The following is a 113,505-nucleotide window of genomic DNA, read 5'->3' as shown; positions in this document are numbered from 1 at the left end:
GATCGATGGTGTGGTCGGTCCACGCCGATCCATCCCACCAGCGCAGCAGGGTCGATTCAGGATTCTCCGGATACCAGCCCACCGGTGGGGTGCGTTCCATCACATCGGTCATGTCGTTGCCTTGCCCTACTGGTCGGTCGGAGCTTCAGTCACGAGAGGGCCGCCCAGCATTTCGCGCAGCTGGCGCCGGCTGAGTGCCGAAGTGGTCACAAGCTGGACTGGCGTCTGCCGTTCGGGGACTGACGCCAGCAGTGAAGAGAGATCGTGGGAAACCTCGATGGAATCGGGCTCACGGTGAGCGGGCTCGACCGGGAGCGACTCGCCGGGGACGTATTCCACGTCCATGGGCGGAACCGGAACGAGCACAGGAGCTGCTATCGGACGCACGTCATGAGTCCAGTCCGTGCCATCCCACCACCGCAGGCTGCCTTCAGCGACGCCATCCGGGTACCAGCCGGCCGGCACGTGCGTGTTCTGGATAATCGACATCTCGGCCCCCCGCCGTAGTTTCTTAGCTATGACACTAGGGACGACCGCAGTGCCGTGCGATCCCCATTTCAAGGGGTGATGGCGCCTGTCTACCTCCGAAGGGGAGTGTCGGGAGTCACGACAGCAGCCTGGGCGCTATCGCGAGAGCAGCCCTCCTCGCTCTGGGTGCGCGTCGAACCAGTCAGAGACGTACCAGCACATGGGCAGGACCCGCCGCTCGGTGTTCGCCTCGACGTCGTCCATCGCGAACTCGACGACCTCGCCAGCGAATCCCTTTCCTCGCTGGTTCGGCTGGGTATAGGTGTGATTGAACGAGACGGAATTGCCGTTGATCCGGTAATCGGCAAGGGCCACGAGCTGCCCGTCGACGGTGAGGGTGTAGCGACCGGCATCCGGCTCATGGGCGAAGATCTTCGACATAGTTCCAGAATACGATTCGCCGTCGCCGACCCGGGCGCCGCTAGGCTCGAATAGATGCGAAAACTACTCAGTTCATCCTGTCTTGCCGTCGTCGGCCTTTTTCTCGCCCTGTCGGCCCCGCTGGCCGCGGCCGCAGATACGAGCGATTTCACCTTCGATTCGTTCCATGCCGATTACACGCTGAGCCGACTCGATGACGGGCGCTCCCAACTCGACGTCGTCGAGACGATCGTGGCGCGGTTCCCGGATTTCGACCAGAACCGGGGGCTCGTGAGGGCGATTCCCGGGGACTACGACGGGGTCGACCTCGAGACCGTCGTGACCTCGGTGAGCGACGAGAACGGCACACCCGTGCCGTTCGAGGAGTCGGAGACCGACGGCTTCATCCAGCTCGCCCTCGGAACAGATGATTTCGTGCAGGGCGTCGTGACCTATGTGATCTCCTATTCGCAGGAGAACGTGGTGCGATCGTTCGCCGACACCTCGAGTGACGAGTTCTATTGGGACGTGAATGGCGTCGGCTGGGACCAGCCCTTCGGAAGCGTCACCGCGAGCGTTCATCTCGATGGATCGGTGTCAGATGCATACTCGGGCAACGTAGCCTGCTACGTGGGTGCGCAGGGAGACAACAACACCTGCCCCATCGATGCCGGTGGATTCGGGGACGTGGATCCACTCTCTCCGGGTCTTCCCGACTCCACCCTGACCTTCGCGGCGAGTGCCGACAACCTCCAGCCCCGTCAGACCATGAGCGTGGCCGTCGGCTTCGCACAGGGCACGTTCGTCATCCCTGAGCCGACGGTCGGCGTGCCGCAACCCGTACCCGCAGGGTTCGATGTCGGCGCCGGGGCCGTCGGCCTGCTGAGCCTCGGAGGCGTGATCGCGGCGATAGTCTCGCGCGTCAGGGCGGGGAGAGGTTCCAGGGGCCGCGGCATCATCATCCCCCAGTACAGCGAGCCTGATGGCATCACCATCATGCAGTCCGCCCAGCTTCTCGGCCGCGGCACCACAGCGATTCCCGCCGCGATCGTGAGGCTCGCGGTGCGACGGAACATCCGGATTCTCGCCTACGCGGTGGAGAAGGATGGCGAGCCGTACACACTTCAGTATCTCGGCTCGGAGAGGGTGAATCCGGAGGACGCCGGGCTCCTGGCGCTCCTGTTCGGCGCCGATCCCGAGCCCGGCAAGCTGCAGCCATTCGGGCAGGACGAGACGGCGCTCATGACGGGGCTGTCGGCGATGTCTGCCCGAGCCAAGTCCTCGCTCGAGCCGTCGGGATTGCTCGAGAAGCCGCCGGGGCGCGGTGTTGCCGCGGCGATCGTACTGGGGCAGCTGGTGCTGGCGGCCGCCGCGATTGTGATGTTCGCGACATCCAGCGACCTCTTTCTGAACGTCAGTCCGATCCTGGTTCCGGTGATGGGGTTCGGCGTGCTGGCCCTGATCATATGTATCGCACTGTCGATCAGGCCGTTGCGCCCGACCGCGGCCGGTGCGGAAGCGCGGGAGTTCCTGGACGGGATGCGCATGTATCTCACGCTCGCCGAGAAAGACCGCCTGCGTGCCCTGCAAAGCCCCACGGGAGCCGTGCGAGTGGATGTCGGTGACGATCTCGAAATGATCAAACTCTATGAGAAGCTGCTGCCGTGGGCCGTGGTGTGGGGCGTCGAGGACCAGTGGATGCGGGAGCTCGAGGTGCGCGTGCAGTCACTGCCGGAGCAGCCTGACTGGTTCGTCGGAAACGGGGGATTCAACGCCGTCATATTCGCCAGCACTATGCGGGGCTTCTCGACGGCGATGACCCCGCCCGCGAGCACCTCGAGCTGGAGCGGAACCGGAGGAGGCTCGTTCGGAGGAGGCTCGTTCGGCGGAGGATTCTCCGGCGGGGGTGGCGGCGGAGGAGGAGGCGGGGGCCGCTAGCCGATCCCTGGGTGTTTCGGCTAGTCTCGCAGCGATTCGCCGGTCGGGTCGAGTGCTGCCTCGTCCGCGAGATCGGAGCCGCCCACCGGGCTTCCCTGCCACGACAACAGCACCCATCCGTCATCGGGATTGCCGTCGAGTTCGATCACGCCGGTGTTGTCGATCTCACGGTCGCCCGAGAAACTGGGGGGCACATTCGTCACCCGACCGGCGATCCACACCCTGATGGCAGCACCATGGCTGACGACGACGGCCGTTCCGGATTCGTGGAGAGCGCTCACGGTCGCGATGCTCGCGTCGAACCGCTCGAAGAACTCGTGACCGTCCACGCCGCCGGGCATCACGACGTCGAGGTCTCCGAGCCCCCAGGCGAAGGCTGTGCGGTGATACCGGTGCACGGATTCGCGATCGCTCCTGTCTTCGAGGCTCCCCGCACCGATCTCGTGGATGCCCGGCAACTCGACAGCGTCGATGCGCCGATCTGCCGCCAACGGTGCCGCGGTCACGTGGGTGCGCAGAAGCGTGCTGACGAAGATGCCGTCGATCACGTCGCCCTGCAGCGCAACGGGAATCCCGGCGGCCTGTCGCTCTCCGAGCTCGGTCAGGCCGGGGCCAGGGGCCGCGGTGTTGAGCCTGCCGTCGACGTTCGCTGGCGTCTGGCCGTGCCTGATCAGGAGAAGTCGCACGATTCGAGCCTAGGCTGACGCGGGCAGCGAACCTTCGATCAGCGAGACGATCTCGGGAGCGTCCGGCTCGACCGTCGGTCGGAACCTGTGGATGTCGCCGCCGGGCGTGATCACGAACTTCTCGAAGTTCCACTTGACCTTGCCAGCCTTGCCCGCGGCATCCGGCGTCTTGGTCAGCTCCTGGTAGAGCGGGTGCGCGCTCTTGCCGTTGAGCTTGACCTTCTCGAACATCGGGAAGGTCACGCCCCAGGTCATGGAGCAGTATTCCTTGATCTTGTCTTCGGTGCTCAGCTCCTGCAGGAACTGGTTGCTGGGAAAACCGAGCACGGTGAACCCGCGCTCACCGTAGGTCTTCTGGAGGGCTTCGAGCTTCTCGTACTGGGGCGCGAGGCCGCAGCGCGATGCGACATTGACGATGAGCACGACCTTGTCTGCATAGTCGGAGAGCGAGGTCGTAGCGCCGTCGATGGTGGTGAGGGGGATGTCGCTGATTGTGGTCACGACAACAAGATACGCTGAAAGACCTGTGGGTTGGCGGTACATGCTTGCCTCGCTGGGGTGGGCCGGTCAGGATCGGACCACAGGACTGATCAAAGGAGATCTCATGTTCACAAGCCCGTTTCCCGACGAGATAATCCCGGCGCTCAGCGTCTACGACTTCCTCTTCTCGGATCTCACCGCCGCCGACCTCGAGCGAGTCGCCCTCGTCGATGGGCCATCGGGAGCCGAGACCACCTATGCCCAGCTCGTCGGCCAGATCGACGCCGTCGCCGGCGCCCTTGCCGCTCGCGGAGTGAAGGTCGGTGACGTCGTGGGCATGCTGTGCCCCAACATCCCCGTCTTCGCGAGCGTGTTCCACGGCATCCTGCGCGCTGGCGCCACCGCCACGACGATCAACGCCCTTTATACCCCCGAGGAGATCGCCAGCCAGCTGTCGGACTCCAAGGCGAGCTTCCTGTTCACCATCTCCCCGATGCTGCCGCAGGCCGAGATCGCGGCGAAAGAGGTCGGCATCGATGCCGAGCACCTCATCGTCATCGACGGCGCCGATGGGCATCCGTCGCTGCGCGACCTCCTCGCCCAGCAGGAGACGCCACCCGAGGTGAGATTCGACCCCGCGAGCCACATCGCCGTGCTGCCGTACTCGTCAGGCACGACGGGTAAAGCCAAGGGCGTCATGCTCAGCCACACGAACCTCGTCGCCAATGTGCAGCAGTGCCGTCCCGTGCTCGATGTGGAACAGGATGACCGGGTTCTCGCCCTGCTGCCGTTCTTTCACATCTACGGGATGACCGTGCTGTTGAATATCGCGCTGAAGAAGCGGGCGCGGCTCGTGACCATGCCGAAGTTCGATCTCGTCGAGTTCCTGCGCATCACCCAGGATCACGGCTGCACGTACCTGTTCATCGCCCCGCCCATCGCGGTCGCGCTGGCGAAGCATCCCATCATCGAGCAGTACGACCTGTCGAAGGTGCGAGTGGTCTTCTCGGGCGCGGCGCCTCTCGACACAGCGCTGGCCGAGACCGTGGCCCGACGACTCGACACCAGGGTCGCGCAGGGCTACGGCATGACCGAGATGAGCCCTGTCTCCCACGTCATCCCGCCGGATCGCATGGATATCGCTCGCGGATCGATCGGTGTGCCGGTGGCCAACGTCGAGTGCAAGCTCATCGACGTCGAATCCGGCGACGAGATCCACGCCAACGGCGGGATGAGCGAACCCGGCGAGTTGTGGGTGAAGGGGCCGAACATCATGCTCGGCTACCTCGGCCGGGATGACGCGACCCGCGAGACCCTCGAAGCCGACGGATTCCTGCGCACGGGAGACATCGCCACGGTCGACGCCGACGGTTCGTTCTTCATCGTCGACAGGCTCAAGGAGCTGATCAAGTACAAGGGCTACCAGGTGGCCCCGGCCGAACTCGAGGCACTGCTGCTGACGCATCCCCTGATCGCCGACGCCGCCGTGGTCGGAGCGCCCGACGACGACGGCCAGGAAGTTCCGAAGGCTTTCGTCGTCACGGTCGCCGGCGCCGAGCTGGACGGGGTTGCCGTCATGGCTTTCGTGGCCGAACACGTGGCACCGCACAAGAAGGTGCGCCAGGTGGCCTTTATCGAGACGGTCCCGAAGTCGAGTTCAGGCAAAATCCTGCGCAAGGACCTGCGCGGGCAATAGCGCCACCCGCGACATCGGCAGCGCGTGCCAGCAATTGCGCAAGCTGGCTGGGTATGGTGGGCAGGCCCTTGCCTCACGTCGAAAGCGAAAGAATGCCTGAGAGTCCCATGTCGGCGAGCCCGTACGAGGTGCTCGGCGTCGCGGCATCCGCGACAGAAGACGAGCTCCGCCGTGCGTTCCGCAAGGCCCTGCGGGAAACCCACCCCGACACGGGCGGCGATCCCGGTCGGTTCAACGCTGTGCAGCAGGCCTGGGACCGCGTGAGCACCACAGAGAGGCGAGCCGCGTACGACGCCGGCCGTGGCATCCACTCTGACCGGCACGAAACGTTCACGGGCCAGGCTGCCCGTCCGCGCCAGGACACCAGGCCCAAGGCGCGATCCCACGGTCACCCCGGGGGCTGGCGGCGCGAGCGATTCCTCAGCCAGTTGCGGGAATGGGCAGGCAGGGGAGTCGAGATCGCCGACCCGTACGATCCAGCTTTCGTCCGCAGCGCGCCCAGGGAGATCAGGCGCACCCTGGCCGACGCCCTGGCGGAGGAATCCACGGCCCGCACCCTGAGCACGCTCGGCATCGGCTTCACCGTGTGGCACGACGTCTCCACGGGTGATCCTGAGTCCAAGATCGACCACGTGGTACTCGGCCCCAGTGGCCTGTTCGCCCTGCTGTCTGAAGACTTCGGCGGCCCGGTCCGGGTGCGTAAGGGGGAGCTCATCGGCGATGCCCTGGCGGGGGAGCGGCCGTTTCACGAACTCGCGAGCCGAGCGAAAGTACTGTCCAGACAGCTGCGCGTCACGTTCACCGGGCTCGTGGTCGTGCTTCCGGATGACGCACTCGACGAGCCCGTGATCCAGCTGGGTAGCGTCCGGGGGGCCGCGACGCTCGCGGTGACCCAGTCGTACCTCGCGATGCTGCTGCGCCAGGGAGTCACGGGGTCGGCGCCCATCGGCGGCAACGAGTTGTTCGATGTGCGCACGCGCGTCGGCGATGGAGTGCGGTTCGTGTGACCACGTGGCTCGATGACGCCCAGCAGGATGCCTGGCGCAAACTCGCCACCGTGGTCGAGCGGCTTCCCGGGGTGCTCGACACCCAGCTCAGGCGCGACTCAGACCTCAGCCACTTCGACTACCTGACTCTCGCGATGCTCTCCGAGGCTCCCGAACACGTGCTGCGTATGACGCAGCTCGCCGAGCGCACGAGTTCGACGCTTCCGCGGCTCTCGCACGTGGCATCCAGGCTGGAAGAGCGCGGCTATCTGCGGCGGTCACCCTGTCCGGAGGATCGCCGGGCCATCAACGCCCAGCTCACCGAAGCCGGGTGGGAGAAAGTCCAGGCGACGGCGCCGGGCCATGTCGCTACCGTCCTTGCGGTCGTTTTCGCCTCGCTCGATGCCCAGGATGTCGCGGCACTCGACCACGTCATGGGCAAAGTGATGCACACCCTGGACACAGACCCGTCGCTCTAGGGCGTGACTTCGAATACCCCCGAGACCATAGGCTTGTGTTTTCGTGTGTGGAAAGAGGGATTCAGGACCGTGATTCGCGTCATCAGTTACAACCTCCGAAAAAACCGGGCGAGCATAGAGCTCGCCGAACTTGCCAAGACACCCGACCTGGATGCGATGTGCCTCCAGGAGTGCATTGCGTCCGAACTGCCCGCCGAGATCGGCAACCTGCACCTCGCCGACTCCACCAAGCGCAACCGGCTCGGTCTTGCCGTCTACTACCGCAAAGACCGGTACGAGCAGCTGGCCAGCAAATCGTTCGAGCTCAAAAAGTCACTGCACGACCTCATTTTCACTCCGACTCCGGAGCGGCTCGTCGGTACCAAGCTCATCGACCGCGCATCCGGACACGAGCTCGTTCTCGCCTCCTTCCATGCTGCACCGCTGACGGCCCTGAACTCGCTCCGCCGCAAACAGATCAAGGCCGCGCACGAATTGCTGCAGGATCTCGGTTCAGGCGCGCCCATCATCATGGTCGGTGACTACAACTACCCACTCTTCAAAGACGACCTGTCGAACAGGGTCGCGAAATCCGGCTATGACCTGACGCTGAGCGACCGCCAGACCTACACGGCCTACAAGTTCTTCCGGGGACACTTCGACTTCGTCACCTCTCAGGGCTTCACGATCGACGACGTGCAGACGATGCCCCGCGGCTCGTCCGACCACATCCCGATCCTCGTGACCGCGTCGTACGGTGCCGTGGCCAGGGAGGTCACGGCGGCCTGAGCTTTGCCGGACCGGGTGTTTCTAAGAACAGTCTCACCCCGCCCTCACGGCAACACGGGCAGACTATGACCATGACTTCACAGGGTCGACCCGCTCGTACCGCGATCACTGTTGCCATCCTGGCGGCCGTCGCGGCCACCGCTATCGCCCTCGGAATCGTCATCACAAGCGGTCTCGGATTCGCGGATGCCGCTGGCCAGCCCCTCGACGTTCCGGCCGTGTCCATCACCCCGAGCGCCGCCCCCAGCACCGAACCGAGCCCAGAGCCGAGCCCGACGGCGACACCGAGCCCCTCACCGACACCGGATGACGACAGTCCCGAGGTCGTGACGGGCCCACCCCCCGTGACGGTCGAACTGGACGATCACGGCGGGCTGAGGGACGACGGTTCTTCTGACGACAGCAGCGGTGACAGCAGCAACAGCGGTCGCGGCAATTCGAACGACTGACGTTCGAGATGCCGCTCCTTTCTAAGAGTCATCTCAAGATCTCCTCGTGCTCGCCTTAGATTCGACGGCCAGCCTGTAGGTACGGCATCCAGCCGCACCAGCGCCGGACATCCGGCACGTCGAAAGGCAGACCATGTCACTCTTCACCTCACGTCCAGTTCTCATCGCCTCGGCAGTCGCGGTCGTGGGGGTGCTGTGCGCAGGCTCCGTCGCTGTCGCGGCGACCCTTCCGTCGAGTTCGATCGTGTCGAACGCTCCCACCTCGACGCCGTCCTCGACGTCGACTGCAGTGCCCGGGGACGTCGCAGTCCCGACGCCGCGACCCAGCAACTCCGACGACCCGGCTACACACGACCTGAACGACGACCACGGCGTTCACGCGCGAGGCACGCACGACGTGAACGACGACAACGGTGGAGACCGCGCCGACGATTCGACTGACGACGATTCAGTCGATGACAACAGCTCCGACGACAACAGCGACGATGACGACAGCTCCGACGACAACAGCGGTCGCGGTGGAAGCGACGACAGCAGCGACGACAGCAGCCACCACGGCTCAGACGACGACTCCGACAACGACGACAGCGGCTCAGACGACAGCGGCTCAGACGACGGCAGCTCCGACGACTCGGGCCACGGCAGCGACCACGACTGACACTGATACTGCGCCTGACACTGATACTGCGCCCAGGGATGGGCTACCAGCTGACCTCGCGCAGCCGGTAGCCCATTCCTCGTACCGTCTCGATGTGTTCGCTTCCCAGCTTTGACCTGAGGTAGCCGACGTACACGTCGACGATGTTCGAACCGGGGTCGAAGTCATAGCCCCAGACCCTGCTCAACAGCTGTTCCCGACTGAGAACCCGGTCGGGATTTCGAAGAAACTCCTCGGCCAGCGCGAATTCCCTCGCCGAGAGCTCCACCTCCCGCCCACGCACGATCGCACGGCGGCTGTGCAGGTCGAGCTGCAGTCCGTCGACGACGAGAATCGCCTCGACGCCGCGCGTGGCATCCGCCATCCTGAGCCTGATTCTGGCCAGGAGTTCATCGAACCTGAACGGCTTGGGCATGTAGTCGTTGGCGCCGCCCTCGAGACTCGCAAGGGTGTCGTCGGCGGAGGTACGAGCGGTCAGAACGATAACCGGCAACTCAACCCGCGCGGCCCGCAGTCGGCGCAGCACCTCGAAGCCATCGAAACCGGGCAGGCCGATGTCGAGCACGAGCAGGTCGAACCCGCCGGTCAGCGCATGCTCGAGCGCGTCGGGACCGGTGGCGGCAACGACCGTCGTGAACCCCGCGGCGCGAAGGCCCTTCTCCACGAATGACGAGATCCTGACCTCGTCCTCCGCAAGCAGAATGCGACTCATACCCTGTCTCCCTGCATTAGCGGTGATGTCATGGGGATATCGATCACGAAGGTCGCGCCGGAATCCCTGGCCGACTGTAGCGATGCCGTACCGCCGTGGGCCTGCGCAATGGCCAGCACGATCGCGAGGCCGAGCCCGGAGCCAGAGGCTCCACGACCGGGAGAGCCACCGGAACCCGAACCACGGTGGAACCGCTCGAAGATCGTGTCCGCTACCGACGGATCGACCCCCGGCCCATCGTCGCTCACCGTGAAGAGCAGCCGTCCGGCGTGGACCTCACTGCTGATCCCGATCGTCCCGGTCGATGTGCCGTGCACCACCGCGTTCGCGGCGAGCTGCAGGAGAGCCTGGGTCAGTCGCTCAGGGTCGATCGACGCCGTCACGTGCGCGACTTCCGGGCTGGTCCAGTGGTGGGCTGACGAGAGCGCACTCGCTTTGGCTCGCACGTTCTCGGTCAGGGCGCCGATGTCCGTGGGCACCGGCGTCATCCGCAGCGGCCTCAGCACCGTGGCGAGATCCGAGATGTCCCTGACGAGGCCGCCCATCCTGTCCAGTTCGTCCAGGGCCAGTGCCCTCGTGGCCGAGACATCCGCCTCGTCGCTGGCCTGCATGAGTTCGAGGTGACCGCGCACGATCGTGATCGGCGTCTTCAGTTCGTGGCCGACGTCATCCAACAGCTGCCGTTGGCCGGTGAGAGCGCTGTCGAGCCTGTCCAGCATCCCGTTCACGGTGACCGTCAGCTCTGAGACATCGTCCGACCCGACGACATCGATCCGTTCGCTCACATCGGTCGCCGTGATCCTCGCAGCCGTCTCCCGGAGATTCCGGATGGGGGACAGCAGCCGACCTGCCACGGACCAGCCGACGAGGCCCAGGGCGGCGAGAGCGACAGCGGCGACGATCGCGAACGTGCGGAACGCTTCATCCACGGGCAGCAGCCGCGCGTTGAGGTCGACGACCACCACGAAGACCCCGGTGGCGTCGCCCTCGACCGTGACGGGAATGGCCACGTAGCGAACGCTGGTTCCCCCGGCAGCGGCAGTGCCCCTGATGACGTCGCCGCCCGCCGTCTCTGCCAGCACTCGCGCCACGAACCCCGCGTCCTCTTCCAGGTGAAACTCGCCAGTGCCCCCGGGAACGATGGCGGTGCGGTCCCCGATGATCGCGAATGTCGCCTCATCCGTTCCCGGCCTGAGCCTCTGCACGATCGCGTACAGGGCGTCGTCGAGGGTCGCCGGCTGGGCATCCCCGGCGATGAACGACGACTCGTCGACGGCCGACACGAGCCTGTCGTCGATCTGTGACAGGATCCGCTCGCGCTGGATGACATACGCGGTGCCCCCAGCCACGATCATCCCCACGGCGGCAACCACCAGCATCGAGAGCAGGATGCGCGCGCGCACCGACCGCAGGGCCCTGAAGCGCCGCGTGAGCAAGGCAGGCGCGGCGGGCATCCTTTGATTATCGACTGCCAGCGCTCCCGCAGCCATCTCCGGCGCATGAGAGATCTCTTATGTCCGCGCCACCCCTCTCGGAATGTCGACGAAGTCCACAGTGGGTATCTGCCGTTCGCGAACTGCGCCACATGTGCGGTCGCCGCCGTGCGGCGCGCGATATTCCGCAGTTCGCGAGACTGGCACGGCCAGTGAGACAGAAAAGACCCCGCAGACACTGTCTACGGGGTCTTTCTGTTCGCTGTCTCAACAACGTGCGCGAAGGGGGACTTGAACCCCCACGCCCTATACGGGCACTAGCACCTCAAGCTAGCGCGTCTGCCATTTCCGCCATCCGCGCGCAGTGGTGAATCCTTCGCAGGACCACCGAGGTACGAGAATAGCACCCTTCTGCGACCCCGGATGCACACACCTAAGGTGGAGGCATGGCCGAGAACACCGAGCTCGAATCGACAGCCCGTATCGCCCGCGATCTGATCAGGTTCGATACGTCGAACTATGGCGAGGGAAAATCGAACGGCGAGACCGAGGCCGCCGAGTATCTGGGCGCCCTGCTCGAAGACATGGGCCTGGCCACCGACTATGTGGATGCCGCTCCCGGCCGTACCAGCGTCATCGCGAGAGTGCCCGGCGCCAACGGTGACAAGCCAGCCCTCGTCGTCCACGGCCACACGGATGTCGTGCCGGCGGATCCGGCGAACTGGAGTGTCGACCCCTTCGCCGGCGAGATCCGTGACGGGCTCCTCTGGGGCCGCGGGGCGGTCGACATGAAAGACATGGACGCGATGATCATCACCGCGCTCCAGGATGTCCTCGGCTCGGGCCAGCAGCCAGCACGCGACCTCATCGTCGCATTCTTCTCCGACGAGGAGAACGGCGGAGTCTTCGGCTCTCATCACATCGTCGACTCCCGTCCCGAGCTGTTCGCGGGTGCCACGGAGGCGATCAGCGAAGTGGGCGGCTACTCGGTGCACGTCAACGGCCAGCGCGCATACCTGTTGCAGACCGGTGAGAAAGCACTGGTGTGGATCAAGCTGGTCGCGCGCGGTACCGCCGCACACGGCAGCCGCATCATCCACGACAATGCCGTCACGAAGCTCGCCAGGGCAGTGGCGACCATCGGACAGCAGGAGTGGCCGGTCGAGCTGACGGCGACCACGAGGCAGCTCGTGGCGGAACTCGCCAGACTCATGGAGGTTGACCCCACCACTGTGGGACCCGATGAGGTGGTGCTGAGCACCGGATCCGCCGCCGGATTCATCCACGCCACGCTGCACACCACCACCAACCCGACGCTGCTGACGGCCGGATACAAGCACAACGTGATTCCTGATCTTGCGGAAGCCCTCGTCGATATCCGGACCCTTCCGGGCCAGGAAGACGAGGTGCTCGACCGGGTGCGTGAACTGGTCGGTGATGACATCGAGATCGTCGTCATGCACCGGGATGTCGGGCTCGAGAACAGTTTCGACGGACCACTCGTCGACGCGATGGTCGGCACGCTCAAGGCCCACGACCCCGGAGCGCAAGTGCTTCCATACCTGCTTTCCGGAGGCACCGACAACAAGGCGCTCTCGATGCTGGGTATCAAGGGCTACGGATTCGCTCCGCTGCAACTGCCCACGGACCTCGACTTTCCGAGCATGTTCCACGGCGTTGACGAGCGGGTGCCGCTTGACGCATTAGTCTTTGGCAGGCAGGTTCTGGGGGACCTGTTCCTGAACTACTAGAGCTGCGTACACCGAGGAGGGCCCGATGGGCTTCATCGAAGCAATCATTCTCGGACTCGTCCAGGGGCTGACGGAATTCCTGCCCGTATCGTCGAGCGCCCACCTGCGCATCGTGGGTGAATTCCTGCCCGGTGCGAACGATCCCGGCGCGACCTTCACGGCCATCACACAGATCGGCACAGAGCTGGCGGTGATCCTTTACTTCCGCAAAGACATCGTGCGGATCATCGGCCGCTGGTTCCGGCATTTCGGCTCGGCTGGGGGCGCCCACTCGAACGGCATTCCGAAGAATGATCCGGATGTGCGCCTCGGATGGCTGATCATCATCGGCACGCTGCCGATCGTGGCCATCGGATTCCTGGCGCAGGACACCATCCGCACGGTGTTCCGTTCCCTGTGGCTCATCGCGATCGTGCTCATCGTGTTCGGCATCATCCTCGGGCTCGCCGACTATTTCGGGAAGAAGATCCGGCCGATCGAGGAGATGAGCTACGGGCACGGCATCGCTATCGGGCTCGCCCAGGTGCTCGCCCTGATCCCCGGGGTGTCCCGCTCCGGCGCCACCATGACCATGGGGCTCTCGCTCGGATACACCAGGCCCGCTGCAGCGAGGTTCGGGTTCCTGCTCGCCATCCCCGCGGTCTTCGGCAGCGGGCTCTATGAGCTGGTCCACAGCTTCGGTGAGCCGGCCGGGGTCTACGGCTATGCGGAGACCCTCGTCGCGACTCTGGTCGCCTTCATCGTCGGCTTCGTGGTGATCGCCTTCCTGATGCGGTACATCGAGAAGCGGTCGTTCCTGCCGTTCGTGATCTACCGGGTGCTGCTCGGAACCGCGCTCCTCGTGCTGTTGGCCAGCGGGGTCATCCAGCCGCTCTAGGCTGGAGAGGTGAAATCCTGGAGCCGTCCCGAGGTTCCGCGGCTGCCGGGTCACGGCGCCCTTCCTCGGGTCTTCGACACCTCTGCCGCTGCGATTGTCGAGTCGCGCCCTGGCTCGCTCGCCGGTCTCTACGTCTGTGGAATCACCCCGTACGACGCGACCCACATCGGCCACGCCGCCACCTATCTGGCCTACGACACGCTGATCCGGCTCTGGCTCGACGCCGGGCTCGATGTGTCCTATGTGCAGAATGTGACGGATGTCGACGACCCGCTCCTGGAACGCGCGACAGCGACCGGTGTCGACTGGCGTGAGCTGGCGTCGCGGCAGGTCGATCTGTTCAGGGGCGACATGCTCGCCCTCGGGGTGATCCCGCCGGATCACTACATCGCGGTGACCGAGATGGTCACTCCCGTGGCTCTCGCGGTGGCGCGGCTGCTCGAGACGGGCACCGCGTACAGGCTCGGCAGCGACGTGTATTTCGACAGTGCGGCGGCCGCGGCATCCTCTCCCTGGCACCTGGGACAGGAGAGCCGGCTCGATCGCGACACGATGCTCGAACTCGCCGCGGAGCGCGGGGGAGACCCGGAACGCGAGGGAAAGCGCGACCCCCTCGACCCGATGCTCTGGATGGGCGCGAGGCCGGGCGAACCGTACTGGCCGAGCGAACTGGGTGACGGCAGGCCCGGATGGCACATCGAGTGCTCAGTCATCGCGCAGGAGTTCCTCGACGTACCTATGACCGTCGCCGGGGGAGGTCGGGACCTCGTCTTCCCGCACCACGAGTTCACCGCGGCCCACACCGCGGCCCTCACCGGCTTCGATCACGCCCACGCGCACGTCCACGCCGGGCTCGTCGCCTATCGCGGGGAGAAGATGAGCAAATCGCTGGGCAACCTCGTGTTCGTTTCCGCGCTCACCGCGGACGGCGTCGACCCGCGCGCGATCCGCCTGGCCATCCTGCAGAACCACTACCGGGACGACTGGGAGTGGACCGTCGACGTGCTCAGCGGCGCCCGGTCGCGACTAGGCGCCTGGGAGGCATGGGCGAGACAGACCGCCGACGGTGACGGCATCCTGCTCGAGCTTCGGGATGCCCTCGCCAGTGATCTCGACACACCTGCCGCGCTGGCCGTCGTGGATGCCCGCGTTGCCAGCGGTATCGCGCCGACGGCCGTCGACCTCGACGCGATCCACGCCCTGCTGGGAGTGCAGCTGCGATAGCGGGCCATTCTCAGCGACGCGCTGTGCGATTGTTGTCCCATGGATTTCACCGGCTACCTCGCTCCCGATGAATTCTGGGCGCTCATGCGAGAGACCGACGACCAGCTGAGATCGTCCTTCCACGCCGCACCGGTCTACGGGCTCGCCTCGTGGGCCGGCCACGCGATGCTCGGGGAGTGGGCCTTTGGCGAGGGGAACCGCGGGTTTCAATACCGTGACGTTGCCGAGGGGGAACCGATCGTCGTCGTCGAAACCGGCGGAGGTTCAGATCCGAGATGGATGCTGGCGGCCTTCCGCAGTCGTGGCGAGTTCCTTCCTCACCAGCGCGGTGTCGCGGCGAGCGTTCCCGATCGGATCGTCGAGGGCGACGTCGCCGGCGCGGCTGTCATGTTCGAGGTGTGGGACGAGTATGGCCGCTGGTGGGGTGTCGGCGTGATCGGGGATCGCGCCATCCTGATCGAATCGCGGCAGGCGGCGCACCTGCCCGTCGCCCTCGGGCTTGTTGTGGATGTCGAGCCGTTCATCGCCGGTCGCACCGACTGGATCAGGCGCGCCCGGGGCGAATAACGGCGACTATTCCTTCGGACGCCAGGGTTCGTCGCCCGCGGTTCCCTCGCCTGGTTTGTCACCCGTGCGCCGCAGGTACCGCTCGAACTCCTGGGCTATCGCCTCACCGCTGGCCTCGGGCGAGTCGACGGTGTCCCTGGCCTGCTCGAGCTGTTCGATGTAGGACGCCATGTCGTCGTCGTCACCGGCGAGAGCGTCGATGCCCGTTTCCCAGGCCTGCGCTTCGGTGATGAGGTCGCCGCGCGGGATGACGACGTCGACGATTTCCTCGAGCTTGTCGAGGATCGCGAGCGTCGCTTTGGGGGATGGTGCGTTGTGGACGTAGTGGGGCACAGACGCCCAGATCGACATGGTGGTGATCCCGACGGACTCCGCGGCATTGCCGAGCACAGACAGAATGCCGACCGGCCCCTCGTACGCACTCCGCTCGATCGAGAGCTGGGACCGAACACCCGGGTTCTCACTGCTGGTGAAGACCGAAATGGGGCGCGAGTGTGGCACGTCGGCGAGCATCGCGCCGAGGAAGACGATCGAGGAGATCTCGTTCGTCTCCACCACATCGAGAATCTCGCGCGTGAAGGTCTTCCATCCGCGCGACGGCTCGGTGCCGAGGAGGAGGTAGATATTGGCGCCGTTGGCGCCGCTGACCGAGATCTCGGCATCGTCGGCTATTCCCGCGGCGGGCCCGCTGTTGGGCCGAGTAGGCCCGTAGATCGTCACTCCCGGCCAGACCAGGGAGCGGTTGCCGTCATCGTCGCTGGCGATCGACGGTCGGTTGAACTGGTAGTCGAAGTAGTCCTCGGGATCAACCTCGGCGATGGGATACAGGTCGAGCAGTTCCTTGAGCGCCCTGACGGCACCGCTCGCGGCCTCACCCGCATCGTTCCAGCCCTCGAACGCGACGACGAGCAGTCGACCGCTACCGAACCGGCTGTCAGCCACAGGTTTCCCTCCTCGCCCGAATCGTGTGACCGGGCGTTCTTCAAGGATAGAACTACGATGGTGCGTTGTGACTCACTCTGCTCCTGCCGCCGTTCTCTGGGACATGGACGGCACTCTCGTCAATACCGAGCCCTACTGGATCGCCGCCGAAACCGAGCTGATCGAGTCCTACGGCGCATCCTGGTCTCACGAGGAAGCGCTCCAGCTCGTGGGTTCAGGGCTGTGGCACTCTGCCCAGATCATGCAGAAAAAGGGCGTCGATCTCACCGAGACCGAGATCATCGACAACCTCACCGACCGGGTGCTCGAACAACTGGTAGAGTTCGGTATCCCGTGGCGCCCGGGAGCACGGGAGTTGCTCATGGAACTCCGCGAAGCGCGGATCCCTACCGCTCTCGTGACGATGTCCGTGAGCAGGATGGCGCATCACGTCGCCGACCGGCTCGGATTCGTCGGATTCGACGCCGTGGTCTCCGGTGATGACGTGACCAACAGCAAGCCGCATCCTGAGTCGTACCTCCGCGGAGCGGAACTCCTGGGTGTCGACATCACCCGTTGCCTCGCGATCGAAGATTCGCCTCCCGGTATAGCCTCCGCGTCATCGGCCGGTGCGGTCGTCATCGGTATCCCCTTCATGGTGGAACTCGACGATTCGCCGGCGGATACCCTGTGGCCGACGCTCGACGGGCGGACTGTTGCCGACCTTTCTGCAGCATTCGTGATCGAAGGAGCGCGATGACCGACGGCTTCCGCCGCCAGAGCGGCCCATTCCGCGTGGGGGACCGCGTGCAGCTCACCGGCCCCAAGGGCAACCTGAACACCGTCACCCTCGAGGTGGGCGGCACGTTCCACAGTCACCGCGGAGTTCTCAGCCACGATGCCATCATCGGGCAGCCGGATGCCTCGGTGGTCGAGTCCACGAACGGTGTCGAGTACCTCGCGATGCGGCCGCTCCTGACCGACTTCGTGATGTCGATGCCGCGCGGTGCCGCCATCATCTACCCCAAGGATGCCGCCCAGATCCTGGGCCAGGCCGACATCTTCCCCGGCGCCACGGTCGTCGAGGCCGGAGTCGGTTCCGGGGCCCTGTCGCTCTGGCTGCTGCGCGCGATCGGCTCCACGGGCACGCTGCACTCCTTCGAGCGCCGGGACGAGTTCGCGGATGTCGCGAAAGCCAACGTCACGGCGTTTCTCGGCGCCGAGCCCTCCAACTGGTCGGTCACGGTCGGTGACCTGCAGGAGGCGATGCCCGCGACGGTGGCCGATGGCACCGTCGATCGGATCGTGCTCGACATGCTCGCCCCGTGGGAGTGCCTCGACGAGTGCGCGGATGCGCTCACTCCCGGTGGTGTCCTGATCTGCTACATCGCCACCGTCACCCAGCTCTCCCGCGTCGCCGAGGCGATCCGGGAGACCGGCGCCTTCACCGACCCCGAGCCGAGTGAGACCATGGTGCGCACCTGGCACGTCGAGGGCCTCGCCGTGCGTCCGGATCACAGGATGATCGGACACACGGGATTCCTCATGACAGCCCGTCGCCTGGCCCCCGGCGCTGTACTCCCGGCGCTGAAGCGCCGCGCGTCGAAGTCTGATTTCAGCGATGAGGATGTCGAAGCCTGGACCCCCGGAGCGCTGGGAGAGCGCACCTCCAGCGCCAAGCGACTGCGCAAGACCGCCCGCGAAGCCCAGGCGGCGGCGCGGGCAGCCACAGGAACCACTCCAGCCGACCAGTAGAGTATTCGGGTAGCCGGGCGACATCGCATGGCAAAGAAATGAGAGTTCTCGTGCGCAAGCTTCCCGCCATCATCGCTGCCTCAGCACTGCTGGTCTCCCTTTCGGCCTGCGCCACCGGCGCCGCCAGTATCGACGGTTGCGTGCCGTCGATCGCGTCGGGATCCAACGCCGCCCTCGTGACCGCTGACGGCTCCTTCGGCAACGACCCGAAGGCGACGTTCCCCACGCCGCTCGTGGCGAACGGTGCCAGTGAAGCCCATGTCATCTCCGACGGCAATGGCAACGGCAAGCGCGTCGCTGCAGGGGCCACCACTGTCGTGCAGCTGACGATCTACGACGGGAAGACCGGCGATGCCCTCATCGCCACGAATTACGACGAATCGGGTGCCCTCTTCAGCGCCATCGACTCCACGCCCGCCTTCGGCACGATCGCCCAGTGCGCGCGAGTCGGTTCGCGAGTGGCTGCGGTCGGAACTGCGGCTGACCTCATCGGTGACGGCGCCATCCAGCAGAACGGCCTGTCTCTCGCGGCGGATGACACAGTCGCGATCGTCGTCGACGTCCAGTCCGTCTACCTCGGCAAAGCCGACGGCGCAGACCAGGTGCTCAGTGCCGGATTCCCGTCCATCGTGCTCGCACCGGATGGGCGCCCGGGATTCACCTTCGCAGACCCGAAGCCCCCGACCGCCCTGAAAATCGAGACGCTGAAGGCCGGAAGCGGTGCGAAGGTAGAAAAAGACGACAGGGTCGTGCTGCACTACACGGGCGTGCTCTGGGACACCCAGGAGGTCTTCGACTCCACCTGGGAACGCAACGCTCCCGCGATGCTCGTCGCATCCAGCCTCGACGACAGCTCGAGCGGCCTGGTCCCCGGCTTCGCCAAGGCCCTGATCGGGCAGCGGGTCGGGTCGCAGGTGATCGCGGTGATTCCTCCGAAGGACGGCTATCCCGCCGGCCAGGCGCCCACCACGGTGCCCGATGGTTCGACGATGGTGTTCGTGTTCGACATCCTCGGCATCGAATAACGGGTTCACATGGCCAGCGTGGGTGGAGCATCCCGGATCCCGGCAGAAGAGAGACTCTTCAGCCTGGTTCTCGCCCTGCTCGCCACTGATGCCGGACTGACGAAGACCGACATCCTCTCGACGGTTCAGGGGTATCGCCAGAAGTTCTCTCGCTCGGGCGACAACGCCAACCTTGAGCGCCAGTTCGAGCGGGACAAGGATGACATCCGCGATTTGGGTGTGCCGCTCGAGACCATCGACAGCCCCGGGCATGCCGGCGATAACCACAACCTGAGGTACCGCATCCCTCGCGGTGCGTATGAGTTGCCCACGGATATCCGATTCTCTCCGGAAGAGACGACCCTGCTGAACCTCGCGGCGATGGTATGGCGCGAGGGCTCCCTGTCCGCGGAATCTCGGCGCGCCATCCTGAAACTGCGCTCGCTCGGTGTGACGACGACCGAACCGGTCGTGGGATACGCGCCGAGAGTCAGGGTGCGCGAGGCCGCCTTCGATCCGCTCGGGGCCGCGCTCGAGCGGCACCAGGTTGTTCGTTTCGGCTACCTGAAGCCCGGTGAAAGCGAGGCTCGAGTGAGAACTGTGGAGCCGCTCGCGCTCGTGCAGCACCAGGGCCGGTGGCACCTGTTCGCGATCGACCAGTCGACGTCGACGACGAAGACTTTCCTGTTGCGTCGCATCGTGACCCAGGTAAGCGTGCTCGCGACCACATTCGACCCTCCGGCGCCGGGACAGGCCGACCTCGCACTCTCCGAGCTCGAGGCGGTCTGGAACTCGAATTCCGCCATCGTGCGGGTCGAAAACGGCACGGATGCGGCCACTCGACTCGGCAAGCGGCGCGGCGCGACGACGCCGGAACCCGGAACGCTCAGCCTCCACTACTCCGACCTGAACATCTTCGCCGACGAACTCGCCGGCTACGGCCCCGAGGCGCTCGTCGTCTCGCCGCCCGAGCTGCGCGAGGCCGTGCGGTCTCGACTGGAACGGACGGCGGCAGATCATGTCTAGACGCAGCGCCGCAGGGCAGAATCCTCCCCGGCTCGCCCAGGACAAACTCGCCTTCCTGCTCTCGCTCGTGCCCTACCTCATGGATCACGACAGGGTGCGGGTGACGGATGCCGCCAGCCACTTCGGCGTTCCCCCCGAGCAGATCCGGGAAGCCGTGAGGCTCATCGGGGTGTCCGGCATCCCGGGGGAGACAGCCACCTACCAGCACGGCGACCTGTTCGACATCGCGTGGGACACCTTCGAGGAGACCGACGAGATCGTCCTGACGAACCTCGTGGCGATCGACGAGTCACCCCGATTCTCAGCGAGGGAGGCGGCAGCCCTGATCGCGGGACTGCAGTACCTGTCGTCGCTCCCCGAACACGCCGACCGCGAAGCCATCGCCACGCTCAGCTCTAAGCTCTCGAGGGGCGCATCATCGGCGCCCAGCCCGGTGGGGGTCGAGGCGAGCGAAACAGACAGCACGCTCGCCCTCATCCGGTCGTCAGTCGAAAAAGGCCTGCGGCTGGAGTTCGACTACCTGAACTCACAGGGCCAGCGGGAACGCCGCGAGGTCGATCCGCTGAGGGTCGAATCGATCGACGCCGACTGGTACCTGAGGGGCTGGGATCACGGCAGGGAGGCCGTGCGAACATTCCGGCTGGATCGCATGTCGACTCCGGCCGTCACGGCCGAGCCCATCACCCACGACGCGCGGGACGTGCCTCTCCCCGACGTGCTCTTCGAAGGCTCGGCCGATGATCTCATCGTCACCCTCGACGTCGCCGCAGCAGCGTTGCCACTGATCGCCGACTACGTTCCCGAGGGCTCGGCCACTTCCGAGCACGATGGACTCGTGCGAACCACAGTGCGGGTGTCCCACTATCACGGGCTCAAACGGCTGATCGCCCGAATGCCGGGAGTCGCCACGGTCATCGAACCCGCCGAGGCACGCGCCGTCGTGTTCGAATGGGCCGCGGTGGCGGCGGCACGATATGCGGAGCCCGAACCGCAGCTCCCTGCATCGGCCGACGCGACGTGACCATGGTGCCTGACACGATCGCCTGGTGGGGCTGGCTGCTGATCTGGGTGGGACTCGGGCTCGGATTCATCGGGATGCTCGCGTTTTTCGCGTGGCGCCTGTTCCGCGCCGGGCTCGGACTGCTGGATGACGTCGCAGACCTGACCGACAAACTCGACATCCTCAGCGCGGCCGAACACTCGCCAGAGCTCACCTCCCCGATGCTGGCGGTGCTCGCCGATGTGCGCGACGTCAAGGCGCGGGAGGCCGAGCGCGTCGCCTCGAGACGGTCACGACACGACGCGAAACGGGAGAGAAGGATGGCCAGGGCCATCGAGATCGGCAGCGTCGACGTGGCCGGCACCGAGTGGCCAGCCGCCCTGACCACGCCCCGCCGACGCCGACGCACCAGAACGGGCCGCACCGGATCCTGACGCGCTCCGGGTCACGCCAACCCTTCAGCATTGGCGGTTATACTGGCTCTATTGACCGCCCCAGCAAAGGAGCACCCATGTTAGGCAACGCTTTCGGATGGCCCCACCTGCTGGTCATCCTCGCCATCGTGCTGTTGTTGTTCGGTGCACCCAAGCTTCCCGGTCTCGCTCGCAGCCTCGGCCAGTCGATGCGCATCTTCCGCAGCGAAGTCAAGACCATGAAAAACGAGAACGGCGACGACGTTCCCGTAGACAACTCCGCCGCCGACAGCTCCACTCCCGCCTCGACCGAGAGCCCGGCCGCCGGCTCGACCACGGGCACCACTAAGCCGAAACCCTGACGCGGGTGGCCACCCGCTCGGGGAGGTGGCGCACCACAAGCGACGAGCGGATGTCGCTCGGTGATCACCTCCGGGAACTTCGTAAAAGACTCGTCATCTCTGCGGTCGCCATTATCGTGGCCGCGGTCGTCGCTTTCGTCGACTGGTCAGGCGTCTCCGCACTGCTCAGGCTGCCCTTCCAGGTCACCAGCCTCACCGATTTCGTCAAAGACGGAATGCGGGTGCCGATCACGAAGATCGCCGAAGACTACTCCGCCACCATCAGCTACACGACGGTGTCTGCCGCCTTCGACCTGCACCTCCAGATCGGGCTCACCATCGCGATCCTGATCGCGAGTCCCATCTGGCTGTTCCAGATCTTCGCGTTCCTCGTTCCCGGCCTCACCAGCCGGGAGAAGCGCTACACGTTCGGCTTTTTCTTCTCGGCCGTTCCGCTGTTCCTCGCGGGTGGGTTCACCGGCTGGCTGCTGTTCCCGCACATGGTGGAGCTGCTTGCCTCCTTCACTCCGCAGGAGGATGCCGTCATCCTCGACGCCCGGATCTACTACGACTTCATTCTGAAGCTCGTGCTGGCGGTCGGGGTCGGCTTCGTGTTGCCGGTCTTCCTTGTCTTGCTCAACTTCATCGGCATCCTGACCGCGGCGGCGATCCTGAAGGGCTGGAGGGTCGCGATCCTCGTCATCACCCTGTTCTGCGCCGTCGCGACACCCGCGGTCGACATCGTCTCGATGTTCCTTCTGGCGATCCCCATGGTGGTGTTGTACTTCGCTGCCGTGGGCGTGGCCTGGATCCACGATCGAGCCGTGGCCCGCCGGCTCGCGAGGGTGGAGTCCCCGGGAAGCGTGCCGGTGTCTGACCTGTGACCGACCAGATCCTGTCGCCGGCCGAACGGTTCGCCGCGGCCAGGAAGAACCGCGATCTGCCGATCCTCCAGTCGTTCCGCGCCGCCCAGCGATTCGACCTCGATCCTTACCAGATCGCGGCCTGTGCGGTGGTCGAGGGCGGCAAAAGCGTGCTCGTCGCGGCCCCGACCGGTGCCGGCAAGACGATCATCGCCGAATTCGCGATCTATCGTGCCATGCAGCAGCAGAGCGACAAGGTCTTCTACACCGCCCCGATGAAGGCGCTGAGCAACCAGAAATTCCAGGAGCTGCAGGCAGAATACGGTGAGGATGCCGTCGGCCTTCTCACCGGCGACACCAACATCAACTCGCACGCCCGGATCGTGGTCATGACCACCGAGGTGCTGCGCAACATGCTCTACGCGGATTCGGACCTGCTGAAGAACCTGAGCTGTGTCGTGATGGACGAAGTGCACTTTCTCGCCGACAGGTTCCGCGGGGCGGTGTGGGAGGAGGTCATCATCCATCTCCCGCAGCACGTCACGATGGTGTCGCTGAGCGCCACAGTCTCCAACGCCGAGGAGTTCGGCGACTGGCTGCAGGCGGTCAGGGGAGACACCGAGGTGATCGTCTCGGAAGAGCGACCAGTCCCTCTCGACCAGCACATCCTGATGCGTACGAAGCTCGTCGACCTCTTCGACAGCTCAGGGCTGGCGGCGACCCACAGGGTGAATCCGGAGCTCGCCCAGCTGGCAAGGTTCAGCGGGCGACCTGGTGGATCACGACGGTCACACGACTCTCGTCGCAATCACAGCCAGGGCGGTCGGCCCGAGGCGATGCGGATGGATCGTCCCGACGTCGTGAAGCTGCTGGACAGCAAGAATCTGCTGCCCGCGATCTTCTTCATCTTCTCCAGGGTCGGATGCGACCAGGCCGTGGCGAAGGTACTCAGAGCCGGAATCAGTGTGACGACCATCGAGGAGCGCAACGAGATCCGCGCCATCGTGGAGGAACGCTGTCGCACCCTCCTCGACGAAGACCTCGCCGTGCTCGGCTACTGGGAGTGGTTGAGCGGCCTCGAGCGCGGGGTCGCGGCGCATCACGCCGGCCTGCTGCCCGCCTTCAAGGAGGTGGTGGAGGAACTCTTCCAGAAGAAGCTGGTCAAGGTCGTGTTCGCCACCGAGACGCTCGCCCTCGGGATCAACATGCCTGCGCGCACCGTTGTGCTCGAAAAGCTGGAGAAGTTCAACGGCGAAGCGCGGGTTCCGATCACGCCGGGGGAGTACACGCAGCTCACCGGAAGGGCCGGCCGACGAGGAATCGACGTCGAAGGGCATTCGGTCATCCAGTGGGTGGACGGGCTCGACCCGCAGGCCGTCGCGTCGCTCGCGTCGAGGCGTACGTACCCGCTGAATTCCAGTTTCAAACCGACGTACAACATGGCAGTGAACCTCATCGACCAGTTCGGGCGAGAGCGCACGCGGGAGATCCTGGAGTCCAGTTTCGCGCAGTTCCAGGCCGACCGCGCCGTGGTGGAGCTCGCACGCAAGGTACGGTCACAGGAGCAGTCGCTCGAGGGCTACGCGTCATCGATGGGCTGCCACCTGGGCAACTTCGCGGAATATTCGGGACTCAGACGCGAGCTGAGCGACCTCGAACGCAAGGGCCAGTCCCGCGCCGACACGTCCAGTCGCGCGGAACGTGACCGTCGCCAGCGACAGCTCACCGACCTCCGGCGGCGGATGAAGCAGCATCCGTGCCATGCCTGTCCCGAGCGGGAGCAGCACGCGCGCTGGGCAGAGCGCTGGTGGAAGCTCAAGCGGGAAACCGACCAGTTGAGCAGCCAGATCCGGGGCCGCACGGGAGCCGTCGCCAAGGTCTTCGACCGGGTGACGGTCGTGCTCTCCCAACTCGGCTACCTCTCGACCACCACGGCGGGAGAGCTGTCGCTCAATGCGAATGGCAGGATGCTGCGGCGCATCTACGGCGAACGGGACCTGCTCGTCGCCGAATCCCTGCGCCGCGGTTTCTGGGACGAACTCGATCCAGCATCCCTCGCGGCAATGGCGACGACGCTCGTCTACGAGCCGCGTCGCGAGGAGGGGCAGCTGGGGGACAGGCACCTTCCCCGGGGTCGGTTCCGCGAGGCGTTCGACCGCACGGGAGACCTGTGGAGCGAGCTCGACGACCTGGAGCGGCTCAATAAGCTCCCCGGCAGCCAGCCGTTGTCCGCGGGGCTCGCCCTCGCGATGTATCGCTGGGCCAGCGGCACCAGTCTGGACGCTGTGCTCAGGGAAGCCGACATGGCGGCCGGTGACTTCGTGCGGGTGACGAAGCAGGTGATCGACCTGCTCGACCAGTTGTCTGTGGTCGCCGACGGTGGGGTGGGTCGCACGGCGCGCACCGCGCTCGACTCGATCCGACGGGGGATCGTCGCCTATAGCTCGGTGGCGTAAGCGGCTCCACCCCTGGCGCTATGGCGCGGGGATTCCCGGGCGCTCGGGAACGTGCAGTCTGCGCATGAACCTGTCGGTCCCGCGAGGGATGTGGCGGCTGTCGGTGAGCGACACTCCGACCATTACCGCCACCGCGAGCGGTACGGTCCAGGCCGCTGGTTGCGCGAGCACTGACGAGACCACCCCGGCACCCGGGCCGACCATGGCTCCCGCCACGATGGCGAGCCCACACGCCGCGCCCCCGGTCAGCATCCCTGCCACGGCGCCGCGGGCGGTCAGTCCGCGCCACCAGATCCCCAGGACGAGCACGGGGCAGAGCGTCGATGCCGTGAAGGCGAAGACGAGCCCGACACTCCCCGCGAGCCCGCCGGGCGCAGCCAGCAGGGACACGGCGAGAGGGACCACGATGGATAGCGCGGCCGCGATCCTGAAGCCTCTCACGCTGCCGCCGAAAGCTTCCTGGCTGATGACGCCGGCCAGCGAGACCACCAGGCCTGTGGAGGTCGAGAGGAACGCGCCAAAGGCTCCGGCAATGACGAGAGCGGTCAGCACATCTCCGAGCACGCCAGGGACCAGCCGTCCCGGCAGCAACAGCACGAGCGCATCCGCCGCCGCGGGCTCGGCGAGATCAGGCGCCACGGCTCGACCGAGCAGGCCGATGATGGTGGGAAACACGTAGAACACGCTCAGCAGGGCCAGCACGATGAGCGTCGTAGTGCGCGCGGCGACCCCATCAGGATTCGTATAAAACCTCGCGAGCACGTGGGGAAGGCCCAGAGTTCCGAGCAGCAGCGCCACCAGGAGCGACACCGTTCGATAGATATCCGGAGTGCTGGGGGCGAGTTCCGCCGGAAAGGCGACCAACGGGTCGAGCGACGGAACGTCAGAGACCACCAGGAGCATGAACACCACGGGAACGGCGATGGCCGTGAGCTTGAGCCAGAACTGGAATGCCTGCACGAAGGTGATCGAGCGCATGCCACCCGCCGCCACCACCACACCGACGATCACGGCGACCGCCACCGCTCCGGCCCATGGCGGAAGCCCGGTGGTGATGCGCACGGTGAGGGCGGCACCCTGCAGCTGGGGAACTATATACAACCAGCCGATGACGATGACGAGGAGGCTGGTGATGCGTCGCACCGTCGTCGATTCGAGCCTCGCCTGGGTGAAATCGGGAATCGTGTACGCGCCGGACCGCCGCAGCGGCGCGGCGACGAACAACAGGAGCATGAGGTATCCCGCCGTGTAGCCGATGGGAAACCACAGCGCATCCGATCCCTGTAGCAGGATCAGCCCGGCGATGCCGAGAAAGCTCGCGGCCGACAGGTATTCCCCACCGATCGCCGACGCGTTCCACCACGGCTTGACGGTTCTCGACGCCACGTAGAAGTCGCCGGTGGTGCGCGAGAACCTCAGGCCGAAAAATCCGATGAGGGCGGTAGCTGCCGTCACCAGCGCGATGGCGACGTACCCGAGCACGGGATTCACGTCGGATCGCCCTCGGACTCGCGTCGGGCGCCGTCGCTCAGCGCGAGATATCCGGCCTCGTTACGTCGTGCTGCCCTGACGTAGATCACGGCGATTCCGATAACGAGGGGGTAGCCTCCAAAGCCGAGCATGAGCCACGACACCGGTACGCCGAGCACCAGCAGCGAGCCGAGGTCAGGTACAAGCACGAACGATGCCCCGAACCCCGCAAGCAGCACGACGAAACCAGCCGCACTGGCGATCGCCAGCCTCAACTGGGACCGCACCAGGGAGCGCACGTAAATGGTACCGATGTCGGTCGGGCCCACCCCCGCACCGGGCAGGCTGATCGCCGCCTCTGGAGCCGTGACCCTCTCGCGGGGCCGCACCGGCCGCTGTTCTGCACCGGTCATGGCCGTCGCCGGAGGCGGTTGGATTCTACGGCGTCCCTGACCGATGAGACGAGCCTGCGGCTCACCGGCAGCTCCGCCCCGGCCACTGTCACGCTCGGGTGACCTGTGCTGAGTGTGAGCCTGTCGATTCTCGTGAGGTCGATGAGATACGAGCGATGGATGCGCAGGAAACCTGCGTCGGCCCACTGGCGTTCGAGGTCGGAGAGCGGGATCCGCACGAGGTGGCTGGACCCGTCCGTGAACAGCCTCGCGTAATCGCCCTGGGCCTGCACGTAATGCACGTCCTCACGCCGGATCATGCGGGTCGTGGAACCCACCGTGACCGCGATGAGGCCCTCTCGGGCGGGCACAGCAGCGGGCGTTCGCGACTCGAGCCCGTCGATGATGCGGCTGATGCATCGCACCACCCGCTCGGCCCTCACCGGTTTCAACAGGTAATCGACGGCCTCGAGGTCGAAGGCCTCGATAGCCCCATCCTCGTCGGCGGTCACGAAGACAATCGCGGGCCGACGATCGAAGCGGGCGATCGCTCGCGCCAGGTCGAATCCCGACAGTCCCGGCATGTGGATGTCCAGAAACGCCACATCCACGTTCGTGGTGGCGAGCTGACGGATCGCGTCGGAACCCGATGACGCCCGATAGACGGTGCCGATCCTGCTGTCGTCGCGCAGCATCCTCGCCAACTCTTCGACCGCCGGCAGCTCGTCATCCGCGACGAGCACGGTGAGGCCGGTTTGGTCTGCATCAACCGGGTGCGTCATCGCCCCTGCTCCTCGCCCGCGAGGTGTCCCGGTTGGGATTTCGGTACGCGCATCGTCACGAGGGTACCGGCATCGACATTGGTCTCCACCACCAGCCCGTGCGCGTTGCCGTACACCTGCCTCAAGCGCGAATCCACATTTCTCAGTCCGATATGTCCCGTGCTCGGCCGCCCGGCGAGCACATCACGCAGGATCTCCGGGTCGATGCCGACGCCGTCGTCTTCCACGGTGATCTGCGCATACGACCCCGAATCCTCTGCGGTGATCGTGATGCGCCCACCACCCTCCTTCGATTCGAGCCCGTGTCGCACGGCATTCTCGACGAGCGGCTGCACGCTGAGGAAGGGGATGACGGTGCCGAGCACCTCGGGAGCGATCTGGAGGGTCACCGCGATCCTGTCCCCGAATCTCGCGCGCTCGAGCTTCAGGTAGGAGTGCACGCTACCCAGTTCCTCGGCGATCGTCGTGAAGTCTCCATCGCGTCGAAAGGAGTACCTGGTGAAGTCTGCGAACTCGAGCACCAGATCTCGTGCCTTCGGTGGATCCGTGGTGATGAACGACGCGATCGCATTGAGGGCGTTGTAGATGAAGTGCGGACTGATCTGTGCCCTGAGCGCCCTCACCTCTGCCTCGGCCAACGCTGCCCGCGAGGCATCCAGTTCGGCGAGTTCGAGTTGGGCTGCCACCCAGTCGGCGACCTCGTCGGTCGCTCTCACGAGACCGGGTCTGACAGAGCGCGAGAACGCGACGATCGCCCCGATGGCCCTGCCCCCGATCATGATCGGTGCAGCAACAGCGTCCCGGTCACCGTGCTCGAGCTGCACGACCGCTCGCGATAACTCCACGTGCCCGCTCTGCCTCGCGGCCTGGGCGAGTCGTTCCGCAGAGGCTCGCACGCGATCGGAACCACCATCGACGGCGATGGCCCCGCGCTCGTCGACGATCACGAGCACCTCACAGTTCAGCAGCACGCGCAGGTACCGTGCTGCCCGAGCCGTATCCCCGGCGAGCAGCCCGCCGCGCAGGTGGGTGGCAGCACGCGATGCGAGGTTGAGTGTCTCGAAGGTAGCGCGTTCAGCGTCGGTGCCGAGTTCCCTGGAACCTCGCGCATACCTCCGCGCGAGGGCGTAGATCACCGCAATACCGAGCCCGGCCGCAGTTCCCACGGCCAGGGCGATCAACACCGACCACGTCATGGTGCCCACGATAGGCCATCGTTCACCGAACTCTTCTCGCCGTTCGCCGCACTATCGATGCCGTTGGGCGACGACGAGCGGCAGAGAGGCCACGGGTCGGGCAACGTGGGTCAGTATGGGGGCGATCCGCACCACGGAACCGTCGACGTCGTCGTCGACGCCGAGTCACTTGGGAGACACCATGGGCAATGAAGCCCCGATCGCTGAGGATGCGGCCCCCGTCGCAGACTTCGCGGCGTTGAGAGAGTCCGAGAATTTCCGAACCCTGAAGCGACGCCACAGGAACTTCGTGTTCCCCGTCGTCATCGGCTGCCTGCTCTGGTACGTGGCCTACGTGCTGCTCGCCGCGTACGCACACGACTTCATGTCGACTCCGGTCTTTGGGAGTGTGAATCTCGGACTCCTGCTGGGACTGGCGCAGATCGCCACGACCTTCATCGTGACCACCTGGTACGTCTCGTACGCGAACAAGCACCTCGACCCCATTGCGACTGAGATCCGCGACAGCGTCGAGATCCCCGAATCCCAGAACGATAAGGCGGCCCGCTGATGCTGTACATGGAAGCCGCGTCGAGCGCACCGGGTAACCCGATCCTGAACATCGGGATCTTCCTCGGATTCGTTGCGATCACGATGATCATCGTCTTCAGGGCGAGCAAGAACAACAACACGGCGGCCGATTATTACGCCGCTGGCCGGTCCTTCACGGGACCACAGAACGGCGCAGCGATCGCGGGGGACTACCTCTCGGCCGCCTCCTTCCTCGGGATAGTCGGGGCTATCGCCATCCAGGGCTACGACGGCTTCCTGTACTCGATCGGATTCCTGGTCGCATGGCTGGTCGCCCTCCTGCTGGTGGCCGAGCTGCTGCGCAACACCGGCAAGTTCACGATGGCCGATGTGCTCTCGTTCAGGCTCAAGCAGCGCCCTGTGCGCATTGCGGCGGCAACCACAACCCTCGTGGTCTGCTTCTTCTACCTCCTTGCACAAATGGCCGGCGCCGGCGGGCTGGTCTCACTGCTGCTCGGAATCAACGACAAGGTCGGGCAGTCGATCGTCATCACCGTGGTCGGTGGCCTGATGATCCTCTACGTGCTCGTCGGTGGCATGAAGGGCACCACCTGGGTTCAGATCATCAAGGCTGTGCTGCTGATCAGCGGTGCTGCAGTGATGACGGTCTGGGTGCTCGCTCTGCACGGCTTCAACCTGTCGTCGCTGCTCGATCACGCTGTAGCGACGGCGAACAACCCGGCGATCCTCGACCCCGGGCTGAAGTACGGCGTCAGCGATGCCAGCCGTCTCGACTTCCTGTCGCTCGGCCTCGCGCTCGTGCTCGGAACTGCAGCCCTGCCTCACGTGCTGATGCGCTTCTACACAGTGCCGACCGCGAAGGAAGCCCGCCGCAGCGTGGTCTGGGCGATCTGGCTCATCGGGATCTTCTACATCTTCACTCTCGTGCTGGGCTACGGCGCCGCCGCACTGATCGGACCGGAGGCCATTGCCGCAGCACCGGGTGGCGCGAACTCCGCGGCTCCACTGCTCGCGTTCGAACTCGGAGGGCCGCTGCTGCTCGGCCTGATCTCCGCGGTGGCTTTCGCCACGATCCTCGCGGTCGTGGCCGGGTTGACCATCACGGCCGCGGCATCCTTCGCGCATGACATCTACGCCAGTGTCATCAAGAAGGGAAAGGCCCGGCCCGAAGACGAGGTCAAGGTCGCCCGTCGCACGGTTGTCGTCATCGGCATCGTCGCGATCGTCGGCGGCATCGGGGCCAATGGGCAGAACATCGCCTTCCTGGTGGCACTGGCCTTCGCCGTCGCGGCGTCCGCCAACCTGCCGACCATCCTGTACTCGCTGTTCTGGAAGCGCTTCACCACCAGGGGTGCCGTGTGGAGCATGTATGGCGGGCTCATCTCCGCGATCGTGCTGATCGCGCTCTCCCCGGTCGTGTCTGGCAGCCCCACATCGATGATCCCCGGGGCCAACTTCGCGATCTTCCCGCTTTCCAATCCCGGGCTGATCTCGATTCCCCTCGCGTTCTTCCTGGGGTGGATCGTGACCGTGCTCGACAAGGGCGTCGAGAGCCCGGAGAAGCAGGCTGAGATGGAAGTGCGATCCCTCACGGGGATCGGCGCAGAGAAGGCCACCAAGCACTAGGCCTTCTGCAAGGAATTTCGGTGCGGTCGGATGCCAGGTCCGACCGCACCGAAGTATGTCCGGGGCTTACCACCCTCACAGCAAGCAACCTGCTGAAGCAAATATGCTTGAACGGTGAGCATCAACCTGGCGACACGACCCGTCGTCGGGCTCTTCACCTTCTCCGGACTGCGGCCGGCGCCTCTCACCCGCGCCGTGCTGCCACTGTGGGCCGCGCTGGTCGTTGCCGTGGCATCCGGTCCCGTCATGGATGCCGGCTTCCCTGATAAGGGATACTGGCCGCTCACGTTCGTCGGCATCGGTCTCGTACTCGCCTGTCTCATCGGTCGGCGCAACGGGAGTGCCCTGCTCGTTGCGTTCGTGGCGAGCCTCTCGTTCTATCTCACCCAGATTTCCTGGGCCTCCCTCTTTCTCGGACTGCTGCCGATGGCGGCCCTGTCGGTGCTCGAGTCGTTGTTTGCCGCGCTGGGAGGCCTCGCGATTGCGCTCGCATACCGGTGGATGCCCCGGGTCTGGCCCGGCGTACTGGGAAGGATCGCGCTGCAGCCGATCGCGGTCGCGGGACTGTGGACCGCGCGCGAAGCCTGGGCCGCGGTCTGGCCGTACGGCGGATTCTCGTGGGGACGGGCCGCGATGTCCCAGTCCGACGGTCCGTTCGCCCCGCTGTTCGGCTGGCTGGGGATGTCCGGCGTGAGCTTCATAATGGTGCTGCTCGTAGCGGTGACTGTGGAATGCGTCAGGGTGCTGGGTGCGCCCCGGTTGGCACGGGCGACAGTGCCGGTCGGGCTCGCGGCCGTACTGCTGGCAATTCCGGCGTGGCAGGTGCCCGTCGAGGGCTCACTGCGGGTCGCCGCCGTGCAGGGCGCGGGCGAAGCCGGATACTTCGATGGGTCCACCGCGAATGAACTGCTGCAGGCGCAACTCGATGCGACGGTGCCCCTGTTCGGCGAGAAGGTCGATGTCGTGCTGTGGCCGGAGGGCACGACATACGCAGATCCGCTCACCGATGATTACACCGGCCAGGTCTTCGACTTCGTATCAGAGCAGATGGATGCCCCGCTCATCGCCCAGGGCATCACTAACCCCGACGATAAGTTCTACAACACCGTCATGCTCTGGAAGTCGGGGGAGGGCGCGCTGGATCTCTACAACAAGAAGCATCCGGTTCCGTTCGGCGAGTATGTGCCTGACCGAGCATTCTGGCGGCCGTTCGCGCCTGAGCTCATCGACCTGATCGGCCGTGACTACACGCCGGGAACGACCGACATGGTCATGGACGTGAATGGCGTGATCGTCGGGGTAAACATCTGCTTCGACATCGTGGATGACCAGCTACTGACGGATTCCGTCGAGGAGGGCGCCCAGGTGATCTTCGCGTCCTCGAACAACGCAGACTTCGGCATGACCGACGAGAGTGCCCAGCAACTCGCGATCGCGCGGATCAGGGCCATGGAGCTGGGTCGCAGCGTCGTCAACATCTCGACTGTGGGGCTGAGCGCTGTCATCGCCCCTGACGGGTCGATCGTGCAGCAGTTGCCCTGGTACGAGCCGGGCTCGATGGTCCAGGACGTCGAACTCAGCACCACCGTGACCCCCGCAGTGACCCTGGGTCGCGAACTCGAATGGTTCGTCTCGGGCCTCGGCCTGGCGAGTATCGCCATCGCCGGTTTTATCGTCAGGAGACGACGTGGCTAACACCCTCATCATCGTGCCCACGTTCAACGAGATCGATGGTCTCGAACGCATCGTGACCCGGATCCGTGAGGCGGTGCCCGCGGCCGACCTTCTGGTCGTTGACGACTCCAGCCCCGACGGCACGGGTGAACTCGCCGATCGCCTGGCGGAAGCTGATCCCGGGATGCGCGTGCTCCATCGGGCAGGAAAGAATGGGCTGGGACAGGCTTACCTTGCCGGCTTCGAGCTGGCACTCGGCGAAGGCTACGAGTTCATCGTCGAGATGGATGCGGATGGGTCGCACGATCCGGAGTCTGTGCCGGCCATGCTCGCTCTTGCGGAGAGCGGAGCCGAACTCGTGATCGGATCGCGCTGGGTGGATGGCGGTTCGGTGGTGAACTGGCCCGCGATACGTAAAGCGATCTCACGCACGGGAAACTGGTACTCGGGCGTGATGCTCAGGTCGCGAATCCGGGACATCACTGCGGGGTTCAGAGTCTTCAGGGCCAGTGCGCTCAGAGATCTCGACCTGCACGCGATCTCGTCACAGGGATACTGCTTCCAGGTGGAGATGGCCTGGCGGCTCGAGCGCACGGGCCACCGCGTGGTGGAATACCCGATCACCTTCGTCGAACGGGAGACCGGGCAATCCAAGATGCACTCCGGGATCGTCGTGGAGGCTCTGCTCAGGGTCACCGCATGGGGGATTGAGGCGACCCTGAGGCCTCGCAAGAGCATGAGCATGTCACGCTCAGGGGCTCGGTCGCGCTAGTCGGCTGTCAGCCGCTATGCGCCGATCTTCTGCTGGCCCTTGCGGGAGCGGAGGTAGTCGAGTCTCTCCTGGAGCAACTCTTCGAGCTCGGCCCGCGTGCGGCGCTCGAGCAACATGTCCCAGTGACTGCGCGGGATCTTCACGTCGGTCTCGTCCAGCACGACGGGCTCACCGTCGGCCGTGAGGAGCACGCCCTCGAGTCCGGACTTCGGTGACTCCCATTGCTGGGGCACTTCGGCGTCTGCGGAAAAGATCACCTCGAAGGTGCTGCCGTCAGCGGCCCTGTACACGCTCTTCTTTCGCGGGGAAAATTCCACGCCCTCTTCGCTCTGTAGGCTCTGAGTGCCAAGTCTCATCCCGCGCAAACTACGGTCTGCCATTGTGTGGCCTCCTTCTCATCTCGCGGTCACTACAGGTATAAACCCACAAGCTGGGCATATCCTTTCAAGCACGCTGGGTTCCCAGTCGGTTCACAGCAAACTATAGGAATGGCGGATGCCGCGAACGCGTCCCGCGCGTCAGTTCAGCTCTGCGACCACCGCGAGGGCCAGGTCGGCCCGGTCCGTGACGATCCCATCCACTCCGAGCTCCAGCAGGCTGCGCATCCGCGCCGGGTCGTTGATCGTCCAGACGTGCACTTCCACCCCGGCGGCATGGAATGCCGCGATGACGGAGGGGCGCGTGATGCGCATCCCCGCCGCTTTCTCGGGAACCTGAACGGCGACGAGGCCGCGGAGCGACCACGTCACCAGAGGCGCGATCCGCAGCTTCGCCGCCACCAGCGCAGGCAGCAGCCGGGAAGCCGACGCCGAGGATGCCACCCCGGGCAGTCCGCGCGCAACCGCCGATCGCCGGCGTTCATCGAATGAGGTCACGAGCACGCGGTGCACAGCACCGGCATTCGTGATGCTCGAGATCGTCGGGGCGACGGCAGAGGCCGACTTCACATCGATGTTGAATCGCGTGTCGGGGAAGCTGGTGAGAGCCTGGGCGAGGGTGCAGAAGAACTGACCGTGTCCGAGGTCGATCCTGCCGAGCTCGGCGGCCGTGAGCTGGTCGACCCGCCCGGAGCGCCCGGCCACGCGCGACAGGTCGGGGTCGTGGGCGATGATCGCAACACCGTCGGCACTGGCGTGCACATCGGTCTCGATATACGTCGCGCCGGCCGCGATGGCCCTGGCGAAGGCGAGCATGGTGTTCTCGGGCGCATCCACCGCAAGCCCCCGGTGCGCGAACACGCGGGGGACGGCGGGGGAGAGATATCCGGAAGTCGAGTCCCTGGGCACTGGCCTACGGGGTCGGGGGAGTCGGGCCGCGGCCCGCCGCGGCACCGCCGAGGAACCCGGCACTGATGCCCTTGAGCGCTTCGGTCAGTTCCGACGGGATGATCCACATCTTGTTCGAGTCGCCCTCGGCGAGCTTCGGAAGGGTCTGGAGATACTGGTAGGCCAGCAGGTCCGCCGTCGGATCACCGGCGTGAATCGCGCCGAAGACCGTGGCGATCGCTTCACCGTCACCCTTGGCCCTCAGGACGGCAGCCTGGGCGTAGCCCTCTGCCTCGAGGATGCTCGCCTGGCGTGAGCCCTCGGCCTGGAGGATCGCGGCCTGCTTCGTTCCCTCCGCGGTGAGGATCTGCGCGCGACGGTCCCGCTCTGCGCGCATCTGCTTTTCCATCGAGTCCTGGATGGAGATGGGCGGATCGATGGCCTTGAGCTCGACCCGACCGACTCGGATGCCCCACTTGCCGGTCGACTCATCGAGCACGACCCTGAGCTGGCCATTGATGTTGTCTCGCGAGGTCAGGGCTTCCTCGAGGTTGAGGCCACCGACGACGTTACGCAGGGTCGTCGTGGTCAGCTGCTCGACGGCGCCGAGATAGTTCGCGATCTCGTAAGTGGCGGCCCGGGCATCCGTGACCTGGAAAAACACGACGGTGTCGATGGAGACGACGAGGTTGTCTTCGGTGATCACCGGCTGCGGCGGGAACGACACGACCTGTTCGCGCATGTCGATGAGCGGTCGAACGCGGTCGATAAAGGGGACGAGGATGTTCAGGCCCGGCGTGAGCGTCTTGTGGTACTTTCCGAGCCGTTCGACGACGCCCGCGCTGGCCTGCGGGATGATCCGAATCGATCGGAAGAGGATGACCAGCACAAAAATCACCACAATGGCGAGCAGGACGATCACGAAAATCTGGCCGAGGAAAGCTCCTGGGTCGAGCATGAGATGTGCCTTTCGTTGGGGGATCAGGGGGCGGCGGGCGCAGTGGGCGGAGTCAGGGGAGGGCTATCGACCTCGACGATCGATCCGTGGACGGCGCGAACCGTCACCCGGTCACCCTCACGCAGCATCAGCCCAGGAGCCGCTCGCGACGTCCAGGTTTCACCGTTCGCGAGTTTGACCATGCCGTCGCCGTCGATGAAGTCGCGCGTGACGCGAGCCGTCATCCCGTAGAGCGCATCGAGGTTGCTGGGCGTGAGATCCGCACCCTTATGCAGGGTCTTCAGCAGCAGTGGCCTGATCGTGAAGAGGAGCAGCGCAGACAGAGCCGCCGCCGCACCTATCTGGGCCCACCACTCGAGGCCGAGCAGGTTTGCACCGAGGCCGCCGATGAGGCTGCCCGCGGCCAGCATAAGGAAGGTGAACTCGAGAGTCAGCAGCTCGACGATGACGAAGAGCACCACGATCGACAGCCACATGATCCAGAGGTATTGCGTCAGGTCGACAAACATCTGGCGGCGCTCCCGTGTCGTTGCTGCGTTGCTGCCGTTCGGCTGCCTTGACGCTATCACCCTGGTGCGACAACGGGGCCGTGACGGCCTGAGGCGTGGCGGCGATACAGTCGTATCGTGAACACTCCACTCGCTCCTGGTTCCCTGTCCGGCTCGCGCGTCCTGGTGACGGGCTCCTCTCGCGGCATCGGTGCCGACACCGTCAGCTACTTCGCCGAGGCCGGAGCGCGCGTCGTCATCAACTTCCGCAACAAGGAGGCCAGGGCGCTGAAGCTCGTGGCCAAGCTGCAGGAGAGCGGTGCTGAGGCTATCGCCATCGGAGCCGATCTAACCGATCCTGACTCCGTCGGCTCCATGGTCGAACAGATCCGTGGGGCGTACGGCGAGCTCGACATCCTCGTACTCAACGCCTCGGGCGGCATGGAAAGCGGCATGTCCGAGGACTACGCGATGAAGCTCAATCGCGACGCCCAGGTCGACTTCCTGGCGGCCATGATGCCATTGCTGCACCGGGGTTCGCGCATAGTCTTCGTGACCAGCCACCAGGCGCACTTCATCAAGACGGTCGAAACCATGCCGGAGTACCTGCCCGTCGCCCTCAGCAAGCGAGCGGGAGAGGATGCGCTCCGCGACCTCATCCCCACGCTCGACGAGGCCGGGATCGAATTCGTGGTCGTCTCCGGCGACATGATCGAGGGAACCATCACGGCGACCCTGCTGCAGCGCGCCAATCCCGGAGCCATCGAGGCTCGCAAGGAGGCCGCTGGCCGCCTGTACAACGTGAGCGAGTTCGCGGCGGAGGTGGCCGCAGCGGCTGTCGAACCGGTGCCGGACAACCACACGCGCTATGTCGGAGACGTGTCAGACTTCCAGGGAGCCTGACTCATGCGGGCGACAGATATCGAGAAGCTGTACAGCGTCTCGCGTCCGAGCCTGTCTCCCGATGCGTCGACCGTGGTTGTCAGCGTCACCCATCCATCGCTGGATGCCGACGCGGACGTCGGCCAGTTATGGAGCGTGAAGGTCGACGGTTCCGGAACCAGTCGCATCACCCGTGGTCGGCTGGACACGGCGCCCGCCTTCAGCCCCGACGGGCACAGCATCGCCTTCATCCGCAGCCTCAAGGGCGCAGCGCCTCAGCTCTACGTGATGGATGCGCACGGCGGCGAGCCCCACCAGCTCACCGACGCGAAACTGGGGGTCAGAGACATCCAGTGGTCGCCCGATTCGACCAGGATCGCTTACGTTTCGCGGGTTCCGGAGCAGGGGCGCTATGGGACTGTCGATGATCTCGGCGCCGCCGCCGAACCCCCACGGCGCGTCACCGGCCTGAACTACAAATCGAACGGACTCGGGTATACGAACGACAGGCGGGCCCACGTCTTCATCGTCGACGTGCCGCAGGCTGGAGGAGAGCCGGCATACGAGACGGCCCCCAGGACCGACGGCTCCCTGCCGGACTACCATCCGGTTCCGGCGTCGACACAGCTGACGAACGGAGACGCAGACCACACCTGCGTGCGTTTCATCGGTGACGAGATCGCCTGGATCTCGGCGCAGCACGAATCCAGGGATACCGACCTGCTCGACCAGATCTGGAGGGGGTCGACGGCTCTCACCGAGCTCGGTTCACTCAGCTACAGCAGCTTCGAAACGGCGGGCGATGGCACCGTCTACGCCATTGCGACCGACATGGGGGAGTCCGGTCTGGGCTTCGTCGGCACGAATCCTGCCCTCTACAGGCTCGATGGCGGCACGCCCGTGCGGCTCACGGATCCCGACTCTGTCGATCCGGGGGAAGTCGGTTCGCACCTGTCTTTCGCGAGTGACGCTGTCCTCGTGCAGGATCGCACCCATGGAACGCGACAACTCTTGTCCGTGTCACCCGGCGGCTCGAGCGCGCTGACCAGCGGCTCTATCGAGATCGAGGGGCAGGCGGCATCCGGAGATACGATCGTCGTGACATACGCCTCGCCCACGACGTTCGGCGACGTCGGGAGGCTCGAGGACGGCGTGGTCACTCCGCTCACCGATTTCTCAGCGTCGCTACGGGGCGCCGGCATTCTCCAGGCCACGGAATCCACCATCGCCGGTCGCGACGGCTATCCCATTCATGGCTGGATCATGACTCCAGCGGGGGAGGGGCCGCATCCCACGCTGCTGATGATCCATGGCGGGCCGTTCGCCTCGTATTCGGTGCATCTCTTCGACGAAGCGCAGGTCTATGCCGATGCCGGGTACGCCGTCGTGTTCTGCAACCCGCGGGGAAGCGCCGGATACGGCCAGCAGCACGGTCGATCGATCACCGGAGCCATGGGCACGGTCGACATGGATGACGTGCTCGACTTCCTCGATGGCGCGCTGGCCGCTCACCCCGACCTCGACGCGACTCGGCTCGGCATCCTCGGCGGCTCCTACGGTGGCTACCTGACGGCGTGGATCATCGCCCACGATCACCGCTTTGCCGCGGCGATCGTCGAGCGTGGATTCCTCGATCCCGAAGCGTTCGTGGGGTCATCAGACATCGGGTGGTTCTTCCCGCAGCAGTACACGGGAACCGATCGTGAGCTCATCCGGGCGCAGAGCCCTCAGGCCGTGGCCGGACAGGTCAGGACGCCGACCCTGGTGATCCATTCCGAAGACGACCTGCGCTGCCCGATCTCGCAGGCCGAGACGTGGTTCGCCAGGGTGAAACTCAACGGCGTCGACTCGGAGTTGCTCGTGTTTCCCGGCGAAAATCACGAGCTCAGTCGCTCGGGCTCGCCGCGCCACCGCGTTCAACGCTTCGATGCCATCATCGAGTGGTTCGGGCGATACCTGTGAACGGCGAACCTCCGGTGAACCGGCTGACGAGCAGGGTGCTGTTGTTCGATCGGGATGAACGATTCCTCATGTTTCTCACGCTGGCTCCTGACACCAGCGGAGTCGCACGCTGGCTCACGCCCGGCGGGGGAGTCGACCCCGGCGAGGACCATCTTCGGGCTGCCGCGCGCGAACTCGAGGAAGAGACCGGTCTCGTCATTCCGAACCTGGGGGAGCCGGTCTGGGCTCACGACTTTCTCGTGCAGTGGGATGCCGCCGACCACGACACCGGCCACGCCGTGTTCTACACGGCCACCGTCGATGCCTTCACCCCCTCTGATGCACTCTGGACCGATGACGAGCGCGTGGATGTGCTCGAGCACAAATGGTGGACACTGGAGGAACTGGAGACCACGGCAGAACTGTTCGAACCCGCCGAACTCGTCCAGCTCGTCCGCTCGCAACTCGAGGAGAAGAACCGATGACCCGTCCCGTTCCGGAATACACCGCTGCCGACCTCGACTACCTCAACTCGATCGAGCTGCCGCGCATGGACAATGACGACGCGGTGGAGCTCGGCCTGATCGCCGTGCAGGTCATCCAGGAATGGGATCTTTCGCTGGCCGTCGACATCGTGCTGGCCGGCGATCTCGTGTTCAGGGCCAAGCTGAAGTCGACGGGCGCCGGCAACGACCCGTGGCTGGCAGGCAAAGCAGCGACGGTGAATCGCTTCGGGGAGCCATCGCTTCTCGTAAAGCTTCGCCACCTCGAGGCAGGTACGCCGTTCACCGAACGGGACGACGTCGATCACGACACGTTCAAGGCCCACGGTGGATCCATTCCACTCCGAGTCGACGGACAGGTCGTCGGAACCATCACGATGTCCGGAGAGCCTGACGCCATCGACCACGAGGCCGCCGCGGAAGCTCTCAGCCGTTTTGTGAGCCGGGTTAATCCAGCCTCCTAAGAGCCTTGAATAACATCCGATAATGCACATTATGTCAAGTAACTGATGTGAGCGCCAGTCTTTCCCGTGTCGAGTGGGAAATCGGCTGAGCCTCCCGCGCCGCGCGAACGCCGGTCCCGATAGCCTTTGCGGATGGAATGGTGGCAGATACTACTCAGCGTGGCCGGCGGGCTCCTGCTGCTGTGGCTCGCGCTCATCGCCGCCCTCGCGTGGGTTTCCCGCGGACAGGCCGAGAAGGTAAAGCTGATCGATGCGCTGCGCCTGGGGCCCGACGTCGTGCGCCTTACCCGCCGGCTCGCCGCCGACCCGGCTGTTCCTCGGGGCGTGCGCATCTGGCTCATCGTGCTGGTGGTCTACCTGCTGCTGCCGATCGACCTGGTGCCCGACGTCATCCCGGTTATCGGCTACGCGGATGATGCGATCATCGTGGCGCTCGTGCTCCGATTCGCCACCCGCCATGCGGGTGCAGCCGCCCTCGACCGCCACTGGCCCGGCACGCCTCAGGGGCTGCAGGCGCTGCGCTCCATCATTGGACTTGCGCACTAGGCACCGAATACCAAACCTGTCTTCAGTGGTCGTGGCTGTGTGAAGCGTGATGACGACCAGCGGTGGTGATGGTGCTGATAGTGATGTCATCAAGGTTCGGCAGCACGTGACCCAGTTCGTGCTCAGCGGCGTGGACGACCGACTCGGCCTCCGACAAACTGCCGCTCAGCACCTGGATCGTGGCAGTCCCCTGCAGGCGATGCCCGACCCAGCGAAGCTGCAGGCGATCCACCGAAAGCACGCCGGGTGTGTGCTCGAGGGCGTGTTCCGCTTTTTCGAGCAGTTCGGGCTCGATCCCGTCCATGAGGCGCCTGCCGATGCTGCGAACGGTACCCCACAACAGGATGATGATCGCCGCCGAGATCAGCAGTCCTACGATCGGATCTGCAAGCGGAAACCCGAGCATCACTCCGATAGCTCCGATGACGACAGCCAGCGAGGTGAACCCGTCCGTGCGCGCGTGTACGCCGTCCGCCACCAGCGCAGCCGAACCGATCCGTTGACCGACTCGTATCCGATAGATCGCGACAGCCTCGTTGCCGATAAAACCGATAATTCCGGCCGCGACAACCCACCACAGGTTGTCGAGCGGTTGGGGATTGACCAGGCGCCCGATCGACTGCCAGGCGGCCACGATCGCGGACGCCGCGACGACACCCACGATGAAGAGTCCCGCTAGGTCTTCGGCGCGGCCATACCCGAAGGTGTAGCGACGCGATGCGGCTCGTCGGCCGAGGACGAACGCAATCCACAGCGGGATTGCCGTGAGAGCGTCTGAGAAGTTGTGGATCGTATCTGCGAGCAGGGCGACCGAACCGCTGATGAGCACCACGAAGAACTGCAGGATCGTCGTCACGAGCAGGACGATCAGGCTGATCTTGAGCGCCCTGATGCCCTCCGCGCTGGCCTCGAGAGCGTCGTCGATGGCATCGGCCGCGTCGTGGCTGTGCGGCACGAAAAGACCATAGAAGAAACCTTTGATCCCGGTGGGATGCTCGTGGCCGTGCGCGTGCTCGTGGCCGTGCTCGTGCTCGTGCTCGTGCTCGTGCTCGTGCTCGTGCTCGTGCTGCATGCTCTCGCGGGTCACGCCGACTCCCCCGCCTGATCGTGATGGTGACGGGGGGTGCCGCCGAGAGAGTGCTCGGCCTGGAAGATCGCGTCAGACACAAGTTGCGTTGCATGCTCGTTCTCCAGGCGATAGAACACTCTCGTCCCCTCGTGCCGTGTGGCGACAATTCGCGCCAGGCGCAACTTGGCGAGGTGCTGGGAGACGGCCGCCGGCGACTTTTCTACGAGCTCAGCCAGGTGATTCACCGACAGCTCTCCGGCATCCCGCAGTGCCAGGATGATGCGCACACGAGTCGCATCTGCCAGCATCATAAACACCTCAACGGCAAGCTCGACATACTCACTGTCCGGCTCCCGCCCGCATTGACGGTTATCTGCGTCCATGCGCAGATTCTTTCATACATTCTCAGAACGCGCGCTCCCCCGCGGAATCACGGCTGCCGTGTGCGCTATCCCTGCGCGCACCCGGCGGAGTCAGCCCTCCCTGCCCCCGATCCCGGGCCGGGATGCGACGTCTGTCATCCACGCCGCTATCTGGACCTCATCGAGTTCCTCGATGGACGCGAGCTCGACGCCGCGGGTCAACTTGCCCATCGCCACCGGCGTGACCGGAGGCACCGGGTTCAGCACTCCACCGTTGATGAACATGAGCTTGACGTGTCCGGCAAAGGCGCCGCAGCAGAAACACCAGCCGTCGCCAACGCCGTAATACGCCATTCCCCACTTCACGGCTCGCTGGAGATCGGGAAGCGTATTGGCCGCCAGTACATCGACGGCTTCGGCGATGCCACGCTGAGGCTGCGGGAGGCTGGCGAGGTAGTCGAACACTGGCGTGTCTCCGACAGCAGCCTTCGCGGGGCTCGCCTTGCCCGTGGTCATGCTTTCGGGAAGAGATGGCGCCGACATCGAGTTCTCGTCCCGACCCCCGGTTTCCGTGCTGCTCATAGCGAGATCATCATCCTCTCAGCGCTGCCCCGGTATTGGCGCCATCGCACCACTGGTCCCGCGCGTTGAGCGTCATTGCGGGTCACGGGTGAATACATAATGCACAACCCCCGAGGGAGAAACAGTGACCTCGACCTCGAACCGTTGCTCGAGGGCTTCCAGGTCGTCCCATAACCTCACGCCCCTGCCCAACAGGATCGGCGAAACCACGACGTGCAGGTGGTCCACGAGGTCGGCCGCGAGAAACTCGCGCACGACTGTCGGTCCGCCACCGAGTCGAACGTCGAGACCACCAGCCTGTTCGGTTGCCAGGGCAAGAGCCTCGACCGGGAGCACGTCCCGGAACAGGAACTGTGTCTCGCCTACCGAGAGGTCGGGTCGCTCATGGTGCGTCAACACGATAACCGGCGAGTGGAACGGAGGCTCCTCGCCCCACCAGCCGCGCCATGACTCGTCCTCCCATGGTCCGAGCTGGGGGCCGAACTTGCCCCTGCCCATGATTTCCGCTCCGATCCCCCGCTGAGTCGCGGCAGCAAAAGCGTCATCGACACCGTGCGTTCCCGCTCCGATGGCCTCATCCTCATGTCCAGTCGATGCGACGAAAGTCTCCGTGGGCAAAAACCAGCGCATGAGTCGATCTCCCGCATGACCGAACGGTGCATCGAACGTGCGGCCCTCCCCCGTGGCAAATCCATCCAGAGAGACTGCAAGGTTATGGACTCGGAGTTTCGTCATGGGGACACGATAGCCAAAATGTACACGTCGTACACATCCGATTCGGGCCATGGAACGACTCGCGCGCCGCCTGCCATATTTGCCAGCCGCAGTCAACGGTCCGGCAGGAATCGCGCTTGACCGGACGATCGATCACGATGGTCTTACGCGGCAAGAGGGCGCCATCCGGGCGACTGCTTCCCCGCCTTACCGAAAGTGATCGCCACCACATGCTCCGCCTTCTGAGGTTTCTCCCGGTCATGCTCCCCATAGTCGCCAAGGCAGTCAAGAGCCCGCAGGGCCAGAAAGTGATCGCAGACGCGCGGCGCAGGATTTCCGCCAAACGCAACGGCAGCACGACGCGCCCCACTCGGTAGGCGATTCCGGTCGCGATGGCGAGAGTGGCGCATCGCTGGTTAGAATTCCGACGTGGCGACCAATGACGCAACCCTCCGGCGCATCTATCGCACGCCGTTTGCCTCGGTCTATCCCCTTTACGTGACGAAGGTGGAGAAGAGAGGCCGCACGACAGCGGAACTCCATCAGGTCATTACGTGGTTGACGGGCTTCACAGAGACCGAGTTGGCGAAGCACCTTGTTGCGGAGACCCCGTTCGAAGACTTCTTCGACGATGCTCGAGTGAATCCGCACGCATCGCTGATCACCGGTGTCATCTGCGGCGTTCGGGTGGAAGATATCGAGGAACCGGTGATGCAAAAGGTGCGATATCTCGACAAGCTCGTCGACGAACTGGCCAGGGGAAAGTCGATCGACAGGATCCTGCGCAGCTGATTCTCAACGGTATTGGTGCCCGACAACGGAAGGAGACCAGCGTGAGAGCAAAAACTGACGCCTTTTCTGGCGGCGGGACCGAGTAGCAGGATGCTGGACTCCTCATCACGCTGCCCCTGCCTGTCAGCCCTGCCGTACGGCGAGTGTTGCGGGCCATTGCACGCGGGGCCTTCCCCTGCGTCGACCGCCGAGCGCCTCATGCGTTCGCGGTTCAGCGCGTTCGCGGTCGGCGACCTCGCGTACCTGCTGGCGACGTGGCATTCATCGACACGACCGTCAGACCTGAGTCTCGATGACGACCTGCGATGGACCAGACTCGACATTCTCGGTCGGACCCGCGGAGGAATGCTCGACAATGAGGGAACCGTGGAGTTCGAGGCACACTACCGCGCGCCCGACGGGCCAGGATCGCAACGAGAGAACAGTCGATTCGTCAGAGAATCGGGCGCATGGGTCTATCTGGACGGCGTGGTCGGCTAGGAGCCCGACGCCTCGATCGTCACACCCGGTTCGTGGCAGCAGCCCATTCGGCGAGTTTTTCCGCAGCGCGACCCGAGTCGACGACGGCGGCCGCCCTCTCGAGTTGTTCGGCCAGCCTGCCCAGGATCGGCTTCTGCAGCTGTTCCGGATTCTGAGCGAGGTCGAAAGCCGTCAATCCTGCTGCGGCGTTGAGCAGGATGACGTCGCGGACGGGCCCCCGCTCCCCCGCAAGGACGCTCCTCGCAACGCCGGCATTGTGCTCGGGATCGGCTCCGAGAAGCGATTGGATGTCAGCTCGCGGAATGCCGAGGTCAGCGGGATCGAGATCGTATTCGCTGACGAACCCGCGCGACACCTCCCAGATGTGGCTGTGTCCGGTCGTCGTGAGCTTGTCGATCCCATCGTCGCCTCGATACACCAGCGCGGTCGCCCCGCGGGAGCGGAACACGCCGACCACGAGCGGCACTCGTTCGAGGGATGACACTCCCACCGCTGACGCTTCGGGTCGCGCCGGGTTGCACAAGGGCCCGAGGATGTTGAACAGGGTGGAGATCCCCAACTCCTTGCGAGTCGGGCCGGCATGGCGGAATCCTGGATGGAATAACGCAGCGAAGGCGAAGGTGATCCCGGTCTCGCGCAGCACCTCGGCGACCCTGGGTGGCTGGATGTCGAGGTTCACGCCGAGGGCCGACAGCACGTCGGACGCACCGGATGCCGAACTCGCCCCCCGATTGCCGTGCTTGACTACGGGAACTCCTGCCGCCGAAGCGATGATCGACGCCACAGAGGAGATGTTGAGCACCGCCCCATAGGGATCACCCCCGGTGCCGACGATGTCGAGAACCATGGGATCGACGTCGAGCGGAAGGGATCGCGCAAGCACGGCATCCCTGAAGCCGACGATCTCGTCGACGGTCTCGCCTTTGATGCGCAGAGCCACGAGTAGACCGGCAAGTTGCGCCGGCGTTGACTCCCCCGCCATGACGCTTTTCATGGCCCATTCGGCATCGCTGATCGACAGATCGTCACCCTCGACCAGAGTTGCGAGGATGCCGGGCCATGTTCGCTCTCGTGCCATGGTCAAATCCTAACGAGCGAGTCGCGACAGACCCGCCGAATGACAAAACCCGCCTCGAGAATCAAGCATAATAGAGGGGTGACTACAGCCTCATTGACTCGCTCTCTAGGAGCACAGACGGTTAACCGCCCCAACGTCGTCGCTGTGGGCACGATCGTTTGGCTCGGCAGCGAAGTCATGTTCTTCGCAGGCCTGTTTGCCATCTACTTCACCCTCAAATCCACGTCGCCGGGTCTGTGGGCCGAAGAGACGGCGAAGCTCAACGTGACCTTCGCGGCGATCAACACGATCGTCCTGGTGCTCTCGTCCTTTACCTGCCAGGCCGGTGTCTTCGCCGCGGAGCGACTGCAGGCCAGGCGCACTGGCACTCTCGGACAGTTCTGGAAATGGGGAATGGTCGAGTGGTTCTACCTCACCTACGCCATGGGCGCCACCTTCGTTGCCGGCCAGGTGTATGAGTACGCGCTACTGGTTTCCGAACACGTCAGCCTGCAGAGCGACTCATACGGCTCAGCGTTCTACATCACTACCGGATTCCACGGACTGCACGTCACCGGCGGACTCATCGCTTTCCTGCTCGTGATCGGTCGCGCATTCGCCGTGAAGAACTTCGGTCATAAAGAGGCCACCAGTGCCATCGTGGTCTCTTACTACTGGCACTTCGTCGACGTAGTCTGGATTGGCCTCTTCATTGTCATCTACATCCTGAAATAGCCGGAACCTCACGAGACCATCACCCTGATGAACAAAGGAATCCCACGCAGCATGGCCACAAAGCCAGCACGACAGAATCGCACGCAGCGCCAGGCAGGTCGACGTTCTCCTTTTGCCACCGTCGCACTGATCGTGGTGGGCCTCCTCGCGACCGGCGGAACGTACGCGCTCTTCACCACCAGTGCCACGGCTGAGACCAGTGCGGCAGCGGAAGTCACCATCGAGGACGGCAGCAAGCTGTTTGCGGCGAACTGCGCAACCTGCCACGGCATGAACCTCCAGGGCACGACCCAGGGGCCGACGCTCATCGGCGTCGGGGCTGCCTCTGTGGACTTCCAGGTGGGCACCGGTCGTATGCCGCTCGCCGCTACCGGTCCCCAGGCCGAGAAGAAGCCCGTGCAGTTCACCGAGGAGCAGGTTTCGGCTCTCGCGGAGTTCGTGGCGTCGAAGGCGCCCGGCCCGGCTATCCCGTCAGACGAGTACCTGACCGGTGAAGGTGATGCTTCAGAGGGTGCCGAACTCTTCCGCATCAACTGCGCGATGTGCCACAACGTTGCCGGAGCAGGCGGTGCTCTTACCGAGGGCAAGTTCGCTCCTCCCCTCGCAGGAGTTGCCGCCAACCACGTGTATGACGCCATGCTGATCGGCCCGCAGAACATGCCCGTCTTCAACGATGACAACATCACGCCTGAGCAGAAGGCCAACATCATCACGTACCTCAAGTACCTCGATGAGACGCCTTCCGTCGGTGGCTTCGGCCTCGGCAACCTCGGTCCTGTCTCTGAGGGCCTCTTCATCTGGATCTTCGGACTCGGCGGGATCGTGGCAATCACGATCTGGCTGACAGCCCGCTCGAACTGACACACGACTTCGCACAGCGACGCACAACGTAGGGAAGAGAATGGCACACGACCACGACGGCACCACCGACAGCTCCATCGTCGGCACGACCGTGGAAAAGTACGGCAACAACCCGCCGCCAGCGGGTACTGCCGTCGTGGCGTCTGACCGCATCCAGAACCCCGGCTTCGAGCCGTACCGTCCTCGAGTGGCAGACCTGGACCCCGCCGTCGAGAAGGCGCAGGAACGTCGAGTTTCCGGCCTGTTTTTCCTGTCCATCATCGGCAGCGTCATGGCTGTCGCCGTCTACATCGCCTTCCCTATCGTCCCGGGAGACATGGGATCGGTTCGGCTGAACAACCTGCTGCTCGGCATCAGCATCGCTCTCGGCCTGCTCGCCGTCGGTATCGGTGCCGTGCACTGGTCGAAGGCGCTCATGGATGGCCACGATATGGTCGAGCAGCGCCACGGTACCCGAGGCACAGACGAGACCCGCGCCAAGGCCGTTGAGGTGTTCACTCTCGGCAACAAGGAATCGGGCTTCGGGCGCCGCACGCTTATCCGCAACACCCTCATCGGTGCCCTCGTCGTCTCGCCCGTACCTGCTATCGCCTTATTCCGTGACCTGGCACCGAGCGAAGACCCGGTGCCGCTGCTCAAGCACACTTTGTGGGCAGAAGGAGTGCGGTTGACGCGGGATCCCTCGGGAACCCCAATTAAAGCTTCTGAAGTAACGCTCGGCTCTGCCTTCCATGTGATTCCGGAAGGTCTGGAAGAGTCCGAGCACCCGTTGGAAGAGAAGGCCAAGGCCGCGGTGCTCGTTATGCGCCTCAAGCCTGCTGACCTGAATGTATCTGCCGGTCGCGAGGACTGGAACTACGAGGGCATCATCGCGTACTCCAAGATCTGTACCCATGTCGGCTGCCCGGTGGCCCTGTACGAGAAGCAGACCCATCATCTGCTGTGCCCGTGCCACCAGTCGCAGTTCGACATCACCCAGGAAGCAGCGGTGATCTTCGGACCCGCCAAGCGCCCATTGCCTCAGCTCCCCATCTCAGTGGATGCCGAGGGTTACCTGGTCGCACGCAGCGACTTCACCGAACCAGTTGGACCAAGCTTCTGGGAGCGCAAGCTATGACTACCACCGAAGACCGCCCCGCACCCGCCGCTCAGAAGAGCCGTGGCGCACGATTCACGGGCTGGGCAGGCAACTACCTGGACGAGCGCACGAGCATCTCGGGAATCACCAAAGAGGTCGGTCGCAAGATCTTCCCCGACCACTGGTCGTTCATGCTCGGTGAGGTGGCGCTCTACAGCTTCATCGTCATCCTGCTGTCGGGAACGTTCCTGACCTTCTTCTTCCAGGCATCCATGGTCGAGGTCGTCTACGAGGGCTCATACGTGCCGCTCAAGGGAATCGAGATGTCGGCTGCTATGGCGTCGACCCTCGACCTCTCGTTCGACATCCGCGGCGGCCTCCTGATGCGCCAGGTGCACCACTGGGCAGCACTGCTGTTCGTGGCATCCATTGGCCTGCACATGCTGCGCATCTACTTCACCGGTGCGTACCGCAAGCCGCGTGAAATCAACTGGCTCATCGGATTCGTGCTCTTCATCCTCGCGATGGCCGAAGGTTTCACCGGCTATTCGCTGCCCGATGACCTGCTCTCCGGTAACGGACTGCGCATCATCGACGGCATGGTCAAGGGAATCCCGGTCATCGGAACGTGGATCTCCTACCTGTTGTTCGGCGGCGAGTTCCCCGGCGTCGACATCGTGGGCAGGCTCTACGTGCTGCACATCCTGATCCTGCCGGCCATCCTGGTCGCCGCGATCGGCGTGCACATGCTCCTGTTGATCATCAACAAGCACACCCAGTTTGCTGGCCCCGGCCGCACCAACGACAACGTCGTCGGTGTGCCGATCATGCCGGTGTTCGCCGCGAAGGCCGGCGGATTCTTCTTCATCATCTTCGGTGTGATCATGCTGATCGCCTCGCTGTTCCAGATCAACCCGGTGTGGACCTACGGCCCGTACGACCCCTCCCCTGTCTCTGCAGGCACACAACCTGACTGGTACATCGGATTCGCCGACGGTGCCCTCAGGCTCGTGCCACCGGGCTGGGAAGTCGAGTTGTTCGGCGCGACCCTGTCGCTGAACATCATGATCCCGCTGTTGATCCTGCCGATCTTCCTCGCGCTGGTCGCGTTCTATCCCTTCATCGAGGCATGGATCACGGGAGACAAGCGGGAGCACCACATCGCAGACCGTCCCCGCAACGCTCCGACCCGCACCGCGATCGGTGCAGCCGGCGTGACGTTCTACGCCGTGCTGTGGGCGGCGGCGAGTTCCGACCTTCTCGCGACGCACTTCAGGTTATCCATCGAGGGTGTCATCCATTCCTGCCAGGCATTGCTGATCATCGGTCCGATCATCGCGTACTTCGTAACCAAGCGGATCTGCATCGGTCTTCAGAAGAAGGATCGTGAGATCGCACTTCATGGCTTCGAGTCGGGTCGTATCGTTCGACTGCCCGGTGGCGAGTACATCGAGGTGCACGAGCAGCTCGACGAGTACCAGCGGTGGAAGCTCGTGAGCTACGAGGAGTACCAGCCACTGATGGTGCGACCGGATGCCCAGGGTCGCATTTCGCTCAACCAGCGAGTGCGTGCTGCAGCTTCGAGCTGGTTCTTCGAGGACCGCATCTCGCCGGTCACGAGCAAGCAGATCGAAAGCTCGCACGACGACCACTGATCCAGGCACTGATCGAACGCCGCTGACCCTGAGGGTCAGCGGCGTTCGTCATGAGAGCGATGATGGAGGATGTCTTCCGTGCAACAGAACCTCCGCGCACAGCTGCTCGACGCCTATGACTCGCAACTACGCAGTGCCTCCGAAACCCCCAGCGCGGCCTCTGTCGAACTGATGGGACCGCTGCGGCTGGTGACCTTCGCCGGCGGACGCGGGTTCATCACCTACCGTGACCTCGGCAGCCTCACTGAGCTCCAGGTGCGCCAGCTCGTGCCCACGGCCCTCGACCACTTCCAGCGAGATCTCTCCATCAGCCGGGTCGAGTGGAAGACTCGGGCTCACGACGCAGCTCCAGGGCTGGGGCAGGCATTACTCGACAACGGCTTCGTGGCAGACGACACCGAAACGATCATGATCGGAGACGCCGACGCCCTCGCGACGGAGGTCCCGCTTCCCGACGGGATCACTCTCCGTACGGTTGTGACCGAGAGTGACGTTCGCGCCATGAGCGCGATGCAGGATGAGGTCTTCGGCGACCCAGTATCGGAAGAGATGGCTGTTGCGCTGCTCAATCGGATGGCGCGACGGGATGGAATGCAGCTCTGGGTCGCTGAGAGCGGTGGGATCATGGTGTCGGCCGGCAGGCTGGAGCCCGTTCCCGATACCCAGTTCGCCGGGATCTGGGGCGGAGCCACAAGGGCAGACTGGCGCGGGCGGGGCATCTACAAGGCACTCACGGCGGCACGAGCGCGAGCCGCCATCGTCCTGGGAAAGACCCTGATCCACAGCGACTCGACAGAGTACTCTCGACCCATCCTCGAACGATCGGGACTCATCGCCGTATCCTCGACGACACCCTATCGCTGGCGACGTTAAATCAAACGGGCCTCAGCTGTCGAGGCTGCGCTTCAGGAAGTCGGCGGTGGACCTGTAGCCGATCCGCTCATAGAAGTCGGCTGAACGGCGACTGGGCACCGTCAGCTGCCGCACCTCGCGCTCACGACACAACCGCTCTACCTCTTCGATAAGGACAGTGCCGATCCCTTCACCCTGGCGGGCGACATCCACGGCCAGTTCCTGCAATTGCGCCGAGCTGCCATTGACATGCAGCAAGGGCGTGATCGTGGTCAGCGCGTAGCCGACGACCGTGCCATCGATGTCGACGGCCACCAGCAGCAGGGTGGTTGCCTCATCCTGAAGAAGAAAGGTGAAGTTCTTGTCGAACGCTTCCTGCTCCGGGGAATATCCCTCGAGCTGCTGGAGCAGCGAGAAGACACGGGAGGAATCGGTTTCGACGGCCGGGCGGAGCCTGAACGAACTAGCGGGCGAAGTATCCGCGGTAGTACTCATAGATCCACCCCACGATGCTGATCAGGAATATCGCAACGCCGATGAACGAGATCCACGGCCCCACAGCAATACCCAGAAACGTCAGCGCCGCACTGCTTGCGAGCACAATGGGCCACCAGCTCCACGGGCTGAAGAATCCCTGTTCGGCGTCGCCGTCATCGATGTTCGCGTCGAGGCGATCCTCGGGCAACTCACCACCCTGCGACTTGTAGATGCGGCCGATGTAGAACGCGATGAGCGCGGAAAGCGCCCCCGTGAGTCCGATCGCGACCGTACCTACCCATTCGATCTGCGGCGCGGTCTGTGCCGCGGGGCTCGCCGAGACAAGCAATGACCAGACTATGTACGCGATATCGGCCGCGAAGAAGAAGCCTGCCAGAATCCAGAACAGGCGTGCGTTGGTAGACATGCTTACTTGACTTTCTCGTCGCCGAGGTCGTAGACGGGAGCGTCAGGAGCGTCCTTCAAGGGTCCCACTCCCCCGATCCCGACGGGGATTCCGGCCTCGGGGTGGTTCAGGTCGAACGCGGGAGCCTCGGAGCGAATGCGAGGGATGGACGTGAAGTTGTGACGCGGCGGCGGGCAGCTCGTGGCCCACTCGAGCGACCGGCCGTATCCCCAGGGGTCGTCGACTGTCACCTTGGGCGCCTTGCGGGCGGTGATGTACACGTTGTAGAAGAACGGAAGCATGGAGATCGCGAGGATCGCCGCTCCTGTGGTGGAGACCTGGTTCATCCACGTCACGCCATCGGACTCGAGATAGGTGCGGTATCGACGCGGAAGCGCAAGCACACCGATCCAGTGCTGGATGAGGAACGTCGTGTGGAAGCCGACGAACAAGAGCCAGAAGTGGATCTTGCCGAGGCGTTCGTTGAGCAACTTGCCCGTCCACTTCGGCCACCAGAAGTAGAAGCCGGCGAACATGGCGAAGACGACGGTGCCGAACACCACGTAGTGGAAGTGCGCCACCACGAAGTAGGTGTCAGAGACGTGGAAGTCGAGCGGCGGGCTCGCGAGGATGACGCCCGTCAGTCCACCGAATGTGAACGTGATCAGGAAGCCGATCGCCCACAGCATGGGGGTCTCGAACGTCACGGAGCCCCGCCACATCGTGCCGATCCAGTTGAAGATCTTCACGCCCGTCGGCACTGCGATCAGCATCGTCATGAGCGAGAAGAACGGCAGCAGCACCGAACCCGTCACGTACATGTGGTGAGCCCATACCGTGATCGACAGAGCGGCGATGGCAATCGTCGCGTAAATGAGCGTGCGGTACCCGAAGATCGGTTTGCGGGCGAACACCGGGAAGATCTCGGAGACGATACCGAAGAAAGGCAACGCGATGATGTAGACCTCAGGGTGCCCGAAGAACCAGAACAGGTGCTGCCAGAGAATCACGCCACCATTGGCGGGGTCGTAGATATGCGCACCCACCACCCTGTCCGCACCCAGCGCGAACAACGCGGCCGCGAGGACGGGGAATGCCATGATGACCAGAAGCGAGGTCACCAGGGTGTTCCAGGTGAAGATCGGCATGCGGAACATCGTCATACCGGGAGCACGCATCGTGATGATGGTCGTGATGAAGTTGACGGCTCCGAGGATCGTTCCGAATCCGCTCAGTGCGAGACCGAAGACCCAGAGGTTTCCGCCATAACCGGGAGAGAACGTCGTGCTCGACAGCGGTGCGTAGGCGAACCAGCCGAAGGATGCCGCACCCTGAGGGGTGAGGAATCCCGCGACGGCGATGAGAGACCCGAAGCTGTACAGCCAGTAGGCGAAAGCGTTGAGTCTTGGGAACGCGACGTCAGGTGCGCCGATCTGGAGAGGCATCAGCACGTTGGCGAAGCCGGCGAACAGCGGCGTAGCGAACATCAGCAGCATGATCGTGCCGTGCATGGTGAAGAGCTGGTTGTACTGCTCCCCCGTAGCGACGATCGACAAGCCCGGTGCGAACAACTGTGCGCGGATGACAAGAGCCATCACACCGCCCAGCAGGAAGTAGATGAAGGAGGTGATCAGGTACATGTACCCGATGGTCTTGTGGTCAGTCGACGTGACCCAGTTGACGATGACGTTGCCCTTGCGTTCGACTGCGGCTCCGCCGACTGTGCCCGATGTCGACGAGCCACCTATCGTGGCTGGTCGCTCGACTGTTGTAGTCATCGCTATCCCTCGTCAGTGCTGCCGTTGCCGGGCAGGTTCTGGTTCACGTTGTACTCGAGCCCGATCTGGCCGTCGAATCCGTTTGCCTTCTGGTCGGCGATATACGCCTCGTAGTCGGTTTCGGACACCACCTTCACGGTAAAGAGCATGAGCGAGTGGTACTCGCCGCACAGCTCTGCGCATTTGCCCTGGAAGGTACCTAACTCCGTCGGAGTGAAGTACATGTAATTGCTCTTGCCGGGGATCATGTCTTTCTTGTAGAGGAAGTCCACGACCCAGAATGAATGGATGACGTCCCGCGATTCGATCTTGATCTCGATCGTCTTGTCGATCGGCAGGTAGAGCACCGGAAGGTTGTCGGTGTTGATGGAGCCGTCCGGGTTGAAGTCGGCCTGCACACCCGTGCTGTACGCGTCATCGGTGACGTAGTTGAAGTCCCATGCCCAGCGCTTGCCGATGACCTCGATCTGGACGTCGGGGTTCTGGGTCGGCTCTTCGATCTGGGCCTGGTCCCTCGCCGTGAATGCGAAGAAGCCGAGAACGAGGAACAGGGGAACGATCGTGTAGAAGATCTCGATCGGCAGGTTGTAGCGCAACTGCACAGGAAGCCCGGACTGACCCTTGCGTCGACGGTAGACCACTGCCGTCCAGATGATGAGGCCCCACGTGACAACACCCACTGCAAGCAGGACGATCCAGGACGTCACCCACAGGCCGACAATCGACGACGTGTGGTTGGTTGTCTCGCCACTGCCAGGGAGCCAACCCTGCAACTGTTCCGGCGTGCAGCCGGCCAGGGCGATCGTGACGATGACGCCAAGCGGAATGGCTATCCATCGTAGACGGCGGTTGGAGCGCACCAGTTACCTCTCGCAAAACACGGACAAGATTCACCGTAAGTCTATAACGGGAGCGACACCCGACTGGTCACCCCGCCGGGTCCCGGCAACGAAAAAACGCGCCATTACTGGCGCGTTTTCCCTAAAGCTGTCGAGATCAGTGGAAGCTGTCGCCGCAGGCGCAACTGCCCTGCGCGTTGGGGTTGTCGATCGTGAAGCCCTGCTTCTGGATGGTGTCTTCGAAGTCGATGATGGCTCCGTCGAGGTAAGGCACGCTCATCTTGTCGAGAACGACTTCGACTCCTTCACCGAACTCGACGACAGCGTCGCCATCGAGGGTGCGCTCGTCGAAGTAGAGCTGGTAGATGAGCCCGGAGCATCCACCGGGCTGCACAGCCAGTCGCAGTTTCAGGTCGTCGCGACCCTCCTGCGTCATGAGGCTCTTGACCTTGTCGGCAGCGGCATCAGTAAGACCCACACCGTGCGCGGCGGTGATCGTGGCCTCGGTGGTGGGTTCAGTGCTCGTGGCGGTGTCAGTCATGGTCCAATTCTACGCTCGTGTTTCGAGCTTTGCCAGCAACACGGCCTCGGTGAGGATCGCGCGCTGGAATACCCCGAGATGGAGGGATTCGTTCGGGCTGTGTGCGCGCGAATCCGGATCTTCGACTCCGGTCACCAGAATCTGCGCTTCGGGAAAGTTCTCGACCAGCGTGGAGATGAACGGGATCGATCCGCCGATACCGGTTTCGAGTGGTTCGACGCCCCAGGCCTGCGCCATGGCGTCCTTCGCCTCTGCAACCGCCCAGCCGCTCGTGTCGACGAGGAACGGGTCGCCGCGATCCACATCCGAGATCTCGAGATGGGCTCCGAATGGGGCGTGGGCAAGGAGATGCGCCTCGAGCGCGGTGTATGCGTCGACCGCCGTCTGCCCCGGCGCGATCCTGGCGCTGAGCTTGACGGTCACGGACGGCGCGAGTGTATTCGAGGCATTCACCACGGAGGGAGCATCGATCCCCGTGATGGTGATGGCCGGCTGGTCCCACAGCCTCGACAACACCGCCCCGTGGCCGATGGCCGAGACACCGTCGAGCAGCGCTGCTTCCTCGGCGAGCTTCTCCTCAGAATATTCCGGAGTTTCGGATTCACGACTCGTCAGCCCCTCCACCGCGACCGATCCGTCCTCGGCGTGGAGGGTGGCGAGAAGCCTGATGGCGGCGAGCATGGCGTCGGGGGCGGCTCCACCGAACATCCCGGAGTGCAAGGCGTGCTCGAGCGTGGAGATCTTCAGCTTGAACGTCACGTTGCCGCGCAACCCCACCGTGAGGGCCGGGGTGGTCACGTCCCAGTTGTCTGAATCCGCGACGACGATGACGTCGGCAGCCAGCTGCTCCCGGTGCTGCACGACGAAATTCTCGAACGACCGTGAGCCGAACTCCTCCTCGCCCTCGAAGAACGCGACGAGTCCGAGATCGAAATCGTGGCCCACCGTGTCGACGAAGGCGCGGATCGCGGCGATATGAGCCATCACCCCAGCCTTATCGTCGGCGGCGCCGCGGCCGTAGAGGCGGTCGCCGCGAACCGTCGGCTCGAACGGGCTCGACTCCCAGTCGTCGGTATTTCCGGGAGGCTGCACGTCGTGGTGTGCGTAGAGCAGGATCGTCGGTTTGCCGTTCTTCGCGGCTCGGGTCGCCAGCAGCGCAGGATGACCGGTACGGGTTTCGTCGATGGGTGCCGTCGAAATCTCCACGGTGTCGAACACCTCGAGTCCATCGAGAAGCACCTTCACGGCAGAAGCGCTGGCTGCAACATGCGCTGGGTCGAACCCGTCCCACGACACGGAGGGAATGCGAACGAGGTTTCCGAGCTCGGCGATGGCCACGGGCATCCCGTCTCTCACCGCCTCGGTCAGTTCGGGGAGGAGCGGATGCGGCTGCAGCTTTTCAGTCATGCGAGTAATCTTAAAGCTCGACAGAGGTGAGGAACCCCCGTGGCCAAGACATCAGAGAGCGACGCAGCCAATAAAGCAGGCTACGAACTCAACCAGGACAGCATCTCCAGCGGCAAGGGCCACGCAACTCCCACCCGCCGCGAACGTGAGCTCGCCCGTAAGCAGCCCCTCGTCTCGAGCGACCGCACGGCAGCCAGAAAAGCCGCTCGCAGCCAGATGCAGGCCCAGCGCGAGCGCGCCCGCATCGGCATGGCCGCCGGTGAGGAGAAGTTCCTCCCCATGCGCGACCGCGGGCCGCAGAAACGTTTCGTCCGAGACTACGTCGACGCACGATTCAGCGTCGGCGAGCTGTTGATTCCGCTCATGTTCGTCGTGATCATCCTGACGTTCTTCCCGCAGCCGGAAGTTCAGGCGATCGGGCTCGTCGCCCTTTGGGCCTTCTTCCTCGTGGCCGTCATCGACGTCGTCGTGCTGGGCTTTATCGTGAAGCGCAAGCTCGCCGCCAAGTTCGGAGACGATCGCGTCGAGAAGGTGCGGTGGTACGCGGCCATGCGTGCGCTGCAGCTTCGCGTGATGCGCCTGCCCAAGCCGCAGGTCAAGCGCGGACAGTTCCCCGCCTAGGCCATCGAGCCGAGGACTACAGGGAGGCGAGCACCGACTCCATGTCGTCGAAGAAGAGGTTGTAGCCCGCTGCCGTCGCGGCGATCTGCTCTGGACCGAAGTCCGTCGCGGCCTGGGAGAGCGTCATCTGCGCCCCACCCTCCACCGCCGAGATCTCGATGACGACGGGTTCCCGTGCATCGTCGGCCGGGGTGTCGGTCATCGTGAACGCGAGCCTGGCTGGACGGTCGACCTCGGTGTACTCGCCCATCCAGTCGATCGTGTTGCCGTCGGCCAGATGCATCGAGGCCGCCCACGTTCCGCCGACCCGCACATCCATCGTCACCGAATCCACTGGGATGTCGGACGTGCCGAACCACTCCGAGAAGTGTGCCGGGGTGGTCCAGGCCGAGAACACCTCGTCGGGCGTCGAGGCGAAGGAACGGGTAACAACGATTCCGTCGGTCATGGGCCACACGATACCAACTCGAAGAGACTCCCACCGGAGTATCTGGGAGCCACCCGGGAGACGACGACTTCGGCCTGGGCCGTTGGCAGACTTGGTGCCATGACCGCCCCTGTTCTCTCCGTTCGCAACCTCACGAAACACTACGGAAGCGGCTCGAGCCGTTTCGATGCCCTCAAGGGCGTGACCCTGGACATCGCCGACGGCGAGTCCATCGCCATCGTCGGCAAGAGCGGCTCCGGCAAATCCACGCTCATGCACATCCTTGCGATGCTCGACGCGCCCAGCAGCGGCGACCTCATCGTGGACGGCACGGATGCCTCGAAACTGAAGGGTTCGCGCCTCAACACCCTGCGCAACCGCACGTTCGGCTTCGTCTTCCAGCAGTTCTTCCTGACACCGAACACCACGGTGCTCGACAACGTGATGCTGCCGCTGAAGATCGCGAGGATCCCCTCACGGGAGAGGACGAAGAGAGCGATGGCCGCGCTCGAGCAGCTCGAGCTCGCCGATAAATCCCGGTCGAAGGCCACCGACCTGTCGGGAGGCCAGAAGCAGCGTGTCGTCATCGCCAGGGCGCTGGTAAACAATCCCCGCATCATCTTCGCGGACGAACCCACAGGCAATCTCGACTCGACGACGGGAGCCGTCGTCGAAGACCTCCTGTTCGAACTCAACCGCAGCCAGGGCATCACGCTCGTGATCGTCACGCACGACGAGGAACTGGCGGCAAGGGCATCCCGCCGCATCTATCTCAGGGATGGACTGATCGTCGACGAACCAGCGGTCAGCGCACACCACACGCAGGAGGTCGGAGCATGAAGGCCCTGGATATCGTCGCGACCGCGATCGGCAACTCGTTCAGGAGTCGCCTCCGCACCACCCTCACCGTCATTGCGATCTTCATCGGCGCGTTCACCCTCACCCTCACCAACGGACTCGGTGCAGGCGTCAACAACTACATCGACAGCCAGGTTGCCTCGATCGGCGCTCCGGATGTGATGAACGTCACCAAGCCCGTCGAAGCCACCGCAGAGACCGAGGGCCCCCAGCCCTACGAGGAGAGCGGCTCGACCGAGGTGTCGAGCGGAGTGGGCCCTCCCGGTTCGACAGTCCAGGCAATAACCGATGACGATCTCGACGCCATCAGGGCGATCGATGGTGTCAGGACCGCGGCTCCGATCGTGAGCGTGCGACCGGACTACATCGAATACGGGACGAACGGCAAGTTCCAGTTGTCGGTCAGTCCCCTCAGCGCCGGGGTCAGGATCGAACTCGCGGCCGGCGCCATGTTCGACGCGAACAGCTCCGAGCTCCAGATCATCCTGCCCACCACCTATATCGATACCCTCGGCTTCTCCACCAACGACGATGCCGTGGGCGCATCGGTCGCCATCGCGATCACGAATGCCCTCGGCGAGCAGTCGACGGTGGATGCCACGGTCGTCGGCGTGCAGGAACCCACGCTGTTCGGCGCTACGCCGAGCCTCAATGAAGCACTCACCACCGCGCTCTACGACGCGCAGAATGTCGGGATCCCGACCGGCACATCGTCGCAATACGGCAGCGCCACCATCACGTTCGCGGCTGGCGCGACCGAAGCAGATACCGCGGCACTGAAAGCAGACCTCCAGACGGCGGGCTATGCCGGCACCACGGTCGCCGACCAGATCGGCACGTTCCAGTCTGTGATCGACGGGATCATCCTCGTGCTCAATGCGTTTGCGGTGATCGCACTGCTCGCGGCAGGCTTCGGCATCATCAACACCCTGTTGATGAGCGTGCAGGAACGCACTCGAGAAATCGGACTGATGAAGGCGATGGGTATGAGCGGCGGACGCATCTTCGCCCTGTTCAGCACCGAGGCTGTTTTTATCGGATTCCTCGGGAGCGCCATCGGGGCCGGCGTCGCGATGCTCGTGGGTGGAATCATCAGCCAGGTGCTCGCCGGCGGACTGCTTGCCGATCTGGCGGGCCTGCAGATCCTCACCTTCACGCCCGGCGCGATAGTGACGGTGCTGCTGCTCGTGATGGGAATCGCCTTCATCGCCGCCGTGCTCCCCGCGTCCAGGGCGGCTCGACAGAGCCCGATCGATTCCCTGCGGTACGAGTGACCCTGCTGGCGGGGCTGCCTAGCGCAGTCTCGCCAGTCCGCGGTTGACCTGCCGGGCCCAGAGGGGACCCCGATAGAGGAATCCCGTGTAGCCCTGCACGAGCGTGGCACCGGCATCCAGTCGTTCGGCGACGTCGATCGCGGTCTCCACTCCCCCGACGGAGATCACGCAGAACCCTTCCGGCACCACCGACCTGATGAGCCTGAGCAACTCCAGCGAGCGGGCGGCGACCGGTAGCCCGGACAGCCCCCCGGCTCCTGCCGCGGCCACTGTCGCGGCATCCGTGGCCAGGCCCGCCCTCGAGAGGGTCGTATTCGTCGCGATGATGCCGTCGACAAGCTCGACGGCGAGAGCAGCGATCGCCGTCGCCTCGTCGTCGGTGAGGTCCGGCGCGATCTTGACGAGCACGGGCGTGGAACCCGCCGCCGACGTCACGGCATTCAGCAGCGGGCGGAGCTTTTCGAGTTCCTGCAGTCCGCGCAATCCGGGAGTGTTCGGCGAGCTGACGTTCACCACGAGGTAGTCGGCGAGGGGCGCCAGCACTTTAGTGCTCGCAAGATAGTCGTCGATCGCGTCATCCACGTCCACGACCCTCGACTTGCCGATGTTCACGCCGATGACGGGTCGCCCGGATCGGGCGCGCGCACGGCGAATGACGCGAGCGGCTGCGGCAGCCCCATGGTTGTTGAAGCCCATGCGGTTGATCACGGCACGATCGGCGATCAGCCGGAACAGGCGGGGCTTCTCGTTACCCGGCTGCGGCCTGGCGGTGATGGTGCCCACCTCGACGTGGCTGAAGCCCAGTTGCCCGAGCCCTCGGATGCCCGTGCCCTCTTTGTCGAATCCCGCGGCGACCCCGAACGGGGAGTCGAACTCGAGTCCGAGAGTCGAGACCCGCAGTCGTTCCGCGGGTCGGGTGAACCGGCGCACGACCGAGCCGAAACCCAGGGTCGGAAGAAATCGGATGACCCTGAAGGCCACAGTATGCGCGCGCTCGGGGTCCATGCGCGCGAAAAAGACCCGGAAGATGACGTTATACATGGCGAGCCAAGAGTTGGGCGGGGTCAGTCTGTCGCCGCGGCCCGGGCAGTGTCCGAGGCGTGGTCGATCCTCAGCTGCGCGATCGCTGCCTCGAAATCGTCGAGCGAATCGAAAGCCTGGTACACACTGGCGAACCGCAGGTAGGCCACTTCATCCAGTTCCCGAAGCGGAGTCAGGATCGACAGGCCGATGTCATTCGCATCGACCTGGGCCGCCCCGGTAGCCCTGATGCTCTCTTCGACGCGCTGCGCCAGCACGGCGAGATCGGTGTCAGTAACCGGCCTGCCCTGGCAGGCCTTGCGCACGCCGGAGACGATCTTCTCCCTGCTGAACAGTTCCACGACGCCGTTGCGCTTGATCACACTCAGCGATGCAGTCTCTGTCGTCGAAAACCGCCGGCCGCATTCCGGGCACTGGCGGCGTCGGCGGATCGAGAGACCGTCGTCGCTGGTCCTGGAATCGATGACGCGGCTGTCGGGATGACGGCAGAAGGGGCAGAACATGGTGGGGCGAGTCTATCGGCTGGCGTCAGGAGCGGTCTTCGAACCGAGCGCTGACGGCCGCACCGTGGGCAGGCAGGTCTTCGGCTTCACTCAAAGCCACGATCAGCGAACTCACGCGCTGCAGCGCAGAACGGTCGTAGTTGATGACCTGCTGGGGGCGCAGGAAGGTGTATGCGCCCAGTCCCGATGCGAATCTCGACTGGCCACCGGTCGGAAGCACGTGATTCGATCCCGCGAGGTAGTCCCCGAGGCTGACCGGAGAATGCGCGCCGAGGAAGATAGCCCCTGCGCTCTCGATCATGTCGAGCACGGCGCCGGGTTCGGCCGTCTGGATCTCGAGGTGCTCCGGGCCGTAGGCATTGCTGAAGGCTGCGGCCGCGGCCATGTCTGAGACGAGCACGACTGCCGATTGCACTCCGTCGACGGCGATACGGACCCTGGCGCTGTGGTTCGTGGCTGCCACGAGCCGTTCCACCTCGGTCGATACCGCGTCAGCGAGCTCGGGCGAGTCGGTCACCAGCACGACGGCGGCAAGCTCATCGTGCTCGGCCTGGGAAATGAGGTCGGTGGCGACCAGATAGGCGTCGGCCGTGGCATCCGCGATCACGAGGATCTCGGTGGGGCCGGCTTCCGAATCGATACCCACAGTGCCGCGGACCAGTCGCTTGGCCGCTGCGACATAGACGTTTCCGGGGCCGGTGATGATCTCCACGGGATCGAGCCCGAGGCTGGGAACCCCGTACGCAAGGGCGCCGATCGCTCCGGCCCCACCCATGGCGTAGACCTCGTCGATGCCGAGGATTCCCGCCGCGGCGAGGATGGTCGGGTGCACGGATCCGCCGAACTCCCGTTGCGGCGGAGACGCGATGGCTACAGACGAAACCCCGGCGACCTGCGCAGGAACAACATTCATGACGACGCTCGACGGGTAGACGGCCTTACCACCGGGAACGTACAGCCCCACGCGGTTCACGGGCTGCCAGCGCTGGATGACCTGCGCGCCGGGCCCGAGTTCTGTGACCGTGCTCTTCGGCACCTGGGCCTGCGTGGCCTGGCGTACTCGGGCGATGGCCGTCTCGAGTGCTTCGCGAACGGCAGAATCCAGCGACCTGACGGCCCGGTTCACCTCGTCTGCGTGAATGCGGATCCGCTCCGGTCGCACGCCATCGAGGCGCTCGGCCTGCTCGATGAGTGCATCTTCGCCGCGCTCGCGCACGTCGGAGATGAGCTGGGCGGCGACCGCGGAAGCCGCGGAGACGTCGGTGACCGCACGAGGAACTACTCGCGCGAGATCGGCTTGGCTGGAGGGGAGATCACGCAGATCTATGGTGTGCATCATGGCCGTTCAATGTTAGTTGGCCCAACTGGGAGCCACGTGCGCTTTGGCGTCTCATGACCGCCGTCGTCGAAGGAATACTCGGAGGTGGAGGATGATTGACCACACAGTATGAACGAGACAACGTCACCTCCTCCCGCGTCAGGCGACGGCCACGACATCCCCGTCGACGGCCTTGACGCCTTCAAGCGAGCGTTCCGCCGCCACGCTGCCGGCGTTGCGGTGGTCACCGCCGTGATGCCCGATGGATCACCGGCAGGCTTCACGGCAACGTCCCTGGCCTCGCTATCGGCAGTTCCGCCCATGGCCACGTTCAACATGGCACAGGTGTCGAGTTCGTGGCCAGCGATGACGGTGGGAAATCACGTGGTGATCCACACGCTCGGGCCTCGCTCGCGTCACCAGGCAGAACGCATGGCGGCGGACCACGCCGTCAGGTTCGTCGGAGAGCACTGGCACGAAGGCCCCCACGGGGTGCCGATACTCGAGGACGTGACCGCGTGGATGCTCGGGACCATCGTCGAGGTGCATCCTGTTCGCAACAACGCCGTGATCGTCGTACAGATCGAAGACGGTTCACTCGGCGCCGAGGATGACGCACTGCTGTACCACGAGCGCCGCTACTTCAAACCCGGCGAGACCGCGTAGCGATCGAACGCCTACGTGAGACAGTTCGGGCCGAGCAGGGTCTTGAGCTCTCCGTACAGGTCGGCAGAGACCGTCACGGGATACGGGATCTCGAACACCCGGGCCGTGTCTCCACGGATGAGCTTCAGCCGCACCTCGTTTGCGCCGGAGTGACGAATCAACACGTCGTTGAGCGCCGTCACGATCTCCGTCGTCGCCCTCGTCTCCTGCACCGCGATCACGATCGGACCCGACCCGAGGCTGGAACCGGTGTCAGGCACGAACATGCTCACCGCGTGCAGGTTCATGCCGTCGTCACGAACGCTCACTCGCCCGCGTACGACGACGATGGCGTCGTTCGTGAGCCCCGGTGAGAACTCCTGGTAGGTCTTGCCCAGGAACATGACGCTGATCTCGCCAGCGAAATCCTCGACTGTGATGATGCCGTACTGGTTGCCGCTGTTCCTGGCGACGCGATGCTGCACGCTGGTGATGAGCCCGGCGATGGTCACATGCTCGCCATCGCCAGCGACATCGCCGCCCATGATCTCGGTAATGGATGCCGTCTGGTGCTTCGCGAGGGCGATTTCGAGCCCGGCAAGCGGATGATCCGAGACGTACAGACCGAGCATCTCGCGCTCGAAGGCCAGCTTGTCGCGCTTGGCCCACTCCGGGCGGTCGGGAACGTGCTCGGCTTGCTCCGGCTCGTCCCACAGGCTGTCGAAGTCGAAACCAACCTGCCCGTTCGCCTCTGCGCGCTTCTCGCTTGCTGCTCCATCGACAGCCGATTCGTGGATCTCCACGAGCGCCCGCCGCGTGGCTCCGAGCGAGTCGAACGCCCCGGCCTTGATCAGGGACTCGACAGTGCGCTTATTCGCCACCTGCAGGGGGACCTTGCGCAGGAAGTCGTGGAACGACGTGAAACGTCCCTTCTCCGTGCGGGCCTTCGAGATCGCCTCGACCACGTTGAATCCGACGTTACGCACGGCTCCGAGACCGAACCTCACGTCCCCCCTCGTGCCCTCTGCCGGCACCGCGGTGAAGTCGACCGACGATTCGTTGACGTCGGGGGCGAGCACTTTGATACCCATGCGACGGCACTCGCTCAGGTACATTCCGAGCTTGTCCTTCGAGTCACCGACGCTGGTGAGCAGGGCCGCCATGTACTCGGCTGGGTGGTTCGCCTTGAGGTAGGCGGTCCAGTAGCTCAGCACGCCGTATCCGGCGCTGTGGGCCTTGTTGAACGCGTAATCGGCAAACGGCATGAGGGTCTCCCACAACACCTTCACCGCCTGCTTGCTGTAGCCATTGGCGACCATGCCGCCCTCGAAGTCAGCGAATTGCTTGTCGAGCTCGCTCTTCTTCTTCTTGCCCATCGCGCGCCGGAGAACGTCGGCCTGCCCGAGCGAGAAGCCGGCGACCTTCTGCGCGACCGACATCACCTGCTCCTGGTAGACGATCAGACCGAACGTGGTGCCGAGGATGTCACGCAGGGGCTCTTCGAGTTCGGGATGGATGGCGTCGATCGTCTGAAGGTCATTTTTGCGCAGCGCATAGTTCGTGTGCGAGTTCATACCCATGGGACCGGGTCGATACAGCGCGATGACAGCCGAGATGTCTTCGAAGTTCGTGGGTTTCAGTTGCTTGAGCAGCGCGCGCATGGCACCGCCATCCAACTGGAAGACGCCGAGAGTGTCACCGCGGGCGAGCAGGTCGTAGGTCGCCTGGTCCGCGTCGAGATCGAGATCCTCGATGACGAGCCGCGTGCCGGTGTTGGCCTCGATCATGCGAAGGGCATCCTCGATGACCGTGAGGTTGCGCAGACCCAGGAAGTCCATCTTGATCAGGCCGAGCGACTCGAGCGGCGGCTGGTCGAACTGGGTGATGATCGCGCCGTCGTCCTCGCGCTTCATGATGGGAAGCACATCGAGCAGCGGCTCCGCAGACATGATCACGCCGGCAGCGTGCACGCCCCACTGGCGCTTGAGGTTCTCGATGCCCTTCGCCGTCTCGAATACCCTGGCGGCCTCGCCATCCGTCTCGATGAGAGCCCGGATGTCCCCTGCCTCTTTATAGCGATCGGCGTCCTTGTTGTGGATGTCGCCGAGGGGCATGTCCTTGCCCATCACGGGCGGCGGCATCGCCTTGGTGAGCTTCTCCCCCACCGAGTACGGCATTCCCAGCACTCGTGACGAGTCCTTGAGCGCCTGCTTGGCCTTGATCGTGCCGTAGGTGACGATCTGGGCGACGCGGTCGTCACCGTACTTCTCCGTGACGTACCGGATGACCTCGCCACGGCGACGGTCGTCGAAGTCGACGTCCACGTCGGGCATCGACACGCGCTCGGGGTTGAGGAATCGCTCGAAGATGAGTCCGTGGGCGATCGGGTCGAGTTCGGTGATCCCCATCGCGTACGACGCCATGGAACCGGCAGCTGAACCTCGACCGGGACCGACACGGATGCCCTGTGCCTTGGCCCAGGCGATGAAGTCGGCGACGACCAGGAAGTAGCCGGGGAACCCCATCTGCTTGATGACATCGACTTCGTATTTCGCCTGAGCGAGGTGAGCTTCGGATGGCGCGTCCTTGAACCGGCGCATCATCCCTACAGCGACCTCTTTCTCGAACCAGCTCGCCTCGGTCTCGCCCTCGGGGACGGGGAATCGGGGCATGAGATCGCGGTGCTCGAAGTTGACCTCGCAGCGCTCCGCGATGAGCAGAGTGTTGTCGCAGGCCTCGGGGTAGTCGCGGAAGAGGTGCCGCATCTGTGCTGCGCTCTTGAGGTAGAACTCGTCTGAATCGAACTTGAAGCGGTTGGGATCGTCGAGCGTCGACGCCGATTGCACGCACAGCAGGGCGGCATGCGCCGTGGAATCGTGAGCGTGGGTGTAGTGCAGGTCGTTCGTGGCGACGAGGGGCAGGTCGAGCTCTTTCGCGAGACGCAACAGGTCGTTCATCGTGCGCTTCTCGATGTCGATGCCGTGATCCATGATCTCGGCGTAGAAATTGCCGGCGCCGAAGATGTCGCGGAAGTCGGATGCCGCCTGCCGCGCCTCCTCGTACTGACCGAGTCTCAGGCGCGTCTGCACCTCGCCACCGACGCACCCGGTCGTGGCGATGATGCCCTTGCCGTACTGACTGAGCAGTTCGCGGTCCATCCGCGGCTTGAAGTAGAAGCCCTCGATGGAGGCCAGCGACGACAGCCTGAAGAGGTTGTGCATGCCCTCGTTGTTCTCGGAGAGCAGCGTCATGTGGGTGTACGAGCCTGAACCGCCGACGTCATCCTGGTTCTGGTGGTTCTGCCCCCAGCGGATGCGGGTCTTCTCCTGCCGGGGTGTGCCCGGTGTGATGTAGGCCTCTGTGCCGATGATCGGCTTGATGCCGTTGGCCGTAGCCTGCTTCCAGAACTCGTAAGCACCGAACATGTTGCCGTGGTCGGTTACGGCGATGGCGGGCATCTTCTCGTTTGCCGCGGCCTCCATGAGGGGCCCGATCCTGGCCGCGCCGTCCAGCATCGAATACTCGCTGTGCACATGAAGGTGCACGAAGGAATCGCTGGATGCCACTGGTTCTCTTCACTTGCTCGAGGGGGTGGAACCACCATAAGCCCGCCTCGGCGGGGCGAAAAACTGACGCGCCCGGGTTGGCTATCTAGTCGGCTCGAAGCACCTCAAGTGCGTGTTGAAGGTCGGTCGGATACGGGCTCTGGAACTCGACGGGCTCGCGCGTTGCCGGGTGCTCGAAGCCCAGGCGCTTGGCATGCAGCCATTGCCTGCTGAGCCCGAGTTTCGCTGAGATCGTGGGGTCTGCGCCGTACATCGTGTCACCGACGCAGGGGTGCCGCTGGGCCGCCATGTGCACCCGGATCTGATGGGTCCGCCCAGTCTCGAGCTCGATCTCGAGGAGGGATGCAGACGGGAACGCTTCGAGGGTCTCGTAGTGGGTCACACTCGACTTGCCGTCGGCGGTGATGGCGAATTTCCAGCTCGCTCCGGGGTGGCGACCGATGGGTGCATCGATGGTGCCCGTGAGGGGATCGGGATGCCCCTGCACGACGGCGTGATAGATCTTGTGCACTTCGCGATCATGAAACGCCCGCTTGAGTGCCGTGTACGCGGACTCCGTCTTCGCGACGACCATCAGTCCACTGGTCCCGACATCGAGCCTGTGGACGATTCCCGCTCGCTCAGCCGCACCGGAGGTCGCGATCCGGAATCCAGCTCCCGCCAGCGCGCCGAGTACAGTCGGCCCGTCCCACCCCACGGAGGGATGTGCCGCCACTCCGGCCGGCTTGTCGACCACGACAATGTCGTCATCGTCCCAGACGATCCCGAGATCCTCCACGATGATCGGAATGATGGATGGCTCGACCTTCGACTTCCAGGTGACCTCGAGCCAGCCTCCGGACACCAGCCGATCCGACTTTGCCAGTACACGGCCGTCGAGCTGCACCCCGCCGAGTTCAGCGACCTCGGCCGCGAAAGTTCGCGAGAACCCGAGGAGCTTGGCTATGGCGGAATCCACCCGCTCGCCGGCGAGCCCATCCGGAACGGGAAGACTGCGGGATTCCACGGTCAGCCCTGGTCCGTCGGTGTCGCGGAATCCGCTGCCGGTCGATCCTGGGACGCGCCCGTAAGCGGTTTCCCTTCCTTCGGGGTGCGTTTTCCGTCGAGCCCGACTCCGCGAATCGTCAGCAGGATGAAAAGGCCCATGCTCGACACAATGGCCACGTCGGCGACATTGAAGATGGCGGGGAAGCCGTACACCTGCAGGAAGTCGACGACATGACCCACGCCGAATCCCGGAGGCCTGGTCAATCGATCCGTGAGGTTGCCCAGGTTCCCGCCTAGCAGCATCCCGAACAACACCGCCCAGGCGGTCGAGCGGATGCGCCGCGCGAAGAAGACGATGAAGATCGCCACGAGTGCGGCGATGATGGCGAAGACCCAGGTGGAGCCTGAACCGAGGGAGAACGCAGCCCCAGGGTTCTCGACGTACCTGAACTGGAGCAGTTGACCGAGGACATCGACGGGCTCTCCGAGGGGGAGGTTGTCGACGACGAGGATCTTGCTGACCCGGTCGACGGAATACGCGAACACAGCAACAACGGCCAGTATCGCGAGGGCGCTCCTGCTCACCCCGCGATTACCGGCCGTTGTCTGCTGTGATTCAGTTTCCGGCAAAACCTGGGAAGTTCGCGGGAGGCTGCGTGCCATCCTGTGCCTGGTGGTCCGCACCGGCCGACGCGTCGGCGAACTCGGGAGCGTCCGACGCCGGAGCATCGACGAAGGCGCTCGAAGCACCCTGCGACGACGTCAGGACGTTGGCATCGTTGTCAAGCTCACGCAACTGGCCCTCGATGTAGCCCTTGAGCTTCTGGCGGTACTCGCGCTCGAAGTTGCGGAGCTCATCGACGCGGTGCTCGAGCTTCTGGCGCTCCTGGTCGAGGATCTCGATCTGGGCGCGGTGACCGCTCTCGGACTCTTCGACGATCCTGGCCGCGGTGGCGTGTCCTTCGGCGATGAGCGCATCACGCTTCTCGACGCCCTCACGGACGTGCTCTTCGTGCAGTCGGCGAGCGAGCTGCAGCAGGTTGTTGGTGCCACCGGTGTCTGAGGTGTCCATCGATGAGGCGGGTGCTGGCGCCTGCTGGACCGCCACAGGGGCAGAGGCAGCAACGGGAGCCGGCTCGATGACCGCTGGCTCCGGCTGCTGGACGAAGCTCGGAGCGGCCTGGACCGGGGCGGCCTGGGCGCCGGAGCGCTGCAGGTCGTTGATGCGGGAGTCGCTGGCGATGAGTCGCTGGCGCAGCTCCTCGTTCTCCTGGTTGAGTCGACGCAACTCGACGACTACCTCGTCGAGGAAGTCATCGACTTCGTCCTGGTCGTATCCCTCACGGAACTTCGTCGGTTGGAACCTTTTGTTCACAACGTCTTCAGGAGTTAAAGCCATCGCCGCCACCTCACACTCTTTCTTGTTGTTCTCGAGACGTTCAACGTCTACGTGAAATTGAGCCAACGCACGTTATTCTACGCACTGTGGTCATGTGGAACCCACGTCTTGTCCACGCGGTGTTACAGAATTCCTTATCCACAGTACAACGACATACTCGGCAGGAGAATCACCGCAGTGATCAGATGAATCCGCCGACGATCGAATTGAGGATGATCGCCGCCAGCATCACGATGCTCCACGAGAAGTCGATGGCCGCACCACCGATACGCAGCGGAGGAACTCCTCGTCTCACCAGCTTGATCGGTGGATCCGTAACCACGAAGACCGCCTCGGCGATCACGAGCAGGAAGCCCTGAGGCCTCCAGCGGCGCGCAAACGTTCGGGCGAGATCGAGAATGAATCTGCCCCACATCATGACGATGAAGATCGACAGAGCCACCGTGATGACCACGGCGATGATGGAGACGGGTGAAACTGTTGTCACCCTGACAGTTTACTGCTGCGCGAAGAACGACGCGTCCACGTCGGACTCGGGCTCAGCGTGGTCACCACTGACGGCCACGTGAGCCGGTGACAGCAGGAAGACCTTGCTCGTCACACGCTCGATCTTGCCATAGAGGCCCTGCGACAGGCCACTGGCGAAGTCGATGAGGCGACGGGCATCCTGCTCACTCATCTGGGAGAGGTTGATGATGACCGGGATGCCCTCGCGGAAGTTCTCGGCGATGACCTGCGCGTCCTTGTACTGGCGCGGGTGGACTGTCAGGATCTCGTTCATCTCGGTAACCGCCGGTCGGGCGCTGCCGGAGCGACGCATGGGTGTGACCGGCGCGCGATTAGCCGCCGGAGTCGGGGTGTGGTGGGCAACCGGCGCGACCGGAGCAGACGGGGCCTGCTCGTAGTCGTAGTCCTCATCCGCGAGGCCCAGGTAGACCATGGTCTTGCGCAGTGGATTTGCCATTTTATTCCTCCGAGTGGTGAAGCTTGTAGATCGAGATTAACCGGCAGTGGGCCGATTACCCGTGATTGCCGTGCCGATGCGCAGGTGTGTCGCGCCTTCGAGTATCGCTTCGCGGTAGTCACCCGACATGCCTATAGACAGGGCGTCTGCCCGCGGCGCAATCGATCTGAGCCGTTCCGACAGTTCCCTGACGGTGGCGAACGCCTGCCGTGGTTCGCGGCCCAGTGGCGCCACCGCCATGAGTCCTCTGAGTTCGAGTCCTTCCGCGTCGAGCACGTGCTCGGCAAGCTGATGGATTCCCTCGGGATCGACACCGCCGCGGCCAGGATCATCAGTCAGGTTCACCTGGATGAACACGTCGAGAGTGTTGCCGGCGAGAGCAGCAGCCAGCGAATCCCGATCCATCGAGTGGACTACATCCACATAGCCTGCGACCTGTCGAGCCTTCTTCGACTGTAACTGACCGATGAAATGCCAGGTCGCATCGAGCTCTGACAGCTCCGCGACTTTGGGCTGGGCCTCCTGGTGGCGGGACTCTCCGAAATCCCGTACACCCAGGTCGTGCAGTTCCCGCACCATGGATGCAGGATGGAACTTGGTGACGACGATGGTCGTCACCTCGGCGACATCCCGGTCAGCCTCGCGTGCGGCATCCGCGACGCCCGACCGCACAGCATCGAGCCGTTCGGCCAGCGACGCCGTTGCAGTCATGGATGTCTACTTGAGGAAATCGGGGATGTCGAGGTCTGAATCGTCATCATCGAAGCTGCGATCGACCGGCGCCGCGCGTACCAGGCTCGGCTCCGGCGACCATGGCTGCGTTTCTGCCAGCGGCGGCTTGACCTCGGGTGACTCGACGGTGGCGCCAGTGGCGCCGTCTTCGGGGATCACATAGTTCGTGCGCCTGACCTCGCCGGGCTTTACCTGAGGAGTGCCTCCGTCGAATCCGGCGGCGATGACTGTCACACGCACCTCGTCTCCGAGGGTGTCGTCGATGACCGCACCGAAGATGATGTTCGCCTCGGGATGCACGGCCTCCTGCACGAGCCTGGCCGCGTCGTTGATCTCGAAGATTCCCAGGTTCGAGCCGCCCTGGATCGACAGCAACACCCCGTGAGCTCCCTCGATGGACGCCTCGAGGAGTGGGGAAGCCACAGCGAGTTCGGCTGCCTTGATGGCGCGATCTGCACCCCGGGCGGAACCGATGCCCATGAGCGCGGAACCGGCCCCCTGCATGACCGACTTGACGTCGGCGAAGTCGAGGTTGATCAGCCCGGGCGTGGTGATCAGGTCGGTGATGCCCTGCACACCGGCGAGCAGGACCTGGTCTGCTGTGGCGAATGCTTCGAGCATGCTGATGCCGCGATCGCTGATCTCGAGCAACCGGTCATTCGGCACGACAATGAGCGTGTCGACCTCGTTCTTGAGGTTCTCGACACCGATTTCGGCCTGGGATGAACGACGCTTACCCTCGAATCCGAAGGGCTTGGTGACCACACCGATCGTCAGGGCGCCGATCGATTTCGCGATCCGTGCAACCACAGGCGCGCCACCGGTACCGGTTCCGCCGCCCTCGCCGGCGGTGACGAAGACCATGTCGGCCCCTGCCAGCGCTTCTTCGATCTCTTCGGCGTGGTCCTCGGCGGCACGACGGCCGACTTCGGGGTCAGCGCCTGCGCCGAGCCCGCGGGTCAGTTCGCGACCGACATCGAGCTTGACGTCGGCGTCGCTCATCAACAGCGCCTGAGCATCCGTATTGATGGCGATGAATTCGACGCCACGAAGGCCGAGCTCGATCATGCGGTTGACGGCGTTCACTCCGCCACCGCCGATGCCTACTACCTTGATTACCGCTAGGTAGTTCTGGTTTGATGTCACGTTCCGGCCTCCACTGCCCCTGCGCTGCACACTCTGCCCGTTGCAGACTCTAAACCTCTAGTTGAGGTGTAAAGTTATGCTCAGTATGCATTTCCTGTGTTGAGAGTAGGTCGACCACGAGCGCAGACAGCGCAACGGTTCCAGCGTGTCGCATGTACACGCCCGAATGGCGCGCCGCGGGCTCGAATCGACGGAGTCAGCTCGGTCGGAAGATCCCGTTGCCGGGCGCAGACACGTCGAACACTCCGGGCTGATTGGGATCGGTGAGCCCGATCAGGGCCTTCAACAGGGTGGCTTTACGCGCCGAATCATCGGCACTGCCCCACGTGACTCCCTGCCCGACTCCCGTGAGCACGAGGGAAACGTCATCCTGGGTGGTCGCGGTAACACTGTCGACCTGTGCGAGCGTCTCGGGCGGAAGCGCCAGCAACACCGCCACCATCGACGAGAAAGCGGGTCCTGTGAGGTCGCCACCGGGAACGTTGAGGATGGGTATTCCGGCGATCCGTTCCGCGGACTGCTGCAGCACGATTCCCGCCGGGTCGACGAGTTCGTAGATCTCGCCGACCTTCACCGAGCCGACAGGCGCACGCTCGGTGATGTGGATGCGAAGAGTATCTGGCGGGACTATTTCGGTCACATAGCTACGAATCAACGGAAACACCGTGAGGTCGGTGGTGATCGAGTCATAGTCGAGAAGGGCGAGCGGCGTGCCGAGTTGCCCGTCGACCGCGATTTGCACTTCGGCGGCGTCGATGCGGGATGTTCCATCTACCGTGATCGTGCGAAGGGCGAGGATCGGCGAATAGACGGCCGCGAAAATGAGACCGATCACCGTTGCGAGGAGCCCGCCTGTCACGGCGACCCCGATCTTGCGGTTGCGGGCTCGACGCGTGAAGCGCCGCACCTCCGCTCGTTCGAACCTGCGTCGCTCGCGAGCTGCGCGTCGCATCTCAGCCCGGGTCGACGCATCCGGCCTCGACGCACGCCGGGACGCACCGCGAGTCAACCGGGGTGAACGCCCTGGCCGGCTCGGCTTCGACGGTGTCCCCGCCGACTCCTGAGCGAACAGGGGCGATGCGATCGGGGCCGGTGCGACCATCGGAGAGTCGGCCGACGGCACCCGGCCGACCGCTGCCGGACGCTGGGTCGTCGGCTTCGACGTCGGCTTCGGCTTCGCTGAAGGTCGTGACGACGAGAGCTTCGGTCGCCGGGGTGGTGGATCGCTGGGCTTCGGATCGAAGCCGTCGGGGCGTTTCACCGGCTAGCTCCGCCCGATGGCGTCGAGCGACGACAACAGCTGAGGAACGATGCGGTACACGTCTCCGCAACTCAGCGTCATGATGAGGTCGCCGTCCTGCGCGATCTCGGCGGCCCGGTCTGCGGCCTGCTGCCAGTCCGGCAGGTAATCCACCCTGCCCTGGTCGGCAAAAAGCTTGGTCACCGTGGCTCCCGTGACCCCCGGGATCGGATCTTCCCTCGCACCGAACACGTCGAGAACGATGGTGTGGTCGGCGAGCTTTTCGTAGGCCTCAGCAAACTCTCCGGCCATGTCGCGAGTTCGGCTGTAGAGATGAGGCTGGTGCACGGCGATGATCCTGCCCGCACCCACCACGCTGCGCGCTGCTGCGAGAGCGGCGGCGACCTCGGTGGGATGGTGAGCGTAGTCGTCGTACACGCTCACGCCGCGCACGGTGCCGTGGAGCTCGAATCGACGCTCGGTGCCGGCGAATGTGGCGATGCCGTCGAGGGAACGTGTGGGGTCATAACCAAGCCCGACGAGCACGGCGAACGCTCCTGCCGCGTTCAGCGCGTTGTGGTGACCGGGAACGGTGAGGGTGGCGGAGTAATCCTGCCCCTGCCACGAGATCCGGAACGACACAGGACCGTCCGTGACCACGGAGTGCAGCCGTACATCTGCCGCGGCATCCTCACCGAAGGTCAGGACTCTGTGGTGGTCGAGCATGCCCGTCACGCGCACGGCGCCCGGGTCATCGCTGGATACCACGACGAGTTCTTTGGCGCGCTCGGCGAACGTCACGAAGGCCGCGTCGAACGCGTCATGGCTACCGTAGTGATCCAGGTGATCGGCGTCGACGTTGGTGATGAGCGCCACCGCGGTGTCGTACAACAGGAAAGATCCGTCGGATTCGTCGGCCTCCACGACGAAGAGCTCACCCTCACCGAACGACGAGCTGACACCGAGAGACTGGATCACTCCCCCGTTCACGAAGCTCGGCGCGGCATCGAGAGCGAGCAGTGCCGTGATGATCATGCCGGTGGATGTGGTCTTGCCGTGGGCACCGGCCACGGAGACGAGCCGCTTGTGGTTGATCAGCCAGGCCAGCGCCTGCGAGCGGTGCAACACCGGAATTCCGCGCCGAACCGCCTCGAGGTACTCGGGATTATCCGGCCAGAGAGCGCCGGTGTAGACAAGGGCATCCGCTGCACCGACGTGGGAAGCGTCGTGACCGATGAATACCGTCGCGCCCAGGTCACGCAGGTTCTCGGTGTTGTGGTTCTCCGAGCGGTCTGACCCTGACACTGCGTGACCCGCGGATAGGAAAAGCCTGGCGATACCGCTCATCCCGCTACCGCCGATGCCCGTGAAGTGCACGGCCCCCAGTTCTGTGGGCAAGGGCATGGTGAGGTCAGGATGGATCATTGGCCTGATTTTACCCCGTCGACGCTATTTGGACGCGAGGGCGCGGCCGATGAGTTCGACCATCCTGTCTGTGCCGTCGAGCGCGCCGGTGGTTGCCATCCGAACCGCCATCTCGGCGATGGTCGCCCGGTCCCGAAGCAACGGCACGAGCTGTTCGGCGACCCATTCTTGGGTGAAGGCGGAATCGGAGACGACGACGGCACCGCCAGCGGCAACCGGACCGCGGGCGTTGAGTCGCTGCTCACCATTGCCCACCGGATACGGAACGAACACGGCAGGAATGCCGAGTGCCGCCGCTTCGGCGACGGTGGAGGTGCCCGAGCGTCCCAGTGCGAGGTCGGCGACCCCGAGGGCTAGGTCCATTCGGTCCATATACTTCACGACGACATAGCCGGCGAGCTTCGGATCGGGCAGGGCATCGCGGTACTCCCCCGTGACGTGGATGACCTGCCACCCTGCACCGAGAACGAGCGTGACGGACTCCGACATGGTTTCGTTGATGCTTCGGGCTCCCGACGATCCGCCCGTCACCAGCAGCGTCGGCTTCGACGCGTCCAGCCCGAAGAATCGGATGCCCTCCCGCCGCGCCTCGAACCTGTCGAGCTGCTCGATCTCCCGTCGAAGTGGCATCCCGACGAACGTGCCGCCCCTGATCTTCGTGCCGTCGAACGCCACGCCAACGAAACCTGTGAACATCGCACCCAGACGGTTCGCCATGCCAGGTCGCGCATTGGCCTCGTGGATCACCAGGGGAATGTTCTCGGCCCTCGCCGCGAGGTAGGCGGGCGCGGATACGTAGCCACCGAACCCGACGACCACCTCCACCCCACGGTCGACGATGATCTGCCTGACGGCGTCGATCGTGCCTCGGAGAGCTCGCGGGAACTCGAGAGCTTTCGCGTCAGGACGTCGGGGCATGGGCACCCGATCGATCGTCAATAATTCGTAACCGCGCTCGGGAACGAGCCTGGCCTCGAGCCCTTCCTTGGTGCCCAGCACCAGGATGGTGGAGTCGGGTTCTCGTTCGCGAAGACGGTCGGCTACCGCGAGCAACGGATTGACATGGCCAGCGGTACCACCGCCAGCCAGAAGGTATGTGGTCATGCCCGCGAGCGTAGTCGCTGCGCGGCGAGCAGTCGCGAGCGTTCGGCAGGACTCTGCTCGACGGTCGGCTCCGGTGTCGTCGACGTCGTCCGAGCGAACGACAGCACGATTCCAATACCAAGCAGGTTAGCGATCAGCGCTGTTCCTCCCGCCGATATGAGGGGCAGCGGCACCCCGAGCACCGGCAAGACCCCCAACACCACGGCGATATTGACGAACGCCTGCCCGATGACCCAGACCATCACGCCCGACGTGACGATGCGGCCGAAACTGTCGGTGCTCGCGCGGATGATCCTCACGAACGCGATGGCGAGCACGACGAACAGCACCAGTACCACGATGGCCCCGATGAGTCCGAGTTCTTCCCCGATGATGGCGAAGATGTAGTCGCTGCTGGCGGCCGGCAACCAGTTCCACTTCGCCACCGAGTTGCCGAGCCCCTTGCCGAACCAGCCCCCGGCAGCGAGTGCCCAGTTGGCGTGCTCGGGTTGCCAGCAGTATCCCGAATAGTCCTCTGCGGTGCATCCGTTCAACCAGATCTCAATTCGCGAGGTCCTGGATGAGTTCGCCTTCGAGAAGAGGTACGCGAGAACCGCGATCGCCCCGGCGCCCACAGCGAGGAACCTCAGCTTCACGCCGCCAAAATAGAGAAGACCGAACAGGATGAGGATCATCACGGCAGCTGTTCCGAGGTCACCACCGATGAGCACGAAGCCGATCGCGGCTGCTGAGATGGGAGCGATCGGCAGCAAAACATGCCGCCAGTCGTCCAGCACGCTCTGCTTTGTGGAGAGGATCCACGCCACCCAGACGATGAGGGCGATCTTCACGAACTCCGAGGGCTGGGCGGTGAATCCACCGATGCCGATCCAGTTGCGGTTACCGCCGGAGACGATGCCGATACCGGGCACGAAGACGAGCAGTTGCAGCCCGCCACCCAGGAGAAGCGCCGGCCAGGCCCATTTTCTCCAGAAACCCGATGGCATCCGGGAAGCGACCAGCATGAGCGGGATCCCGATCACCGCGAAGAGACCCTGCCTCGCGAAGCGCCCGAAGAATCCCTGCTCGGCGATGTACGACTCGATCGTGGATGACGACAACACCATCACGAGCCCGAAGATGACGAGGAACAGGGTGACGCCGAGAAGCAGGAAATAGTTGCTGTTCTCTGCGGCGAAGATGCGGCGGAGCGGAATTCGAGCGCTGGACGGGCCCGGCCCTGACTGCGGGTTAGGGCGCCCCTGTGGGTGGGTGCGCTGAGGTCTGGTCGTCGTCATCTGCGCCACCTTCCAGGTAATCATTCACGGCTGCTGCGAACCGCTTGCCACGGTCGGCGTAATCGATGAACTGGTCCATCGATGCCGCAGCCGGCGCCATGAGAACCGTGTCACCGTTCACGGCGACGCCGGCAGCAGCTTTCACCGCTTGCGGCATCACCTCACCAGTTTCTGTTGCGAGCACTTCGAACACCGGCACCTGTGGCGCGTGTCGCGCTAATGCTTCAACCACAGGTTCACGGTTGAGACCGATCACGACGACCGCGCGCAGCCTGGCCGCGTGCGCTGCCACCAGCGCAGAAATGTCGACGCCCTTCAAGAGCCCACCCACAATCCACACCACGGACTCGAACGCACGAAGGGATGCGTCTGCAGCGTGGGAATTCGTCGCCTTGGAATCATCGATCCACGACACGCCATCCACCGTGGCGACGAGCTCGGTTCGATGGTGATCGATGGTGAACGTCGCCAGAGCGCTGGCGATGGCCTCCGCGCTGACACCGGCACACCGCGCCAGTGCGGACGCTGCCAGGACGTTGGCGAGCATGTGAGGGCTCGCGAGCCCGACAGCCGCGAGCTCACCGTGTGTGGTGAGCTCTATTGCGGAATTGTGGCGATCGTCATGGAACGCGCGATCGACGATGATGCCGTCGACCATTCCCAGGTCGCTCGGGCCCGGGGTGTCGAGTCCGAAACCGACGGCCCGGCAGCCATCGATGACGTCAGCCTCTTCGACCATGTGCATGGTGGCAACGTCGGCGCGGTTGTAAACGCAGGCGACCCTGGTGTTGAAGTACACGGTGGCCTTGGCATCCACGTAGGCGTCGCGGGAACCGTGCCAGTCGAGGTGGTCATCCGCGATATTGAGACAGACGCTCGCCAGGGGCGAGATCGCTCCGGGCCCGGAGCGGGGCATCCAGTGCAGCTGGAAGCTCGACAGTTCGACGACGATCACGTCGAAACCCTGGGGATCGCGGATCGCGTCGAGCACGGGAACACCGATATTTCCTGCGGGTACGGCACGAAGACCGCCCGCGACCAGCAGGTGCGTCGCGAGCTGCACCGTGGTCGTCTTGCCGTTCGTGCCCGTGACGGCGATCCATTCGGCAGGCGCACCCACCTTGTCGCGCAGACGCCACGCGAGTTCGATATCGCCCCAGATCGGGATGCCGCCGGCCGATGCCCAGGCGACGAGCGGGTGATCGAGACCGAAGCCGGGTGACACGATCACGAGTTCGGCGTCGAAGCCCGCGAGTTCTGCTGGAATCTCGTCGGTGCCGGAGTGTTCGACAAACTGTCCGCCAACCACGTCGAGCATCTGTCGACGCAGGTCTCCCGCAGATGCGGCGACGACGAGCACCTCAGCGCCCAGCTCGAGGAGGGTATCGGCAGCGGCAAAACCTGTAACGCCGAGGCCCAGCACCGCAACTTTGAGGCCACGCCAATCCGACGTCCAACTGGTGAGAGTGTCGAGATCGCGCACGGCTATCGGGTGACCCATTCGAGATAGAAGATGCCGACCCCGGCCGCCACGAAGAGCGAGGCGATGATCCAGAATCTGACCACCACGGTGATCTCGGCCCAGCCCTTGAGCTCGAAGTGATGGTGCAGAGGGCTCATGAGGAAGATGCGTTTGCCCTTCGTCACCTTGAAGTAGGCACGCTGCAGGATGACCGAGCCGGTGACCACGAGGAACAGCCCACCGATCAGCACGAGCAACAGTTCGGTACGAGAGAGGATCGCGAGGGCCGCAAGTGCTCCACCCAGGCCGAGTGAGCCGGTGTCGCCCATGAAAATCTGCGCCGGCGAGGTGTTGTACCAAAGGAATCCGACGAGACTGCCGACGATGGCTGCGGCGATCACGGCCAGGTCGAGGGGGTCGCGCACGGTGTAGCAGTAGGCGACATCGCCGGGCTCGAGGGCCGAGAAGCATGACTGATTGTTCTGCCAGAAACCGATGAAGATATAAGCCGAGAACGCGAAAATTGCCGCTCCGGTCGCAAGTCCATCTAAGCCATCCGCGACATTGACACCGTTCGACGCGCTCACGATGATGAGTGTCGACCACAGGGCGAAGGCGATTCCCCCTCCGATCAGGCCGAAGGTCGCAAAGTCGAGCCAGGGAATGTCACGCACCCCGGAGATCATGGTGGATGCCGGAGTCAGGCCATTCTCGTCGCGGAAGTTGAGCGCGATCGCGGCAAAAATCCCCGCGACGATCACCTGGCCCAGGACCTTGGACCATCCACCGAGGCCGAGGCTGCGCTGGTTGCGGGTCTTCAGGAAGTCGTCGAGGAATCCAACGGCGCCGAGACCGACCATCAGGAAGATCACGAGCATGCCGACGAGGGTCATGTCGACCCTGCCGACGATGTGCCCGACGACGTAACCGACTATCGACCCGAGGATGAAGATGATCCCACCCATGGTCGGCGTCCCACGTTTGGTGTGGTGCGCCTGTGGGCCGTCATCCCGGATGAACTGGCCCCACTTCAGACGATTGAAGAGCTTGATGAACAGGGGTGTCAGAAAAAGCGTGAAAACAAGGCCGGTTCCGCCGGCCACGAGCAGCGCGATCATGGCGTTATCCCGGCCAGCCTGTCGCCCAGAAACCGGAGACCGGCGGACTTGGACGACTTGACGAGCACGACGTCTCCCTTACGCAACTTGCCACTCAGCACGTCGTAGGCTTCGTCGATCGTGTCGACGAGAATCGACTCGCCATCCCACGACCCTTCGAGCCCTGCGGCGTTATGGATGTGGCGCGCGTTGTGACCGACGACCACGAGCTGCTTCACGTTCAGTCGCACGGCGAGCCTGCCCATGCGGTCGTGCTCTTCGTCGGCGAAGTCGCCGAGTTCGGCCATCTCCCCCAGCACGGCGAAGGACCGCCGCTCGGATCCGGTGATCTGGGCGAGAGTCTTCAGAGCCGCTGCCATGGAGTCGGGGCTGGCGTTGTACGCGTCGTTGATGACGACGATCCCCTCCGGACTCTCGATCAGCTCCATGCGCCAGCGCTCGGCCCTGGTCATGGCCTCGAGAGAGCGAACAGCGTCATCGACAGCGATGCCCAGCGCCCGGGCCGCCGTGATGGCCGCGAGGGCGTTCGTCACGTGGTGCTCCCCCAGGATGCGCAACTGCACAGGGTACGAGTGCCCATCGGCCTGGAGAGTGAAGGACGTGCCGTCGACTGTCGTGTCTACATCGATCGCCCTGACGTCGGCCGAGGCATCCAGCCCGAACCACGACACCTGGGCCGAGGTGACATCAGCCATGCGGCTGACACGTCCATCATCGGCATTCAGCACCGCACAGGCGGTCGGCTCGAGATCTCTGACCATTTCGGACTTCGCGAGCTGGGTCACCTCAGGGCTGCCGAACTTGCCGACGTGTGCTAGACCGACGGTCAGCACGATACCCACGTCAGGCTTCGCAATCGCGACGAGCTTCGTGATGTCGCCCACCGCATCCGCACCCATCTCGACGATGAGATAGCGAGTGGATGCCGTGATACCGAGCATCGAGATGGGCGCTCCCACCTCATTGTTGAACGATCCGAGCGGGGCGACGGTGCTGCCATGGTCGGCGAGAATGGCCCACAGCATGTTCTTCGTGGTCGTCTTGCCGTTGGATCCGGTCACGGCGACGACCTTGAGGTCACCGGTGGACCTCACTGCGGACACGACGGCGCCGGCGAGGGCGGACAGTGCCAGCACACCGTCGGCCACGACGATCTGCGGCACGGAAACCGACAGCTCCCGCTCGACGACGAGCAGCAGCGCCCCGGCGTCGATGGCCGCCTGGGCGAAGAGGTGACCATCGGACAGCTCACCGGGCAGGGCGAAGAAGATCGACCCCGGCGTGGCCTCCCGAGAGTCGGTGACGACGTCGCCGCCCACGACGAGCGACGCGGCATGTGATGGCCCCACGAGGGTGCCGTCGACGGCTGCGGCGATCTCATCGATTCGCAGGTCGATCATCGAACGACCCTGGTGTCGCTGTGGTTAGTGATCTTCGTTCGATACATCGCTGGCTGTTACTCCTGGCCGTCGGGTTTCGGTCGCCTCACCAGTTGACGGGCAGGTCTGGGGCCGGAGATGCTGACGGCGGCACCCGGAACGTGGTGAGGGTCTGGGCCATGACATCGCGCCAGGTCGGGGCGATGAGTCCCGAGAACACCCTATCGGGGATGCCTGCCGTCACCACGACGGCGTACTGGGGGTTGTCTGCCGGGGCAACTCCTGCGTAGGAGATCACGACACTGTTGTCGGAATATCCGCCATCGACGGCAACCTCTGCGGTGCCACTCTTGACTGCCGTGCGGTAGCCGGGAATCTGGAGTTTCGAGGCAGAACCGCTCTTATTCGCGACCTGCTCCATCATCGCGACGGTCTGACCCGCGGCCGACTCCGACAACACCTGCCTGCCGTCGGCAGCCGGGACTCCGGTCGTCGTGCCGTCGGAGTGCTCGCAGCCCTCGACGAGCGTCACGGGCATCCTGACACCTTTATTGCCAATGGTCTGGAACACGCTTGCCATCTGGACTGACGTGGCGCTCATGCCCTGGCCGTACTGGACCGCATAGTTCGTGCGACCGAACCACTGGTCTGCATCGGGAAGCTGGCCCGCTGATTCTCCGTTGAAGTCCACCTCGGTGTACTGGCCGAGTCCGAACGCGGCCATGTAGTCGTGACGTTTCGGAGCCGGCAGCCTGTCGGTGAATTGTGCGACCGCAACGTTGGATGATTCGACGAGGGCCCCAGCGAGGGTGAGGTTCTGAGTGTCATGGTAGAACGCGTCGTGGATCGAGCTACCGTCGGGCTGCTCGAGCGAGTAGGGCACTACCACGCCATCCTCCGGACTCACCGCACCGGAATCGACGAGGGATGCCGCGGTGAGGGCCTTCATCGTGGATCCGGGCTCGTACGGCGTACTGAACGCGCGCGAACCCAGAGCATCACGTGAGGCGTCGTCGACATTATTGGGGTCGAGCGTCGGCCAGTCGGCGACCGACATCAGGTGGCCATCGGCGACACGGATGACCACGGCCGTCGCCCACGTGGCGCCCAGCTCGAGCGCGGTCTGCTCCATGCGCTGCTGTACGTAGAACTGCAGGTCGCGGTCGACCGTCAGCCTCAGTGTTCCGCCGTTCTTGCTCTGCTCGGTGACGACTTCACTGCCGGGGAGGGCTGTTCCGTCTTCACCCTTCTCGTAGGTCACCGACCCGTTGTCGCTGGCGAGACACTCGTCCTGGCTCAATTCGAGCCCTGCCTGCGGTCCATCGGTTCCGATGAACCCGACGAGGTTGCCGGCAATCTCGCCGTTGGGGTAGCTCCTGGCCGACTTGCGCTCGGGGTAGATCCACGAGACGTCGAGCGCGTCGATCTGTTCGAACACGTCGAGCGTGACGCCCTTCACGAGGTACATGAAGTCAGAGGTCGGGTCCGAGGTGATCTCGGCGTACATGGCCGCGGGATCCTGCTTCGTAATCGCCGCGATCTCGGCAAGCTGTGCTGGCACCGATACCGCGGCGTCCTGCGGGAGAAGCGCAACCCGCGGAGACGCCGTGATGTCATACCGGAGCACACTGTCGGCCAGCACCGCGCCGTGGGTGTCGATGATGTCACCACGGACCCCGTAAGTCGTGATGGTCTTGCCCCGTTTGTCGAGGGATGCCGCATTGAACTCGTCGGCTCGCACGACCTGGATATCGACCAGCCTGACGACGAAGACGCTGACGATGGCGAAGACGACGAGCACGGCGAGCGAAATCCTGGCTCGGCTGCTGCGTGTTCTCATGTGGTGTGCGTCCTCAGGTTTGTCGGATCGGGATCAACGGGACCGGATCACTCGGTCTCGGATCAACGGGTCACCGGCGCCGGCAAAACGTTGGTGGTCGATGGTGCTGTATCAGTTTGCGATGCGGCGGCCGGTGCAACGACAGGCGCGACGGCGTTTCCTGTTGTCGCGCCAGCAGCGTCGACCAGCGGCATGCCCGTCAGTAGTGAATTGGTGATGAGGTTGCAGTTGCCACCGCACCCCATCGGGTCAGCTGTTCCCGGTGAGCCGTAGACGGCACCCGTGTCCATGTTGAGCGTGAGAGGGGCCGGATTCGGCACCATTCCGAGGTGCGCAGCCTGAGTGGCGAGGTTCTGCGTCGAGCCGTAGAGGTTCAGGTTCTCGCTCAGGGCATCCTGCGTCCGCAGCAGTTCCTTCTGCTCCTGCTGCAGCGCCTCGATCTGGAACGCGCCCTGGGAGACGACAATGCTGAGCAACAACTGGGCCGCGAAGATCGCGAACAGGCTCATGATCGTCACAACGGCGTACGCGAGCTTGGGTCGAGCCCTGCGCTGCTCACGAGTGGTGACGATCTCGATGTGCGGATGGATCGTCGGAGATGGTGCCGGAGCGACAAGCGGTCGGGCGTATGCAGCTGTGCCGCTCATGCTATTTCCCTTAGTTTCTCGACGGCCCTGAGCCGTACAGGAGTGGCGCGCGGATTCCGCGACTTCTCTTCGTCAGTGGCGAGCTCAGCGCCGCGGACGAGCAGCTTGAGTTCGGGGCGGTGCTGCGGCAGTTCGACGGGAAGCCCGCGGGGGGCCGTCGAGGCCGAACGAGCCTGCAGCACGCGCTTGACGATGCGGTCTTCGAGCGACTGGTAGGAGAGCACGACCATGCGCCCACCAACCTCGAGCGAGTCGACTGCTGCAGGGATTGCCCGCTCGAGGACTGACAGTTCCTGGTTGACTTCGATTCGCAGGGCCTGGAAGACCCGCTTTGCCGGATGACCAGCGCGCTGCGCCGCGGCGGGCGTGGCGGCGATGATCAGCTCGACGAGTTCGGCCGACGTTTCGAGAGGCCTGTCGACACGGCGCTGCACTATGCGGCTCGCGAACCGCGGAGCGAGCTTCTCGTCGCCGTACTGGTAGAAGATCCGGCGGAGTTCGTCTTCGCTGTAGGTCGCGAGGATCTGCGCCGCCGTGCGCTCGCTCGACGCATCCATCCTCATGTCCAGCGGGGCATCCTTGGAATAGGAGAAACCGCGCTCGGCCCGGTCGAGTTGCAGCGACGAGACGCCGAGATCGAACAGGATTCCCGAGACTCGGTCCATTCCGAGCCCGGAGAGCGCCGCGCCCAATTCGTCGTACACGGCATGCACGAGGTGAACCCGGCCCGCGAAGGGCTCGAGCCGACGACGCGCGATGGTGAGCGCATCCTGGTCCCTGTCGATTCCGACCAGGGTGATGCGAGGGAAGCGCTGCAGGAACGCTTCGGCGTGGCCCGCCATGCCGAGAGTCGCATCGACGAGCTGGGCTCCATCGGCCTCGAGCGCTGGCGCGAGGAGCTCGATGGTGCGTTCGAGCATGACCGGGGTGTGGATGGTGTTGTCTGCCATGTTGATCCGGGAGGTTCGAAGGACTTCGTCGTTGACGCTGATCCCCATCCGGTGCGACCTGGCATCGGGGAAGAAAGCCAGGGCGTACGGCTGGGAGTCAGCGTCAACGGTGAAGAGCACAGGAATCAGAAGAGACCCGGGATCACCTCCTCCGTCGTGTTGGCGAAGTCGGCTTCAGCGCTCTCGTAGTAGGCGTTCCACGCCTCGGTGTTCCAGATCTCGGCGCGGTCTCCCGCTCCGATCACGGTCAGCTCACGCCCCAGCCCTGCGTACTCGCGAAGGTTCGCGGGAATGGTCACACGGTTCTGGCTGTCGGGAATCTCCTGGTTGGCGCCGGAGAGAAAGAGTCGCAGGAAGTCACGGTTCTGCTTGCTCGTCAGGGATGCCTGACGAACCTTGACCTGGATGTTCTCGAACTCCCGCTGGCTGAAGACGTAGAGGCAGCGCTCCTGGCCACGCGTGACGACCATTCCGGACGAGAGCTCGTCGCGGAACTTCGCCGGCAGGATGACGCGGCCCTTGTCGTCGAGTTTGGGGGCATAGGTGCCTAGGAACACGGCAGCCTCCCCTCATTCTCCGGCCCGGATTCAGGTTTCCTCCACTTTACTCCACTTTGCCCCACAAACTCCATTAAATGACTCAATAAAGACGAAGTATCTCCAGAATCCGCTGAGATCACTGGGCTCACAGGGGTGGAGGGGAATTAGCCGCGTGCCCCCGATCAGGGTGCAATGGGGCACAAAAAAAGGGCCAGCCCGAAGGCTGACCCTGTTACTGCTGTACTCGTGCCGTGAGGCGGAACCGACCTACTCCCGGCCGTCCTGGCGCTTGTCCCAACGATCGTTGAGATTCGACATGAAACTGTTGGAGCCACCACGAGCCTTCGGCGTCGACGGCGGGGCCGAAGGCAACTGCTCTGTGCCCTTGCGCGGTGGCGCGAAGATCAGGAGGACGCCGGCGAACATGACGGCGAAACCGAGGACGCCGATAATGGGCTGCCTGACGATGACGCCAGCCACGAGAGTGGCCACGCCCACGACACCGATCAGCACGCCGATCACGAGGACGCGGTAGTTGGTCCTGCCGCGATGGGGGTTGACGGTGGCGACGAAGTCGGCGTCGTTTTGGTAGAGACTGCGCTCCATCTCCTCAAGGAGTCGCTGCTCCTGCTCGGAAAGTGGCATCCTGGCCCCCTCATCTCTCGGGATCTACGCGTGAAATCCACTAAACGCGCATAGGTCAATAGTACGCCCGCCGCGATGGCTAGGCTAGACAGGTGGCTGAGAGTACGCGGTTAGTTGACCTTGTCCAACTGAGAATCGACGAGTTCGTTTCTGAACGCACCGTGGAGCTCGCGGCGATCGCTCCGGAACTGGAGCAATTCACGGATGTGACCCTGTCGTTCCTGTCTGGCGGCAAGAGATTCCGAGCCCTGTTCTGCTACTGGGGCTGGCAATCGGTGACGGCATCGATCGATGAGTTCGATCCGCTCGCCCCGTCCACCTCGGAGTCCGTCCTTCCCGGGATCGTGCTCGCAGCCTCCGCCCTCGAGGTGTTCCACGCCGCGGCACTCGTGCACGACGACATCATGGACAATTCAGACACTCGCCGTGGTGCCCCTTCGGCTCACCGGAGATTCGAGACGATCCATCGAGACGGGGGCTTCAGGGGGGATGCCGCCGCCTTCGGTCGCTCAGCGGGACTGTTGCTCGGCGACCTGCTGCTCGGCTGGAGCGACGAGCTGTTCGACCGCGGCACGTCCCAACTGGTCGATCGGGCCGCTGGAGTTGCCGGACGCGCGGAGTTTGCCACCATGCGCACCGAGGTGACCGCGGGCCAGTACCTCGACATCCTGGAAGAAAGCGCGTGGGCCACCTACCCGGAGGCCGAGGCGCTCCCCCGGGCCCACAGGGTCAGCGTGTACAAGTCCGCGAAGTACAGCATCGAGGCACCCCTTGCGATCGGAGCGGCACTCGGCGGGGGCTCCCCCGCCCAGATTGCTGCACTTCGAGCGTTCGGGCTCCCCCTCGGCGTCGCCTACCAGTTACGCGACGACATGTTGGGTGTTTTCGGCGATCCTGCGGTGACCGGCAAGCCTGCCGGAGACGACCTGCGGGAAGGAAAGCGTACGGTGCTGATCGCACTCGCACGCACGAAACTCCCCACCCACCTGCAGAATGTCGTGGACGATCTGCTCGGTGATCCTGATCTGGATGCACGCCAGGTCGAAATGATCCGTTCTGCGCTCCTCGACTGCGGAGCTGTCGACCACGTCGAGCGCATCATCGAACACAACGTCGGACTCGCGAGAGCCGCTATCCGGGACGCGCCGCTCGCGGCCTCAGCCCGCGCCCAACTGCTCTCCCTGGCGGACACCGTCACGCAGCGAGTGGCCTGAGGCGCCCCGACAAAGCTTCTGGCTCGACGAGCGGTTCGCGGCGGCGGTCAGAAACCGAGGGCCTGCGCTACGCGGCGAACTTCGGCTTTTCTACCAGCCGTCAATGCCTGGATCGGGCTGACACCGAGGCTGTCGTCGGTGTTCAGCAACCACCGTAACGATTCCTCATCGCTGAAGCCACTGTCGCCGAGCACGATGAGCGTTCCCTTCAACTCGCCGAGAGGCTCGCCCCCGACGATGAATGCCGCAGGAACCTTCCAGACACCGTCGATCTTGCTGGCAAGAAGTGCGCGATCCTCAATCAGGCGACGAACCTGGCTCACTTTGAGACCGAGCATGTCGGTCAGGTCCGGAATGGTCAGCCACTGGACATCGGGTGTTTCGGTCACGCCTTAAGACTGCCACGAGACCGCACGGATTGCCGAAGTGACACCTCTGAACTCAATGTTTCGAGCACGTAAATTGCTTTCACACCAGTCACGTTGGTTGACACTGGTTATCTCCTGTGCCACCGTGGTACGAGTTGTTGCCAGAGGGCGGCGAGCACATTCGCGGGGGCGAGAGGCGGAGACACGATTATGGCAACCCATTCGAACTCCACGAACGATGTCGCTCGACGGGTCTTCGCGGGGCTCCAACCCGCCAGCCACGATCGCATAACACCCGCTCCGCGCTCTCCGGCACGTCGAAGCAAAGCAGCGCAGACAGCGTTTACGACGGGATCCGTGCTGCTCGTCGGGTCGATGGCCGCCATGACTCTCAACCTCACCGGGCCCGTCGAAGCTGCGGAAGCCAGACCCGCTCTCAAGAGCCGCGGCTCGGCTATGGAACTCGGCAAGACGATCCGGGAAGCGATGGCCGCGGCGAACTCCGCGATCAAGTCGACGGCCGCAACCCTCGTTCGCACCGCGAACACACCCGCACCGCTCTCGTACACCGTGGCTGCCGGTGACACCATCAGCAGCATCGCGGGTGCCTATGGCCTGTCCACGGCGTCGGTGCTCGCACTCAACGGACTCGGCTGGTCGTCTCTCATCTTCCCGGGCCAGGTGCTGACCCTCGGCACTCCTGCCGCACCTGCTCCTGCCCCGGAACCCGTTGTCGAAGTGACTCCGACCGTCAAGTACACGATCATCGCTGGCGACACCATAAGTTCCATCGCCGCCAGGTTCGGCGTCTCGACCGCCACCGTCCTCAGCGCGAACGGGTTGGGGGCATCGAGCCTCATTTTTCCCGATCAGACCCTCACCATTCCGACCACCCTCGTGCCGGTACCGGAAAGTGAACCAGTGCTCGCCGCCGACCTCGCCTCCCACGTGACTCCTGCCTCGTCCGGCGGTTCCTACACCATCGTGTCAGGCGACACCATCGCCGGAATCGCCGCGAAACTGGGCGTCAGCCAGCCGGCGCTGCTGGAGGCAAACGGACTGCAGGCATCCAGCCTCATCTTCTCCGGCGACTCGCTCACCCTGCCCGGATCTCCGGCTGCACCCGCGACGGTCAACATCGCTTCGACCGGGTCGAGTGTGACGATCATGAATGAAGAGATGCGCGCCAACGCGGCCGTCATCGTGCAGGTCGGCCACGAGCTCGGCGTGCCGAGCGAAGGCATTGTGATTGCTCTTGCGACGGCGATGCAGGAGTCGACGCTCCGAAATCTCACCTGGGGCGACCGCGACTCTGTCGGACTCTTCCAGCAACGACCGAGCGCCGGCTGGGGTTCGGTCGACCAGCTGACCACACCCGACCACGCGGCCAGGCTTTTCTATGGCGGCCCGTCCAATCCCAACATCGGACGGACGAATGGGCTGCTGGACATCGCCGGCTGGCAGTCCATGCCCCTTACCGTTGCGGCCCAGGCCGTGCAGATCTCGGCCTTTCCCGATGCGTACGCGAAGTGGGAAGCGTCGGCTCGGTCCTGGTACTCGGAGCTCGGCTGATTCTCGCCGTCTTTCATCTCCGATTCGCGGTCGGAAACGTCGCGAAGCCGTGTCAGGAGCGCGGACGGTCAGGCTCGAACTTTAGAATCGTGTGGTGACCGTCAACAGCACCGACCCGATGATTGGTCGCCTTCTCGACGGCAGATACCAGATCAGGTCCCGGATTGCCCGCGGCGGCATGGCGACCGTTTACCTCGCGACCGACCTGCGTCTCGAACGACGCGTGGCCATCAAAGTCATGCACGGTCACCTCGCCGACGACAGCAAGTTCAAAGAGCGATTTATCCAGGAGGCCCGGTCTGCGGCCCGGCTGGCGCATCCGAACGTCGTCAATGTCTTCGACCAGGGCCAGGACAGCGATATGGCCTACCTGGTCATGGAATACCTTCCCGGAATAACCCTCCGTGACCTCCTCACCGAGCACAAGCTGCTGACTACTGAGCAGACCCTCGACATCCTCGAGGCTGTGCTGGCGGGACTCGCGGCTGCTCACAAGGCAGGGATCGTGCATCGCGACCTCAAGCCGGAGAACGTCCTGCTCGCCGACGATGGCCGCATCAAGATCGGCGACTTCGGGCTGGCCCGCGCAGCGTCGGCAAACACCGCGACGGGGGCTGCGCTCCTCGGCACGATCGCATATCTGTCTCCCGAGCTGGTGACGAGGGGCGTGGCTGACGCACGCAGCGATATCTACGCCATCGGCATCATGATGTACGAAATGCTGACGGGTGAGCAGCCCTTCAAGGGCGAGCAGCCGATGCAGATCGCATACCAGCACGCCAACGACTCGGTCCCGGCCCCCAGCCGCAAGAACGCAAAAGTCCCGGCCGAGCTCGATGAGCTTGTGTTGTGGGCGACCTCCCGCGAACCGGACGACCGACCCCGCGATGCCAGGGCGATGCTCGATCGCCTGTACGAAGTGCACAGCGACCTGATGACGGCGCTGCCGACCACTGCCGCAACCTCCGTGCAGCGCACCATGGTGATGCCGACCGCTGCATCGCAGGAACCCACCGCTGAAACCCAGGTCATCGGCCAGCGGGGTCGCCTCCCGCTGGCACCGACCTCCGTGCACTCCCAGTCCGCGTTGTCCAGGTCATCCACTTCCGATGCGACGACCGCCCTCGCCCGCAGCGCGAAGAAACGCCGCAGTCGCGCGCCGCTCATCGTGATCCTGATCCTGCTTCTCGTCGCGGGTGCAGGAACCGCCGGGTGGTACTTCGGGTTCGGCCCCGGCTCGAGCGTCACCATTCCCTCCGACCTTGCCGGCGCCACCGTGGAGGCCGCGACGGCCGAGTTGACCTCGCTCGGTCTCGAGGTGAACCCTGAAAACGGCCAGATCAGTGATCCCGTCGTACCCGTGGGTGCCGTCGCGGCAACCGACCCGTCTGGCGGGTCGAGCATCAATCGCGGCGGAATCGTGCAACTTCTGATCTCGACCGGGCCCCAACTGCTCGATGTCCCCGCCTTTGCCGGGATGAGCGAAGACGATGCGAAAGCGGCGATCCTCGCCGTCCCGTTCACGCTCGACGAGAACGTCATCCGCCAGTTCGACGACTCCATCGCCGAGGGCATCGTCATCGATGCCCTCGCCGTGGATGGAACCAGCCTGACGGGGGTCGCCCAGTACTTCGAGCGCCGGGCGGTCACCCTCGTCGTGTCCGCAGGATCCATCCCCGACGTCTCGGGCCTCACCGTCGATGAGGCTACAGCCGCTCTCGATGAGGTGGGTCTGGGCCTGGGCGCTGTTCGTGAGGAAGAGACCAGCGACACCATTCCCCAGGGCTCGGTGATTCGCGCCGTACCGACCGAGGGCGCCGAGATCGTCAGGGTGGGCGACATCGTCGACCTCATCACGTCCAAGGGTGTGGAGCAGGTCGAAATCCCCGACGTGGTGGGCTTATCTTGGTCAGAAGCCAAGCCCATTCTTGTCGAAGCAGGCTTCTCGCTTGACTACAACCCGTTCGTGGACATTACGCCAGGGTTAGTGACCGTCTCGTCGACCAACCCCACCGGCGGGACACTCGTCGACAAAGGAAGCACGATTAAGGTCGGCTTCTCCGCTTGAAGCGAAGATTCGACTATCGCCTTTCGCTACTCAACGGCGTCACAGCTTAGAACGCGGTGAGCTCCTCGGCGACAAGGAACGCGAGCTCGAGCGACTGCATGTGGTTCAGTCGCGGGTCGCACAGCGATTCGTAGCGAGTCGCGAGAGTCGCCTCGTCGATCTGCTCTGAACCACCCAGGCACTCTGTGACGTCGTCACCGGTCAGTTCGATGTGGATGCCGCCGGGGTAGGTTCCCGCTGCACTGTGCGCAGCGAAGAATCCCTTGACCTCGTCCACGACATCGTCGAAGCGACGGGTCTTGTAGCCGTTCGGGGTGGTGAGTCCGTTGCCGTGCATCGGATCCGAGACCCAGAGCGGCGTGGCATCCATCGACTTGATAGCTTCGAGGAGCGGCGGGAGTGCGTCGCGAACCTTGCCTGCACCCATGCGGGTGATGAACGTGAGCCTTCCGGGTTCACGGTTCGGGTCGAGCTTGTCGATCAGTCGTTCCATGTCGTCAGCGCTGGTCGACGGGCCGAGCTTCACACCGATCGGATTGCGCACGCGGGAGAAGTAGTCGACGTGCGCTCCATCGAGCTCCCGGGTGCGCTCACCGATCCACAGGAAGTGCGCGCTCGTGTTGTACGGCGTCCCCGTGCGGGAGTCGATTCGCGTCATCGGGCGCTCGTAGTCCATGAGCAGGCCTTCATGGCTGGAGTAGAACTCGACGCGCTTCAGCTCGTCGAAATCGGCGCCGGCCGCTTCCATGAACTTGATGGCCCTGTCGATCTCGCCGGCGACCTTCTCGTACGCGTGATTCGCAGGATTCTGTGCGAATCCCTTGTTCCACGAGTGCACCTGACGCAGGTCGGCAAAGCCACCCTGCGTGAATGCGCGCACCAGATTGAGAGTGGATGCCGCGGTGTGGTAGCCCTCGATGAGCCGGGCAGGGTCGGCCTCCCGCGATTCCGGGGTGAAGTCGAAGCCATTGACGATGTCGCCCCGGTACGCGGGCAGGGTCACGTCACCCCTGGTCTCGGTGTCGCTGGAGCGCGGCTTGGCGAACTGGCCGGCCATGCGGCCCATCTTCACGATCGGCTTCGACGCTCCGTAGGTGAGCACCACAGCCATCTGGAGGATCGTTTTGACCCTGTCCCTGATGTTCTGGGCCGTCGCGCCAGCAAAGGTCTCGGCGCAGTCTCCACCCTGCAGCAGGAAGGCATCCCCCTGGGCGGCCCTGGCGAGTCGCTCACGCAGCACATCGACCTCGCCCGCGAAGACGAGGGGTGGCAGGCTGGCGATCTTCGCCGATGCCGCACCCACGGCATCCGGGTTCGGCCAGCTCGGCTGCTGCTTGATGGGGAGGGTCCGCCAATAATCGAGGCCCGCGATCACGTCTGGATCTGCGAGCACTACGGGTTCTGACGGGTCGACCACGGGATGGTTCCTTAGCTGTGACGAAAACTGGCGAATCGAAAACGGAGCGGGCACGAAGCCCCGCACAGCCTATCGGCTCCGGGATGCCTTCTTCTCTTTCACAGAACTGGCGTAGACGTCGACATATTCCTGCCCGCTGATACGACTGAGTTCATACATGATCTCGTCGGTGATCGACCGCAGGATGAACCTGTCGCTCTCCATGCCCTCGAACCTGGAGAAGTCGAGCGGCTCACCGAAGATGACGCCGATCCTACGCACCTTGGGCATGGTGCTTCCGATCGGCATGACCTTTTCGGTGTCGATCATGGCCACCGGCACGACCGGCACATGCCCTTCCAGGATCATGCGGGCCACGCCGGTTCGACCGCGATACATCTTGCCGTCGGGGCTGCGCGTGCCTTCGGGGTAGATCCCGAGCACGTTGCCCTTCGCGACCACGGCGAGTCCGGTGTTGAGCGACGCTTCCGATGCCTTGCCGCCGGAGCGGTCGATCGGGAGCATCCCCGTTCCGAGCAGGAAGTGCTTCGTCGCCCAGTTCTTGAGCCCCTTACCGGTGAAATAGTCGCTCTTCGCGAGAAAGTAGATGCGACGGTCGATCAGCAGCGGCAGGAAGATCGAGTCGATGACGGAGAGGTGATTGCTCGCGAGGATCACTCCCCCGGTCTTCGGGATGTTCTCGAGCCCGACGATCCACGGCCTGAACACCGTCTTGATCAGCGGGCCAGCCACCAGGTTCTTCATGAACCAGTAGAACATCGCACAACCTCTTCACTGGGGAGCCTCCACTCTAATGCCGTGCTGCCGCGACCGAGCGCCGACCCGTCAACCGAGCAGCCGTAGCCGCGCGAGATCCGCTGCTCCCACCACTCCTGCATCATTCACGAGCTCCGCAATCATGAAAGCTGGTTCAGGATGATAGCCGCGGGCTGGCAGGTTTTCCCGATACGAGTCGCGGATGGGGTTCAGGAGCAGGTCGCCCGCCACCGATACGCCCCCGCCGAACACGAACACCTCCGGGTCGAGGATCGCGCTGAGGGAGGCACACGCCTGGCCGAGCCAGTGACCCAGCTGCTCGAGGGCGCGAAGTGCTCCGGCATCACCAGACGCGATGAGAGTGCCGACGATGGTGCCGTCGAGCGCACCCGCGACACGCCTGGCCTCGGCAAGACCGAGGCCGATCCCGCCGACATCGGCGATCTCATTGGCCATCCTGAGGAGCGCGCGACCCGAACCGTACTGCTCGATACATCCGCGGGCACCGCAACCGCATGGCAGGCCGTCGGGGACGACTCGCATGTGACCCAGTTCGGCTCCCGTGCCGAAGCCACCACGGAACAGCCCGCCGCGCGTCACGATGGCGCCACCGACGCCGGTCCCGATGGTCAACATGGTCATGTCACCGACCGTGCGCCCGGCTCCGAAGCGGTATTCAGCCCAGCCGGCGGCGTTGGCGTCGTTGTCGATGGTGACCGGGAGTGACAGTCGTTGATTCAGGCGATCCCGCAACGGCTCGTTCCGCCAGTTGATATTGGGCGTGTAGTAGACGGTGGACTGCTCCACGTCGATGAATCCAGGAGCGGCTACTCCCACGGCCGAGACCTCGTGTTGTGCTGCGAGGCTGCGCACCATGTCGACCACGGCATCGATGATCGCCTCAGAGTCGCCGGCATTGGTGGCGATCCGTTCTTCGGCGAGGATGTCTCCACCCTCTGTCACCACGGCGCCCGCGATCTTGGTTCCACCGATGTCGATTCCTATGGCATGCACGGTCGTCGAGTTTACCCACGCCACGGCGATTGCGGCTCCATCGGGCGCTGACGCGGCTCCGAATACCTGTAAGACCCGCAGATCGCCGCGTAGACTGGGGTGTCAAAGCCCCGACCGGTGCCAAAGGAGATGCCGTGAAACAGTTCGACGTTCCCGCCCTAGTTGAAGCCGACCCTTCAGCGAACGCCACTGACCTGCTCGTAGAACGGGTCAGAGCGACCCCCGACCGTGCGTTGTTCTCGATCCCCACCGAAGAGGGGGGCTGGTCAGACATCACCGCGGCCGAGTTCCTCTCCCAGGTGACCGCCCTCGCCAAGGGCTTCGTCGCCGCCGGCATCGAGCCTGGCGACCGGATCGGCATCATGTGCAAGACCAGCTACGAGTGGAGTCTCATCGACTTCGGCGTGTGGTTCGCGGGAGCCGTGCTCGTGCCGATCTACGACACATCCGCGCCGAGCCAGATCCTCTGGAACCTGACGGACTCCGGAGCCATCGGGATGATCACGGAGACGGCCGACCACTTCGCCCGGTTCGACGAGATCCACGCCGACGTACCCGCCGTGGCCCACACCTGGAAGATCGACACCGGCGATCTCGCCAAGCTCGCGGCATCCGGTGTCGGAGTCTCGGACGAAGAGATCGAACGTCGACGCAATCTCGCCAACGGTTCGGATCTGGCAACCCTCATCTACACCTCGGGAACGACGGGCAAGCCCAAGGGCTGCATCCTGACCCACTCCAACTTCGTCGAGACCTGCCGCAACTCGGCGCTCGCCATTCCCGAGGTCGTGAACCCGGAATCCAGCACCCTCCTGTTCATCACGATGGCTCACGTCTTCGCGAGGTTCATCGCCGTCCTGTCGGTGCACGGTGGAGTGAAAGTCGGCCACCAGGCCGATACGAAGCAGCTGCTCCCCTCCATGGGATCGTTCAAACCGACCTTCCTGCTCGCCGTGCCCCGTGTGTTCGAGAAGGTCTACAACTCGTCTGAGCAGAAAGCCGAAAGTGGCGGCAAGGGCAAGATCTTCCGCAAGGCCGCCCAGGTGGCTATCGCCCACTCGAAGGCGGTGGATGCCGGCAGCGTTCCGCTGGGCCTCAAGATCCAGTTCGCTGTGCTCGACAGGCTCGTCCTGAGCAAGATCCGTGCTGCCCTCGGTGGTCGAGTGAAATATGCGGTCTCGGGATCGGCTCCCCTCGGGCTCAGGCTCGGCCACTTCTACCGGAGCCTCGGAATGACCATCCTCGAGGGATACGGCCTCACCGAGACCACAGCTCCCATCTCCGTCAACCTCGCCTCGAACTTCAAGATCGGCAAGGTCGGCCCCCCGCTCCCCGGGGTGTCAGTGCGCATCGCCGACGACGGTGAGATCCAGGCCAAGGGCGTCGACGTCTTCGCCGGATACTGGAACAACGACGCTGCCACGGCCGAAGCCTTCGACGGCGAGTGGTTCCGCACCGGCGACATCGGAGTCATCGACGAGGATGGCTACCTCGAGATCACGGGCCGCAAGAAGGAGATCATCGCCACCGCCGGAGGCAAGAAGGTCGCTCCGGCAGTGCTCGAAGACCCGATCCGCGCGAATCCGATCATCGGCCAGGTGATCGTCGTGGGCGACCAGAAGCCGTTCATCGCCGCCCTGGTCACCCTCGACGACGAGATGCTGCCGGTCTGGCTCAATAACAACGGACTGGATGCGACGATGACGATCGCCGAGGCCGCGAGCAACCCCAGGGTCATCGCCGAAGTGCAGGCGGCCGTCGACGCGTCGAACTCGCAGGTCTCGCGCGCGGAGTCCATCCGCAAGTTCCTCATCCTCGATGCTCAGTTGACCGAAGAGAGTGGACACCTCACCCCGAAGATGAGCATCAAGCGCAACGTCATCCTGAAGGACTTCGCAGACTCGATCGAGGGCATGTACTCAGGTGCTGGCGCCCCGGCCACCGAGGGCATCTCGATGACGCCGTAGCAGCCGGAGGATCAGTACCAGGGGGCCATGCGGATCAACCGCATGGCCTCTTTCTTTGCCGCGGGCTCGAGCCCCTCGATGAACAGGTGACCATCGAGATGATCCGTCTCGTGCTGCAGCGCCTGCGCCATGAGGCCATCGCCGCTGAGTTCGACCGCATTGCCATCCAGGTCGACGCCCGTCACCCTCGCGAACGGGAACCTGAGTCGCGGGAAGTAAAAACCCGGCACGGAGAGGCAGCCCTCATCCACCAGTTCGGCCTCGCCTGACGTTTCGACGAGTTGCGGGTTGATGATGTAGCCGACCTCGCCATCGACGTTGTAGCTGAAGGCCCTCAGCCCGACACCGATCTGGTTTGCCGCTACCCCCGCCCTGCCGGGAAGGCGCACAGTCTGCAGCAGATCCTCGACGAGCAGGGCCGCCCTGGGGTCACCGATCCTGATCGGGTCGCAGGCTGACCGCAAAACGGGGTCGCCGAATACTCGAATCTCACGTACCGTCATCGGTCAGGATGCCCGGTGCTCGTCGAGACCGTCGACGACGATAGCCGCCAGCTCACGCGCCGCATTGCGCGTGTTGGGCTTCAGCGAGTGGTACCTGATCACAGACCCGGTCGCCAGCGACTGGTCGTACGGAATCCGCGCGACGGCGCGCACTCTCGACTGGAAGTGCGCCTCGATCTCCTCGAGCTTGACGAGATTGGTACCGTGGGTGGCCGTGTTGAGGGCGACGACGGCGTTCTTGACCAGTTCGGGGTATCCATTGGATTCGAGCCAGGTGAGAGTCTCTGATGCCAGCCGCGCCTCGTCCACGCTTCCGCCCGACACGACGATCACGGAGTCTGCCCGCTGGAGCGTCGCACTCATCGCGGAGTGGAGCATGCCCGTGCCGCAGTCCGTGACGGCGACAGAGTAGAAGCGCTCGGCGATGTCGGCGACCACGTTGTAGTCGTCCTCGTCGAACGCTTCGGAGATGGTGGGATCCGCGTCCGACGCAAGCACGTCCATACGGGTCTCATCGCGGGAGATGAGAGTCTGGAACTCACTGAATGTGCTGACCGATCGCGCCCGGGTGATCACGTCACGCACGGTTGCCCTGGTATTGCGCGTGATGCGCTCGGCGAGGGTGCCCCGATCGGGGTTCGCGTCGATCGCGATGACCCTGTCTTCCCGCACATCGGCCATGGCCATCCCGAGCAGCGCGGAGATCGTGGTCTTGCCCACTCCGCCCTTGCGGGTCAAAACCGCCACGAACCTCGTGCCGCCATCGAAGTTCTTGCTGATGCGGGCATCGATGGACTTGCGGTGGCGCACGGCGTAGGAATCGCCGACATTCACAGCGTGGAACGTGACCTGGTAGACGAACTGCTGCCAGAATCCCTCCGGTGCTGGCCTGCGTTTGCGCTTGCCGTTGGACATGAGCCGGTCTGCGGTCAGCATGGTGGATGGCTCTGGAGCGGTCGATACCTCGCCTCGCTGGCGTCCGCGGCGGGTGTAGACATCGTCGGGGGCTGGCAGGGCGGGAATGATCACCTGCTCCTCTTCGATCTCGTCGGGCACCGTCACTGCCTGTTCCGACGACATGGTCACAGTGGTGGTGACCGGGCCTGAGACATCCATGTAATCCGGCGTAATGGCGATCTCGGAGATCGACACCGCAGCCTCGTCGTCAGGGGTGACGTGCACCTGCACCGGCAGGGCCACCGTGAAGGTCATGCTCTCTGTGACCGGGTCGATGAGCGCCAACTCCGACGCCTGCTCTGGTTCTGACTCGTCCGGCTGGTCAGCATCGTCAACAGAGTGGTCGTCGTCGACGCTGACGGTGTCTTTCCCGTCACCGTCTGTCTCAGACAGCTCAGCGTCTTCGGACAGTTCCGCGTCTTTTGACATCTCTGTCAGTTCGGAGGACTCTGCGGTTTCCTCAGACTCTGCGTCAGCAGTGTCGTCATTCGTGGTGCGACTGGTGACCAAGGTCGTTCCCTTTCGGTGCAAACACTCAACTTTACTGGTTCACACGCCGGTGTTATCCTCAGCTTTCCGGCTGCGGACTGCCGTCGTTCCCCGGCCTTATTCGATGACCACCAGAAGGTCGCCCGCATCCACCTGCTGGGTCGCGGGAACCGCAAGCCTGACGACGGTGCCCGAGACACTCGTGGTGATCGCGGCCTCCATCTTCATGGCCTCGATGGATGCCACGGCCTGACCGGCCTCGACGGTGTCGCCTTCGGCCACCTGCAGCGTGACGACGCCAGAGAAGGGCGCAGCAACCTGTCCCGGCTTGCCAGCGTCGGCCTTCTCGGCCGATTTCACGTCGACCTTGATGCTCGAATCGCGCACGAAAACGGGACGCAACTGACCGTTGAGCGTGGTCATCACCGTGCGCATACCCTTTTCGTCGGCTTCGCCGATCGCCTCGAGACCGATGTACAGGCTGACGCCCTTCTCTATCTCCATGACGTGCTCGGTGCCGGGGTGCAGGCCATAGAGATAGTCGACGGTATCGAGCACCGACAGGTCACCGTAGGCCTCTCGACCCTGCTCGAAGATCTTGGCCGGTCCAGCAAACAGCAGTCGGTTGAGGGCAGCCCTGCGTCCGAGCGAGTCTCCGTCGAGAGCCGCCTGGTCTTCTGCGCTGATCGGCTCGACACCGATCTTGACGGTGCGACCTTTCAGCACTTTCGACCGGAACGGCTCAGGCCACCCGCCGGGAAGCTCACCGAGCTCGCCGGCCATGAATCCGATCACCGAATCCGGAATGTCGTACTTATCGGGATTCTGCTCGAAATCGTCGGGATCGGCATCCGCGGCGGCGAGGGCGAGGGCGAGATCGCCCACCACCTTCGACGACGGTGTCACCTTCGGCGGCCGACCCAGCATGCGGTTGGCCGCAGCGTAGAGGTCTTCGATCTTCTCGAAGTGGTCGGCGAGCCCCAACGCGATCGCCTGCTGGCGGAGGTTCGAAAGCTGGCCACCGGGGATCTCGTGCTTGTACACACGGCCGGTCGGCCCTGGCAGCCCGGATTCGAACGGCCTGTACACGTGACGCACAGCCTCCCAGTACGGCTCGAGGTCGGACACTGCCTGCAGCGACAGCCCGGTGTCCCTGTCCGTGTGCGCGAGTGCGGCGACGAGAGCCGAGGCCGAGGGCTGGCTGGTGGTACCGGCCATCGGGGCACTCGCCACGTCGACGGCGTCGGCTCCGGCGCGGGATGCCGCGAGCAGAGTCGCGAGCTGGCCGCCAGCGGTGTCGTGGGTGTGGACATGGACCGGCAGGTCGAACCGCTCGCGCAGGGCGGTAACCAGCTGGAACGCGGCATCCGCCCTCAGCAATCCGGCCATGTCCTTGACCGCGAGGATGTGCGCGCCTGCTGCGACCATCTTCTCGGCGAGTCGCAGGTAGTAGTCGAGCGTGTACAGCGATTCCGCCGGATCGAGCAGATCCCCCGTGTAGCACATGGCCACTTCGGCGACTCCGGTGCCGGTCTGAAGCACGGCGTCGATGGCGGGGCGCATCTGGTCGACGTCGTTGAGTGCGTCGAAGATCCTGAAGATGTCGACGCCGCTCGCTGCCGCCTCGGTGACGAACGCGTCGGTGACCTCGGTGGGGTACGGCGTGTATCCCACCGTGTTACGGCCGCGGAGCAGCATCTGAATCGCGATATTGGGCAGCGCCTCGCGCATGGTCGACAGGCGTTCCCACGGATCTTCACCGAGGAAGCGCAGCGCCACGTCGTAGGTGGCTCCGCCCCAGGCCTCGACCGAGAGCAGCTCCGGGGTAAGCCTGGCCACGTGCGGCAACACCGCAGCAAGATCGCGGGTGCGCACCCTGGTCGCGAGCAGCGACTGGTGAGCATCACGGAAGGTGGTGTCCGTCACGGCCAGTGGCGACTGCGCCCGCAGAGCACTTGCGAATCCGACGGCGCCGAGCTCGAGCAGCCTCTGGCGCGAGCCTGCGGGAGCCGGTGCATCGAGGTCGACATTCGGCAGTTTCAGCTTCGGGTCGATGAGACCGTCACCGTTGCCATTCGGCTGGTTCACCGTCACATCGGCCAGCCAGTTCAGGATGCGCGTTCCGCGGTCCTTCGACTGTCGCCCGCGCACGAGCCATGGCCGCTCTTCGATGAACGACGTGCTCAGATCGCCGGCGATGAAGTCCGGATCATCGAGCACGGCCTGCAGGAAGGGGATGTTGGTGGTGACACCGCGGAGCCTGAACTCCGCGAGCCCGCGTCGCGCGCGAGTGACGGCCGCGGCGAAATCGCGACCTCGGCACGTCATCTTCACGAGCATCGAGTCGAAGTGCGGCGAAATCTGGGCTCCAGCGGCGACCGTGCCGCCGTCGAGTCTGATGCCGGCACCACCGGGCGAACGGTAGGTCGTGATCTTGCCGGTGTCAGGCCGGAATCCCGCCGCAGGATCTTCCGTGGTGATGCGGCACTGCAGTGCGGCTCCGCGCAGTCTCAGGTCTTTCTGCTCGAGCCCGAGCTCGGCCAGGGTTTCTCCGAACGCGATGCGCATCTGGGACTGCACGAGGTCGACATCGGTGACTTCCTCCGTCACGGTGTGCTCCACCTGGATGCGGGGGTTCATCTCGATGAAGAAGTGCTGGCCCTTGCGCTCCCCCGCCGTGTCGAGCAGGAACTCGACGGTTCCGGCGTTGGCATAGTCGATGGATTTCGCGAACGCTATAGCGTCGCGGTACATCGCCTGGCGAGTGGTCTCGTCGAGGTTCGGCGCCGGAGCGATCTCGATGACTTTCTGGTGTCGACGCTGCACCGAGCAGTCGCGCTCGAAGAGATGCACGGTGTTGCCCTGTGAGTCTGCGAGGATCTGAACCTCGATGTGACGCGGACGCACGACGGCCTGTTCGAGGAACATCGTGGGGTCACCGAAGGCGCTGTCCGCCTCACGCATGGCTTCCTCGAGAGCCCCGCGCAGGGCATCCTTCGATTCGACTCGGCGCATGCCGCGACCGCCGCCGCCAGCGACCGCTTTGGCGAAGATGGGGAAGCCGATCTCGTCGGCGCCAGCCAGGAGCTCATCGAGGTCTTTGGATGCCGGGGTCGACTTGAGCACGGGCACTCCCGCGGCGATGGCGTGCTCCTTGGCTGTGACCTTATTGCCGGCCATTTCGAGCACACTCGTCGGCGGCCCGATGAACGTGATTCCCGCTTCAGCGGCAGCCTGCGCGAGATCGGGGTTCTCTGAGAGGAATCCATAGCCGGGGTAGATCGCGTCTGCGCCGCACTCTTTCGCGACCCTGATGATTTCGCTCACGTCGAGGTACGCCCGAACGGGGTGACCTTTCTCGCCGATCTGGTACGCCTCATCGGCCTTGAGCCGATGCATCGAGTTTCGATCTTCCCAGGGGAAGACCGCCACCGTCCTGGCTCCGAGTTCGAATGCTGCGCGCATGGCGCGGATCGCGATTTCGCCGCGATTCGCTACGAGAATTTTCGTGAACATCCGGTCCTTTCCTGACGCTGCCCAGCTTATGGGAGCACAACTCTGGCAATTGCCCAAGCAGATGCATTAAAAGCGGCCTTGTTTTAGGTTCTTCAACAGTAGTGAAGGTATCGTCGTTACTCGTGCATGTACTCAGCGTCAGCTCCCTCAAGGGGGGCGTGGGAAAGACCACCGTGACGCTCGGGCTCGCTTCGGCCGCATTTGCCCGAGGCGTTCGAACCCTCGTCGTCGATCTCGACCCACAGTCAGATGTGTCCACCGGAATGGATATCGAGGTGGGCGGTCATCTGAATATCGCCGACGTCCTTGCATCCCCCAAGGAGAAGATCGTCCGTGCGGCCATTGCGCCGAGTGGGTGGACGAAGGGGCGCCCCGGGACAGTGGATGTGCTCATCGGCTCCCCGTCGGCCATCAACTTCGATGGACCGCATCCGAGCATCCGTGACATCTGGAAGCTGGAAGAGGCGCTCGCCCATGTCGAGGCCGACTACGACCTCGTGCTCATCGACTGCGCGCCGTCGCTCAACGCCCTGACGCGCACCGCCTGGGCTGCGAGCGACCGGGTCACCATCGTGACCGAACCCGGACTGTTCTCCGTGGCCGCCGCGGACCGCGCCCTGCGTGCGATCGAGGAGATCCGGCGCGGGTTGTCGCCCCGGCTCCAGCCCCTCGGGATCATCGTCAACAGGCTCCGATCCCAGTCACTCGAGCACCAGTTCAGGATCAAGGAGCTGCGCGACATGTTCGGGCCACTCGTACTGAGCCCGCAACTCCCGGAACGTACATCGCTGCAGCAGGCGCAGGGTGCGGCTAAGCCCCTGCACGTCTGGCCGGGCGAAAGTGCCCAGGAGATGGCGCGCAATTTCGACCAGCTGCTCGAGCGCGTCATGCGTACAGCGCGCATCGGCGATTACGCCAACGACCCGGCCTGAGTTCTCACCGGGGCGTCTACTCGACGGCGCACGACGACGTCACAGAACGGCGACGGCTGATCCAGCGGTTATGACGCGCGAACCGAGCGACGCTTGGCGAGCTCGTCCATGGGGTCTTCGCCCTTGACCGAATCGAGTTCCACGAGGTCGTGCTCCACCTCGCGCAGCACCTTGCCGACGGCGATGCCGAACACGCCCTGGCCGCGGCTGACGAGGTCGATGACCTCGTCGTTCGAGGTGCACAGGTAGACGCTCGCGCCATCACTCATGAGGGTGGTCTGCGCGAGATCGTTGATTCCGGATTCGCGCAACTGGTTCACGGCGACCCGGATCTGCTGCAGCGAGATCCCCGTGTCGAGAAGTCGCTTGACGAGCTTCAGGACGAGAATGTCGCGGAATCCGTAGAGCCGTTGTGACCCTGAACCAGCGGCACCGCGAACTGTGGGCTCGACGAGCTGGGTGCGGGCCCAGTAGTCCAGCTGGCGGTAGCTGATCCCCGCAGCACGGGCGGCCACTGCGCCTCGGTAACCGGCGTCCGAATCGAGTTCGACCATCCCGTCGGTGAAGAGCAGGCCGAGATCGTAGCGGGATGACTCGCTACGGTTGAGTTCACTCATGGCACATGCCCCTTTATTGCTGAAGAGTACAAACATTCATCTTGCAGTTGACACTTAACGTTGGCGTCTGACTCCAAGGTACCCACGCCCCGAGGCTCGAACGACGACATTCGTCAGGCGTGTCGAAACGGGGGGTGTCTCGAACGTACTACGAATCGAGTCTCGTGAGGGCGGATCTGATCAGACTGCTGCGGACGATTTCGAGCTGGCCCGCTATCTCGCGCGCCATCTCTGCGGCCCGCGCGCGGCTCGATGCATCCTTGCGCCTGGCGACAGGCATCAGGGCATTCTCGATCAGCCCGAGCTCGCGCTCAGCCGATGCGCGGAATCCCCTGAGGTGCCTCGGCTCGATGCCGGAGCGTTGCAATTCGACGAGCGACTTGAGCACCGCGAGGGAATCCTCGCCGAACAGGTCAGCCGGCACGATGAGGGACGCCGAGATCGCATCCCCGAGCAGCATCGAATTCGCACCGGCCTCACGGATCAACTCGTCCCTGCTGAACTTCCGTTCCGTCGAGAGCATCGACGCGCCGGGAAGCACGCCACCCGGCAACTCCGGGCTGCGGCCAGCGTCCAGTTCGGTCAGGTAGCCCCTGATGACTTTCAGCGGCAGATAGTGATCGCGCTGCATCGACAATACGAACCGCAGGCGATCCATGTCGGACGATGAGAACTTGCGGTATCCGGATTCAGTCCTTGCCGGGGATACGAGTTGCCGTTCCTCCAGGAACCGCAGCTTCGACGGAGTGAGGTCGGGAAACTCGGGACTGAGCTTGGAGAGGACCTGCCCGATGCTCAGGAGACTCTGAGTCCCCGTCGTTCGCGCCTGGGCGGCAGTGCCCGCCACTACCGTCCGGCCAGGTGAGCGAGGTCGAGTCGCGAGGCGTAGAACGTGAGGCGGAACTTGCCGACCTGCACCTCGGCGCCATCGCTGAGCAGAGCCGTGTCGATGCGAACACCGTCGAAATACGTGCCGTTGAGCGAGCCGAGATCCTTGACCCTGAAGGACGTTCCGGTGCGCAGGAATTCCGCGTGGCGCCGTGACACTGTCACGTCGTCAAGGAAGATGTCCGCTTCGGGGTGGCGACCGACCGTAGTGACGTCGGCATCGAGAAGGAAGCGTGCCCCGACATTGGGTCCGCGACGCACTACGAGCAGCGCGGAGCCCGAGGGCAGCGCAGAAATCGCGTCCTGTTCCTCGGGGGATGTTGAGCCATCCAGTGCCGCCAGCTGGGCCGCGAACTCGTCCCCGTACGTGACTGTCGTATCGTCGCGCGGCGTTGAAGTCTCTTCAGGCACAGCTTCTCCCAGTTCGGCGTTGTCGGGCGTTATGCCCTCGGGAACGTCCGCGCCGTCACGAGTGTTGTCATTTCCAGCCATTGCAGTCCTCCCCTGTAGTCCACAGTAACTGATGACGAGTGTTGCTCGCCCCGTCGATTTCGGCTGTCGGCCGTAAATTTTCCACCGGTGCACCCGTCGTGTTAGCCCGGCCGTAACCCATTCGACAGGCTAGCGTTTATGGCATGTCGTGCATCAGGTTCAACACCCCGGCCCAACGGAAGCAGATGAAGGCGATGGCGCCGGCGATGGTGACCGCCGAGCAGGCCGAGTCGCTGCATCCTGCGCCCAGGGTCACCGACAGCAAGATCACGCGGCTTCGATTGCTGGCCACGCACTCGAACCCCAAGATCCGAGAGAGTGTCGCGAGCAGCTACAACACGCCTGTCGACCTGTTCGCTGCTCTTGCCGCGGATGACGACGAAGGCGTACGTGCCTGTGTCGCACGCAACGAAACGGCCCCGTGTGACGTGCTCCGATCCCTCGTCGACGACCCATCGGAGCGCGTACGCGGATTCCTCGCCCTGAACTTCTACGTTCCCGCTGACTCCATGGCGCAACTGTCGGTCGACCACAGCGAGACGGTCCGAAGCCTCGTGCAGTGGAAGTCGGATGTTGCGACGGCCTGACCTCGGTCTCCCTCCCGTCGTCAGCACCGGCCCGCGATGATGGCTGCCCTGTCAGCCCGCGTCGACAGTTGGCTCTGGGCGGTCAGGGTATTCAAGACCCGGTCGGCCGCCACCGCAGCGACGCGGTCGGGGCACATCCGTGTCAACGGGGAACGAGCCAAGGCGGCACAGCACGTCAAGCCCGGCGACGAGGTGAGAGTGCGGATAGCGGGCTTCGATCGCATCCTGGTCGTGCGCGAGATTCTGTCGAAGAGGGTCGGATCAGTACTCGCCGTAGAGGCCTTCACGGACATCAGCCCGCCACTTCCGGCACCGGAAGAAGTGGCCTTGCTTCCCCAGCGCGATCGTGGAGCAGGCCGGCCGACAAAGCGGGAGCGGCGGGATATGGAGAAGCTGCGAGGCAGGGTGTCCGACCCTCTCGACTGACCTCCAGCGAGCCGCGTTAGTGTCGGGTTATGGGCAGAATCTCGGACTCCTGGCGTTCGCACCTCTTGACAACTTTTTCGGGAGAGAGCTCGGGTCGCCCACAGTGGGTGAGCCGGATCGAGCAGGGTGATGACGAAGGATTTTTCGGTCCGGATTCCGCGTCGTGGGCCGTGCACGGCGGCATGGGCACGCTCGTAGCGGGGATCAGGGCCCTTCTCATGCAGACCCTCCATCCCGGAGCGATGGCCGGCGTGCACGACTGGTCCCGCTACAAGGAAGACCCGCTCGGCAGGCTCTCCGGAACGATCCAATGGCTGATCACCGTCACCTTTGCGGGCACGGAACAGGCGAGGCTCGAGTCGTCACGGGTGGGGAAGTATCACGACAGGGTCGCGGGAACGTATATCGACGCAGCGGGGGTCGAACGCGCGTACACCGCCGGCGACCAGGAGCTGCTCGCCTGGGTCCACGCGGTGTTCACCGACGCATTCCTCGGCTGCCACGAGTTGTGGGGCGGGCCTATCCCCGGCGGGGCAGACCAGTACGTGAGTGAGTGGGCTGCCGCCGGCGAACTCGTGGGCGTGCAGCATCCACCGCGATCTCGGGCCGAACTGAAGGCACAGATCGACGGGTTCCGGCCCGTGCTCAAGAGTGACGAACGGGTGAGGGAGGCTGTGCGGTTCATCCGGAATCCACCACTGAGACGATCGATGCTGCCGGCCTACCGGGTGCTGTTCGCCGGAGCTGTCGCATCGCTGCCGGAAGAGCATCGCCAACTGCTGGGACTGCGCCGTTCCCGCCTTCCCGTGATCTGGGCCACTGGGCTCGTGTTGCGCGGCGTCGGTCGCGTTCTCGGCAGCTCGTCGACGAGCGAGGATGCCGCTCGAAAGCGCATAGCCAGAATCCGTCAGGCGTGACCTCGCCCCGCCAGCGGGGTACGCTCGGGAGACGAGCCGCCTGGCTCACAGGAGGATAACGTCATGGCCGATAAGTCACCGAAGAAAACCACAGCCAAGACTGCAGCCAGCAAGTCTCTCAAAGAGAAGCGCGCTGACAAGAAAGACAAGGCCGCGAGCAAGCGCAAGGACTAACCTCCGTCGGTGGCACGGGGCATGCTCGAATCATGACTCACGGAATCATTCCCCCGTACCTCTTGAGGCGCATTGCCCGCCTCGAAGACGCCAGGTATGCCGTGGCTGCTCATGCGGCCCGCGTGGCGCTCGAGCACGATAAGCGATTCCGATCGGTGCGCTTCGACCTCGGTTTCGATGAGAACAACGATCTCGTCGCGACCCTGGTCGATGCGCCCGATCGCACCATCTCAGACGCGGCCGGAACGATGACCATCCCCGGCACCCCGGTTCGGCGCGAGGGCGACGATCCCACGGGGGATCCTGCGACGGACGAAGCCTACGACGGGCTCGGCGCCACATTCGCCCTCTACTCAGAGGTCTACGGCCGTAACTCGATCGACGGCACCGGACTCCCCCTCGATGCGACAGTCCACTACGGCGACCTGTACGACAACGCGTTCTGGGATGGCGAACGCATGGTGTTCGGCGACGGTGACGGCGAGATCTTCACGCGATTCACCGCCTCACTCTCGGTCATCGGGCACGAGCTCGCCCACGGGGTCACGCAGTACACGGCCGGACTCGTCTACCGCGACCAGTCCGGAGCCCTCAACGAGTCCATCTCGGACGTCTTCGGCGCACTCGTCGAACAGCACTCGCGCGGTCAATCCGTCACCGAAGCCAGCTGGCTCATCGGCGAGGGAATCTTCACCACCGAGGTCGAAGGCTCGGCCCTGCGGTCACTTCGCGCCCCCGGCACGGCCTACGACGATGACGTGCTCGGTACAGACCCGCAGCCCGCGCACTTCGACGACTACATCCAGACCGATGAAGACGGAGGCGGAGTGCACCTGAATTCCGGCATCCCGAATCGCGCGTTCTACCTCGTCGCCGAGTCACTCGGCGGCAACGCCTGGGACCGTGCTGGCCAGATCTGGTACGACGCCATCAATGGCCCGACCCTCACAGCACGAGCCGATTTCGCCCAGTTCGCGACGGCGACGGTTGCTGCTGCCGCGCAGAGGTACGGCGGTGAATCAGCAGAGGTCTCGGCCGTGAACGAGGGCTGGGCTGGTGTCGGAATCGCAGCTCAGCCTCCGCGGGGCGCCGGGAGCGACTGATCAGGATGCCGGCCGAACTCACGATCACCGTCGCGCGGACTGGCGGATTCGCCGGCCTTACGCGCACGTGGTCGCTGTCGGTGGCGCTCGAGAAATCAGACGAATTGCTCGACCTGGTGAAGGCGTGCCCGTGGCGTAGCATCCGTCCGGATACGGTCTCCCGGGATCGCTTCGTCTACCTGATCACCGTGCGTGCGCCCCGCACCCGCCGTACGGCGACCGTGCCGGAGTCGGCGCTGACGGGCCCGTGGAAGACGCTCGTCGAGCGGGTGCAGGAGCATCCTGCGCCAGCCCCGACGTGGACTCCCCCGCGGACTGTCTGACCCCGTCGCGTCAGGACTTCGGCGCCCTAGGACTTCGGCGGTGCGACCCTCGGCGGCGCCGACTTGGGAGCCGACGTTCGCGGGGCTGGAACCTGCGTTTCCGCGATGCCCTTGCCGATGGCCTCCCCCGTCATGCGGCCGGTGATGATGTCGGAGATGTCGATGCCGACCAGATCTTTCAGGATCTGGTTGACGGTGGTGAGCTGGGTGGCCACGTTCTGGCCCACCTGTTCGGATCCTTTACCATCCGACGAGATCACCGTCATGTTCGAGATCGAGGAGAGCGGCTCTGAGGCCGCTCGCACGATCTCGGGAAGCTGCGCGATGACCTGCTGGCGCAGCAGGTCCCCGGCGCCCTGCTCGAGAGCCTCGGCGCGAGCCTTGGTGGCGTCGGCCTCAGCATTTCCGCGGGCTCGGATCGAGGCGGCCTCGGCCTCACCCTCGGCCTGCAATGCTTCGGCGGCCGCGATGCGTCGGCTGCGCTCCGCGAGACCCTCGGCTTCGACGGCTTCTGCAGCGCTGCGGCGGCGGTTGCGCTCGGCCACACCCTCGGCTTCGATGGCCTCGGCGCTCGAGCGACGCGAGTCGCGGTCGGCGTTGGCCGCTGCGACCGCTGCCGTGGCATCCGCCTCAGCCTTCTTGGAGATGGAGTAGGCCTCGGCATCGGCGACCGCCCGGATCTCGGCGTCGAGTTCCTGCTTGCGCAGACCGACACGCTTTCCCGCGGTGACCTCCTGCTGGGCCACGACCTCCTGCTGGGCGATAGCTTCGGCGAGCGGAGCTGCCGAAGCGGCTTCGGCCCTGGCCTTATCGGTCTCCTTCTGGATCTCGGCGTTGCGCAGATCGAGCTTGCGCTGCGACTCGGCCACGGCCTGGTCTGCCGAGATCCGCGCTTCCTCGGATGCCTGGCGCGACACCGATTCGGCGATCTCGGCGACCTGCTTCACTCGCGCTGCCTCACCTCGACCGAGGTCGCGGATGTAGCCGTTGTCGTCGTCGATCTCCTTGATCTGCAGCGTGTCGATCGTGAGTCCCTGCACATCGAGGGATTCGCGCACGGCTTCGAGCACCTGGCCCTGCAGCGCAGAGCGGTTGGTGATGATCTCGGTCACCGTCAGCTGGCCGACGATCGATCGCACCGATCCGCTGAGGACTTCTTCGGTGGATGTCTCGATCTGGTCCTGCTGGTTGAGGAACCGTTGCGCGGCCGCCCGCACCATCGACTCGGAGCCGCCGACCTTGACGACGGCGACAGCGTTGACCCGGATCGTGATCGCATCCCGCGTCTGCGCTGTGGCCTGCACGTTGAGCTGCCTGCTGCGCAGGCTCAGCTTGAAGTGTGCTTCGATGATGGGTTTGACGAACACACGCGATCCGAAGACGACCTTCTGGCCGGCATTCTCGGTCTCGGCTTCCCCCAGTTTGAGCGCTTTCTGACGCGATGTGACGATGATCGCCTCGTCGGGCTTTGCGACCTTGATTCCGCGCAATAACGTGACAATCACGATGAGGACGAGGAGAACGACCGCCCCCACGATGATTGCTGTGGTCAGTAGATCAGTAGGAAACATGGCAGCAGGCCCTCCGGCGTCGGCAGTAGTCGCCCCGAGCCTATCGGTTGGGACATTCGCTCCCGAGCTTTACTCGGGGTCGAGTCCGCCCAGTCGTCGAAGCACAGCGTTCAGGAGCGTGCCCTCGGCATCGGGGATCATGTGGTGGTTGAGGTAGATGCCCTCGAGCCATGGCAGAACCTCGACGGCGGGAAGGCCGATCTCGTCCCAGTCCACCCCCGGCAATGCCCTCGATCGCGGAACACCGGTCGCGGCATCCGTCCAGGCGTGCGCTATCGGCCGGTCGGGTTCGGACTCGCCGGGACCCCAGGCCAGGGCGATCGGATGATTCTCGCCATCGATGTGGTCGTGGTTCACGCTGCCGGCGCCCAGCCAGGGCAATGTCATCAGCTCGCCCTCGACCTCGATCTCGATCAGGTCGAGTTGCGCCGGCTCATCCACCTCGCAGATGTAGAGGTCGAACCCGGAGTCGTGCCAGGCCGCAGCCTGGGTGATGTCATCCAGCAGGCCCGGCAGGAGGGCGTGCAGGTCGCCGGCAAGGGCCTGGGCCCACTGCAGCAGGGCCGCTGTGTCGGCTACCGGCCATGGGCTCGAATCGCGGTGCTCACCGGCCTGGGTGTGGAAGTGATGGTCGGTTCCACTACCCGTGGTCTCGAGATGCAGCTGGCCGCTGTCGAACTCCACGTGCAGGTCACTCAACTGCGCATCGTCGTCCCAGTCGGCATAGAGCTCCGGATTCGACAACCGCAGGGGAAGAGGGAACGATGCCGCGTGCCTGACCCCGAGGTTGAGAACCGCGCGCAGTCGCGTGTTGGGCATGCGCAGGCTGAGGTCCGTCATCCCGACATTCTAAGGGCGGGGCCATCGCCGACTGGGATACCGTTCGAGGATGACAGACGCACGCGACACGACAACGGCGGCCGACCGGTCACACCTCCAGCGCTGCATCCAGCTCGCTCGGGACGCCGTCGACGCCGGGGACGAGCCGTTCGGTTCCCTGCTCGTCGACGCCACGGGGGTGGTGAGGCTCGAGGAGCGCAACAGGGTCGGCGGGGGCGACGAGACGCGGCATCCTGAATTCGAGATCGCCCGGTGGGCCGCGAACAACCTGACTCCGGATGAGCGCCGCTCGAGTGTCGTCTACACCTCTGGGGAACACTGCCCGATGTGCAGTGCCGCGCACGCCTGGGTGGGGCTCGGAACTATCGTCTTCGCGGCCAGCGGCGCACAACTGGCGGCCTGGCGGTCGGAGTGGGGACTGGCGCCGGGCGCGGTTGCCGTTCTCGGGATCGACACGATCGCACCGGGCACCCCGACCCGGGGTCCGTTCGCCGAGTTCGCCCCCGAGTTGCGCGAGCTGCACGCCCGAAGCCTCGGTCTGGCGCAAGCGTGAAGGCGCACCGGGCACTACCGTTGTAAGAATGACGGCACACGACACGACCGAAGACATCGAAACCGACCTCGGCGAGCAGGGCGAGTCGACCGGATTCGCTGATCTGGGGTTGAGTGACGCCGTGCTCAAGGCCGTGCGCGACGTCGGATACGAGACCCCCTCGGCCATCCAGGCCGCCACCATTCCTCCGCTGCTCGAGGGTCGTGACGTCGTCGGCCTCGCCCAGACCGGCACGGGGAAGACTGCGGCATTCGCCCTGCCGATCCTCTCGAGGCTCGACGTGTCCCAGAAGAAGCCGCAGGCGCTCGTGCTGTCCCCCACGCGTGAACTCGCGCTGCAGGTGTGTGAGGCCTTCGAACAGTACGCCTCCCACATGAAGGGCGTGCACGTGCTGCCCGTCTACGGCGGCCAGGCCTACGGAGTGCAGCTCTCGGCGCTTCGTCGTGGCGTGCATGTGGTCGTCGGTACGCCGGGCCGCATCATGGATCACCTCGCCAAGGGCACCCTCGATCTCTCCGAGTTGAAGTACCTCGTGCTCGACGAAGCTGACGAGATGCTCAAAATGGGCTTCGCCGAGGATGTCGAGACGATTCTCGCCGACACCCCTGAAGACAAGCAGGTCGCGCTGTTCTCGGCGACGATGCCGCCGCAGATCCGTCGTATTTCGCAGAAATACCTCCACGACGCCGAAGAGATCACCGTCAAGAACAAGACGACGACCTCGGCCAACACGACTCAGCGCTACCTGATGGTCTCGTACCCGCAGAAGGTCGACGCGCTCACCCGCATCCTGGAAGTGGAGAACTTCGAGGGCATGATCGTGTTCGTCCGTACCAAGAACGAGACAGAGACGCTCGCCGAGAAGCTGCGGGCGCGCGGCTATTCCGCCGCAGCCATCAGCGGCGATGTCGCCCAGGCCCAGCGCGAGCGCACTGTCGCCCAGTTGAAGTCGGGCAAGCTCGACATCCTGGTGGCGACGGATGTCGCTGCCCGTGGTCTCGACGTCGATCGCATCAGCCACGTGGTGAACTTCGACATCCCGATCGACACCGAATCGTACGTGCACCGTATCGGCCGCACGGGGCGCGCGGGACGCAGTGGAGCCGCGATCAGCTTCGTCACACCACGGGAGCGCAGGCTGCTCGGCGCCATCGAGAAGGCGACCCGCCAGCCCCTGACCCAGATGCAGCTGCCCTCGGTCGAGGACGTCAACGTCACCAGGCTGGCGCGATTCGACGACGCCATCACCGAGGCACTCAACCAGCAGTCGCGCATCGCCGCGTTCAGGGACATCGTCGGCCACTACATCAAGAACCACGATGTGCCGGAGGCCGACGTCGCCGCCGCACTCGCTGTGGTGGCGCAGGGTGAGACTCCCCTGCTGCTCAATCCGGCCGACGAGCGCCCGCAGCGTTTCGATCGCGAGGAGCGCACCGACCGTCCGGATCGCGGAGACCGGGACGACCGCGGCGAGCGTCCCGAGCGTCGTCCGCGCTCCAACAAAGCCATGTCCCCGTACCGCATAGAGGTCGGAAAGCGCCATCGCGTCGAGCCGCGCCAGATCGTCGGAGCACTCGCGAATGAGGGCGGCCTGAGCAGGGACGACTTCGGTCACATCCAGATCCGCCCGGATTTCTCGATCGTGGAGTTGCCCGCAGACCTGCCGGGTCACGTGCTCGCCAAGCTGAAGGACACCCGTATCAGCGGGAAGCTCATCGAGATCCGTCCGGATGTGCGCGGAGGGGTCCGCTCGAGCGACCGTGGCGAGCGACCAGCGCGCTACAAGGGCTGAGGCCCGCCGCACCAGGAGCCACAGGCGACGAGGTCTACAGGAACGCTCTGCGCGGTCATCAGCGTGTATCCGAAATTCGTCATGGATTCGGGCTGCCACCGCAGAGAGTCGCACTCTAGGGGTTGACGGACCTTTAGAGCTGCACCAGCGTGATGTCCCGCAGGGCGCCATCGTCCACGATCGCGGTGAGGTATGTGCGCCTCGGCTGCCGTCGCCGGTCGGTCGGCGATCCCGGATTCAGCAGCCGGAGCCCCGCCGGCGTGGTGGTATCCCAGGGGATGTGGCTGTGGCCGAAGACCAGCACGTCGAGGTCGGGGAACACGGCATCCATCCGCGCCTCTCGACCCTTCGACTGGCCGGTCTCATGTACGACAGCGAACCGCACCCCCTCGATGGTGCGACGTGCGACCTCGGGAAGCCGCGCGCGCAGGTCGGCCGGGTCGTTATTGCCCCACACCCCCAGCACCTCGGCATGTGATTCGAGCTGGTCGAGAGTGGATGCCACGATCCAGTCACCAGAGTGGATCACGAGGTCAGCGGCATCCGCTGCCTCGAGCACGGCTTCAGGGAGCTGCCGCGCTCGCGTGGGCACATGGGTGTCCGCGACGATGAGCAGCCGCGTCGTCATGCGGGAGGGCGACCGGCATCGGCACAATCCCGGCACCACCAGCCCGTGAAGCGCTCGAGCATCACGAGCTCGCGAGCGGCTCCGCACGTCGGGCATGGCGGATTCGGATCGACGCCATCGGTGTGCTCGACCGCTCTCGGCGACGTGTCATCCATGAAAGCAGTGTAG

The 113,505-nt window shown here is 64.5% G+C and carries 118 protein-coding genes and 1 tRNA gene (1 of these 119 cut by a window edge); 53 read left to right on the top strand and 66 right to left on the bottom strand.

The annotated features are described in order from the left end of the window. The 3 genes from IWX81_RS02590 to IWX81_RS02580 form a co-directional block, all read right to left on the bottom strand. Positions 1-112, bottom strand: the beginning of a protein-coding gene (locus IWX81_RS02590) for a DUF2510 domain-containing protein (RefSeq protein WP_199279701.1). 764 nt of this gene lie to the left of the window's left edge; 112 of the gene's 876 nt are visible here — the first part of the coding sequence; it begins with the start codon at positions 110-112; the stop codon falls past the left edge of the window. A 14-nt stretch (positions 113-126) separates the two neighbouring features. Beyond that, positions 127-489 carry a DUF2510 domain-containing protein gene (locus tag IWX81_RS02585; protein WP_199279700.1) on the bottom strand — a complete coding sequence of 121 codons (363 nt, stop codon included), beginning with the start codon at positions 487-489 and terminating at the stop codon, positions 127-129. Between the two features lie 135 nt (positions 490-624). Further along, a complete protein-coding gene (locus IWX81_RS02580; protein ID WP_199279699.1) occupies positions 625-909 on the bottom strand; it encodes a GNAT family N-acetyltransferase in 285 nt (94 codons plus the stop codon). A gap of 54 nt (positions 910-963) precedes the next feature. Between IWX81_RS02580 and IWX81_RS02575 the strand changes: the two genes are divergently transcribed. Beyond that, positions 964-2,826 (top strand): DUF2207 domain-containing protein, encoded by a 1,863-nt coding sequence (locus IWX81_RS02575; RefSeq protein ID WP_199279698.1) that lies wholly within the window; start codon positions 964-966, stop codon positions 2,824-2,826. A 20-nt stretch (positions 2,827-2,846) separates the two neighbouring features. Here the strand turns inward: IWX81_RS02575 and IWX81_RS02570 are convergent, their stop codons facing one another. After that, positions 2,847-3,512, bottom strand: coding sequence for a histidine phosphatase family protein (locus IWX81_RS02570; RefSeq protein ID WP_199279697.1), 666 nt, complete (start codon positions 3,510-3,512; stop codon positions 2,847-2,849). A 9-nt stretch (positions 3,513-3,521) separates the two neighbouring features. After that, entirely contained in the window at positions 3,522-4,013 is a 492-nt protein-coding gene (locus IWX81_RS02565) for a glutathione peroxidase (RefSeq protein WP_334592796.1), read from the bottom strand. Positions 4,014-4,116: 103 nt separating this feature from the next. Between IWX81_RS02565 and IWX81_RS02560 the strand changes: the two genes are divergently transcribed. From IWX81_RS02560 to IWX81_RS02535, 6 genes are all read left to right on the top strand, one after another. Continuing rightward, positions 4,117-5,688, top strand: a complete 1,572-nt coding sequence (locus tag IWX81_RS02560) for an AMP-binding protein (RefSeq protein ID WP_199279695.1) — start codon at positions 4,117-4,119, stop codon at positions 5,686-5,688. A gap of 92 nt (positions 5,689-5,780) precedes the next feature. Then, entirely contained in the window at positions 5,781-6,695 is a 915-nt protein-coding gene (locus tag IWX81_RS02555) for a J domain-containing protein (protein ID WP_199279694.1), read from the top strand. Beyond that, positions 6,692-7,153: a MarR family winged helix-turn-helix transcriptional regulator gene (locus tag IWX81_RS02550; RefSeq protein WP_199279693.1), complete on the top strand. Its 462-nt coding sequence runs from the start codon at positions 6,692-6,694 to the stop codon at positions 7,151-7,153. The genes IWX81_RS02555 and IWX81_RS02550 overlap by 4 nt, the downstream gene beginning before the upstream one ends. Positions 7,154-7,225: 72 nt before the next feature. Then, entirely contained in the window at positions 7,226-7,921 is a 696-nt protein-coding gene (locus IWX81_RS02545; protein WP_097062000.1) for an endonuclease/exonuclease/phosphatase family protein, read from the top strand. Between the two features lie 71 nt (positions 7,922-7,992). Beyond that, positions 7,993-8,370 carry a hypothetical protein gene (locus tag IWX81_RS02540; RefSeq protein ID WP_199279692.1) on the top strand — a complete coding sequence of 126 codons (378 nt, stop codon included), beginning with the start codon at positions 7,993-7,995 and terminating at the stop codon, positions 8,368-8,370. 133 nt (positions 8,371-8,503) lie between these two features. After that, positions 8,504-9,028 carry a hypothetical protein gene (locus tag IWX81_RS02535; RefSeq protein WP_199279691.1) on the top strand — a complete coding sequence of 175 codons (525 nt, stop codon included), beginning with the start codon at positions 8,504-8,506 and terminating at the stop codon, positions 9,026-9,028. Positions 9,029-9,071: 43 nt separating this feature from the next. Here the strand turns inward: IWX81_RS02535 and IWX81_RS02530 are convergent, their stop codons facing one another. The 3 genes from IWX81_RS02530 to IWX81_RS02520 form a co-directional block, all read right to left on the bottom strand. Continuing rightward, positions 9,072-9,740: a response regulator transcription factor gene (locus IWX81_RS02530; protein WP_199279690.1), complete on the bottom strand. Its 669-nt coding sequence runs from the start codon at positions 9,738-9,740 to the stop codon at positions 9,072-9,074. Then, a complete protein-coding gene (locus tag IWX81_RS02525) occupies positions 9,737-11,194 on the bottom strand; it encodes a sensor histidine kinase (RefSeq protein WP_199279689.1) in 1,458 nt (485 codons plus the stop codon). The genes IWX81_RS02530 and IWX81_RS02525 overlap by 4 nt, the downstream gene beginning before the upstream one ends. A gap of 255 nt (positions 11,195-11,449) precedes the next feature. Continuing rightward, positions 11,450-11,534, bottom strand: a tRNA-Leu gene (locus tag IWX81_RS02520). A gap of 85 nt (positions 11,535-11,619) precedes the next feature. Here IWX81_RS02520 and IWX81_RS02515 point away from each other — a divergent pair. From IWX81_RS02515 to IWX81_RS02500, 4 genes are read left to right on the top strand one after another with little or no spacing between them, the layout of a single operon-like run. Next, a complete protein-coding gene (locus IWX81_RS02515; RefSeq protein WP_199279688.1) occupies positions 11,620-12,924 on the top strand; it encodes a M20/M25/M40 family metallo-hydrolase in 1,305 nt (434 codons plus the stop codon). Between the two features lie 25 nt (positions 12,925-12,949). Beyond that, positions 12,950-13,801: an undecaprenyl-diphosphate phosphatase gene (locus IWX81_RS02510; RefSeq protein ID WP_199279687.1), complete on the top strand. Its 852-nt coding sequence runs from the start codon at positions 12,950-12,952 to the stop codon at positions 13,799-13,801. A gap of 9 nt (positions 13,802-13,810) precedes the next feature. After that, a complete protein-coding gene (mshC, locus tag IWX81_RS02505) occupies positions 13,811-15,025 on the top strand; it encodes a cysteine--1-D-myo-inosityl 2-amino-2-deoxy-alpha-D-glucopyranoside ligase (RefSeq protein WP_199279686.1) in 1,215 nt (404 codons plus the stop codon). Between the two features lie 39 nt (positions 15,026-15,064). Next, positions 15,065-15,592 (top strand): hypothetical protein, encoded by a 528-nt coding sequence (locus IWX81_RS02500; protein ID WP_199279685.1) that lies wholly within the window; start codon positions 15,065-15,067, stop codon positions 15,590-15,592. Positions 15,593-15,598: 6 nt separating this feature from the next. On the opposite strand, the gene IWX81_RS02495 is transcribed toward IWX81_RS02500, so the two are convergent. Then, a complete protein-coding gene (locus IWX81_RS02495) occupies positions 15,599-16,534 on the bottom strand; it encodes a proteasome assembly chaperone family protein (protein ID WP_199279684.1) in 936 nt (311 codons plus the stop codon). A 67-nt stretch (positions 16,535-16,601) separates the two neighbouring features. Here IWX81_RS02495 and IWX81_RS02490 point away from each other — a divergent pair, with 67 nt between their 5' ends. The 9 genes from IWX81_RS02490 (at position 16,602) to IWX81_RS02450 (ending at position 25,371) form a co-directional block, all read left to right on the top strand. Beyond that, complete coding sequence (locus IWX81_RS02490; RefSeq protein ID WP_334592790.1) at positions 16,602-17,273, top strand: HAD family hydrolase; 672 nt, start codon at positions 16,602-16,604, stop codon at positions 17,271-17,273. Then, the gene (locus tag IWX81_RS02485) at positions 17,270-18,268 is read left to right on the top strand and encodes a tRNA (adenine-N1)-methyltransferase (RefSeq protein WP_199279683.1); all 999 of its coding nucleotides are present in this window, start codon (positions 17,270-17,272) and stop codon (positions 18,266-18,268) included. Before IWX81_RS02490 ends, IWX81_RS02485 begins: the two co-directional genes overlap by 4 nt. A gap of 38 nt (positions 18,269-18,306) precedes the next feature. After that, a complete protein-coding gene (locus IWX81_RS02480) occupies positions 18,307-19,293 on the top strand; it encodes an FKBP-type peptidyl-prolyl cis-trans isomerase (protein ID WP_199279682.1) in 987 nt (328 codons plus the stop codon). Between the two features lie 9 nt (positions 19,294-19,302). Then, positions 19,303-20,298, top strand: a complete 996-nt coding sequence (locus IWX81_RS02475) for a helix-turn-helix transcriptional regulator (RefSeq protein WP_199279681.1) — start codon at positions 19,303-19,305, stop codon at positions 20,296-20,298. Next, positions 20,291-21,319, top strand: a complete 1,029-nt coding sequence (locus IWX81_RS02470) for a helix-turn-helix transcriptional regulator (protein ID WP_199279680.1) — start codon at positions 20,291-20,293, stop codon at positions 21,317-21,319. Before IWX81_RS02475 ends, IWX81_RS02470 begins: the two co-directional genes overlap by 8 nt. Continuing rightward, a complete protein-coding gene (locus tag IWX81_RS02465) occupies positions 21,316-21,732 on the top strand; it encodes a hypothetical protein (RefSeq protein WP_199279679.1) in 417 nt (138 codons plus the stop codon). The genes IWX81_RS02470 and IWX81_RS02465 overlap by 4 nt, the downstream gene beginning before the upstream one ends. A 77-nt stretch (positions 21,733-21,809) precedes the next feature. Further along, a complete protein-coding gene (gene tatA / locus IWX81_RS02460) occupies positions 21,810-22,073 on the top strand; it encodes a Sec-independent protein translocase subunit TatA (protein ID WP_199279678.1) in 264 nt (87 codons plus the stop codon). 5 nt (positions 22,074-22,078) lie between these two features. Further along, positions 22,079-22,936 carry a twin-arginine translocase subunit TatC gene (tatC, locus tag IWX81_RS02455; protein ID WP_334592786.1) on the top strand — a complete coding sequence of 286 codons (858 nt, stop codon included), beginning with the start codon at positions 22,079-22,081 and terminating at the stop codon, positions 22,934-22,936. Then, positions 22,933-25,371 carry a DEAD/DEAH box helicase gene (locus IWX81_RS02450; protein WP_199279677.1) on the top strand — a complete coding sequence of 813 codons (2,439 nt, stop codon included), beginning with the start codon at positions 22,933-22,935 and terminating at the stop codon, positions 25,369-25,371. Before tatC ends, IWX81_RS02450 begins: the two co-directional genes overlap by 4 nt. Before the next feature lie 18 nt (positions 25,372-25,389). On the opposite strand, the gene IWX81_RS02445 is transcribed toward IWX81_RS02450, so the two are convergent. Genes IWX81_RS02445 through IWX81_RS02430 form a run of 4 tightly spaced genes read right to left on the bottom strand, consistent with a single transcriptional unit; the run spans position 25,390 to position 29,211 of the window. Then, the gene (locus IWX81_RS02445) at positions 25,390-26,862 is read right to left on the bottom strand and encodes a sodium/solute symporter (RefSeq protein WP_199279676.1); all 1,473 of its coding nucleotides are present in this window, start codon (positions 26,860-26,862) and stop codon (positions 25,390-25,392) included. Further along, positions 26,859-27,254, bottom strand: a complete 396-nt coding sequence (locus IWX81_RS02440; RefSeq protein ID WP_334592783.1) for a hypothetical protein — start codon at positions 27,252-27,254, stop codon at positions 26,859-26,861. The genes IWX81_RS02445 and IWX81_RS02440 overlap by 4 nt, the downstream gene beginning before the upstream one ends. Next, positions 27,251-28,015, bottom strand: a complete 765-nt coding sequence (locus IWX81_RS02435; protein WP_199279675.1) for a LytR/AlgR family response regulator transcription factor — start codon at positions 28,013-28,015, stop codon at positions 27,251-27,253. The genes IWX81_RS02440 and IWX81_RS02435 overlap by 4 nt, the downstream gene beginning before the upstream one ends. Then, entirely contained in the window at positions 28,012-29,211 is a 1,200-nt protein-coding gene (locus IWX81_RS02430) for a sensor histidine kinase (protein WP_199279674.1), read from the bottom strand. Before IWX81_RS02430 ends, IWX81_RS02435 begins: the two co-directional genes overlap by 4 nt. A 181-nt stretch (positions 29,212-29,392) precedes the next feature. On the opposite strand from IWX81_RS02430, the gene IWX81_RS02425 reads away from it, so the two are divergent. The 4 genes from IWX81_RS02425 to IWX81_RS02410 all read left to right on the top strand — a co-directional run bounded on the left by IWX81_RS02425 (position 29,393) and on the right by IWX81_RS02410 (position 33,814). Then, a complete protein-coding gene (locus IWX81_RS02425) occupies positions 29,393-29,761 on the top strand; it encodes a DUF485 domain-containing protein (protein ID WP_199279673.1) in 369 nt (122 codons plus the stop codon). Further along, positions 29,761-31,368, top strand: a complete 1,608-nt coding sequence (locus IWX81_RS02420) for a solute symporter family protein (RefSeq protein WP_199279672.1) — start codon at positions 29,761-29,763, stop codon at positions 31,366-31,368. The genes IWX81_RS02425 and IWX81_RS02420 overlap by 1 nt, the downstream gene beginning before the upstream one ends. 114 nt (positions 31,369-31,482) lie before the next feature. Next, a complete protein-coding gene (gene lnt / locus IWX81_RS02415) occupies positions 31,483-33,063 on the top strand; it encodes an apolipoprotein N-acyltransferase (protein WP_334592780.1) in 1,581 nt (526 codons plus the stop codon). After that, complete coding sequence (locus tag IWX81_RS02410; protein ID WP_199279671.1) at positions 33,056-33,814, top strand: polyprenol monophosphomannose synthase; 759 nt, start codon at positions 33,056-33,058, stop codon at positions 33,812-33,814. Before lnt ends, IWX81_RS02410 begins: the two co-directional genes overlap by 8 nt. Positions 33,815-33,828: 14 nt before the next feature. Here IWX81_RS02410 and IWX81_RS02405 read toward each other — a convergent pair whose 3' ends face one another. From IWX81_RS02405 to IWX81_RS02390, 4 genes are all read right to left on the bottom strand, one after another. After that, positions 33,829-34,194, bottom strand: a complete 366-nt coding sequence (locus tag IWX81_RS02405; protein ID WP_199279670.1) for an RNA polymerase-binding protein RbpA — start codon at positions 34,192-34,194, stop codon at positions 33,829-33,831. 138 nt (positions 34,195-34,332) lie between these two features. Then, the gene (locus IWX81_RS02400; RefSeq protein ID WP_334592777.1) at positions 34,333-35,100 is read right to left on the bottom strand and encodes a glycerophosphodiester phosphodiesterase family protein; all 768 of its coding nucleotides are present in this window, start codon (positions 35,098-35,100) and stop codon (positions 34,333-34,335) included. A gap of 4 nt (positions 35,101-35,104) precedes the next feature. Next, the gene (locus tag IWX81_RS02395) at positions 35,105-36,037 is read right to left on the bottom strand and encodes an SPFH domain-containing protein (RefSeq protein WP_199279669.1); all 933 of its coding nucleotides are present in this window, start codon (positions 36,035-36,037) and stop codon (positions 35,105-35,107) included. 23 nt (positions 36,038-36,060) lie between these two features. Then, positions 36,061-36,546: an NfeD family protein gene (locus IWX81_RS02390; RefSeq protein WP_199279668.1), complete on the bottom strand. Its 486-nt coding sequence runs from the start codon at positions 36,544-36,546 to the stop codon at positions 36,061-36,063. A gap of 117 nt (positions 36,547-36,663) precedes the next feature. Between IWX81_RS02390 and IWX81_RS02385 the strand changes: the two genes are divergently transcribed. The 5 genes from IWX81_RS02385 (at position 36,664) to IWX81_RS02365 (ending at position 40,861) form a co-directional block, all read left to right on the top strand. Further along, the gene (locus tag IWX81_RS02385; protein WP_199279667.1) at positions 36,664-37,428 is read left to right on the top strand and encodes an SDR family oxidoreductase; all 765 of its coding nucleotides are present in this window, start codon (positions 36,664-36,666) and stop codon (positions 37,426-37,428) included. 3 nt (positions 37,429-37,431) lie between these two features. After that, positions 37,432-39,369 (top strand): S9 family peptidase, encoded by a 1,938-nt coding sequence (locus tag IWX81_RS02380; protein WP_199279666.1) that lies wholly within the window; start codon positions 37,432-37,434, stop codon positions 39,367-39,369. Beyond that, positions 39,348-39,833 carry an NUDIX hydrolase gene (locus IWX81_RS02375; RefSeq protein ID WP_334592772.1) on the top strand — a complete coding sequence of 162 codons (486 nt, stop codon included), beginning with the start codon at positions 39,348-39,350 and terminating at the stop codon, positions 39,831-39,833. Before IWX81_RS02380 ends, IWX81_RS02375 begins: the two co-directional genes overlap by 22 nt. Continuing rightward, positions 39,830-40,315 (top strand): heme-degrading domain-containing protein, encoded by a 486-nt coding sequence (locus tag IWX81_RS02370; protein ID WP_199279664.1) that lies wholly within the window; start codon positions 39,830-39,832, stop codon positions 40,313-40,315. The genes IWX81_RS02375 and IWX81_RS02370 overlap by 4 nt, the downstream gene beginning before the upstream one ends. Before the next feature lie 132 nt (positions 40,316-40,447). Further along, a complete protein-coding gene (locus tag IWX81_RS02365; RefSeq protein ID WP_199279663.1) occupies positions 40,448-40,861 on the top strand; it encodes a YkvA family protein in 414 nt (137 codons plus the stop codon). Between the two features lie 22 nt (positions 40,862-40,883). Here IWX81_RS02365 and IWX81_RS02360 read toward each other — a convergent pair whose 3' ends face one another. Then, on the bottom strand, positions 40,884-41,816 hold the full coding sequence (locus IWX81_RS02360) for a cation diffusion facilitator family transporter (protein WP_334592767.1): 933 nt from the start codon (positions 41,814-41,816) through the stop codon (positions 40,884-40,886). Between IWX81_RS02360 and IWX81_RS14945 the strand changes: the two genes are divergently transcribed. Beyond that, a complete protein-coding gene (locus IWX81_RS14945; protein WP_334592765.1) occupies positions 41,802-41,966 on the top strand; it encodes a hypothetical protein in 165 nt (54 codons plus the stop codon). The genes IWX81_RS02360 and IWX81_RS14945 overlap by 15 nt on opposite strands. On the opposite strand, the gene IWX81_RS02355 is transcribed toward IWX81_RS14945, so the two are convergent. From IWX81_RS02355 to IWX81_RS02345, 3 genes are all read right to left on the bottom strand, one after another. Then, positions 41,945-42,313 (bottom strand): ArsR/SmtB family transcription factor, encoded by a 369-nt coding sequence (locus IWX81_RS02355; RefSeq protein WP_199279662.1) that lies wholly within the window; start codon positions 42,311-42,313, stop codon positions 41,945-41,947. The two genes, IWX81_RS14945 and IWX81_RS02355, sit on opposite strands and share 22 nt — an antisense overlap. A 90-nt stretch (positions 42,314-42,403) precedes the next feature. Beyond that, entirely contained in the window at positions 42,404-42,874 is a 471-nt protein-coding gene (locus tag IWX81_RS02350) for a DUF1801 domain-containing protein (protein WP_199279661.1), read from the bottom strand. A 72-nt stretch (positions 42,875-42,946) separates the two neighbouring features. Next, entirely contained in the window at positions 42,947-43,609 is a 663-nt protein-coding gene (locus IWX81_RS02345; RefSeq protein ID WP_199279660.1) for a dihydrofolate reductase family protein, read from the bottom strand. 408 nt (positions 43,610-44,017) lie between these two features. Between IWX81_RS02345 and IWX81_RS02340 the strand changes: the two genes are divergently transcribed. Together IWX81_RS02340 and IWX81_RS02335 are read left to right on the top strand one after the other, a co-directional pair. Continuing rightward, on the top strand, positions 44,018-44,380 hold the full coding sequence (locus tag IWX81_RS02340) for a DUF2200 domain-containing protein (RefSeq protein WP_199279659.1): 363 nt from the start codon (positions 44,018-44,020) through the stop codon (positions 44,378-44,380). A gap of 90 nt (positions 44,381-44,470) precedes the next feature. Then, on the top strand, positions 44,471-44,860 hold the full coding sequence (locus tag IWX81_RS02335; RefSeq protein ID WP_199279658.1) for a YchJ family protein: 390 nt from the start codon (positions 44,471-44,473) through the stop codon (positions 44,858-44,860). A 19-nt stretch (positions 44,861-44,879) separates the two neighbouring features. On the opposite strand, the gene trpD is transcribed toward IWX81_RS02335, so the two are convergent. Next, positions 44,880-45,938 (bottom strand): anthranilate phosphoribosyltransferase, encoded by a 1,059-nt coding sequence (gene trpD, locus IWX81_RS02330; protein ID WP_199279657.1) that lies wholly within the window; start codon positions 45,936-45,938, stop codon positions 44,880-44,882. A 39-nt stretch (positions 45,939-45,977) separates the two neighbouring features. On the opposite strand from trpD, the gene ctaE reads away from it, so the two are divergent. The 5 genes from ctaE (at position 45,978) to IWX81_RS02305 (ending at position 51,119) form a co-directional block, all read left to right on the top strand. After that, positions 45,978-46,652, top strand: a complete 675-nt coding sequence (gene ctaE, locus IWX81_RS02325) for an aa3-type cytochrome oxidase subunit III (RefSeq protein ID WP_199279656.1) — start codon at positions 45,978-45,980, stop codon at positions 46,650-46,652. 51 nt (positions 46,653-46,703) lie between these two features. Then, complete coding sequence (qcrC, locus tag IWX81_RS02320; RefSeq protein WP_199279655.1) at positions 46,704-47,513, top strand: cytochrome bc1 complex diheme cytochrome c subunit; 810 nt, start codon at positions 46,704-46,706, stop codon at positions 47,511-47,513. Positions 47,514-47,553: 40 nt separating this feature from the next. Continuing rightward, on the top strand, positions 47,554-48,630 hold the full coding sequence (qcrA, locus tag IWX81_RS02315; protein WP_199279654.1) for a cytochrome bc1 complex Rieske iron-sulfur subunit: 1,077 nt from the start codon (positions 47,554-47,556) through the stop codon (positions 48,628-48,630). Further along, on the top strand, positions 48,627-50,246 hold the full coding sequence (gene qcrB, locus IWX81_RS02310) for a cytochrome bc1 complex cytochrome b subunit (RefSeq protein WP_199279653.1): 1,620 nt from the start codon (positions 48,627-48,629) through the stop codon (positions 50,244-50,246). The genes qcrA and qcrB overlap by 4 nt, the downstream gene beginning before the upstream one ends. Before the next feature lie 78 nt (positions 50,247-50,324). Continuing rightward, positions 50,325-51,119: a GNAT family N-acetyltransferase gene (locus tag IWX81_RS02305; RefSeq protein WP_334592755.1), complete on the top strand. Its 795-nt coding sequence runs from the start codon at positions 50,325-50,327 to the stop codon at positions 51,117-51,119. 12 nt (positions 51,120-51,131) lie between these two features. Here the strand turns inward: IWX81_RS02305 and IWX81_RS02300 are convergent, their stop codons facing one another. The 6 genes from IWX81_RS02300 to IWX81_RS02275 all read right to left on the bottom strand — a co-directional run bounded on the left by IWX81_RS02300 (position 51,132) and on the right by IWX81_RS02275 (position 56,546). Then, positions 51,132-51,593, bottom strand: a complete 462-nt coding sequence (locus tag IWX81_RS02300; RefSeq protein ID WP_199279651.1) for a GNAT family N-acetyltransferase — start codon at positions 51,591-51,593, stop codon at positions 51,132-51,134. Continuing rightward, the gene (locus IWX81_RS02295; RefSeq protein ID WP_199279650.1) at positions 51,562-52,002 is read right to left on the bottom strand and encodes a cytochrome c oxidase subunit 4; all 441 of its coding nucleotides are present in this window, start codon (positions 52,000-52,002) and stop codon (positions 51,562-51,564) included. Before IWX81_RS02295 ends, IWX81_RS02300 begins: the two co-directional genes overlap by 32 nt. Positions 52,003-52,004: 2 nt before the next feature. Beyond that, entirely contained in the window at positions 52,005-53,759 is a 1,755-nt protein-coding gene (gene ctaD, locus IWX81_RS02290; RefSeq protein ID WP_334592751.1) for an aa3-type cytochrome oxidase subunit I, read from the bottom strand. A gap of 2 nt (positions 53,760-53,761) precedes the next feature. Beyond that, on the bottom strand, positions 53,762-54,619 hold the full coding sequence (gene ctaC, locus IWX81_RS02285; RefSeq protein WP_199279649.1) for an aa3-type cytochrome oxidase subunit II: 858 nt from the start codon (positions 54,617-54,619) through the stop codon (positions 53,762-53,764). Between the two features lie 136 nt (positions 54,620-54,755). Continuing rightward, the gene (locus tag IWX81_RS02280) at positions 54,756-55,139 is read right to left on the bottom strand and encodes a HesB/IscA family protein (protein WP_199279648.1); all 384 of its coding nucleotides are present in this window, start codon (positions 55,137-55,139) and stop codon (positions 54,756-54,758) included. Between the two features lie 9 nt (positions 55,140-55,148). Next, positions 55,149-56,546 carry a dipeptidase gene (locus tag IWX81_RS02275; RefSeq protein ID WP_199279647.1) on the bottom strand — a complete coding sequence of 466 codons (1,398 nt, stop codon included), beginning with the start codon at positions 56,544-56,546 and terminating at the stop codon, positions 55,149-55,151. A gap of 39 nt (positions 56,547-56,585) precedes the next feature. Here IWX81_RS02275 and IWX81_RS02270 point away from each other — a divergent pair, with 39 nt between their 5' ends. After that, positions 56,586-57,167 carry a DUF3043 domain-containing protein gene (locus tag IWX81_RS02270; RefSeq protein WP_199279646.1) on the top strand — a complete coding sequence of 194 codons (582 nt, stop codon included), beginning with the start codon at positions 56,586-56,588 and terminating at the stop codon, positions 57,165-57,167. 16 nt (positions 57,168-57,183) lie between these two features. Here the strand turns inward: IWX81_RS02270 and IWX81_RS02265 are convergent, their stop codons facing one another. Further along, the gene (locus IWX81_RS02265; RefSeq protein ID WP_199279645.1) at positions 57,184-57,615 is read right to left on the bottom strand and encodes an SRPBCC family protein; all 432 of its coding nucleotides are present in this window, start codon (positions 57,613-57,615) and stop codon (positions 57,184-57,186) included. Positions 57,616-57,714: 99 nt separating this feature from the next. On the opposite strand from IWX81_RS02265, the gene IWX81_RS02260 reads away from it, so the two are divergent. Continuing rightward, a complete protein-coding gene (locus tag IWX81_RS02260; RefSeq protein ID WP_199279644.1) occupies positions 57,715-58,434 on the top strand; it encodes an ABC transporter ATP-binding protein in 720 nt (239 codons plus the stop codon). Continuing rightward, positions 58,431-59,726, top strand: a complete 1,296-nt coding sequence (locus tag IWX81_RS02255; RefSeq protein ID WP_199279643.1) for an ABC transporter permease — start codon at positions 58,431-58,433, stop codon at positions 59,724-59,726. Before IWX81_RS02260 ends, IWX81_RS02255 begins: the two co-directional genes overlap by 4 nt. An 18-nt stretch (positions 59,727-59,744) precedes the next feature. On the opposite strand, the gene IWX81_RS02250 is transcribed toward IWX81_RS02255, so the two are convergent. Genes IWX81_RS02250 through hisD form a run of 3 tightly spaced genes read right to left on the bottom strand, consistent with a single transcriptional unit; the run spans position 59,745 to position 62,609 of the window. Then, positions 59,745-60,767, bottom strand: coding sequence for a quinone-dependent dihydroorotate dehydrogenase (locus IWX81_RS02250; RefSeq protein WP_199279642.1), 1,023 nt, complete (start codon positions 60,765-60,767; stop codon positions 59,745-59,747). 23 nt (positions 60,768-60,790) lie between these two features. Beyond that, on the bottom strand, positions 60,791-61,270 hold the full coding sequence (gene nrdR, locus IWX81_RS02245) for a transcriptional regulator NrdR (RefSeq protein WP_199279641.1): 480 nt from the start codon (positions 61,268-61,270) through the stop codon (positions 60,791-60,793). Between the two features lie 25 nt (positions 61,271-61,295). Next, positions 61,296-62,609 (bottom strand): histidinol dehydrogenase, encoded by a 1,314-nt coding sequence (gene hisD / locus IWX81_RS02240; protein WP_199279640.1) that lies wholly within the window; start codon positions 62,607-62,609, stop codon positions 61,296-61,298. A 108-nt stretch (positions 62,610-62,717) separates the two neighbouring features. On the opposite strand from hisD, the gene IWX81_RS02235 reads away from it, so the two are divergent. Continuing rightward, positions 62,718-63,254 (top strand): flavin reductase family protein, encoded by a 537-nt coding sequence (locus tag IWX81_RS02235; RefSeq protein WP_199279639.1) that lies wholly within the window; start codon positions 62,718-62,720, stop codon positions 63,252-63,254. 11 nt (positions 63,255-63,265) lie between these two features. Here IWX81_RS02235 and dnaE read toward each other — a convergent pair whose 3' ends face one another. From dnaE to IWX81_RS02135, 20 genes are all read right to left on the bottom strand, one after another. Then, a complete protein-coding gene (gene dnaE / locus IWX81_RS02230) occupies positions 63,266-66,799 on the bottom strand; it encodes a DNA polymerase III subunit alpha (protein WP_199279638.1) in 3,534 nt (1,177 codons plus the stop codon). An 85-nt stretch (positions 66,800-66,884) separates the two neighbouring features. After that, positions 66,885-67,805, bottom strand: coding sequence for an RluA family pseudouridine synthase (locus tag IWX81_RS02225; RefSeq protein ID WP_199279637.1), 921 nt, complete (start codon positions 67,803-67,805; stop codon positions 66,885-66,887). A 2-nt stretch (positions 67,806-67,807) separates the two neighbouring features. Continuing rightward, positions 67,808-68,371, bottom strand: a complete 564-nt coding sequence (lspA, locus tag IWX81_RS02220; RefSeq protein ID WP_334592744.1) for a signal peptidase II — start codon at positions 68,369-68,371, stop codon at positions 67,808-67,810. Between the two features lie 31 nt (positions 68,372-68,402). Beyond that, positions 68,403-69,185, bottom strand: coding sequence for a DivIVA domain-containing protein (locus IWX81_RS02215; protein WP_199279635.1), 783 nt, complete (start codon positions 69,183-69,185; stop codon positions 68,403-68,405). Between the two features lie 181 nt (positions 69,186-69,366). Then, on the bottom strand, positions 69,367-69,672 hold the full coding sequence (locus IWX81_RS02210; RefSeq protein WP_334592740.1) for a YggT family protein: 306 nt from the start codon (positions 69,670-69,672) through the stop codon (positions 69,367-69,369). A gap of 9 nt (positions 69,673-69,681) precedes the next feature. Further along, entirely contained in the window at positions 69,682-70,149 is a 468-nt protein-coding gene (locus tag IWX81_RS02205) for a cell division protein SepF (protein WP_199279634.1), read from the bottom strand. A 36-nt stretch (positions 70,150-70,185) separates the two neighbouring features. Further along, a complete protein-coding gene (locus tag IWX81_RS02200; protein WP_199279633.1) occupies positions 70,186-70,860 on the bottom strand; it encodes a YggS family pyridoxal phosphate-dependent enzyme in 675 nt (224 codons plus the stop codon). 6 nt (positions 70,861-70,866) lie between these two features. Then, a complete protein-coding gene (ftsZ, locus tag IWX81_RS02195; RefSeq protein WP_199279632.1) occupies positions 70,867-72,027 on the bottom strand; it encodes a cell division protein FtsZ in 1,161 nt (386 codons plus the stop codon). A gap of 196 nt (positions 72,028-72,223) precedes the next feature. Next, the gene (locus IWX81_RS02190) at positions 72,224-72,934 is read right to left on the bottom strand and encodes an FtsQ-type POTRA domain-containing protein (protein WP_334592738.1); all 711 of its coding nucleotides are present in this window, start codon (positions 72,932-72,934) and stop codon (positions 72,224-72,226) included. Positions 72,935-73,291: 357 nt separating this feature from the next. Continuing rightward, positions 73,292-74,692, bottom strand: coding sequence for a UDP-N-acetylmuramate--L-alanine ligase (murC, locus tag IWX81_RS02185; RefSeq protein ID WP_199279630.1), 1,401 nt, complete (start codon positions 74,690-74,692; stop codon positions 73,292-73,294). 24 nt (positions 74,693-74,716) lie between these two features. Further along, positions 74,717-75,796, bottom strand: a complete 1,080-nt coding sequence (locus tag IWX81_RS02180) for a UDP-N-acetylglucosamine--N-acetylmuramyl-(pentapeptide) pyrophosphoryl-undecaprenol N-acetylglucosamine transferase (protein ID WP_199279629.1) — start codon at positions 75,794-75,796, stop codon at positions 74,717-74,719. Next, positions 75,793-77,073: a putative lipid II flippase FtsW gene (gene ftsW / locus IWX81_RS02175; RefSeq protein WP_199279628.1), complete on the bottom strand. Its 1,281-nt coding sequence runs from the start codon at positions 77,071-77,073 to the stop codon at positions 75,793-75,795. The genes IWX81_RS02180 and ftsW overlap by 4 nt, the downstream gene beginning before the upstream one ends. Next, positions 77,027-78,574: a UDP-N-acetylmuramoyl-L-alanine--D-glutamate ligase gene (murD, locus tag IWX81_RS02170; RefSeq protein ID WP_199279627.1), complete on the bottom strand. Its 1,548-nt coding sequence runs from the start codon at positions 78,572-78,574 to the stop codon at positions 77,027-77,029. Before murD ends, ftsW begins: the two co-directional genes overlap by 47 nt. Further along, positions 78,559-79,653 (bottom strand): phospho-N-acetylmuramoyl-pentapeptide-transferase, encoded by a 1,095-nt coding sequence (mraY, locus tag IWX81_RS02165; protein ID WP_199279626.1) that lies wholly within the window; start codon positions 79,651-79,653, stop codon positions 78,559-78,561. Before mraY ends, murD begins: the two co-directional genes overlap by 16 nt. Further along, positions 79,650-81,053: a UDP-N-acetylmuramoyl-tripeptide--D-alanyl-D-alanine ligase gene (locus IWX81_RS02160; RefSeq protein ID WP_199279625.1), complete on the bottom strand. Its 1,404-nt coding sequence runs from the start codon at positions 81,051-81,053 to the stop codon at positions 79,650-79,652. The genes mraY and IWX81_RS02160 overlap by 4 nt, the downstream gene beginning before the upstream one ends. An 85-nt stretch (positions 81,054-81,138) precedes the next feature. Beyond that, positions 81,139-82,872 (bottom strand): peptidoglycan D,D-transpeptidase FtsI family protein, encoded by a 1,734-nt coding sequence (locus IWX81_RS02155; RefSeq protein ID WP_199279624.1) that lies wholly within the window; start codon positions 82,870-82,872, stop codon positions 81,139-81,141. A gap of 62 nt (positions 82,873-82,934) precedes the next feature. Further along, the gene (locus IWX81_RS02150) at positions 82,935-83,519 is read right to left on the bottom strand and encodes a hypothetical protein (RefSeq protein WP_199279623.1); all 585 of its coding nucleotides are present in this window, start codon (positions 83,517-83,519) and stop codon (positions 82,935-82,937) included. Next, positions 83,516-84,469 (bottom strand): 16S rRNA (cytosine(1402)-N(4))-methyltransferase RsmH, encoded by a 954-nt coding sequence (gene rsmH, locus IWX81_RS02145; protein ID WP_199280396.1) that lies wholly within the window; start codon positions 84,467-84,469, stop codon positions 83,516-83,518. Before rsmH ends, IWX81_RS02150 begins: the two co-directional genes overlap by 4 nt. A gap of 125 nt (positions 84,470-84,594) precedes the next feature. Continuing rightward, a complete protein-coding gene (mraZ, locus tag IWX81_RS02140; RefSeq protein WP_097061047.1) occupies positions 84,595-85,026 on the bottom strand; it encodes a division/cell wall cluster transcriptional repressor MraZ in 432 nt (143 codons plus the stop codon). 249 nt (positions 85,027-85,275) lie between these two features. Continuing rightward, a complete protein-coding gene (locus IWX81_RS02135) occupies positions 85,276-85,653 on the bottom strand; it encodes a DUF3040 domain-containing protein (RefSeq protein WP_199279622.1) in 378 nt (125 codons plus the stop codon). Between the two features lie 92 nt (positions 85,654-85,745). Between IWX81_RS02135 and IWX81_RS02130 the strand changes: the two genes are divergently transcribed. Continuing rightward, positions 85,746-86,867 (top strand): polyprenyl synthetase family protein, encoded by a 1,122-nt coding sequence (locus tag IWX81_RS02130; RefSeq protein ID WP_199279621.1) that lies wholly within the window; start codon positions 85,746-85,748, stop codon positions 86,865-86,867. Positions 86,868-86,914: 47 nt separating this feature from the next. On the opposite strand, the gene IWX81_RS02125 is transcribed toward IWX81_RS02130, so the two are convergent. Further along, the gene (locus IWX81_RS02125) at positions 86,915-87,256 is read right to left on the bottom strand and encodes an Rv2175c family DNA-binding protein (RefSeq protein ID WP_334592722.1); all 342 of its coding nucleotides are present in this window, start codon (positions 87,254-87,256) and stop codon (positions 86,915-86,917) included. A 189-nt stretch (positions 87,257-87,445) separates the two neighbouring features. Between IWX81_RS02125 and IWX81_RS02120 the strand changes: the two genes are divergently transcribed. Together IWX81_RS02120 and pknB are read left to right on the top strand one after the other, a co-directional pair. After that, positions 87,446-88,807: a LysM peptidoglycan-binding domain-containing protein gene (locus IWX81_RS02120; RefSeq protein WP_199279620.1), complete on the top strand. Its 1,362-nt coding sequence runs from the start codon at positions 87,446-87,448 to the stop codon at positions 88,805-88,807. A 94-nt stretch (positions 88,808-88,901) separates the two neighbouring features. Continuing rightward, positions 88,902-90,875: a Stk1 family PASTA domain-containing Ser/Thr kinase gene (gene pknB / locus IWX81_RS02115; protein ID WP_199279619.1), complete on the top strand. Its 1,974-nt coding sequence runs from the start codon at positions 88,902-88,904 to the stop codon at positions 90,873-90,875. Between the two features lie 46 nt (positions 90,876-90,921). On the opposite strand, the gene IWX81_RS02110 is transcribed toward pknB, so the two are convergent. The 3 genes from IWX81_RS02110 to IWX81_RS02100 form a co-directional block, all read right to left on the bottom strand. After that, positions 90,922-92,292: a class II 3-deoxy-7-phosphoheptulonate synthase gene (locus tag IWX81_RS02110; protein ID WP_442977617.1), complete on the bottom strand. Its 1,371-nt coding sequence runs from the start codon at positions 92,290-92,292 to the stop codon at positions 90,922-90,924. 69 nt (positions 92,293-92,361) lie between these two features. Continuing rightward, complete coding sequence (locus IWX81_RS02105; RefSeq protein ID WP_199279618.1) at positions 92,362-93,051, bottom strand: lysophospholipid acyltransferase family protein; 690 nt, start codon at positions 93,049-93,051, stop codon at positions 92,362-92,364. Between the two features lie 66 nt (positions 93,052-93,117). After that, positions 93,118-94,062, bottom strand: coding sequence for an ROK family glucokinase (locus IWX81_RS02100; protein ID WP_199279617.1), 945 nt, complete (start codon positions 94,060-94,062; stop codon positions 93,118-93,120). Positions 94,063-94,196: 134 nt separating this feature from the next. Here IWX81_RS02100 and IWX81_RS02095 point away from each other — a divergent pair, with 134 nt between their 5' ends. Then, the gene (locus IWX81_RS02095; RefSeq protein ID WP_199279616.1) at positions 94,197-96,029 is read left to right on the top strand and encodes an AMP-dependent synthetase/ligase; all 1,833 of its coding nucleotides are present in this window, start codon (positions 94,197-94,199) and stop codon (positions 96,027-96,029) included. Between the two features lie 11 nt (positions 96,030-96,040). On the opposite strand, the gene IWX81_RS02090 is transcribed toward IWX81_RS02095, so the two are convergent. The 3 genes from IWX81_RS02090 to IWX81_RS02080 all read right to left on the bottom strand — a co-directional run bounded on the left by IWX81_RS02090 (position 96,041) and on the right by IWX81_RS02080 (position 101,494). Further along, on the bottom strand, positions 96,041-96,532 hold the full coding sequence (locus IWX81_RS02090) for a peptide deformylase (protein ID WP_199279615.1): 492 nt from the start codon (positions 96,530-96,532) through the stop codon (positions 96,041-96,043). 3 nt (positions 96,533-96,535) lie between these two features. Next, positions 96,536-97,918, bottom strand: coding sequence for a MinD/ParA family ATP-binding protein (locus IWX81_RS02085; protein WP_334592718.1), 1,383 nt, complete (start codon positions 97,916-97,918; stop codon positions 96,536-96,538). A gap of 177 nt (positions 97,919-98,095) precedes the next feature. Beyond that, positions 98,096-101,494, bottom strand: a complete 3,399-nt coding sequence (locus tag IWX81_RS02080; protein WP_199279614.1) for a pyruvate carboxylase — start codon at positions 101,492-101,494, stop codon at positions 98,096-98,098. A gap of 122 nt (positions 101,495-101,616) precedes the next feature. Here IWX81_RS02080 and IWX81_RS02075 point away from each other — a divergent pair, with 122 nt between their 5' ends. Then, positions 101,617-102,426, top strand: coding sequence for a ParA family protein (locus tag IWX81_RS02075; protein ID WP_097061463.1), 810 nt, complete (start codon positions 101,617-101,619; stop codon positions 102,424-102,426). Between the two features lie 68 nt (positions 102,427-102,494). Here the strand turns inward: IWX81_RS02075 and IWX81_RS02070 are convergent, their stop codons facing one another. The 3 genes from IWX81_RS02070 to IWX81_RS02060 all read right to left on the bottom strand — a co-directional run bounded on the left by IWX81_RS02070 (position 102,495) and on the right by IWX81_RS02060 (position 104,423). Then, positions 102,495-103,043: a MerR family transcriptional regulator gene (locus IWX81_RS02070; RefSeq protein WP_199279613.1), complete on the bottom strand. Its 549-nt coding sequence runs from the start codon at positions 103,041-103,043 to the stop codon at positions 102,495-102,497. Positions 103,044-103,191: 148 nt separating this feature from the next. Further along, positions 103,192-103,890 (bottom strand): transcriptional regulator FtsR, encoded by a 699-nt coding sequence (gene ftsR, locus IWX81_RS02065; RefSeq protein ID WP_334592714.1) that lies wholly within the window; start codon positions 103,888-103,890, stop codon positions 103,192-103,194. After that, positions 103,890-104,423, bottom strand: coding sequence for an FHA domain-containing protein (locus IWX81_RS02060; RefSeq protein ID WP_334592712.1), 534 nt, complete (start codon positions 104,421-104,423; stop codon positions 103,890-103,892). Before IWX81_RS02060 ends, ftsR begins: the two co-directional genes overlap by 1 nt. 143 nt (positions 104,424-104,566) lie before the next feature. On the opposite strand from IWX81_RS02060, the gene IWX81_RS02055 reads away from it, so the two are divergent. The 5 genes from IWX81_RS02055 to IWX81_RS02035 all read left to right on the top strand — a co-directional run bounded on the left by IWX81_RS02055 (position 104,567) and on the right by IWX81_RS02035 (position 107,953). Next, complete coding sequence (locus tag IWX81_RS02055) at positions 104,567-105,010, top strand: hypothetical protein (RefSeq protein ID WP_199279612.1); 444 nt, start codon at positions 104,567-104,569, stop codon at positions 105,008-105,010. A 39-nt stretch (positions 105,011-105,049) separates the two neighbouring features. After that, positions 105,050-105,436: an RNA-binding S4 domain-containing protein gene (locus IWX81_RS02050; protein ID WP_199280390.1), complete on the top strand. Its 387-nt coding sequence runs from the start codon at positions 105,050-105,052 to the stop codon at positions 105,434-105,436. A gap of 29 nt (positions 105,437-105,465) precedes the next feature. After that, complete coding sequence (locus IWX81_RS02045; RefSeq protein WP_199279611.1) at positions 105,466-106,353, top strand: oxygenase MpaB family protein; 888 nt, start codon at positions 105,466-105,468, stop codon at positions 106,351-106,353. 206 nt (positions 106,354-106,559) lie between these two features. Next, complete coding sequence (locus IWX81_RS02040) at positions 106,560-107,630, top strand: M4 family metallopeptidase (RefSeq protein WP_199279610.1); 1,071 nt, start codon at positions 106,560-106,562, stop codon at positions 107,628-107,630. Positions 107,631-107,635: 5 nt separating this feature from the next. Next, entirely contained in the window at positions 107,636-107,953 is a 318-nt protein-coding gene (locus IWX81_RS02035) for a protealysin inhibitor emfourin (RefSeq protein WP_199279609.1), read from the top strand. Positions 107,954-107,979: 26 nt separating this feature from the next. Here the strand turns inward: IWX81_RS02035 and IWX81_RS02030 are convergent, their stop codons facing one another. Together IWX81_RS02030 and IWX81_RS02025 are read right to left on the bottom strand one after the other, a co-directional pair. Beyond that, complete coding sequence (locus IWX81_RS02030) at positions 107,980-109,524, bottom strand: SPFH domain-containing protein (protein ID WP_199279608.1); 1,545 nt, start codon at positions 109,522-109,524, stop codon at positions 107,980-107,982. 69 nt (positions 109,525-109,593) lie between these two features. After that, complete coding sequence (locus IWX81_RS02025; RefSeq protein ID WP_199279607.1) at positions 109,594-110,364, bottom strand: hypothetical protein; 771 nt, start codon at positions 110,362-110,364, stop codon at positions 109,594-109,596. Between the two features lie 49 nt (positions 110,365-110,413). Between IWX81_RS02025 and IWX81_RS02020 the strand changes: the two genes are divergently transcribed. Together IWX81_RS02020 and IWX81_RS02015 are read left to right on the top strand one after the other, a co-directional pair. Beyond that, a complete protein-coding gene (locus tag IWX81_RS02020) occupies positions 110,414-110,917 on the top strand; it encodes a nucleoside deaminase (protein ID WP_199279606.1) in 504 nt (167 codons plus the stop codon). Between the two features lie 28 nt (positions 110,918-110,945). Beyond that, on the top strand, positions 110,946-112,709 hold the full coding sequence (locus IWX81_RS02015) for a DEAD/DEAH box helicase (RefSeq protein ID WP_199279605.1): 1,764 nt from the start codon (positions 110,946-110,948) through the stop codon (positions 112,707-112,709). Positions 112,710-112,842: 133 nt separating this feature from the next. On the opposite strand, the gene IWX81_RS02010 is transcribed toward IWX81_RS02015, so the two are convergent. Further along, positions 112,843-113,337, bottom strand: a complete 495-nt coding sequence (locus IWX81_RS02010; protein ID WP_199279604.1) for a metallophosphoesterase family protein — start codon at positions 113,335-113,337, stop codon at positions 112,843-112,845. After that, a complete protein-coding gene (locus IWX81_RS02005; RefSeq protein ID WP_199279603.1) occupies positions 113,334-113,492 on the bottom strand; it encodes a hypothetical protein in 159 nt (52 codons plus the stop codon). Before IWX81_RS02005 ends, IWX81_RS02010 begins: the two co-directional genes overlap by 4 nt. Positions 113,493-113,505 lie beyond the last annotated feature (13 nt).

The sequence above is a fragment of the Salinibacterium sp. CAN_S4 genome, from assembly GCF_015752305.1.
Lineage (GTDB): Bacteria > Actinomycetota > Actinomycetes > Actinomycetales > Microbacteriaceae > Rhodoglobus.
Note: the sequence above shows the minus strand (reverse complement) of the source record. Positions and strands in the feature narration are given on the sequence as shown.

Coding starts and splice junctions, on each gene's coding strand:
- IWX81_RS02420 (WP_199279672.1), top strand. CDS start 29,761: ATGCTGTACATGGAAGCCGCGTCGAGCGCACCGGGTAACCCGATCCTG.
- IWX81_RS02180 (WP_199279629.1), bottom strand. CDS start 75,796: ATGACCACATACCTTCTGGCTGGCGGTGGTACCGCTGGCCATGTCAAT.
- IWX81_RS02265 (WP_199279645.1), bottom strand. CDS start 57,615: ATGACCGACGGAATCGTTGTTACCCGTTCCTTCGCCTCGACGCCCGAC.
- IWX81_RS02405 (WP_199279670.1), bottom strand. CDS start 34,194: ATGGCAGACCGTAGTTTGCGCGGGATGAGACTTGGCACTCAGAGCCTA.
- IWX81_RS02040 (WP_199279610.1), top strand. CDS start 106,560: ATGACTCACGGAATCATTCCCCCGTACCTCTTGAGGCGCATTGCCCGC.
- IWX81_RS02250 (WP_199279642.1), bottom strand. CDS start 60,767: ATGTATAACGTCATCTTCCGGGTCTTTTTCGCGCGCATGGACCCCGAG.
- IWX81_RS02015 (WP_199279605.1), top strand. CDS start 110,946: ATGACGGCACACGACACGACCGAAGACATCGAAACCGACCTCGGCGAG.
- IWX81_RS02355 (WP_199279662.1), bottom strand. CDS start 42,313: ATGGACGCAGATAACCGTCAATGCGGGCGGGAGCCGGACAGTGAGTAT.
- IWX81_RS02085 (WP_334592718.1), bottom strand. CDS start 97,918: ATGTCAAAAGACGCGGAACTGTCCGAAGACGCTGAGCTGTCTGAGACA.
- IWX81_RS02080 (WP_199279614.1), bottom strand. CDS start 101,494: ATGTTCACGAAAATTCTCGTAGCGAATCGCGGCGAAATCGCGATCCGC.
- hisD (WP_199279640.1), bottom strand. CDS start 62,609: ATGATGCACACCATAGATCTGCGTGATCTCCCCTCCAGCCAAGCCGAT.
- IWX81_RS02380 (WP_199279666.1), top strand. CDS start 37,432: ATGCGGGCGACAGATATCGAGAAGCTGTACAGCGTCTCGCGTCCGAGC.
- IWX81_RS02155 (WP_199279624.1), bottom strand. CDS start 82,872: ATGAGAACACGCAGCAGCCGAGCCAGGATTTCGCTCGCCGTGCTCGTC.
- IWX81_RS02335 (WP_199279658.1), top strand. CDS start 44,471: ATGCTGGACTCCTCATCACGCTGCCCCTGCCTGTCAGCCCTGCCGTAC.
- IWX81_RS02560 (WP_199279695.1), top strand. CDS start 4,117: ATGTTCACAAGCCCGTTTCCCGACGAGATAATCCCGGCGCTCAGCGTC.
- IWX81_RS02540 (WP_199279692.1), top strand. CDS start 7,993: ATGACTTCACAGGGTCGACCCGCTCGTACCGCGATCACTGTTGCCATC.
- IWX81_RS02475 (WP_199279681.1), top strand. CDS start 19,303: ATGGCCAGCGTGGGTGGAGCATCCCGGATCCCGGCAGAAGAGAGACTC.
- IWX81_RS02005 (WP_199279603.1), bottom strand. CDS start 113,492: ATGGATGACACGTCGCCGAGAGCGGTCGAGCACACCGATGGCGTCGAT.
- IWX81_RS02530 (WP_199279690.1), bottom strand. CDS start 9,740: ATGAGTCGCATTCTGCTTGCGGAGGACGAGGTCAGGATCTCGTCATTC.
- nrdR (WP_199279641.1), bottom strand. CDS start 61,270: ATGTTCTGCCCCTTCTGCCGTCATCCCGACAGCCGCGTCATCGATTCC.
- IWX81_RS02470 (WP_199279680.1), top strand. CDS start 20,291: ATGTCTAGACGCAGCGCCGCAGGGCAGAATCCTCCCCGGCTCGCCCAG.
- IWX81_RS02435 (WP_199279675.1), bottom strand. CDS start 28,015: ATGACGCACCCGGTTGATGCAGACCAAACCGGCCTCACCGTGCTCGTC.
- IWX81_RS02580 (WP_199279699.1), bottom strand. CDS start 909: ATGTCGAAGATCTTCGCCCATGAGCCGGATGCCGGTCGCTACACCCTC.
- IWX81_RS02390 (WP_199279668.1), bottom strand. CDS start 36,546: ATGTTTGTCGACCTGACGCAATACCTCTGGATCATGTGGCTGTCGATC.
- IWX81_RS02425 (WP_199279673.1), top strand. CDS start 29,393: ATGGGCAATGAAGCCCCGATCGCTGAGGATGCGGCCCCCGTCGCAGAC.
- IWX81_RS02035 (WP_199279609.1), top strand. CDS start 107,636: ATGCCGGCCGAACTCACGATCACCGTCGCGCGGACTGGCGGATTCGCC.
- mraY (WP_199279626.1), bottom strand. CDS start 79,653: ATGATCGCGCTGCTCGTGGCCGGCGGAACCGGCCTTGTTTTCACGCTT.
- IWX81_RS02260 (WP_199279644.1), top strand. CDS start 57,715: ATGACCGCCCCTGTTCTCTCCGTTCGCAACCTCACGAAACACTACGGA.
- IWX81_RS02395 (WP_199279669.1), bottom strand. CDS start 36,037: ATGCTCGACCCAGGAGCTTTCCTCGGCCAGATTTTCGTGATCGTCCTG.
- IWX81_RS02010 (WP_199279604.1), bottom strand. CDS start 113,337: ATGACGACGCGGCTGCTCATCGTCGCGGACACCCATGTGCCCACGCGA.
- IWX81_RS02060 (WP_334592712.1), bottom strand. CDS start 104,423: ATGGCTGGAAATGACAACACTCGTGACGGCGCGGACGTTCCCGAGGGC.
- IWX81_RS02345 (WP_199279660.1), bottom strand. CDS start 43,609: ATGACGAAACTCCGAGTCCATAACCTTGCAGTCTCTCTGGATGGATTT.
- IWX81_RS02280 (WP_199279648.1), bottom strand. CDS start 55,139: ATGACTGACACCGCCACGAGCACTGAACCCACCACCGAGGCCACGATC.
- qcrB (WP_199279653.1), top strand. CDS start 48,627: ATGACTACCACCGAAGACCGCCCCGCACCCGCCGCTCAGAAGAGCCGT.
- IWX81_RS02055 (WP_199279612.1), top strand. CDS start 104,567: ATGTCGTGCATCAGGTTCAACACCCCGGCCCAACGGAAGCAGATGAAG.
- IWX81_RS02370 (WP_199279664.1), top strand. CDS start 39,830: ATGACCCGTCCCGTTCCGGAATACACCGCTGCCGACCTCGACTACCTC.
- IWX81_RS02485 (WP_199279683.1), top strand. CDS start 17,270: ATGACCGACGGCTTCCGCCGCCAGAGCGGCCCATTCCGCGTGGGGGAC.
- IWX81_RS02135 (WP_199279622.1), bottom strand. CDS start 85,653: ATGCCACTTTCCGAGCAGGAGCAGCGACTCCTTGAGGAGATGGAGCGC.
- IWX81_RS02090 (WP_199279615.1), bottom strand. CDS start 96,532: ATGACGGTACGTGAGATTCGAGTATTCGGCGACCCCGTTTTGCGGTCA.
- rsmH (WP_199280396.1), bottom strand. CDS start 84,469: ATGGCAGACAACACCATCCACACCCCGGTCATGCTCGAACGCACCATC.
- IWX81_RS02575 (WP_199279698.1), top strand. CDS start 964: ATGCGAAAACTACTCAGTTCATCCTGTCTTGCCGTCGTCGGCCTTTTT.
- IWX81_RS02030 (WP_199279608.1), bottom strand. CDS start 109,524: ATGTTTCCTACTGATCTACTGACCACAGCAATCATCGTGGGGGCGGTC.
- ctaD (WP_334592751.1), bottom strand. CDS start 53,759: ATGACTACAACAGTCGAGCGACCAGCCACGATAGGTGGCTCGTCGACA.
- IWX81_RS02150 (WP_199279623.1), bottom strand. CDS start 83,519: ATGAGCGGCACAGCTGCATACGCCCGACCGCTTGTCGCTCCGGCACCA.
- IWX81_RS02255 (WP_199279643.1), top strand. CDS start 58,431: ATGAAGGCCCTGGATATCGTCGCGACCGCGATCGGCAACTCGTTCAGG.
- IWX81_RS02300 (WP_199279651.1), bottom strand. CDS start 51,593: ATGAGTACTACCGCGGATACTTCGCCCGCTAGTTCGTTCAGGCTCCGC.
- qcrC (WP_199279655.1), top strand. CDS start 46,704: ATGGCCACAAAGCCAGCACGACAGAATCGCACGCAGCGCCAGGCAGGT.
- qcrA (WP_199279654.1), top strand. CDS start 47,554: ATGGCACACGACCACGACGGCACCACCGACAGCTCCATCGTCGGCACG.
- IWX81_RS02515 (WP_199279688.1), top strand. CDS start 11,620: ATGGCCGAGAACACCGAGCTCGAATCGACAGCCCGTATCGCCCGCGAT.
- trpD (WP_199279657.1), bottom strand. CDS start 45,938: ATGGCACGAGAGCGAACATGGCCCGGCATCCTCGCAACTCTGGTCGAG.
- IWX81_RS02500 (WP_199279685.1), top strand. CDS start 15,065: ATGGATTTCACCGGCTACCTCGCTCCCGATGAATTCTGGGCGCTCATG.
- IWX81_RS02480 (WP_199279682.1), top strand. CDS start 18,307: ATGAGAGTTCTCGTGCGCAAGCTTCCCGCCATCATCGCTGCCTCAGCA.
- IWX81_RS02160 (WP_199279625.1), bottom strand. CDS start 81,053: ATGATCGACCTGCGAATCGATGAGATCGCCGCAGCCGTCGACGGCACC.
- IWX81_RS02205 (WP_199279634.1), bottom strand. CDS start 70,149: ATGGCAAATCCACTGCGCAAGACCATGGTCTACCTGGGCCTCGCGGAT.
- IWX81_RS02070 (WP_199279613.1), bottom strand. CDS start 103,043: ATGAGTGAACTCAACCGTAGCGAGTCATCCCGCTACGATCTCGGCCTG.
- ctaE (WP_199279656.1), top strand. CDS start 45,978: ATGACAAAACCCGCCTCGAGAATCAAGCATAATAGAGGGGTGACTACA.
- IWX81_RS02440 (WP_334592783.1), bottom strand. CDS start 27,254: ATGACCGGTGCAGAACAGCGGCCGGTGCGGCCCCGCGAGAGGGTCACG.
- tatA (WP_199279678.1), top strand. CDS start 21,810: ATGTTAGGCAACGCTTTCGGATGGCCCCACCTGCTGGTCATCCTCGCC.
- IWX81_RS02020 (WP_199279606.1), top strand. CDS start 110,414: ATGACAGACGCACGCGACACGACAACGGCGGCCGACCGGTCACACCTC.
- murD (WP_199279627.1), bottom strand. CDS start 78,574: ATGGGTCACCCGATAGCCGTGCGCGATCTCGACACTCTCACCAGTTGG.
- IWX81_RS02510 (WP_199279687.1), top strand. CDS start 12,950: ATGGGCTTCATCGAAGCAATCATTCTCGGACTCGTCCAGGGGCTGACG.
- IWX81_RS02535 (WP_199279691.1), top strand. CDS start 8,504: ATGTCACTCTTCACCTCACGTCCAGTTCTCATCGCCTCGGCAGTCGCG.
- IWX81_RS02045 (WP_199279611.1), top strand. CDS start 105,466: ATGGGCAGAATCTCGGACTCCTGGCGTTCGCACCTCTTGACAACTTTT.
- IWX81_RS02215 (WP_199279635.1), bottom strand. CDS start 69,185: ATGGCTTTAACTCCTGAAGACGTTGTGAACAAAAGGTTCCAACCGACG.
- IWX81_RS02295 (WP_199279650.1), bottom strand. CDS start 52,002: ATGTCTACCAACGCACGCCTGTTCTGGATTCTGGCAGGCTTCTTCTTC.
- IWX81_RS02120 (WP_199279620.1), top strand. CDS start 87,446: ATGGCAACCCATTCGAACTCCACGAACGATGTCGCTCGACGGGTCTTC.
- murC (WP_199279630.1), bottom strand. CDS start 74,692: ATGATCCATCCTGACCTCACCATGCCCTTGCCCACAGAACTGGGGGCC.
- IWX81_RS02275 (WP_199279647.1), bottom strand. CDS start 56,546: ATGACTGAAAAGCTGCAGCCGCATCCGCTCCTCCCCGAACTGACCGAG.
- IWX81_RS02350 (WP_199279661.1), bottom strand. CDS start 42,874: ATGAGCAGCACGGAAACCGGGGGTCGGGACGAGAACTCGATGTCGGCG.
- IWX81_RS02200 (WP_199279633.1), bottom strand. CDS start 70,860: ATGACTGCAACGGCGTCGCTGGCCGAACGGCTCGATGCTGTGCGGTCG.
- IWX81_RS02525 (WP_199279689.1), bottom strand. CDS start 11,194: ATGCCCGCCGCGCCTGCCTTGCTCACGCGGCGCTTCAGGGCCCTGCGG.
- IWX81_RS02365 (WP_199279663.1), top strand. CDS start 40,448: ATGGAATGGTGGCAGATACTACTCAGCGTGGCCGGCGGGCTCCTGCTG.
- IWX81_RS02585 (WP_199279700.1), bottom strand. CDS start 489: ATGTCGATTATCCAGAACACGCACGTGCCGGCCGGCTGGTACCCGGAT.
- IWX81_RS02235 (WP_199279639.1), top strand. CDS start 62,718: ATGAACGAGACAACGTCACCTCCTCCCGCGTCAGGCGACGGCCACGAC.
- IWX81_RS02025 (WP_199279607.1), bottom strand. CDS start 110,364: ATGACGGACCTCAGCCTGCGCATGCCCAACACGCGACTGCGCGCGGTT.
- IWX81_RS02430 (WP_199279674.1), bottom strand. CDS start 29,211: ATGACGTGGTCGGTGTTGATCGCCCTGGCCGTGGGAACTGCGGCCGGG.
- IWX81_RS02050 (WP_199280390.1), top strand. CDS start 105,050: ATGGCTGCCCTGTCAGCCCGCGTCGACAGTTGGCTCTGGGCGGTCAGG.
- ftsW (WP_199279628.1), bottom strand. CDS start 77,073: ATGACGACGACCAGACCTCAGCGCACCCACCCACAGGGGCGCCCTAAC.
- IWX81_RS02105 (WP_199279618.1), bottom strand. CDS start 93,051: ATGTTCTACTGGTTCATGAAGAACCTGGTGGCTGGCCCGCTGATCAAG.
- IWX81_RS02555 (WP_199279694.1), top strand. CDS start 5,781: ATGCCTGAGAGTCCCATGTCGGCGAGCCCGTACGAGGTGCTCGGCGTC.